Source organism: Thalassomonas sp. RHCl1 (assembly GCF_947387555.1).
Taxonomy (GTDB): domain Bacteria; phylum Pseudomonadota; class Gammaproteobacteria; order Enterobacterales; family Alteromonadaceae; genus Thalassomonas.
Window position 1 is genome coordinate 346,029 of the sequence record NZ_CANDNZ010000005.1, and the last position, 114,775, is coordinate 460,803.

Here is a 114,775-nt window from a genome sequence, read left to right on the forward strand (position 1 = left end):
AATTCACCCTTGCTGATGAAGGGGAAACCGCCATTTATTTTCAGCACCTGAACTGGAAGGATGAATCCGGGTTTTATGCCCTGTGTTCGATGAAATGGGCGACGTTTATGTTAAGCCTGAGACAATATTTAGACCAGGGCAGCGGCCACCCCTTCCCTGACGATATTCAGATTAATACCCTTTAACAGCACAGCGGGTGTGGTAACCGCCCGCCTTAGTTGAGTTTATATTTCAGCCGCACCTGGTTGATATATCGCTCGCGAGAGCTGCGCTTCACTTCGTGGGGAGCAAAGGCACTGCTCGCCTGGTCGAGTAAATCGACCAGGCGAATTAATTGCCGCCTTTGCTCTGGCGTCAGCGCTGTAAGGTCAAGTTCAAGCGCTTCCCCTACGATGGCTTTTATCATAGTGATCGCCAGCTCCTTAGTGGCAATATCTTCCGGCAATCCCGAACGGGTACATAAGCCATAGGTGCCGCTAAGAAAGTGTTGCCACTCCGACAACAGCAGAGCATCGAGCCGGGCTTTGTTCGCCATCACTGGCAAGTGAAAACCTTGCGCCGCTAAGGCCGCCAGCCTTGATTGATACCTTGAGCAAAAATCAGCAAAAACAATTGCTGCTATATCCTGCTTTTCAGCTTTCTCAAGCTCCAGGGCAAGCAGGTATTGCAACCAGCCCACATATCCTTTGGCATAATATTGTCTTTCTTCTTCCTGATAATGCTCGCCAAAAAAAGAGTCCAGCACTAAAGTGGTTTTCATCCGGTACGAAGCTCCGGGCATGATCTTTTTAGCAAGCAAGCGCTCAAAACTGCTCTCGTCTAACTTAGCCCGGATTAATAGTTGTGAGCGGGTATAGAAATGGTCGTTTAAATATTCAGTCAAGCAAGCGGCCTGAAACTTCATGGTGATAACTCCTGTTTTTTTAACGCAGGATAACACCGTCCATTTTACTTGCTTCGATACAGCTCGAACTATGGCTGTTTAACAAGGAAGGTTGCAGCCCAGGCGACATAACAGCAAGATATTTTTTTATATTATATTGAAAGAATGTGTTTTCTGTTTGTCTGCCCTGAGCCACAAATTTCTTACCGCCTGGTTAGCGAATTTCAATCTGTTTGGCTTTTTGCTCCGATACCGGCGATTTGGGAATCGTCAATTCCAGCACCCCCTTATCATATTTAGCCGTAACATCCTGCTCAGAGATATTTTGGCCAAAGTTAAAGCTTCTGAAATAACTGCCAAAACGTCTTTCTTTCAGCACATTTCCGCCGCTTTGCTTTTCCTCGCTTTCATCGCTGTGCTCGGCTTTAATGCTCAACTGACCGTCATGGATAGCCACGCTGATGTCATCTTTATCAAACCCCGGCAACTCGGCGTGTAACAAGTAGCTGTTTTCGCTTTCATCAATATCTACCGCCGGCATATTATGTTTTTTGCCTGCAACATCTAAGCCTGATACCGGACGAAAGAACCCCTGAAACAAGCTGTCAAAATCATCGTTAAACACGGATGGAAATGCAGATTTACGTTTGATTAAGTTCATGATCATTCTCCTTTCTTTTCACAAGAAAATTACCACAAAACCTCATGATAAAAATAAACCAGGTAAGCCCGGAGTTTTCCCGGACAAACCTCCCCATAAGTATTCCTAAACAGCAATTAAATTATAGCCTTGCAGGAGAATTTGGCCGTGAAAAGACTTGATCTGGATCAAGGGAAACTAGGTTATTTCCCCTGTGTAAAGACAATAAAAAATGGCCCTGGCAAAAGAGAAATTATTTCCTGTGCCAGGACCATTTCAATGACCCGGGAGCATTAACTGCTCACAAAAAATGCCGGTTAAAACTTCACACTTGCACCCAGCTCAACAATGCTGCGCTGGTACTGATAAATATCCCTTGGCGCATCATAGTTATACCAGCTGCCTTTGACATAACCGTTGACCTTATAGTCTTTGTTTTTCCATAACAACCGCTGGTAATCGACAGAAAAGATCGTACCGTGGTTATCGACCGAATTGTTTTCATCCTCGTCCTGCTCGCTTTCATCCTGGGCGAGATCATTGGCGTTACGGTAATCGATATATCGCAACCGGGTGGTCAAGGTATTGTTTTTATCCCAGCGGTAGCGCCAGGTCAAAGAGGCATTGACGGTTTCACGGTCGTAATAACCGCTGTGACTATCTTCCAGATCTTCCCGGTATGCCCTTAGCACCAGGCGGTGCTGTTTATTGATGCTCCATATCCCGGAAAGCAACAAGCGGTAATAATCATAACTTAACTCGGAATTTTCTATAGCCTTGCCGTCATCATCCCGGGCTCTTTTATCGTCATATTCGCGATCCCGGTAGCGGAAGGAGGTCTCCAGGCGCCAGCTTTTCGCGGGTTTATAAAACCAGCGTATGCCGGTGCCCAACTGCCGGTAATCCAGGTTGGATAATGAATCTGAGCCATCGACCTCTTCATAATCCTTGTTGAGCAACTCGGCAAACAGGTTCAGACTGTGCTTCTCATTGAGATTAAAGGTGTAATCCGATTGCAAACGCCACCAGCGGTTATCATATCTGTCTTCGATTTCTTTTCCGCCTGATGTTCCGACCTGCCCGGTAGAGCGGCTGATATAGGTCTTGTCATAGTTACTGCCGGAAACGGCAAAGTTAAACTTGTTGGTATTGTCAAAGGTATGCCGGAAACCAAGTTTAACATCCTGTTTATCGTGGTCAGCATTTTCCATTTTCGACTCAAAAGTGGTCTTGGTCGCTTTAAGGTTGACATATAGACCATTATCGAATTTGTCCCGATAGGAGAAAGTCGTTTTATAAAAGCGTCCCGACTCCGGCGCGAATTTATCGGCAAGGCGGAAGGCATTGTTATCACTGCCGCCTCCCAGACTGATTTCAACACTGGAATAGGCAACGGGTATCACTAAACTTTGCGCAACTACCACTAGCGTACTGATTAAGTGAGTTTGTTTCATATCTTCCCTTTTAAATTAAATTGTTAACCAAGTTTTGGGCTTGTTCATTTGTCGGCACCAGTTTCAGCACCCTACCGGCTTCCTGGTGACATGTTGTTAAATCATCTTGCTGACAATGAATTTGTGCCAGCAATAACCGGGCATCTACGGCGCCGGAGTTTATCGACAGTAAAGTTGTTAAATGTTCGATGGCCTTGGACGACTCCCCTTTTTCCAGAAGAATTTGTGCCAGGCGATAATGGGCTGCTTCGTTATCCAGCTCTAAGGTTAATAATTGCCGGTAATATGTTAAGGCGTTCTCCCAGTCCCTTTGTTGCCAGGCTAGTTTAGCATACAAGGCTATAACTTCACTCTCCTCATCCCCTAAAAGCGTTAACTTATTTAGCCTTTTTTGCGCCGGTTTAAAATGTCCGCGGTCGATATCCAGTGTGATCTTATGCAGCAGCAGCGCACGGTCATTTGGCGTATATGCCAGTGCCTGTTCGGCATATTGGTTAGCCAGGGATAACTGCCCCAGGCCGTAGTGCAAACGGCTGAGCTTCTTCAATAGCGGGTAAGCATACAAATTGCTTTGTTGCAGCCGATCTAAAGTCGCCAGCGCCTGCTGAAGTTCCAGGTGCTTTTCCTGTTGCAGCGCCAAATGGTAGAGCTGACGGAAACGAAAACGGTCAATGTTCTCAGGCCCCTGCTGCTCTTCAAATCCTAAAAGCAGTTCCCGCTGTGGCATCTGTTGTCCGGGACCTGTTGTTATCAGCTGGGCTAAATACCAGGCATAAGCATACTGGGGCCGTAAGCTGGCCTTAAGTGACTTGGCCAGCATGGCTTGCTCAAGATCAGTCAGGACCACAGCACTGGCTTCATTGTCCCCAGAGAGCAGCACTAACATATGCCGGGCCAGTTTACGCCGGGCTTTGATTTTTTCATTCTTGGCCAGGTAGCGCCATAATTGTTGCGCTTTTTTCTCTTGTCCTGCTTCAAAAGTCGCCCATGCCAGCGACCGGGTGGCACTGAGGTTAAAGGGCGAAAGCTCCAGCGCCTTATTCAGTGAGCTGACAGCCCCGGCAAAGTCGAGATTTTCCAGCTGAAAGCGCCCTAACTCGGCCCAGGGCTTATAATGTTTGGCATTTAATTTTGCCGTTCTGGTAAAGGTGATAAACACTTGCTGATAGGGCAAATGCAATTTTTCCTGCGTTTTTGCCAGCCCCAGCCAGGTACCCGGGTGATCGGGGCGATATTCAATCGAGGTTTGGTAATGGCCTAAAGCCCTTTGGTAATGCGCTTGCTGATAAAGACATGCTGCCAGGATCGCATGGGCTTTTGCCAGTTTAGTGCCGCGGCTGATGTTAACCGCATGCTCCAGTACAGGAATAGCCTGTTCATAGTCCTGCTTTTCTTTAAACAGTAAAGCCAGGTTGATTGCCGCTCCCTGGTGGGAGGGATCATGTGCAAGCACACTTTGATACGTGGTGATCGCTTGCGCTTTATCGCCGGTACGGGCATAGGCCAGCGCCAGGTAGAAGCCGCCGTTAATGTTATGCAATGCTTTTGTCGGTAGCTCGGCCAGCATTTCAAGTGCCAGCACAGGGTTTTTATTGATTATCGCCTCTTTGGCCAGCATCAGCCGGGCCAGCTGCTGCTTTACTTGCGTCAAGGCTTGCCACTGCTTACTGCCATAAAGCTCGGCCGGCGAACTTATGCCTTTTAACCAGGAAAACTCCTGCTCTTTGGCCGCTGCGTCTTTATCAGCCTGAGATGCTTGCTCCTTCACTTCCTGATGCAACGCAGATAGCAGTTCATTGCTGCTGACCGACTCAAAATTTTCCTTTTCTATCGCCGCCACCGAAACAATTTGTGCTGCTTCACGGCTATGCTGTGATTGATATTCCAGGTAAAAGAGTCCGCTGGCGGCACTCAAAAAGATCACACTGGGTAAAATGGCATTTTTCATACGGGTTCCACCAAAGGATAAAAATGTTCACGGGTTAAGCTTTTTTGCTGCACATTCTGTATTTCTAATCCGGGTCGGCCGTTAACTTCCAGGACCTGTGGCCCTTGCTGCTGGTCAATACAGATATCCACCCCTAAATAACCGAGCGGCATGGCATGGGCACAGGCACGGCTCATCTCTAAAATCTCCGGCCAGTAAGGCACAGCAAAACCTGCCAGCACAACCCCGGTATCCGGATGATGAGTCAAACTTTTCCCCTGCAAACTGGCATGGGTTAATTTACCTGTTTCCAGGCAGACACTGGCGCCTATGGCTCCCTGGTGTAAATTAGCTTTGCCTTGGGATTTCGCCGTCGGCAGGCGTAACATGGCGGCAATAACCACTTTATTGGCGACTATCACGCGGATATCTGCCAGCCCCCCCGATGCCAGGGTTTGCAGTCGGCTGTCTTGCTTGATCAGGGGTTCGATATAAGCGATGTCCTGCTCGCCATGTTGGGAAAAACTGCCGCTGATAATATCGCTGACATGATCTTTGAGCATCTGCACGGTCCAGCATTTACCGCCGGCAGAAGTAAAAGTCTCCCCTTCCCGTGCGGTGATCACGACGATGCCGTTGCCCTGACTACCACAATTGGGCTTGATCACGAATTCATGGTGCTCGGCCAATATCGCATCGAGTTGGTCAACCTGGCTATGAGACGGGCAGGAAAACACGGTACCGGGAACGGCGATATTATGCTCCGCCAAAAGCTGCTTGGTTTTTAACTTATCTGCCGCCAACAGCAGGTCTTTGGCATTGTTTAACCGGTAAACAATTTCCCGGTTACGCTCGTTAATGCCGATCACCGCTTCATCCTTTTTCAGCAAGCGATTAAAACGGATCAACTCACTCAAGCGAATGCCGTTCCAGCGGCCAATACCGATTTGCAGCGCCAGGACAATCAGCAGGGCTTCTGGATAGAGGGTAAAAATGCTTTGCAGATAAATGGATTGCAAAAACGCATAACACACGGCAATCACTACCAAAGTGCCTGCCGAGCGGGACAATAATCCCTGCCAGTCGCGCTCACTGCTGAGCTGGGTCAGTTTTTCGGCGATAAAACTAATGATCACCACGGGAAAAAGGGCAAAAGCACCGGTATTAATGGCATGCCTGCCGGGCAGGAAATAAAACACCAATAAAACAAAGATGGTAATAATGGTCATGGTAGCCGCCAACCGGGGGATCACCAGCAACCGGGCTTTTTCCAACACGATCAGGGAAGCATATGCCACCAATACCACCAGCAAGACACCAATCAGGCCGCTCAGCAAACCGCTATAGGTACAAGTGATCGCCACCAGCATAGGCACAAAAACACCAAAGGTTTGCACCCCCACCAGGTTTCTAAAAAAAGTGGTGATCAGGGCACACAGCGGGAAGAGTAAAAAAATCGCTATGGTTTGCTCGCTTAAATGAAAAGGTTTAAATAGTTTCGCCAGGTTGATGGTCTCGCTGCCCTGCTCATAACTATTAAAATACAGGCCGGGGGCAACCCGGTTTTCAGCGCTTGAAAATTGGTAGTCAAACTGGATATTGGCGGTATGCTTAAACAGCGACTGATCACCCCGGTATAACTCCAGATAATGGCCGGGCAGCTCGGCAAAATAGCCATTGGTGGGATCAAAGGGGATCCAGTAGCCCTGGATAAACACTTCTACCCATTGATGGGAAGTACGCTTTTTCACTTCATTGAGTACGACACCTCCCACCAGTCGGGCTGGTATGCCTAAACCACGCACCAGGGAAACAAACAACCGGCTTTTGCCGTTACAACTGGCGGCGCCAAGCCTTAACGCGGTTAATGAGCTGGTAGTGCCTTTAAAAGGGAGCGTCTCCAGTTCCGATGTATAATCATAAATTGCCTGCAAGGATTGTTGCAGGTTATTGGCATTTTTCGGTTTGATCTCTTGCCACAGGGCGTCAATCTCGGGATGATTCACCGCAATTGCCGCCGTTTCCTGCAGATAGTCGCTGTAGTTTTCATCCTGATTACGTTCAACTTCACTATCGGGCAATAAGTTGTATTTAACCGAGGTGGTTTTTATTTTCGCCTGATAATGAATGCTGTCCGCCTGTGCTTCCCCTTGCCAGACCCCCAGTTGCCCGGCAATAGAATAAGTGCGGGAAAGATCCATTTGAGGAGCATCAACAGATTCACTGATAATTTGTTGTCGGGCGCTACTTTGCGGTAAATAGGTAGAGACCTTTACCCCTTGCGGAGTGGATTTAAAGGCCATGGAAAGATCATAATTATACAAAGTGGTAGGCGTTATCCAACCGGCACGCTTATCTCCCTGATAATACAAAATACCAAAACAGAAAATAGCACTCAAAATAAGGACTTTTTCTGCCGTTAAAACCTTGCCCGCCCGGGTCAGTGATCTCATGCTCATTTCAAAAGGTCTGCCAAGTAAAAAACACAGGCTTTATTATCGGTAAAATCCCCCCCTTACTCAGTGAGACTATTGTTATGGTTTTGTTTGCCTATGTAGGGACTTGTTGGCAAATACTGCACTTTTGCCGCTGAAGTAAGGAAAAATAAAGGAAATAAGCTCACCTTGCCCCTTGGCTTTTTGCAGAAAAAAGGCGATTAAGATACAGTAGTTCTGGTATCCTAGTAACAGCTATTCCATGGGCTTTGGGGCAGCTTGTTAATTTCGTTTTTTGAAGGTGATCCGGATTTATGTTTGTTCGTATTTATAGCGGTATTTTTCTTGCCATCCTGGTGTCTATTGCGGGGGTTTACGCCACCTACCAGCTGAATTTGCAAAGCCGTTTATCCTCTTATAGCCAATCGGTGCTGCAAGGCAGCCTGGTACTGATCTCAGAAGGTTATAACAGGCAACAGGACAAGAACAAAGAGCGCTGGTTGTCCCTGGTCGGGAAAATGACCGGACTTAATCCATCCATTTCCACCTTAAATAAAGTGGCGGGAGATCCCTGGCAGTTAACCATAGCCGGTGAAGGTAAACTCAATATTGCCATGACCCACCTGAACCAGGAAATTTCCATTGCCTTAGATCACATCGGCGAGCAGCAGTTGCGCGCCATTGCCCTGCTGATCCTCAACGAACTGGCCCGGGTAAAAGACGGTGAGCAAGAGCAGGCATTGCAAAAGTTGCAGGCACTGTTTTCTTTCCCTGTCACCTTTATCAATAAAAATGAGCTTGACCTGGATTCCCAGCAGCAAATACGCCTCAATAAAGGGGAAGTGGTCGTAAGTTCACTGAGCCAGGATGCCGGTTATTCGGTTTATGTAAAAACCAAACAAGACAAAATCCTCCATGTCGGCGTGATCAATAAGTTTGAGCCCCTGACCACACAATTACTGGTGATCCTGATCTCCATCTGTTTGCTGATCACATCTCTGGTGGTCTACTTCCTGGTATATCGTCTGGAATACCGCCTTAATGTTGTCAATCATATCGTAGGCGAATTTGGCCCGAAAAAAATCAAAAACCGGGTGCCGATCAAAGGCAATGATGTCATCACCCAGCTGGGTATTAAGGTCAATGAAATGGCCAGCCGAATAGAACAATTATTACAGCATCAAAAAGAAATTACCCAGGCTGTTTCTCACGAATTACGTACACCGATAGCCCGGATCCGCTTTAGATTGCAAATACTGTCCGATGCCTGTGACGAAGTAGAAGAAGCCCAAAACAGCGAAGAAATAAAATCGCAGCTGGATGAAAAAGTTATCGGCATCAGCCGGGATATCGACCAGCTCGAAGCCTTGATTGACGAGATGCTGTGTCTGTATAAGCTTGACATTGACCCGGCAGACTATAAACGCAGCCTGGTCAATATTGATGAACTGCTGACCTCAGTATTGGATTTGGCAAAACTGCCCTACTCCCACATCGACTTTAGCCTTAAAAAGCAAGCCAATATTACCGGTTATTGTCACGCCGATGATGTAGATCGGTTATTACAAAACCTGATCAGCAATGCCGGCAAACATGCCGATAGCCGTGTTGACATCACCCTGGAGCAAACCGAGCAGGGATTCTGCATCAGCGTAGGTGATGATGGCGCCGGTATCCCCCAGGCAGACAGGGAACGGATTTTTGAACCTTTTACCCGCCTCGACAGCAGCCGCAATAAAAAAATCAAAGGCTACGGCTTAGGCCTGGCGATAGTGTCACGCATTGCCCTGCTGAACCAGGCGAAAGTCTGGGTTGAGACCAGCCCCTTAGGAGGTGCGAATTTTAAATTCCATTGTTTATGTGCCGAGCATTTACCTGCTAATGAAACGGCACCTTCCTCTTTAAAAACGCTACCTGAGGACACCTTACCTGAAGATGATTTAACAGAAAGTGCTTTAGCTCAAGGCTCGATGGAGAAGCCGGAATGAGGACTTCGACAAAAGTCGAACATAAGTATAACAAAACAGCTATTGCCTGTTTGTTTACTGCTCTTTTTAGCTATAACGTCGCTATGGCTAATGAGCAGGATATGATCAGCGAGCTGGATCTGCTTAATGAACTCATTGCCATAGAGTCTGGTGGCTCTGATACGGGAGGGACTTACCCGATATATGATGAGTCAGATAATTTCGAAGAGCCTGATCAAGAGCCTGACGGTGAAGACGAAGCACTCAGTCTAGAAACAGATTACCTCAATGAAATTATCTTTCTCGAAAGCAGTTTGGCCGAAGATGATGTTGCTGACGAAGAATTAGAAGACGAACTCGAGGAAAATGAACTCGAAGAAGAGAAATTAGAGGAAGATGAACTTGAGGAAAATGAACTCGAAGAAGAGGAGTTAGAGGAAGACGAATTCGAAGAAGAAGAATTCGAGGAAGATGAACTCGAAGAAGAGGAATTCGAAGAAGAGGAGTTCGAAGAAGACGAATTCGAAGAGGACTTATCTAACGAAGAACTCGAAGAAGAAGAGTTCTACGAAGATGAGGATGACTTTGAAGAAGATGACATGGACGAAGACGGCTTAGACGAAGACGACATGGACGAAGGCGACATGGACGAAGACGGCATGGACGAAGGCGACATGGACGAAGACGGCATGGACGAAGACGACATGGACGAAGGCGACATGGACGAAGGCGACATGGACGAAGGCGACATGGACGAAGGCGACATGGACGAAGGCGACATGGACGAAGACGACATGGACGAAGGCGATTTCGAAGAAGACGACTTTGAAGAAGGTGATTTCGAAGAAGACGACTTTGAAGAAGGTGATTTCGAAGAAGGTGATTTCGAAGAAGGTGATTTCGAAGAAGGCGATTTCGAAGAAGAAGAGTTTGAAGAAGGTGACTTAGAAGAAGAGGAATTCGAAGAAGACGACTTTGAAGAAGGCGATTTCGAAGAAGAAGAGTTTGAAGAAGAAGAATTTGAAGAATGCGATTTCGAAGAAGAAGAGTTTGAAGAAGGTGACTTAGAAGAAGAGGAATTCGAAGAAGAGGAATTCGAGGAAGAGGAATTCGATGAAGAAGAATTCGAAGAAGAGGAATTCGAGGAAGAGGAATTCGAGGAAGAGGAATTCGAAGAAGAGGAATTCGAGGAAGAGGAATTCGAGGAAGAAGAATTCGAAGAAGAGGATTTCGAAGAAGAGGAATTCGATGAAGATGAATTCGATGAAGAGGAATTCGATGAAGAGGATTTCGATGAAGAGGATTTCGAAGAAGAGGAATTCGAAGAAGAGGAGTTCGAGGAAGAGGAGTTCGAAGAAGAAGAACCTGAGGAAGAAGAATTCGAAGAAGAAGAGTTCGAGGAAGAGGAGTTCGAAGAAGAAGAGCCTGAGGAAGAAGAATTCGAGGAAGAGGAGTTCGAAGAAGAAGAGCCTGAGGAAGAAGAATTCGAGGAAGAGGAGTTTGAAGAAGAAGAGCCTGAGGAAGAAGAATTCGAGGAAGAGGAATTCGAAGAAGAAGAGCCTGAGGAAGAAGAATTCGAGGAAGAGGAGTTCGAAGAAGAGGAGTTCGAGGAAGACTTCACAGATGAAGAATTCGAAGAAGACTTCAATGATGGAGAGTTCGGGGAGGATGAACCCTAGCAAGAAAAGTAATATCTGCTTGCTATATTCGCCTTTAAAGGTAAAAATTCAGGGAAATTAATGTTTTATTTATTGGGCATGATCAACGCCTCAAAATTAAAGCATCAATATTACCTTGGACACTTTATGAGCGAAAAAAAACAAATATTAGTGGTGGAAGACGATCAGGACCTGGCATTGCTGGTAAGTGAATACTTAAATGCTCAAGGATTTTCCACCAATATCATCGACAATGGCTTAGATGCCGTCGATGAAATTATCAATAAACAACCTGCCCTGGTAATTCTCGACCTTAACTTACCCGGAAGAGACGGCTTTAGCATATGCCGGGCGGTCAGAAGCCAATATCCCGGCCCCTTGCTGATGCTGACCGCATCCGATGAAGCCATAGATCAAGTAGTCGGCCTGGAGTTAGGCGCCGATGATTATGTCAAAAAACCGATAGAGCCAAGAATACTGCTGGCGCGCATTCGGGCCTTATTACGCCGTATTGAAGAAATTGAATTTAAAAGTGTTCAGCAAAAAAATACCGGCGCCGAAAGCCAAATAGCCGATACAAGCGGTGAAGCCGCTATTTCAGCCCAGGACATGCTCACCGCCGGTGACATCAGCATTCATGTTGCCAACCGAATCGTCTATTTCCATGAAACAGAGCTGAATTTAAGTACCCCGGAATATGAACTGTTATTGATCCTGGCCCAGCATGCCGGTGAAATCGTCTCAAGAAACTTTTTATTTGAGCAAATAAAGGGTTATGAATACGACGGGGTCAGCCGCTTCATTGATATCATTATTTCTCAGCTAAGACACAAATTATCGGATGAGGCTGCCGCTATCATCAAAACCATCCGCGGCAAGGGATATTTACTGATTAGATAACCGCAACGTTATCTCAAAATGAAATGAAAACCAAAGGCAAGCGTTACCGCTTGCCTTTGGCAAAAATCAGATAGCAAATTTTGCTGCTAAATCTTGCAAGTTATTGGCCAGTAATACCTGACTCGACGCTACGTCAGAGACCTCTTTTGCCCCTACGGTCACTTCCTGAGACTTGTTATCAATATCACTGATATTTTGATTGATTTCATCGGTTACATTCACCTGCTCTTCGGCAGCAACGGCAATTTGCTCCACCATGGCATTAATATCTGAGATAGAAGTTACAATCTCGGTTAATGACAATTCGATTTTGTTGGTACCTTGTACCGTGGCCTCTGCCCTGGCCTGCGAGCCTTCGATGACTGTATAGGCATTGCCGGCTTCCCGTTGAAGTTGCTGAATAATATTCTCAATTTCTACCGTTGACTCCTGGGTGCGTTGGGCCAGGGTTCTGACTTCATCGGCAACCACGGCAAAACCGCGCCCCTGCTCTCCTGCCCTGGCAGCTTCAATGGCAGCATTTAGCGCCAGTAAATTCGTTTGCTCAGCGACGCCTTTAATCACATCAATCACACCGGCAATGGTGCCGCTGGTGGTATGCAAACCAGAAATTAATCCGCCAATTTCACTGACTTCTCCCACCAGGGTGTTGATGGTATGTAATGATTCACTCACCACCTGCTGGCTATTTATCGCCTGTTCATTGGCCTGGCGTGCCGCAGTCATCGCCGTAGAAGTATTTCTCGCCACTTCCTGGACAGACACCGACATTTGCTCGATTGCCGTGGCCACCTGAGCCGTTTCATTTTGCTGGTGCTGAAGACTCAGGGCATTTTTCTCCACTGTCGTTGCCGACTGCTCGGCTGATGCGGATAGTTCCATGCTGCTGGAGCTGATTTGCTCAACGGCCCCGGAAAAGGTCACTAAGGTTTCGTTAAGGGCATGGGCCAGTTGTCCAAGTTCATCAGCACTGATCACCCTTACCCGGGCGGTTAAATCATGGCGATCCCTGACACTGGTGATCGTTTTTGTTAACAGCTTAAGCTGCTGCAGCAAGTTCTTTAAAATAACACCGGCAATAAACAAGGTCAGGGTGACCGAGCACAACAAAACCAATACCGTAAATATCATGGTATTGTTGGCGCTGCTGGACAGCTGTTGTATTTGGCCAATAAAGCTTGCCGAGATATTGTCTTCAACTTGCTTAAATAAATTAATCCGCTCAGTGGCAACCCGAAACCAGGATTTAGCATCAACAGTAAAAGGGCCCTGCGGACCTTTGTCGGTAATTTGCTTACGGTATTTAATAACTTGCAAAACGGACGGCTGCTGCATTTTCTGCAGGTAATCATTTTTTAATTCGTCCGGACTGTTAAGCAAAAACTGCTGCAAATAAGTATCTTGTCTCGCATTTAAGCGGATAAATTTTTGAAAACTCTCGCTGGTAAAAGCACCGGCAGAAAAACCGCCGCTTGCCACGGCCCGTTCAATACCTGCCCTTTCCTTGGCTTCAAGAAAATTATAATAGCTGATCGCCAGACGTACGGTTTCCTTTGGACTCATGCTGATAAAAAAGCCGGTCAGCTGCAAAATTTCATCGTTTAATTTGGTATAGAAAGCTATCGCCTCCTGTGTCGTGATGCTCAGGTTATTAATGCTGGTGCGAACCCGCTCTAATTGTGCCAGGTCATGGTTAATATCAGACAAGATCTTATTGATACCGGGGTGTTCACTTTGAAAATTCGTTAATCCCCGGGAAAGGTCAGCATGTACCTGATCAGTTCTTTGCCGCTGTTCTTTTAACTCATGGATAAATTTTGTCCCCCGGCTACCAAGAACAATTGCCGTCATGCCCCGCTCTTTTTGCAACTCATGCACCAGGGCATTGTTTTTCACGGTAACAGACAATAGCTGCTGTATTTCATTCGCGGTATCGAGTTTATGATTAACTTCCACTAAATGGCTGAGACTGAAATATAAAAAGCCAAGCAAAGGCACCAAAATCAGTAAAAAAAGTTTGTGCTTAAATTTCAATTGATGGAAGACATTCATAATTCAGATCCTGTTGTATTTCATGCAGTGCATGACAATTGTTATTAACGTTTACTCACTCAATAAAATCATACCGATAACGGCAACATCCAAAAAACCGAGGGCTTACAGGTATTTTCAATGTTCAGTGCCGTATTTCTAAAAGCCGGGGAAGCAGCGATTTGAACAACTAGACTGAGGATTGCCTACCAGAAGCAGAAAAAGACAAAAGATGTTGATAACCGACAAGCGAAAATTGATGTTGTAATGGGGGGCGCTTAATACCGCAAGATACAGCTGCAATGCCTGTATAGAACTTGATAAGAAGTTAATTTATCATGGTAGCTCCGCCGCCATAGGTTTCCCATTAGGCCGGTAGTTTTGCGTGAGCATCTTTTCAGACACCTTGCCTTTTTCGCGGCGGATAATATAGATTTTGTCAACCATGTCAACAAATTACCTGCCAAAATGCAGAACATTCAAACAAAACTTGTTCCAGATCAACAAAAGAAATCTTCCCGGCTCACTTTTTCACAACATCTGATAGCTTTTTGCTTCCCCGATAAATTTATATTGAAAAAACGCGATAGCCTGTTGCACTTGGAAAATTATTCAGTTAGAAATTATCCTTAACTATCTTTTGCTATTTCCTTGTTAACCTTAACCGGGAGCCAGAGTAACCCGATTTCATGAAGTTCCTAACCTTGCTATTGTTTTATTTTCCCTTCTTTATCGTGCAGGCAAATACGGATGATCGCATTAAAATTGCCATCATTGGCAAGACGAAAAATGATAGTTTTTATCAGCAATCCTACCAGGGGTGTCGGGCCTTTTCCCAAAAGCACCCTAAGGTGCAATGTATCTATGATGGCCCGCAAGATTACCAGGATCCCCGTAGCCAGGCCCTGGTGATAGAAGATCTGATCCGTCAAGACATCGACGGCTTGCTGATCTCGGTAACCGACTCAAACCATTTGGCACAAGCCGTACTCAAAAGAGCCTACTTAGCCAATATCCCGATCTTTACTTTTGACTCAGATCTGCTGCCACAGCATCAATTCTACCGCCTGGCCTATGTAGGTACCAATAATCAAGACTTTGGTATTGCCTTAGGTAATTATGCTAAGGAGCTGCTTGAATCAACATCTGGTGAGCAAGGACAACCACTACAGGTTTGTATTCACTCCGGCCATCAAACCACGCCTAACTTAAATGATCGCATCAGGGGAGTGCGTTTGGCATTATCGCAAGGCAAGTCCTCCGAACGCCTCGAGGATAATGATAATTGGGCTGAATTAGACCGCTGCCCGCTCTATTCCCTGGGCAAACGAGAGCTGGCGGTCAGGCAGTTAGAGTTTATGTTACAACAGAAACAAAGGGTGATTAATATCGCAGTGGCTGGTTTCGCCCAGTTCTCCCCCGATTACCTGAGCCGCATCAGCTCTTATAAGGAAAAGATATCAACAAAAGAAGCCATTATCATCTCGGCGGATACCGAACAGATACAGCTCAAAGCACTGGAAAACGGCCTGTCTACCATCAATATCGGCCAGCGTCCCTATGAAATGGGACGCCTTGGCACCGAGCTGCTCTATCAATACCTGGTATATGACAAAAAACCGGCTAAGAAACTGTACTATCTGGATTTCCATTATTGCACCGCTGAGAATTATGCCAGCTGTACCGAAAATAAGCCTGCCGGCTAGGAAATATTGCTCCCTGACTTGCTGTCACCGTAAAATTGCCAGCAGGGAATGCAGGTACTTAACTTACGCCTGGAACCGGTAAGTTGACCGTTCTTCCTGAACATATATGCTCCTTGACTTCCTGTCATCTCATTATACCGTTCTTCCTGAACATATATGCTCCTTGACTTCCTGTCATCGCATTATACCGTTCTTCCTGAACATAAAAAAACCGCAGGTAATAGCCTGCGGTTTTTCTAACAGAGAGGAAGTTACAACCCAGCCTGAGAAAAGGCCTGGCTGACAATCTGTTGTGCTTCTTTAATAATGGCCTGCAAATGCTGCTGATCAACAAAACTTTCCGCATAGATTTTATAAATCTCTTCGGTACCCGAAGGACGGGCCGCAAACCAGCCATTTTCAGTGACCACCTTTAACCCGCCAATGGCCGCCTGGTTACCCGGGGCATGGGTTAATACTTGCTGTATTTTTTCTCCGGCCAACATATCCGCGCGGATATCGTCGGCACTGAGAGAGGTCAGCACTTGCTTTTGTGCCATGTTCGCCACGGCTTCTACCCGGCCATAGCAAGGCTCACCCAGCTGCTGTGCCAGCTCCAGGTAATACTGGTAAGGATCTTTACCGGTCACCGCCAGTATTTCTGCTGCTAACAAGGTCATGATAAAACCGTCTTTATCTGTAGTCCAACAGCTGCCGTCACGGGCAATAAAGGCTGCACCTGCGCTTTCTTCGCCGCCAAAGGCATAACTGCTGTCATGTAAACCGTCAACAAACCATTTAAAGCCCACCGGCACTTCCGCCAAAGGACGCTGTATATGCGCCGCCAGACGGTCAATCAATGAGCTTGATACCAGGGTCTTACCTATCTTACAGTCTTTTGGCCATTGCCTGTGGGTCAACAGGTAATGAATCGCCACCGCCAGATAATGGTTGGGATTCATCAAACCGCCGGTTTTGGTCACGATACCGTGACGGTCAAAATCGGGATCGTTGCCAACGGCGACATCAAACTTATCTTTCATGTCGATAAGGCCCGCCATGGCATAAGGCGATGAACAATCCATACGGATTTTGCCGTCTTTATCTAACGGCATAAAGGCAAAACTGGCATCAACGACCTGATTTACGACTTCGATGTTAATACCATATTTTTTGGCGATCACCGGCCAGTAATGAATGCCGGAGCCGCCTAAGGGATCTACCCCTAAAGTAAGGCCGGATTTGGCAATCGCAGCCATATCGATAACTTGCTCAAGTTCACCAACATAAAAGTCGATAAAGTCTTGTTTACTCAACAAGGAAGACTGTAGGGCCTCGGCATAATCTAAAGTGCGTACATCCGCCAGCTGGTTGCTTAACAGCTCATTTGCCCGCTGCTGTATTTGTTTTGTTACCTCTCCTTCGGCAGGGCCGCCGTGAGGAGGATTGTATTTAATGCCGCCATCGCCTGGTGGATTATGAGACGGGGTGATAATCAAACCATCCGCCTGCGCCTGGTTTGTCCGGTTATGACTGATAATCAAACGGGAAATGACCGGTGTCGGGGTAAAACCTTCATCGGCCTGGATAACCACAGGCACCTGGTTGGCAATCAACACAGAAATGGCGCTGGCAAAAGCCGGCTCAGACAAAGCATGGGTGTCTTTGCCCAAAAATAACGGCCCCTGGTAACCTGCCTGCTGGCGATACTCAGCCACCGCCTGACAAATCGCCTGAATATGGGCTTCGTTAAAGCTTAATTTTGCGGCGCTGCCCCTGTGACCGGAAGTGCCAAAACTCACCTGTTGCTCCGGGATATTCACATCCGGGATTTTCAGGAAATAGTCACTGATCAAACGGGCAATGTTGATCCTGTCTTCAGGCCTGGCGGGTTTCCCGGCATGCTGGTGCACTGTCATTTAATGTCCTTAACCGGCAATTATAATAATTCGCGAATTTTTTCGGCGTCACTTTCCCCGTAACCTAAAGAAACGGCAACTTCCGTTAACATCATTTTCTTACGTGTGGTATTGGAGTTGGTGATCACCCAATAAGGGCTGTCCGGGATCTGTCTGGGTTTAGTGCTGCTGCCGCTGGCATTGAGATCTGACTCGTTATCGGAAAAATACAAACGATCCCGGCCGCGGATATCTCTCACCAAAGCAAACTGCTGCGGATGCACCCGGTATAACGCCGCTAAAATCAACAAAAACCGGCCAACCGCGCCACGCTGCATACCCAGTTCTTCTTTATTGATATAATTAAAAACGGTTTCATTGCCGTTAATGGCAACAGGCTGAGGTTTTTCCTCAACCGCTTTTTCAACGCCGGTATCGCTAACATTCACATCCGCTTTTTTCGTTTTGGTTTCGGCCTTAGCTTCAACTTTATTTTTTGCGCTGTCTGTTACTTGTTGCTGATTGCCGGCACTGGCTTCACTGCCTGCTGTAGCCGTTTGCTCACTGCTCTCTAAAGATAATAAACGCCGTAAAATCGATGAGGCACTTTCACCAATAAATTGTGTGTTGGTGGCAATATATTGATAAAGCTCTTCATCTATCTCTATGTTTTTCATTAACTACCCTGCAAAAGATTTAATCGCCCCGGGATTATACTTGCCTTAAAGGCAAGTCTCTATAGGGGAATCGGATTAGTTTACAATTTTCTTCACTAAATTTGACCTAATCTGCTTTACCCGGGGAATTGCAACCTTGGCAAAAAAAAAGCACAATTTGCAGCAATCAATCGAGGAAATTATGAAGTTAGTTAATTATCAACAAAATGGCACCGGTCCTGATGTGCTGCTTATCCATGGCCTGTTCGGTTCGATGGAAAATTTAAACATGGTTGCCAAGGGCCTGAGCCCACAATACCGGGTCACCAGCATGGATGTCCGCAACCACGGCGGTTCTTTTCATGAACAGGAAATGGAATACAGTGTCATGGCGCAAGATGTCATTGCGCTGCTCGACCACCTGGGCATCAGCGAAACCGCTATTTTGGGACATTCCATGGGGGGCAAAATTGCCATGGAAGTGGCATTGGCATCACCTGAGCGGGTATCAAAGCTTATGGTGGCAGACATAGCCCCGGTGGCTTATCCGGCGCATCACCAGCACATTATCCAGGGTTTACAGTCCATTGATTTGACGACCATCAGCAAACGTAAAGAAGCCGACGAACAATTGGCCCGTTATGTCGATAACCTTGGGGTACGTCAATTTTTACTCAGAAATTTGGCCATTTCAGACGGAAAATTACATTTTAAATGTAATCTCGATTATATTGCTGCCTGTTATCCCCAGATAATGAAGGGTTATCTGGGACAGGGACAATATCAGGGCAAGACCCTGTTTATTAAAGGAGGCAACTCTGATTATATCCGCGCCGAGCACAGGGAAATTATCCAGAAATTATACCCAAACAGCCAGGCGAAAATCATTCAGGGGGCGGGACATTGGTTACATGCTGAAAAAACCAGCATCTTTAATAAAATAGTCGGGGATTTTTTACAAAGTTAAGTCGATTGCCTTGTGTCAGTATGCTATAGTGCGGCCAGTTTTTTTTAGGGTAAAAGTATGCTAGCGGAATATTTCGAAGTAATTGAGGCGGTCGGCCTTAATTTATTCTTTGCTTTTATATTTATTTTCATCGGGTTATCTATCCATGATGTCATGAAAAAAAATAATGTGCCTAAGAATGGACGGTATGTCGTTTATTTTGTCTTATTTTTAGGTTGTGCAGGTTTTATCGCCAAAGGCGTTATCCAGTTTGTCTGGGAAAGTCAGGGCGTTGGCTAAATAAAGTAATATGGCAAAAGAAGCAACAGATTTAACCACTATTGATTTGTTCAGTGATGAAAAACGCCCGGGTCGTCCAAAAACGAACCCTCTCCCGCGTAATGTACAAATCAAGATCAACAAACGTAATCAAGTCAAACGTGACAGAAGTAATGGCTTAAAACGAGTTGAATTTAAAATTCATCACACTTTATTTGAACAATTAGATCAACGGGCCAAAGCCGAGCAAATGAGCCGGGGCGAGTTGATTGAAGCGCTATTGATAAAGTCATTAGCGTCATCACAGAATTAAATTTAATTGAGTAAAAGGTTAGAGTTTCATGGCAATCGTAGGTTTGTTCTTCGGTAGTGATACCGGTAATACCGAAGCAGTTAGCAAAATGATCCAGAAAAAACTGGGTAAAAAAATGGTAGAAGTGAAGGATATTGCTAAAAGCACCAAGGAAGAAATAGCAGAATTCGATTTACTTATTCTAGGTATTCCTACCTGGTACTATGGTGAAAACCAATGTGACTGGGATGACTTCCTGCCTGATTTAGAAGAAATTGACTTTACCGACAAATTAGTCGCCATCTTCGGCTTAGGTGATCAGGAAGATTACGCCGAATACTTCTGTGACGCCATGGGGCCGCTGCGTGATATCGTTGAAGCCAAAGGCGCCATCCTGGTAGGTCACTGGCCGACAGAAGGTTACGAATTTGAAGCTTCCAAAGGCTTGATTGACGACAATACCTTTATCGGCTTAACCATAGATGAAGATCGTCAGCCTGAATTAACCGAAGAGCGCGTTGATAAGTGGGTAAAACAAATCTACGACGAAATGTGTTTAGCCGAGCTTGCCGACTAAGGTTACTCCTCCCTGCGCCAGGCGCTTAAGGGAAAATAAGAAAATCCGCTCGCTTTGGCCAGCGGATTTTTTTATGCCCGCCCGAAAAACAACCGCTGGCTTCTTTCTCTTTCTAAAACAAAACCTTTCAATTCACTGATTTTACGAGCATCAAACCGAAACAAACCGGTTAAAAAACAGACGTTATCTCGTGTAATGTCAGGACATCGTACCAGAGTGATACCATCGGGGGATTCGACTTCTCATACTAATAATATAAAAAGGAAATGGATGTCAGTATCAGCACATAAACCTTTGCAACAGCAAAATGATATCTGCTATCAGATCAACAATACCTGGATTTACAACAGCGCTACCCAGGTGGTCACCCGGGAAGGACAGGAAACCAAACTCAGGGCTAAAACCGCAGAAGTCCTCAACCTGCTGATACTGAGTCAGGGCAATGTCGTCACCGCACAATACTTCTTTGACCATGTATGGTCCGGAAAGTATGTCGGCGAGAACGTACTGAAACAAAGCATCAAAGAACTGCGCAATTGCTTTGCCGATGACACTAAAACCTTGATCTATACCATCACCAAACAAGGTTATAAACTCTCGGCACACATTTGCCAATACCAGGAAGAAGCCAACTTCCCAAATCCGGCGCATAGTGAAAAGCAAGCAGCGGATGTACTTGCTGTCGATAAAAAAATAGCACCTGAGTCTGCTAAGCCACACAGCAACCAACGCCTGATCCCCTTTCCCCGGCAAAGCCCCTTTTCCGGGCAATTGCACATCTGCAAATCACGGAGAATCGCCTGGCTGCTGGTTGCCATCCTGATATATGCCTTGTTTTTGCTCTACTCTAAGTTCAGCCAGCTACAGTCACAACAGCAGCATCAATCGCTGCGCTTAAAGTCACTGTCGGCGGAAAAGCAATTTTTCCAGGATACTGTCTTTCGCTATTACAATACCCCGCAAAACAATAAAACCCTGCTTAAGTCTGTACTGGATAAATCCCGGATACAGATAGCCGAATTTTCAGGCCCGGCCACCACCAAACAAGGGATGCAACAGGCCCTGTACGAGCTCTATTATCTTGGCGGCTATTATAACGAAGCCAGGGTGATCATAGGGCGTATCGAGCAGCATACCGAGCAGGCTTATGGCAAACACTCTATCGAATATGTGGAAACAAAATTCACCACCATAGATACCTTGCTCAAACTGCACCGCCGACAGGAAGCCTACGATGTTGCCCGACACACCCTGGAGCTGACGCAAAACTACCATCCGGATAATAAGTTGCTGCTGGCCAAAGCCCATTTGTTTGCCGGGCGCGGCTACCTCTATTGCATGGAGCCGTTTTGCGTGCGCCGGGAGAGCATGAACGACGGCGAACAGCATACCCGATTGGCCCTGGCCCTTTATCGGGAAGAATTGTCCAGCGATGCCATTGAAATTGCCGATGCCCTTTACCTGCTCAACTGGTTTTTACTCGACGGCGAAGAAAAGATCACCCTGGTACAGGATGCCATCTATATCTATCAAGAAAAACTGGGCCGCCTGCATGAAAAAACTGCGGCAGCCATGGAAGAATTAGGCCGCATTCTGATTTTCTTCCACCAGGACTGGCAAAGGGGTGAGCAATATTTATTGGACAGCTATCAAATCCGTAGCAAGTTATTCCCTAAAAACCACCCGAAAATGGCGGCAACCCATGGCAACCTGGGGGAGCATTATTTAATGATAGGCCAGTATCCCAAAGCCATTGAACATTTACAGACCGCACTGGAAGTCTCTAAACTCATTAACGGCGAAGGCAATGACAGCCACCTGGAATATATGATGTTCCTGGCACGGGCCCGCTTGTATAACCAGGAAACCCAGGCGGCCAAAAACATAGTCGCCAAGGCCTTTGAGATTATCGAAACCCATAAGATCACCCCGGCATTACTGATAGCGCGCGCACTGGAAGTCACCCGGCTAAGGGTCGAGCAGGCGCTGGGGAATAATATCCTTTCCCGGGATGAATTAGAGAGCAATATCGCCTCGGCAACCGGCAGTTACCGCGCTTCTGCTTCGGTGTTAAAACATGAATATCAAACCCGTTTACTGGGGGCTTATCCGGACAGGGGAAATGATGATTACCTCATGGACTTAAGGCTGATGCTTGAAAACATCAATCCCAAAAGCCGTTACCTGTACCGCAGTGATATTCATTTTTTGAAAAAGCGGGCTTTAGCCCAATGCGACAGACTCGGCAGAGAACTTTGCCGTCAGATAGAAATGGAATTTCAGCTGGCAAGTATCACCATGCCACCGGGTTTATAGTTTTTCGAATAAAAAAGGCTGATATCTTGTCATATCAGCCAAATAAATTCCCTACCTAGATAGTACGTACGGCATTACCGTATAGGTTCATACAATCAAGTTTAAATGTCATATTACTGCTGGTAACCGTAACAGCTTTGCTGCCGCTCACCGGAACGCTCATAACATTGCCGCCGGCAATTAACCTGCACTCGTCTGCGCCATGCGAAAACCAGCGAAGTGTTACCTGCTCACCGACAACTAATGAGCCGCCGTTATAATAAAAACTACTGATACTAGGAGGATCGCCATCGTCTGGCATCTTCGCCCAACTAATTGACGTCCAACACATAAGCAAAATCATGATAATTTTATTTTTCATTACTTCATCCTTCTAAAATTAATTATTAATACTGCGCTTCTTTATTTTCCCAGGACAAAAGCCAAATAACTGATGCACCGAAAAGTAAAAAAGCAGCTAGAAACTTACCATAAGAACAAAGTACAAACCTGTGAAATTCAAAGACTTAAAGTTAATTTCACAAAAATTTCATTGGTAAAATAACTGATAAAATTCTTACTATTGCCGTTATCGCCTTCCAGCAAAAATCAGCCAGATAAACAGAGGAAGTAACCTGTTATTTATTCATAAGGCCTGCTTCAAGAATGATAACTTTCAGATAAAGCACTCGGACTAAATGCCGTTCATGTTCAGCATTTCCCATAGCGATCAGACATTAGTAATTAAATTGAAAGCTCCCGATGTTATAGTTGCAAGAGAGGAAAAAGCTAAATGCAGATTTAAGAAATTAAGGTGGCTTTATGATAGGGGAAAATAATGGCGCTCGTCATCAGAGCTGAGAATCAAGAAGAAAGCTACCGCTCCTATAAGTAAAAACGAAGACTTAAAATGAAAAACACAGCCAAGGCTGTGTTTTTTATTAACTTTCATAGGGCTGATAACAGAGATCCCACTCTACTTAATCAAAGGAAAAGGCATTGCAAACAGTGACATATCTACTATTGCCCTCGCCAATAATACTGACATTCGCTATAGTCTCCAGTCAAAGTAAATTATGTGCATATCATGCATCAGCCCTTTTGAGCGTTATTTACCGGCAAAACATGCATTAATTGCATTGTACCGTTGGGCAATTGATATCACCGCCCGTAGGACACATTCTGCAAGACTCTTTTTCAGTAAAAGCACCGCCGCCAACTTTGTGGGTGGCTTTATTGTCCAACTGAACGGCTTTTTCAGATAAATTAATCAGTTTCTTTTTATTCAGTTTTAATTTCATGTTTTCTTCCTTTTAATCAATACCCGGCTCAGCTTATCACCAACAGATCATTCTGCTTATTAAGTAATCTTTAGCCGTAGGGTCTGTCAATTCTCCCCCGCCTCCGGCAACCTTTTGAGTGGCTTTATTATCCAGGCGAGCCGCTTTTTCGGATAAGTTAACAAGTTTCTTTTTGTTTAGCTTTAATTTCATTTTTCTTCCTTTAATCTACAACAAATACGTCCAAACCGGACAATGACAGTCTATGGGACCGAGCCCGGAAAAACTTGAAATCTCCCTGTAAAAAACCTGAAATAACAGTAAATAAGAGCTGAAAAGCACAAAGTAGAGTAAATGTTCAACACAACAACAATTAATAACGACTGGCAGGCACTATATGCTGTCAGAGCTTTTACTCATCATCTTTATATTGAAAAAACCAGCTTTCAGACGAAACGATTGAGGGATATTCCGCTTTTATCAGCGATAAAACGCTTGTTCAGCAAATGAATAAAGGAGATTTCCTGCCATTTGCTCCCGAAATAGGAAAAGAAAAACGCAGCCAGGGCTGCGTTTATTCAATGAGCTTCAATGTCGGTTTAATGCCTGCTTCCCCCTAGGATCAACTAGCGCTAAAGAAAATTTCACTACGGTATACCAATCTAGTCATTGGCTATTGCCCTATCGAAAATATATGCTTTAGCTGAGCATGCCTTCGCCCGTCCGCTCATGTCTTGTCTGCAATTACAGGCATAGTACTGTTTTACAATTTCTATCCCCGCCCGTCAGGCAAGCGATTACTACCGATTCCTGGTTACCGCCGCCAACTTTTTGCGTCGCTTTATTATCCAGCTGATTAGCTTTCTCAGATAAGTTAATCAGTTTCTTTTTATTCAGTTTTAATTTCATTTTTTCTTCCTTCATTACAATAGATTACGCCACAATTGGACGATAAAAGTCTATTCGCTCGTACCGGTAAAAACTTGAATATCTCCTGTAAAATGCATTAAAAAAACAACAAACAGCAATGAAAAAATTAAAACCGTTTAAAATACGCTCAAAAAAGACATGAGCAGCGATCACTGAGGTTACCAAGAAAAGGAACAAGAGTAAGGCATGAACGGGGCTGTTACTACCAACCCCGTTTATAAAAACAAGGATTAATGACGGGCGGCGTAGTCTTCCACCTGCTGCCATACACGAATAAGGTTACCGGAAAGGATCTTGACAATATCCTGCTCGCTGTAACCGCGTTTTAATAAACCGGCAATTAAATTAGGATAAGTGGAAACATCTTTCAGCCCTACCGGCAAACTGTCACCGACACCGTCATAATCAGAGCCGATACCGACATGATCTATGCCTACCAGCTTCACCACATGGTCAAAGTGATCCAGCACATCATCTAAAGTAGCAAAGATAAAAGGCGTTTTCTTGCGGTATTCTTCCTGGAAAGCTTTAACTTCAGGGCTGTCCTGGGTCAGCTGATTAGCCGACATATAGGCTTCTCTGGCCTTTTTAAAGGCATTGTAGTTATCTATCGAGGGTTGGGAAATGAAAGTAGAGCCGAAATTAATCTGGATCACACCGCCATTTTTCGCCAGAGCCTTGATCATATCGTCATCCATATTGCGCTCAAACCCCGGGGTAAAGTGCCGTGCCGACGAGTGCGAGGCAATTACCGGCGCCTTGGAAATGGCCATCACCTGATAAAAGGCATCATCCGAAATATGAGAAACATCGACCATCACCCCAAGCTTATTCATTTCCGTTACCAGGGTTTTACCAAAATCGGTCAAGCCGCCGGCCGGACGTTCACTGTCATAAGAAGAGTCGGAAATATGGTTCGCTTTCGAATGTGTCAGGGTAATATAGCGAATGCCGCGATCATAAAAGTGCTTTAAGTTCGCTAAATCCCCTTCAATCGGGCTGCCGTTTTCCATACCCAACGGGAGTGACATCACGCCACGGGCAAAGTTTTGCTCCAACTCCCGGGTAGAGTATGCCAGGGCAAACTTGTTTGGGGCATCTTTTACCATGGCTTCAACCATATCAATCAACTTATCCGCCATCGCCTTACTGCCGCCGCTTGGCTCCAAAGCAGCCGGAATATAAATAGACATAAAAGGCGCATTAAGGCCGCCGTCAACGGCTCTTGGATAATCAAAATCACCGTGCGCGGTATGCTCGCTGACATCTTCAAAGGCTTCTTCAAGACGGTAAGGCACATCAATATGGGTATCGGTGATCAGGTACTTCTTGGCAATCGCGCGGGCCTGCTCCATATGCGCCAACTTTGCCGAAGCTTGCTGATTTTTTGCCTCTGTACTGTGCTGACTTTGACAGCCGCTGAGGGTGAATGCCATTACCGCAGAGGTCAACAGCACCTTACCGGCCAGGTGCTTACGTTTATTTTTAGATAAAGTTTTCATAGACAATAACTTAGATAATTTGAGTTGGCCTTACTTTGCCTTTATCCAACAGGAATGTCAAAAGCCCTGTTCCCCTGACGATAACAGGCTATGTTTGCGTTGACTGTTGCTGCCCGTAACAGCTCATCAATCTCTGTTTTTATTCATAAATTTCATAAAGTTGACATTTTCGTACTGCTATCAATACAGTGCAGGCAATTGACATCAACATTAAATGCCAACCCAGGGAGATTTTTCCGGTATTTTGTACTATCACTAACAGGTGAATTCCCCGTCAACGGAGGTGTTTAAAGAAGAGAACCAACAGATAAACCAAGCGCTGCCCCTAAGTGCGACCACACTCAGAGACAGCTAACCACAACAGATAAACAGAGGTATCTATCATGGCTAATCCTAATGATATGCCAGAGTTTCAATCGGTTAAAGCTTACCTAACAGAAAGTTTAACAGAAAATATACCAACCCCCACCGTCAGGCAGCCACCCGCAGCTTATGCCAGCAACTATACGCCGTTAACTAACAAGGGAGGAAGCTGTCATGTCTGAATCAAACCTACCACTCACGGAGGATGCAATCAAAAGGGAACAGCTGTCGAGCGATTTTGTCAACCTTGCTGACGACTTTAGCAAATTCAGCGAAGAATGCGCCTTCCTGTTCGATGCATTTGCAGCGGTTACCCGCGAGCCCGAATGCATCACGGAGCACACCAGTGAAGGTATCAGGCACCTGTGCTATTGGCTCAAATATCAGGTTATCGGCTATCGGGAGAAAATAGGCGAGATGCAAGCGTGCTGGAGAGTGCTTAACCGCAAGAAGTAATGTTAACTACGTAAGATTAAGTAAGGTTTAAACGGAGCAAAAGACGGGCGAGTCTACGGCGATAATAGTTTCAGCTATGTCAGTGACCCGCCCGATATTAAATGCAACCCTGATGTCCTGATAACCCCCGTATAGCTGAACTTTTCATACCCCAGTGAATAATTAACAGCAACACTAATTGCAAACAAAACCCGACAATAACATTTCCCTCCCGGCATAAACTTGCCCCTTGCCACAAAAGTCAGGCAAAAAAACGGCAAAATATAGCCACAATTTCAAAAGATTTCAAAGGGTAAGCCGTCAGAAAGCCTTAAATAGCCGGATAAACGCTTTGGCCTGATTGTTGCCTTTCCTTTATATAACGTAAGTAACGTAAGTAACGTAAGCAAATAATAGGAACAGCAACAACTCCATCAGGACAACGCTTATGAATATTAACGGATTAAATTTATATGCCCCGGCTACCCGCCTTAATACCGGCAATCAATATCAAAAGTTATCCGATGCAAACCAGGCGGATAACCATCAGGGCCAAAATACCAGTGTCACTATCTCCCCTGCCGCCATTGCCGCCGCCCAGGGACAAACTCATCAGCAGGATCCGGTGGACAGATATCAGGCCCTGGCCAGCAACCAGGCCGTCGAGCGCAGCAGACAAGCGATGTCACCGGCCAAGGTCAGCCGTGAAGACTTTATGGAAAAAGCCATTCAGGGCACCCTGGACCAGCGTACCGGGGTAGACAGGGAGAAACTGGAAGAACTCGAAGAGCAAATGCAGAAGGTTGCCGCAAATAAAAACTTAACCGACGAGCAAAAAGCCGAGCAACTGGCGGCCTTACAACAGCAAATAGATGAAATAACCGAAGAAGCCGCAAAACAGACCACCAGGCAAGAGCACAGCGCCCGGATAACAAAAGAACAGGAACAAGTCATTAATAAAGCTTAATAATACAGCCAAATAACTTTCTGGCAAAAATGCGAACACAACTTAAATAACAACAATAATCACGGAGTAGATATGAACAAGTTCAAATTAACCACCTTAACCTTAGTATTAGCAGGCCTTTGCAAAGCTGCCGGTGCAACCCCTATTTATCTGAACCATGAAAATATCTCGGTTTCACTGGGCAGCAGTATGGCAGCAGAGCCTTTTGCCAACCGCAGCACTGCAGATTCCCTGGCCAGTATCATAGATGCCCCGTCAGCCGACGCCATCGAAAACCATGATCCCCAAAACACCCATGTCTGGGTCAGCGGCGGCGTCCTAGAGCTCGATTTCGACTTTGGCATGGAATATAACCTGACCACTTTACATTTTTGGAATTACTTTGGCGAAGATTTTGACGTCGATAACATTGATTTTAATTTCTTTGATGCCGGTCACAACCTGGTCGGCAGCCTGCTAAACGTCATGCCGGCCCTGGGTAGCACAGCCCTGACCGCAGAAAACTATGCCCTGTCGTTCCCGTCCAATGTACAATATGTCAATGCAGTATTAAGTGGCGACAATGGCCAGGTCGATTTTAATAATATCGGCTTTACCGGTGAACTCTCTTCCTCGGTACCCGAGCCGGGCTCTTTAGCCTTATTTGGATTGGGGCTGGCAGGTTTTGCTTTATCCCGTAAAAAGAAAGACGCTTAATCACTTAAGCGGCCCGGCATCATTTCCGGGCCGTTTATATTATTTCCGGGCCGCTTATGCTGCATTTTACCGGCGCACCGAAGCGACTTCCTGCTCGGTCAGATAACGCCACTGACCCGGCTCAAGTTGCTCATCCAGGGTGATTTCGCCAATTTTTTCCCGGTGCAGGCCCACCACATGGTTGCCAACCGCGGCAAACATGCGTTTTACCTGGTGGTACTTTCCTTCCATTATCGTCAGCAATACTTCCCGTTCATTGATCACTTCCAATTGCGCCGGTTGAGTAAGCGTTGACTCACCTTTAAGCTGTACACCGCGAGCGAATGCTTCGGTAACAGACGGAGCAACAGGTTCATCCAGCCATACCCGATATCGTTTCTGACAGGCTTTACGGGGGGAAGTAATTTGGTGCGACCACTGGCCGTCATCGGTGATCAACACCAAACCTGTAGTATCAACATCCAGGCGACCGGCAATATGCAGGTCAAAAGCTTTGTCGACATCAAGAAAATGCAGCACCGACGGATGCACTTCATCAACATTAGAGCATATGGTATCAAGCGGCTTAAACATCATAATATAGCGGGCAGAGCGTTTGCTTAATAACTGGCCTTCAACGGCGACCTGGCAAGTGTCGCTCAGCTGCAAAGCGCCATTTTTAACCACCTCATCATTAACCGTCACCAAACCGGTTTTTAACAGCTTTTTCGCTTCATTTCTCGTAAGTTCGGTACTTTTACAAATATATTTATCCAGGCGCATATTCTTTAATGTTGTTCAGTGGTGACAAAAAGAGGCCATTATACAGAATCTGACGGTTAATTTTTAAATTTCCCCGGGCTGTTTTTTGCTAAAGCAGGATATTTTTCACTTTTTTTCAAATATTTTCACCGACAACCAATAACCTGATCCAGATCAAAGAAAATCAGTTCATAAGAAGGACTTAGCTAAACATCCAATTTTTTTAATGTAATAAAATTGTATATTTTGTGAACAAAAAGTGCGCAACACGTGAAAATAAAAATTTGACCTGTTAATTTTCTCGACTACCTTTTTTAGTTACTAAGTGATTTTCGAGCACCTGCTGAAAAATAAGCCTCCCCTTATTACTTCAACAGCCAGTACTTAGTGTCACCGTAACCGCCACAAAGGAGATAAAGGATTAAGGCGGTTATTGAGTTTTTAATCACTAACTATTGAGAAAAACATGAATAAAAATATTAAAGGACTAGCGAAAGGATTTACCCTTGGAGCAATCAGCGTTGCAGTTTTAGCATCAATCAACACCAGCGTAGCAGCAGAAGCCACCTTTAACGGCCCCGGCGATATCAAACCGGCGGTAGTCAATGAACGTTATGTGGTTACTTTCAAAAATACCGCCACTATTATGTCCGGCGGTAAAATGTCTGCAGCCGGGGCAAAAAGCTTAATGGAAAGCTATGGTGCAAAAACCGTACGTACCTTAGACAGGATCAATGGTGTCGCCATTGAAATGAATCAATCGGCTGTCGCTAATTTATTAAATAACGATCAAATTGAAATGGTGGAAGTGGATCAGCCCCGCTACATCCTCGATACCCCTCGTGTATTGGCCGAGTCCACCCCATACGGCATTACTATGGTACAGGCAGATCAGGTTAGCGATGCTGCCACGGGCAGTCAAAAAGTGTGTATCGTCGATACCGGTTATGATCTCGGCCATGAAGACTTAATCAGTTCGGGTGTCACCGGGGACGATAATGACGGTAACGGCAACGATACCGGCAACTGGCATAACGACGGTCATGGCCACGGCAGCCATGTTGCCGGTACCATTGCCGCATTAGGCGGCAATAATACCGGTGTGGTCGGTGTTAACCCTAGCGGTCAGCTGGGCCTGCATATTGTTAAAGTCTTTAATGACTCCGGCAACTGGGCTTATGGCTCTGATTTGATCGCTGCGATTTCACAATGTGAAGCCGCCGGCGCCAGTGTTATCAGCATGAGTTTAGGCGGCGGCGCCAGCATGAACTCTGAAGCCAATGCCTTTCAATCGGCACTGAATAACGGCGTTTTATCCATCGCCGCTGCCGGTAACGACGGTAACAGCACTATGTCATACCCGGCCTCTTATGACGCGGTCATGTCGGTCGCTGCCGTTGACAGCAGTGAAAACAAAGCTTCATTCTCACAATACAACAGCCAGGTAGAAATTGCCGCCCCGGGTGTGAGCGTCAACTCTACCCTGCCGGGCGACACTTATGCCAGCTGGAGCGGTACTTCCATGGCAACACCGCATGTTTCCGGTGTCGCGGCATTAGTATGGAGTCACCACCCTAGCTGTACCGCAGCACAAATTCGTAATGCCCTGAATATGACGGCGAAAGACAAAGGCGCTTCCGGACGCGATACCAGTTATGGTTACGGTATTGTCCAGGCCAAAGCCGCTGTCGATGCCATCAGTGCAGAAGGTTGTGATGTCGGTGGTCCTATCGTTGAGCCGCCAGACGGCGATGGCGAAACCCATGAGAACCTGTCTAGGAATACCGGCTGGAAGCGTTTCTCCTTTGATATGCCGGCAGGCGTAAGTTCATTAACGGTAACCATTTCAGGCGGTACTGGCGATGCTGATTTGTATGTCAACGAAGGCAGCAGACCTACCACTTCCCGCTGGGATTGTCGTCCGTATGAATACGGTAATGACGAGGTGTGTACTTTCTCCAACCCGGGAGCAGGTACCTGGCATATCGGTGTCAGAGCCTATTCAGCCTATAGCGGTGTAACCTTAAGCTGGAATTATCAATAACAGCTTACACGGTTTAACAACGCCAATAGTATACTGGCAATGATGAGGCAGCCCTGAGTGATCGGGGCTGCCTTTTTTACGGTTTATTTCAGGACTTGCTTACCTTTACCCCTGACTAAGTTCCTGACTGTTAGCCCCCTGCCTTAATAAAGGCAAAACACCCAAAAACCTTACCGCCTTACACAGATAAACAAGCCTGCACATTTACCAGTGAATACCAGCTGCAAACAATGCTTGTGGATAACAATTATTTACAGCTCAGAACCCGCAAGCGATAAAAACCAGACAAGTTATTGAAAGTTGGCTGAAATATAGCTTTGCTTTTTCTTAAAAAATCACTACTTTTTACCAACTGAAAATTATTTTTATGCTTTTTTATGAAAATAATTCTTATGCTTTCAAGCTGAATAAATCTGCGCCAAACAAAAGATATAAGCAATTAAAAACAATAACTTAATAACTTCTCTTACAGTACCACTATGTAACAAATTTGTTTAACTTGTGAACACCAAGTTCGAAAATAGTAAAAATAATTTGATCTTCTCATTTTCTCGACTACCTTTTTTAATTACTAAGTGATTTTAGAACAGCTATTACGCAATTAAGCGTGCGCCTGAGTGCAACAAGCCAGTACTTAGTTTATATCGGTGTGAGTAATGAAATAGGAGCCAGATCAACAGGCTCACACAATAATAACTTATTCAACCTGATATCGCTGTAGCCGCCCTTCATGGAGATAAAGGACTAAGGCAGCTACTCATTTACTAATTATTACGAGTTGAGAGAATGATGAACAAGCATATTAAAGGACTAGCAAAAGGATTTACCTTAGGAGCAGTAGCCATTGCCGTTTTAGGATCCATTAACGGCACTGTCGCAGCCGAGGCCACATTTAACGGCCCGGGCGACATTAAGCAAACGGTAATCAATAACCGTTATGTGGTCACCTTCAAAAATACCGCCAGCGTAATGTCTGACGGTAAGGTATCCCCAGCTGCAGTAATGAGTTTAATGCAAACTTATGGCGCAAAAACCATACGCACCTTAGACCGTATCAATGGTGTTGCCATTGAAATCAATCCTTCCGATGTCGCCAATTTATTAAATAACGACCAGGTTGAGATGGTAGAAGTGGATCAGCCACGTTATCTACTTGATGATGTCAACATCATGGCAGAGTCTACTCCGTACGGCATTACTATGGTACAGGCAGATCAGGTCAGCGATGCTGCCGCAGCCAACCAGAAAGTGTGTATCGTTGATACCGGCTATAACCGCAACCATGAAGATTTAAGAAGTTCAAACGTGACCGGTGACGACAACGACGGCAACGGTAACGATACCGGAAACTGGTATGACGACGGCCATGGTCACGGTAGCCACGTTGCCGGGACTATTGCCGCGTTAGGCGGCAACGGTGTTGGCGTAGTTGGCGTTAACCCAAGCGGTGATGTCGGCTTACATATTGTCAAGGTCTTTAACAATTCCGGCAACTGGGCTTACGGCTCTGACTTAATCGCTGCCATTTCACAATGTGAAGCCGCTGGTGCCAGCGTTATCAGCATGAGTTTAGGTGGCGGCGCCAGCATGACTTCTGAGTCGAATGCTTTTGCCTCGGCCCTTAATAACGGCGTATTATCTATCGCCGCCGCCGGTAACGACGGTAACAGCACTAAGTCTTACCCGGCTTCCTATGATTCTGTTATGTCAGTTGGCGCCGTCGACAGCAGTGAAAATATTGCTTCATTTTCACAATACAACAACCAGGTAGAAATCTCTGCACCGGGTGTGGCTGTCAACTCCACTATTACCGGCAACGGCTATGCCAGCTGGAGCGGTACTTCCATGGCAACACCGCACGTTTCAGGTGTCGCCGCCCTGGTATGGAGTAACCACCCTACCTGTACTGCATCTCAAATTCGTGATGCTTTAAATAACACCGCCAAAGACAAAGGTTCTTCCGGCCGCGATAACTATTACGGCTACGGTATTGTTCAAGCCAAAGCTGCACACGATGCACTGACCAACGACGGCTGTGGTACTACTCCTCCTCCACCACCACCTCCGGGTGATCTGGAAGGCAGTATCTCAGGTATTGGTGAGAGCAGAAATAACTGGTTCCGTCACAGCATCGACGTGCCGGCAGGCATCAGCTCTATGACCATCAAGATTTCCGGCGGCAGCGGTGATGCCGATCTTTATGTAAAAGAAGGCAGCGAGCCGACTTCCGGCTGGTTTGGTAGCTACGATTGTCGTCCTTACCTCAATGGTAATGATGAGGTTTGTACCTTCTCTAATCCGGGTGCAGGTACCTGGCATATCGGCATTAAGGCCTACTCGACCTTTAGCGGTGTAACTTTAGATTGGACAGGTAACTAAGCACTATCGCGTAACAGGCTAAACATTCAAGGAATGACAGTTAAGCCTGGATATAACAATAGACTGAAATTACAGCAGTCAAAGCCCTGACTTCCCTCAGGGCTTTTCTATATAAAAGAAAGAATTTAGCCACTTTTCCAACAAAAACAACACCGAGCCAGGGAAATCCCCCAAACACAATTGAACCTATCATGGCTTAAGAACTAAGCCAGGAGGCTTGGCACATAAAGCCTGTGATCTGTCACCGTTACACTTGGGCAAAATACCAGTAACCGGCATTAACCTGTTCGGTGAGAAAATCTATAAAAGCGCTGTTTTCACGCCAGGGAGCCAACTGCTGCGGTGATAAAGTCACCTGATCACAAAGCAGCTTAACCATCGGCGCTATGGTGACATCAAACAAAATTGGCTCGCCATTGATATAACATATGCCGCGGTTTAGGATATCGCTGAAATAAAAAGCCCTTAAGCCTCCTAATCTTTGCAAACTATAGCCCCCTTGCTGCACCGGATCAGCACCCGCAACTAAAATCTGGGCGACATCTCCCTGGGTATAACCGCCAAGTTCTTCTTCACAGCGATCCAGCTCATGTTTTGCCTGGCTAAGATGACCGCCGATAAAGTCGCGCATCAAAGCTTCATCCGCCAATACATGAGTAAACTGCTCTTTGATTAAATCTAAATCCGCATCATTGATCTCTCCCGGCGCTTCACAAAATGACCGCCCGGCATCTTCAATCAGCTCATTGGCGCTATCCTGATCGATTAAATGATCCGCCAGGGCACTAAATAAGCTTACCCGGGATTGGGTGCGAAAACCGACGGAAAAACTTAAAGAAGTCTCCAGCGTAATGCCTTCATGGGGAAAGCCCGGGGGAATATATAAAATATCTCCGGGGTTAAGCTCAACATCAATGATGGCCTCGAAGGGATCGACATGCAACAAGGCTTCATGGGCGGCAAACTCCCTGTGATTCCCCCTGTCCCCCACCCGCCAGTGGCGCTTACCTGAGCCCTGGCAAATAAAGACATCATAAAGATCGATATGAGGGCCAACACCGCCGCCCGGGGTGGCAAAGCTCACCATAAGATCGTCCAGGCGCCAGTTGGGAATAAAGCGGAACGGCTCAATCAGCGCTGCCGCCGGCTCGCAAAAATGATCCACCGCCTGTACCACCAGTGACCAGTTTTTCTCTCCTAAATGCTCAAATGACTGAAACGGACCAAATTCCGCCTGCCATTGCCCGTCAACCAGGGAGATCAGACGCGACTCAACCTGATCCATGGTGGCCAAGCCCGCCAGTTCATCCGCCGATAAAGGATCCTGGAAATCGCTAAACCCCCGGGTAATGACCACAGGTTTTTTTTGCCAGTAATCTCTCAGGAATTCTTTCTTGGTGAGATCTGATAATTGTAATTGATACATAATAACCCCTGTTAACGCTTTAACCTTTACCTGCTCCCGGGCTAACGCTTGATCTCATTCCAGTCGATAACCGCCTGAGGTATGCCGTTTCTTGCCTTGATATATAAATTCAATAAACTGATCTCGCGGCATTGATACTGCTCTTCCAGGCTGGCGGGCACTTCAATGAGTTTAATACCGCTATTTTCATCGGCGCAGGCGCTGAAATAATCCCTGAACTCGGCTACGGTAGTACAACGCTTGCCTTCTCCGCCATAGGCTTTGACCAGGCTGATAACATCAAAAGTTTTATCCGAACAGTGATAAATTTCAGCATCGCTGTTTTTGCCTAAATGAAAAATATCATTGCGCATATAAATGATAATGACGCTTAAATCATCCCGTAAAAAATGAATTAAATCATTTAATTGAAAGTTGAAACCTCCGTCGCCGGTGATCACCACAGCAACATCATTCTCGGGTGCAGCTTTTCCCTGCCCCAGCTGCTGCAACTGCTTACAGGCCGCCCGGGCATAAGGCAAACTGGTGCCCATGGCCGCATACCAGGGATTGGTTAACCAGCTGCGGCCAAGCGAAGACATCCGGGTTTTCAGGCTATAGGAGGCAAAATAAGAGTTACCGATTTCAGGAAAGTAAACATAGGCCCTTTGATCCAGGCTTTGCAGGCTGTTGAGCACCCGGGTTAAATTATGAAAATCGATTTTTTCGTCGGCAAATAACTCACCGCCGGTAGTCTTTGGCGGGGTAAAATTAAACACCGGGATATCAGCGGTTAATAACTGCTCAAAAATACCGATCAGATCTTTCTCCAGCTGCGAAGTGCCTTTTAAAATGGTTTTATTCTCAAAGTCATTCAGCAAATGGGTGCCGGTATCAAAAGCGGTATTGGTATCTAACTGATAGATACTGGTGGCCACTTCCAGGACATAATCCACTTCATTTTCAATATAGTTGCGGACCTGCTCATCGGTAAATACCCCGTTGTAAGCACCGAGGCTCAGGGGCTCAAACTCATCCAATACCCCTTTGGCAAACCAGGTGGTGGTATAGGGAATCTGATACTGATGGCAAAAGCGTTTGACCACGGCCAGCAACTCCTTATTGAGCTTGGCTTTTTCTCCCAAATACAATAGAGGCTTGTTTGCCGCCAGTAATTTCTCTACGACTTGCCGGGCCACCTGGGAGATGCCTTTGAGCAAAAACACTTCCTGCGGCAACTGACACAGGGAGGGAGGAAATTCTATTGCCTGGGTTTTATCCGCCACCAGGTCCCGGGGCACTTCGATAAAAACCGGCTCTTTATTTAAATAGGCATGGGCCACCAGACGGAAAAAGTGCTCGCCGGCAACATTTGGCTGCCCCGGATTTCGCTGGCCCTGCAAACGCTCCGAGCGAATACCCAGCGCCTTAAACGACTCTAATGCCGCATCATATTCAGAGCGCCAGGTGGAGCAGGAACTAACGGTGTGGTGCAGCGCCATATGGTTGATTTCACTTTCTCCCGGGGCGCCGGAAATAAAAATCACCGGTAGTTTTTCCGTTAATGCCAGCGCCGCCGCCGAGACACAGGGTAAACTGCCCACGGTATAGGTGGTCAGGCACACACCCAAACCTTCGACTTCTGCCTGGCCGCAAGCGGTAAAGCCGGCATGCATTTCATTACTTGACGGGCAAATGTCCAGCTCATCTTCAAAAGCGGTGATCAAGTTAGCGGCAAAATCTCCCCCGACACCATAGATACGCCGGCTACCGAAAAAACGCAGGGTTTGTGCCATCAGCTGGCCTAAAGACGGCAGGCTGGCGGTATATTCAGCGCCAAAGTTTTCGATATAGTGATTAATTTTTTCTTTCATAACATTTACCTAATGACTTAATCTGCTTTATTAACAACACGCCTGTGTATAAGCGCCTGAACGGCTGTTTTTTTTAATTGCTTCAGGCTATCGACATACCCGGAATTTGGTGCCAGTAGCCGTTACACTCCGTAGTAGAAACCAATGCTTTATGCTGCGGCGTCTGTAGTTGCGCCTTAAAGTTATTCAGTTGCATAAAGGCGGCATCGCTATCGGCGCTGATACGGGCAATATCTACCCCCATGGCTTTCATTTGCGGCACTTCATTAACCAAGTTGTATTGATAACCCGACATGGTCTGTATACCGTTAAGCACAAATACCCGCTCCCCTTCCCGGCTGTTCATTTTCCGTCCCTGGGGATAATTGATGCAGCAGTACTGGCAGTCGTCTTTAGGTCTGTCTTCAGAGCGGGCGGTAAAACAACGGGCAGAATAGGCCAACGGCAGATAGCCCCAGGAAAAAACTTCACATTCAAACTGATGGCGGATATTTTCCTGCTCCGCCTCCTGCAACAGTTGCCGCAGCCAGTCGCCGGAAAGCTCTACCGGCATCACCCAACGCACCAGGCCCTGCTTTAAAAATACTTTCAAGGTGGCCAGGTTGTAGCAGTTAATGGCGGGGCCGAGCACAAAAGGTAGTTTCAGCTCGTGCATCATCTGCACCGCGCTGAGATCATTGGCTTCCACCAATAAATCGCCGTTGTCGCACAAACGGCGCATTACCTGGATTTCCGCCGGAGACTCCAGCAAGGTCATGGTGGAAACCACAATCTGTTTATCGGTATTGCTGCTTAGCTGCCGCGCCAGCTCAAGCCAGTCTTTCGCCCGTAGTTCCCGGCGCTTGGAGCAGACGGTTTCACCTAAATAAATAATGTCGGCGCTGCTGTCACTCGCCCTTTGGTAATAATCATGTACTTCTTGCTTAGGCCAAAAAAACAAACTGGGGCCAAGGGAAAATTTCATTTGTTCGTTCTCTCTTTTTTCAAAGGGATAAATAAATAGCACTTAATAAAAGCTGGCATCTGCTGTCGTGGATAATATTACTGCCACTTCCTGTGGTAAGCCCCTAAGGTGGTTTGCGCCCCTTCGGATAAATTAGCCAGGGTCTGCATCCAGCTTTGCTCCAGGGTGAAATCCTGTGGTGTCTGCTGATATCTGTCCAAGGCCGCGCGCCAGGTTTTCGCCACCTGCTCGACATAAGCCGGGCTGCGCTGGCGCCCTTCAATTTTTACCGACACTATCCCCATCGCTGCCAGCTCAGGAATAAGCTCCAGGGTATTTAAGCTGGTGGGCTCTTCCAGGGCATGATAGACATTGTCTTCCACTTCAAAGCGCCCTTTACATAAGGTCGGGTATCCGGCGTGTTCATCGCGCTTGTAGCGGTCAATCAAAACATTGTTTAACCGGCTTTCCAGACCTTCCTCGGTTTCCTGCCAGCGCACATATTTCGCGGGAGAACAGGCGCCTACGGTATTGGGGGATTCACCTGTCATATAAGAAGAGAGGTAGCAGCGCCCTTCCGCCATAATACATAAGCTGCCAAAGGCAAAAACTTCCAATGCCACCGGCGAGCTTTTCGCCAATTGCCGTACCTGCTGCACCGATAAAACCCGCGGTAATACTACCCGGCTGACGCCAAAGTTATTATGGTAAAACTTGATGGCTTCAAGATTAGTGGTACTGGCCTGTACCGATACATGGCGCTCAACATCCGGATATTTCTCTGCCGCATAGGCCATGACCCCGATATCGGCAATGATCAGGGCATCTGTCCCCATGGCCACCGCCTTATCCACCGCCTTTCGCCAGCGCTGCTCACCATCAGGGTGAGCAAAGGTATTAATGGCGACATGTAATTTCTTGCCATGCTGGTGAACATAATCCGCGGCTTTATCCAGCTTGGTTTCGTTAAAATTTAAACCGGCAAAGTGTCGGGCATTGGTATCATCTTTTAAGCCGATATAGACCGCATCGGCGCCGTTATTAATGGCGGTTTTCAGCGCAGGTAGGTTACCTGCCGGGCACAAGAGTTCCATAACTATTTATTTAGATATCAGGATTCAAGATAAAATGTAGAGCTATAGTAGAAGCATCCCAAGGGTACTTTTTTGATTTAAAATAACTTCTGATGCTTTATTGAGAATATTTGATTTTGTCAACAAACCCGGCCAGCACTGTACATTGGCCTTTACGTGACAGCAAAGAATTTACTTGTTGGGGCAATGGCAAACATCAGCCAAATAATGTATCGGCTAATAAAGTTTCACCTTAGCTTAAGCCTGCTCTTGCCGTTAGAACAAAAAGTTGATCTGTGCCACAAAATCCGCTTTCACTTTATGTTACCGTGCCAGGCACGCAATTTTTAACGGCATTTTTCAACAACGGTATTATTTCATGTTACCCATTCCATCGGTTATAACCGGTAAGGCAAACGAATTTTCTTGCCATCTGACTTCAAGCTTAAACAAAAAGCTACCGCAGCAATTACTTAAATTTGCTCCCGGCCTGATTGCCAGAGCAAACCACTTACCCCTTAGCATCAGATCCGGTGTTATCAAGGCCATACCTAAAGTCATTACCCCGACCTTTGCCCTGTTGCCTTTTAGCGCGCAACAAAAACTGTTATTACCGGTATTAACCTCGGTATTTAAGGAAGCACTGGAAGATGGTGATTTTGAGTTTTTACAAGATAAATGGCTGCGGATCAGTATTACCGACCTCAACATCCACTGGTGGTTAAGCTACGATCAAGACAAACTTATCATGGCACCGGCTAAGACATTCTCAAAAAAAGCTACACCCGCTTTACAACAAAAGGAAGACGTCAGTTTCAGCGGCAGTGGCGATGATTTATTGCTGATTGCCGGACGCAAACAAGATCCCGATACCCTGTTCTTTCAGCGCCGGTTAAAAATTGAAGGGGATACCGAATTAGGGCTTGAGCTTAAAAACCTGATAGATGCCATAGATCTCGACCACCTCCCCGGCGAGGTGCATAACCTGGTGGCAGCCTCCGCCGAATTACTGCAACAGACAAAAGCCGAGTTGGCGGCTGACAACGCTTAAAATATCCTTTAAAAGTAACCCCTTAAAATAAATAACAGCCTGTTTTAGCGGACTGGATTCATCTTAACCCGGTCCTTTAAGGGGGTTGAATTACATAAAAAGTATATATTTTAATCCAAAGATAAATAAATGTTACCGGGAAGAGACAATTCACTCTCGTCTCTCTAGACCTCAATTGCAATAAAGTATATCCTCTATCTTTAAAGCTCAGTTTTTGCAATAAATTAATCAGGGAAGGCAAAATGGCTTTCATCTTAAATCACAATACACAGTCACTTTGTTATTTATACGGCCACCATAGCTTTGGCCGCCTGGCCTATTCAGTAAATACCCTGGTTTCCAATGCCGCGGTATCAAAAATTCATGCCATCATTGAATGGGAAAACGACGCCTGGTTTATACGTGATTTAAGCAGCAACGGGACCTGGTTAAATAACCGCAGGTTACCTGAAAATACCAAAGCGCAGCTGAAACTTAATGATGATATCTACTTTGCCGGGCTAAAGGATATTCGCTTTACCGTCAAAGACTTGTCTGGCCCATGTGATTTACTTATTCCCCTGAACCTGGAAAATGATCCCGAGTTGTTGAAAGCCAACTCACGGCAGTTAGGCGCTTTTAGCTTGTCCCATTATCATTTACTGCCTTCCGAGCAAAACCCTGAAATTGTCCTCTACCTGAATCGCTTTAGCGGCCTGTGGAGTGTCGAATACCTCAACCAGGAAAGTAATGAAACCAAGGCAGGCGAAGAAAATGCGCTGACCGACAGGGAGAAACTTTCCCTGGGACAGTCAGTACATAATCCCCAACGTCCGCATGTGGTGAATGAGCACGATATTATTTCATTTGCAGGACAAGAATGGCGACTGCACCTGAGCCACCTGGAAACCTCAACGGAATTACTCAGCAACAGCGAAGAAAAAATTAATCAGCTCAGTTTTACCTTTAACCTGACCCTGGATGAAGAAGAAACCCAGGTGAAAATGCATCATCAGGGAAAAACTACAGATTTTCAGGTACGTAGCCATCATTATTTAACCCTGAACCTTGCCCGGTACCGGGTGGCCGATGCCCAAAAAGGTTTAGAGCCGGCGTTGCAAGGCTGGGTTTATCCCGAGCAGTTAGCCAAAGATATCGGTTTAAGTATCAGTCATTTGAACATTCAAATACACAGGGCACGTAAACAATTTGTTGACGCCTTAACCAATATCAGTGATGCTGAGGACTTGATCCAGCGCCAGTCGGGAAAAATCCGTTTTGGCGGCTCAGTGTTTACTATTTATAAAGGTCAGCATTTAGAAGCAACATTAAGCCATGAGATGGCGGAACAAGCGGTAAAAAAAAACTAGCTGATACTCAAGCCCCGCTCCTGCGGGACGAAAATAACAACAATATGGTAGCGAATTTTGTCGAAAACTAATCCCTTATCCAGTGATAAGTTAACTACAAACAAGGAGGACCTAAAGCAAGGTAATGCGCTCTTGTCTAATGATGAGCCTAATGAAGAGTCTAACGAAAAGCCTGAGGGTGAGATGCAACAAGCACCTCAATCAGCGACTGTTCAAGAACCAACAATCATAACAAACTCAGAAAATTATCAGGTTAAACAAAAAATAGGTCAAGGTGGTATGGGCCAGGTTTATCTGGCATTAGATACCCGGTTACAGCGCACCGTAGCCATTAAAGTATTAACCCCGCTGGGACAGAACTTATCTTCTGATGAGACCTCTGTTGATAAAATTGACTGCCAAGAAAGCCATTTTCAGCAAGCGCTGGCAGAAGCCAGGTTGCTGGCAAAGTTAAATCATCCCAATATCGTACAGATTTATGATGTCATCGTCTCCAAAAAACAAAGAAGTGAAAGCGCCAATCCGGTAAATGATAATCAGCAGCAAATCGCTCTGGTGATGGAATATCTCAGCGGTAAAACTTTGCAGCAATTTCAACATCAGCATGTCACCACCTTAATCCAGAAGCTGCAGATAATCAGACAAATAGCTTTAGGGCTAGCCGCCGCTCATGATAACGGTATAGTCCATTGCGACTTAAAAGCATCGAACATTTTGATCGACATAGACAATAAACCCGGCAGTGGCAATCAAGGCTATCACCCACACGGGCAAATGGCGGATCAAATGTCGGCCCAGGTCAAAATTATCGATTTCGGTATTGCCCAGGCAAGTCACAATGGCAGTGAACAGCGAAACGAACAAGAAGTATCACCAAACAGCAAGACCTCCGACAGCAACAGTGCTTATGGCAGCTGGACTTCTATGTCGCCTGAGCAGTTATCTTCGAATAACAACGAACAAACAATAGATTTTCGCACCGACTTATTTTCCTTAGGCATTATCGCCTTTAATTTGATCGCCGGTCGCCACCCTTTTGCTACAAGTTACGGTACTGACTCGGCCCAACAGATTGCCCAGGCAATCCTTGATGATAAACCCGGCGATGCCAAAGACATTATTCCCCAGTTGCCGCTGCCTTTAGCCCATTTATTAAATCAGTTATTGGCCCATCAGCCGCAAAACAGACCGACAAGCAGCCATAAGGTGGCAGAGCGTTTACAACAGATCATTGTTGCCCTAACCCAGCAGGAAATACTGGCCGAGCAGACCTTGCCGGTAGGTGAAGATGGGGCGATATTACAGCCGGAAAAAGCCAAGATAGAAAGCGCTGCTATAAATGAAAAAAATGAACAGCAAGAAAAAAAGCCAAACAAGTTCACAGTAATGACCGCTGCTTGCATTATTTTACTGGTAACACTCACTAGCTTGTTTTATCAGGATATTTTTATTCCCAATACACCTAAGGTGCGGCATATTGCAGTTTTACCACCAACCCTAAGTACAGATAGTAAAATAGCTGATATCCAAAGAGACTTAGTGGTGGCTACCATAGACGATGCCATCCGCCAAAGTATTATTAATACCAAACACTTAAGATTAATTTCCCGTACTGAAATTTCTGCCGTTTCAGATGATAGTTCAGAGATAAACATCAATGCTATAGGTAACGCTACGGGTGCCACAGATATAATCACAACTGAACTTAGTTGTAATAATATTCGCTGTAACGTCATCTTATCACGTTTATCTTCAGTGGAAGAAGCAAGTAAACAAGAAAATAAAGATGGTAACAAGAAGTGGACTGTATTCGCTCAAAAAAACTGGCCCACTCAAGTAGACGGTTTTAACGAAATATTTAATACAAGCCAAGCCAATATCAGCGCACTTTATCCTGATTATGCCGAAACCTATATAAACTCATCACCAATTAATGAACAAGATTATCTTGAATACATTGAACTCTATGCAAAAGTAATAATTAACGGAGAAAACAATAATGAAAACCTCAACCAATTAAGAGCAGTATTGAGCCGCTCACCTTATTTATATGCTGGTTACAGTTTATTTCGTGAAGCAGCGCTGAATTTATTTAACGAGACTAAAGATCCCGATTATCCGCAGCAACTAGAACAGCTCATACAAAGTGCACCACCTGAATATAAATATAGTGTTTTTCAATCTATTGATGTTTTTTACCTCTCACTAGCATTAAATCAAATAGACAGCGCCCAAAAACAACTTAACATAGCAATACAACGTGGCGTTGACAGTTCAACATTAACCGAATTAAAAGCTGTTTTAACCCTTACCAACAATGAATTAACATTGGCGGTTAGCCACTATCAAACAGCGTTGGCATTACGTCCCAGTACCAAATTATTCTATAATTTGGCTCTAAGCTATTACTGGTTAGGAGATTTTGCTAACGCGAAGCAAAGCCTTCAGAAATTATTGAGCATTACACCAAAAATGTATTCCGCCAACCAGTTATTGGCAACCATCTATTTATTAGAGGGCAAACTCAATTTAGCCATCACCACCTATGAACAAGTGGTGAAAGTAAACCCACAAAGCAATGATTTAGATAATTTAGGTATAGCCTATTCTCTAGCTGGAAGGTACCAGGATGCACTGATTACAGCAAGATTGGCAGTAGAAAAAAGCCCTAATCATCCGACAAAAATTCTAAACCTCGCCGATGCGGAAATGATATTAGGATTAACCGAGCAGGCTCGGCTGCATTACCAACAAGTCATCGACTTGCATGCAAATGAAGATAACCTTGTAACCCAAATGGAACTTGCCCAGGCCTATGTCCATCTTGGTAATAATAGCGCCGCAATTAAATCACTTAATAGTGCAAAAAAACTCGCACCTAATAACGGTGAAGTCGCTTTTGCTGCCGCCCTGGTATATACCCAAGCGGGAGAAAGGTTATCAGCACTAAGTCAAGTAGAAGAAGCCCTAGCCACGGATATAGGTGTCGCCTGGTTTAATCTCCCCTGGTTTGATACTTTATGTAGCAGCAAGCAATTTAACCAGTTATTGGCTAAGGCCGGCAACCCGCAAAGGTGCCAACCTTAATAGCGTAAAAAATTACCCCATAGGACGACCAACGCTAACTTTAGGATCTTGAGAATAATAAACCGGTGCCGGTAGCTGACCCACACCAATTTCATAGCAGGTAGCAAGATAACGGAAAGCAATATCATTATCAAAAGCTTCATCTTTGACATGATCAATGGTCATAATCAACTGGTTACCGTTCTCTGTAACCACAGTTTCTACACGAAAATCATTATGATCATTTTCATGGCAATAAATCACCCCTTTCCCATGAAAACGCCAGTCTCCCTGGTTTTCAGCATCATCTTCATCCATTTCAGCAATCAGAATAATACGCTGCAGCGCCTGTAGTTGCAGTTCAATAGGGTCGGTGGTTTTATTTTGATGTGACAGAAATTCAACCCGAAAGCCACCGGGAGTATCAACATATTCATCACCTTTTAAAATCTTGGTGATCCAAGGCTTAGTTTTACTCGGCTTTACCTTGAAATAGCAGACAGCTGTGGAAATAGTAGCGTCATAGTCATGTCTTACCGGTGCAGGCACGGTAATAAGCACTTCATCTTTATTAACTTTAATGTTGGCTTGTTTTTCTTCAACACTCATTATGTTTTCCCTAGTTTATATATTTTATAATGGTTTTATATTAACGGCTTGTTTATTAAAAACTTTATCTTATAAGCCCGATTAACCCAAAAATTATAGCCCTTAATTGGAGCAAGGTTAACGTTAAATTCCGTTTTTTAACTCCAAAATCCATCTAAATCACAACTAAAACAAACTTTAATCAAAACCGGTTCAAATAAAAAACCAAATGCCCGCCATGCCTCTTAGTCACCTCCCGGAAATGCCAAAAAAACTCAACTTTTTCTACAGTTATTGTTTGAAAACAAACTTTTGTGGATCACAGTGGAACGTTAAAAAAATTAAGACTATGTTATAGCTTATGGATGGCGACTTTTAGGATAAACAAATTGACTGAAGTGACAATGAACGAGCTGATGAAGAGCTTACAACGAGAGCACAAGGGTCATAAGCAGCTGTTAACCCTGCTTGAGGGAAAGCTTGCGCGCTTAAAACAAAATATCCCGCTGGACTTTAATCTGCTCAGCGATGCTGTAGATTATATTGAAAATTATGCCGGTCGCTATCATCATCCTAAAGAAGACATCATTTACCACTATATGGTGGATAACCAACTCGACCCTCATAAAGACTTTGCCAAAATCATCGAGGAACATCACAAGTTAGAGCAAATTACCACTCAGCTGAAAACCTCCCTGCAGGGGATATTATTGGATGCAATCACCTCTACCAGCCGCTTTGTGATTGAGCTGGAAGAGTTTATTCAGATACATCAGCAACACCTGCACAAAGAAGATACCGTGATCTTTCCGCAAATAGAACACAAGCTAACAGAAGATGACTGGCAAAAAATATTGCCCAAAATCCCCAACCAAGAAGATGACCCACTATTCGGTACTAAAGTGCAGGCCGAATATCTGGAGTTATATCACAGACTCACCGAAGGCTAGTCTTACTTTCACGATTAAAAATATCATCCCACGCATCATTAATGCCCTGAAGCTGAGTTTCGGGGCCGGTTCTTTGTCTGTTTCTAAATCCATTTTTTTGCGCTATACCTAAAGTTATTGTCTGCCAGCTAATCAGGTCAAAAGGATATGACTTCTAGCCGAAAAACTCACCTCAACCATTTGATAATACTCTGCTTATTATTTAGCAAATCCGGACTTGCCCTAGAGCAGGAAATCCATGGCTTACTGGAGCTTAGATATACCATCACCGACGGTATCGACAGCTACTTAACCGGAGACTACGGCAAATTTCAGTTTCCCGACGGCAATCGCTTTTCCCTGTCACAAGCCACCATCAATTATCAATTGCACTGGCAAGATAAATTCAGCCTGCACCTGATCGCCAGCGGCTTTGCTAACGGCGTAAAAAACAACCTGGGATTTACTGAGTCTTACTTTCAATATAAACAACTGCCCTCGGACGCCGGCTACCGCTTTACCCTGCGCGGCGGCCTTATGTACCCTAAGGTCTCTATGACCAATAAACTCAGCGGCTGGGCATCTCCCTATACCCTGAGCTACTCCACCCTTAATGCCTGGCTCGGTGAAGAGTTGCGGCACAGGGGAGTGGATTTCACCCTAACGCGTCTGGGGCGCTTTTCCGACAGCGAACATGATTTTGAACTCACCGTGACAGGTTTTCAGGGAAATGACCCCGCAGGTGCTGTGCTCGCCTGGCATGGCTGGGCCATGAGCAGCCGGCAAACCCTACCTTACGAAACCCAGGCCTTGCCGAATTCCCATATCGGTTTTGTACCGGAAAATTCCGATATGTTTTTAGAGCTGGACCACCGTATTGGTTTTCAAATCAGCAGCCAATGGACCTGGCACAGACACGGCCGGATATTGCTGGGCTATTATGATAACCAGGCAGATCCCAAGGTGGTAAAAAACATCCAATGGGCCTGGCGCACCAAGTTTAGCCATTTAGGCATAAAATGGCAGCTGGCACAGGGAGTCGAACTTATCAGCCAATATTTAAGGGGAAATACCCTGATGCAGACCACCTCAGGCAGCGCAGATTTAGTCAACAATGACTATGACAGCGGTTTTGTCATGCTGTCGAAAAAAATGAACCGTCACAGGCTCAGCACCCGATTAGAAGCCTTTTCCGTTTCCGATAAAGACAGCCTTACCTTTGATGATAATAACGAGCATGGCAAAGCTTTTACCCTGAACTACAGCTACCGCCTGCATAAGCAGGTATTCCTGCAAACAGAATTTAACTGGCTCGACAGTCACAGGCCCTCAAGGGCCGGTAAGGGGCATAACGAAAATCTGATAGAGCGCCAGCTACAGTTTGCCGCACGCTACTTTTTTTAATTACCGGATCTTTTTAAGCATTTTATCAGGCGAGAGTATTAAACACCTTAGTAATAAAACACCTGCTTTGGCATCACCGGCTTTTACTTTCCCCGGGCTGAATCAATATGGCAATTTGTTTTTTCACCTTGCTCAAGCCCGGATCGATCGCTAAAGCACGCCGATAATATTCCAGTGCTTTGTCTTTATTTCCCAGCGTTTGCCATATCTCAGCCAGCCTGCGCCAGCTATGGGCAGACTCGGGAAAGTTCTCCGTCAACATTTCAAATGCCGGTATTGACGCTTTTACCCCGGCGCCATACCTGACGGCATAAGCCCGGTTGACGATAAAGTTTTCAATGGCAGAGCTATCGCCGGCAAACGCTTTGCTTATACGCTTAAATAAAGCTTGCCGATTGGCCTTTTCTCCATTTAAAACCTCTGTCATAAAGTGCTCGGTAAGCTCGGCCTGTCTAAATACTTCCGGGTCAATTATCGACATCAGGCTATCGGCTAAAATATCGGTCCAGACACTATAGGCGCTGCCATTGGTCATATACACTAAGGTATAGCTGTCGCCTGCCCCGGGCTCTTCTTTAAAATAATGGCGAAGTTTAACCCGGTTGCCGCCGTCGTGACCGACTTGCTGATAACCGTCCCTGAGCGCATATTCAAAACCAAAAGCATAACGGCCACTCTGCCCGTTAACCAAGGGCATCGGTTGCCACATTTGTTTCAGGCTTTCTTGGGAGACAAACTTTTGTGAAACCAGTGCGGTCATAAAAGTCGCCAACTCCCGGGGCGTGGAATAAAGGCCCGAGTGGGCATAACTGTATTCAGACCAGTCAATCTCCTTATTTTTGCGTATCTGCCCTGCCATGCCCTGATAATTAGTCACCATATTGTCAATAACGGCAAGCGCACTGGCATGCCCGGTGCTTTTCAGCTTTAACGGCTGAACAATCTTGCTATCCACCAGTTCCAGATAAGATTTTCCCGTTTTCGCCTCTAAAATTGCCGAGAGAATAAGAAAGTTGGTATTGTTATACTTATTCATCGTACCGATTTCAAAGTGCGCTTCGGCATCGGCTAATGATGAAAACACGGCTTTTTTATCGGCCCAAAAACGCCCCGTTTCCATTACGGTGTCGAAATAGCGGGGAATGCCCGAGGTATGATTTAGGGCATGCTCAACCGTGACTTGTTGCCAGTGCAGAGGAAGATAAGGCAGATAATGGCGTATCGATTTTTTCACATCGACACTGCCCTCTTCAACCAACTGCATCATCAGCACACTGGTAAAGAGCTTAGTTACCGAGTAGGCGGAGAAAATATGATGTTCAGCCACAGGCACGGCTAATGCCAGGTTTGCAACCCCTTGTTGCCCCTGATAGATAACCTGATTATTTTTAAGCAATAACACCGATTGCCCGGCGATGCCATAACGCTGACTGTTTTTAATCAGCTGCTGATCAAGTTGGCCATGTAGTGACGGGCTGATGTTCTCTTTTGCATTTAATGAAAACAGGCCGGTGAAATAAATAAGTAAAAATAAAGAAATTAAGCGCATTTATCTTCCAGAGATATGTTAATTATTCTTATGCTCAATTTCCGTTAGCTTATTGCTTTGAAATATTGAACTCAAATCAGCGTACACTTTAAGGCTTTGCTTTAAACCACAGAGCAATTAAAAGTGAATCCCGTGCATGGTACGGGATTTACCGACAAAAGTTCAATACTTTCCATTTTACTAAAGCGCAGCGCTTACCTGAATGTCCGCCGCTTCCCGCCACCAGGGCGAAGTCGTATATAACTCCTGCAGAGGCAATGCCTCACCTATCATAGGAGTCACCAGCGGCACCCACTGCGCTTGTGCCAGCTCGGCCAGACGTTCCAGTGGCTCATACCAGGCATGCAGCGCCAGGTCAAAGGTGCCATTATGCACTGGCATCAAAGCCTTGCCGCGCAAATCCAGGTGCGCCTGCAACGTCTGCTCCGGCGTCATATGTACCTCAGCCCAGTCTTTATCGTAGGCGCCGTTTTCCATTATTGTCAGGTCAAAAGGTCCGAAGCGCTCACCTATGGTTTTAAAGCCATCAAAATATCCGGTATCTCCGCTAAAAAACAGCTTATGCTGCTCGCTTTGGATAACCCAGGAGGCCCACAAGGTTTCATCTCTATCCGTGAGGCCGCGTCCGGAAAAATGCTGTGCCGGTGTCGCGGTCAGGGATAAGGCGCCAAGTTCGATGTTCTGCCACCAATCCAGTTGATGGATTTTTTCCTGCGCAATCCCCCATTCTTGCAAATACTTTCCCACCCCTAGCGGTGTAACAAAATGCTCTACCCTGTCGGCGATAGCTTCAATTGTTTCCCGATCCAGATGATCATAATGGTCATGTGAGATGATCACCCCTTGAATGTTAGGTAAGTTATCCAGCTCAAAAGGCAAAGGGTGAAAACGCTCCGGCCCTACCCAGCTAAAGGGGGATGCCCGTTTCGAAAAAACCGGGTCTAATAACCAGATTTTACCACTGAAGTTAAGTAACAGGCTTGAGTGTCCCAAACGGTATATTTCCGGTTGTCCTTGCTTGCCTGTTAAGCTGTCCATATCGATATTCACCAGCGGAATAGGCTTTTCAGGCATAGCGGCATTACTCTTATCAAACATATATCGCCAGATAATTTTTGGTAATTTGGCTAAACCTGCCGCGGAAACATTATCACCATTTTGAAACTTTCCCTGGCGAAACTGCGGTGACTGCTCATAACCGCTATCCAATGATTGTGTGCTACAACTACTCATAGTCGACATAACAAGTATCCCAATAACTAAACAAAACAACAGGCCGAAGGATTTCAGCATCATTAAATCCCCAAAAGCATCAAACAAGTAAACTACACTGTGCAGTGTACATTAATTCATTTTAAAAAGTAAACTAGTTAGTGTAAAATTGTGTTACGACTTTTTATAGAGACGGTTATGGAAAAGAAAATAACCCAAAGCGAACGTAAACATGCCGCAATTATTGCCGCGGCGATCGAGGAATTTAAAGACAAAGGGTTTCGGGCCACCAGCATGGACAGCCTCGCGGCCAGAGCACAAGTGTCCAAACGCACCGTATATAATCACTTTGCCAGCAAAGAAGTCTTGTTTCAGGCAATTGCCCAACAGATGTTTGATCACTCGGCGCAGGCGACCAGTGTCCGCTATCAGAGCAACTTGCCATTAGCACAGCAGTTGCTGGAGTTTTCCGATAAAGAACTGGATTTACTGGCCTCGGAGCATTTTAGGGCGCTTGCCAAAATCATGATTGGCGAGTGTATCCATTCCCCCGAGTTAGCTGCCAGTACGATGGCACAACTTAACGAGCAGGAATTGAGTTTAGAGCAGTGGATACGTGACGCGGTAGCAGATCAAAAATTAAAACCGGTCGACCCTGCCTATGCCGCCGGCCAGTTTATTGCCCTGATCAAGGCAAACGCTTTCTGGCCACAAATCACCATGGGGCAAGCCATTCCGGATACAAAGCAAAAACAACAAATAGCCCAAGATGCCGTGGGCATGTTTCTCGCCTATTACGCCCGCTAGCCCTCCCCTCTTTATGGGATAGCACTTATAAAATAACAAAGTCCACAAACAGAAATGCCGGTCAATTTGACCGGCATTTGTCATTTAAAAAGCTTTTTCACATTAAGCTTTAGCGGCAGTGGCTTTTGCCTTCGCTTTGGGCTTAGCCGCGCTTTTCTTTTTGGCGGCCGCTTTCTTCTTCGTCTGCTCTTCCACCCATTTGCCGTCGATATATTTCGCTACCCAACCGGTCGCCTTACCCTCGACTTCCGTCATCACGTATTGCTCTTTGGTTTTACGGCTGAAACGCACTACGGCTAAATTGCCTTCAGGATCTTTTTCCGGCGCATCCGCCAGGTAATAAAACTTGGAAGAAATACGATCCCTGAACCTTTGTAGCTCCGCCACTTTCGGTGCACGGGTTTCCCTCGAGCGCGGGAAAGTACTGGCAGCCATAAAGATACCAGCAGCGCCGTCGCGAAGCACAAAGTGGGCATCGGATTGCTCACAAGGCAATTCAGGCAATTGTACCGGATCTTCTTTCGGCGGCGCGGCTTCACCATTTTTCAATAACTTACGAGTATTTTTACATTCCTCGTTAGTACAGCCGAAATACTTGCCAAAACGTCCGGATTTCAATTCCATTTGCGAGCCGCAGCGATCACATTCCAGTACCGGGCCGTCATAACCCTTGATCTTAAAGGTACCCTGCTCAAGTTCATAACCGTCACATACCGGGTTATTACCACAAACATGTAATTTACGGGTTTCATCAATTAAATAGCTGTCCATCGCCGTCTGACATTTAGGACAACGGTGCATGGCGCGCAGCGCTTCGGTTTCCTGATCTTCCGCCAGCACACTCACCGCTTCTTCACCCGAAGTCAGGTTCATTGTGGTGGTACAGCGCTCTTTTGGCGGCAAGGCATAACCGGTACAGCCCAGGAACACCCCGGTAGAAGCAGTTCTTATACCCATTTTACGGCCACAGGTAGGACAATCAATATCCGTGGTGACCGGTTCATTACTGGGCATACCGCCTTCTTCTGCGGGTTTATCCGCCAGGCTTAATTTATCGGTAAAGTTCTTATAGAACTCATTTAGTACCGTTTTCCAGTCAATTTGCCCTTCGGCAATTTCATCCAGCTCCTGCTCCATATTAGCGGTAAAATCAAAGCTCATCAGTTTTTCAAAGCTTTTCGATAAACTGTCGGTGACAATTTCACCCATTTTTTCCGCATAAAAACGCTTTTTATCCAGACGCACATAACCGCGATCCTGGATGGTGGAGATAATAGAAGCATAAGTTGAAGGACGACCGATTGAACGTTTTTCCAGCTCTTTAACCAGGGATGCTTCACCAAAACGCGCCACAGGCTTAGTAAAGTGCTGGGACGGAGTCAGCTTGTCCAGGGTTAATACTTCGCCCACGGCAATATCCGGTAAATGGGTATCATCGCCTTTAGATAACTGCGGATGAACCCGGGTCCAGCCGTCAAACTTCATCACCCGGCCCTTGGCTTTTAAGTCAAACTTATCGGCACTGACGGTCAGGGTGCTGACATCATAACGGGCAGCTGTCATCTGACAGGCAACAAACTGGCGCCAAATCAGATCATAGAGTTTTTTGGCATCGGCTTCCATATCTGACATAAAGGCCGATTCCAGCTTGACATTCGACGGGCGGATCGCCTCATGCGCTTCCTGAGCCCCCGCTTTGCTGCCGTAGGTTTTTGCCTTTTCCGGCAAATAGTTTTCACCAAAACTTTCGCTGATATAGTTGCGGCACATCTCAACCGCATCTTTACTCAAATTGGTTGAATCGGTACGCATATAGGTAATATGACCGGCTTCATATAATCGCTGTGCCAACCCCATGGTACGCTTAACGCCAAAACCTAAACGGGTACTGGCGGCCTGCTGTAAAGTAGAGGTAATAAAAGGCGCTGAAGGCGTACTTTTCGAAGGCCTGTCTTCACGCTTACTGACGCTGAACAGGGCACTTTCCAGTATTGCCTGGGCTTGTTTTGCCTCGGTTTCGTTGGTCGGCTTAAAGGCCTTGCCGTTTTCGTGGGTAACGTCAAGGTTAAGCAGCTGTGCATCACTTGTACGGGTATCGGCATTGATTTCCCAAAACTCTTTCGGGATAAAAGCCTTGATTTCCCGCTCCCGCTCGACCACCAGCTTAACGGCAACCGACTGCACCCGGCCGGCAGATAAGCCGCGGGCTACTTTTTTCCACAACAGCGGACTGACCATAAAGCCGACAACCCGGTCAAGAAAACGTCTTGCCTGCTGGGCATTAACACCGGGCATACTGAGTTCACCCGGGGTAGAGAATGCCTGTTGAATGGCATTTTCAGTGATTTCGTTAAACACCACGCGCCTGAACTTTTCGTCACTGCCGCCGATGATTTCTTTTAAGTGCCAGGCTATCGCTTCTCCCTCGCGATCCAAATCGGTTGCGAGATAGACAGTATCTGCCGTGTCAGCGAGTTTTTTCAGTTCATTGACCACTTTTTCCTTGCCGGGAAGGATCTGGTAATTTGCCTGCCAGTCTTTTTCAGGGTCTATACCCATACGGTTAACTAAGGCCTGCTTGTCACGTTTTTGCCTGTATTTCGCTTTCGCTTCCGGTGACATTTTGCGCACTTCGGCGGGAGATTTTGCAGCAACTTTTTTACCGGTACTGCTGGTCGGCAAATCACGGACATGACCGACACTTGACTTCACAACAAAGTCTTTACCAAGGTATTTGTTAATTGTCTTTGCTTTGGCTGGTGACTCGACAATTACCAGAGATTTTGCCATATACTTTTTAATTCCTGATGAGCTGGCGACATTGCCGCCAAAATTCATGGTGTAGACCACTGAATGCTAAAAAATCTGTCTAACTTTTTTCAACCATGAGTGATAAATAAAATTTGCGAATACCCCTTAACTAACGAGAGCAAAATTTCTAATGTAAAATTATCTGAATCAAATTACCCGGTTAAAGTAACGATATGATTAAAAATCATATAAATAATGTAACTCGTTATCAGTAACTCTATTAGTACCTCATATAAGTAAGTACTAGATATATATCCGTAATTATGCAAAGTGACAAGTAATTATTTTTTAATATTCGCCTATTTTCTGCTTTTCGTTATAATGTTGCCAGTATTTCCGGCGCAATCATAATAGACTTTGCGGGAAAACTTAAGAGGCGAATCACAATAAAATCAATTCAACCTGCTTTTTCTGATAAAAAACAGGTGAAGTAACAACGCCAGCCCCCTAATCCACGTTTTAACAAGACGACTATCACTTGTGAATAATCGCAGTTAAATTAATTGAAAGAGAAATGATATGACAGCGTTATGGCCTGCATTACAACAGAAACTTCAACATTGCTTATGCCCCCCGGGAAATGGTGTTTTTACCGTAAATACAGCGAAAGAACGCAAGGAACAACTGCACCAGAAATTATTCGGACAAAGCGAGAATATTGACTCCTTATGGCAAACCTCGTTAACCGGACTGCCTGAAAGTTCAAAAGCCGTGATCATGGGCATCGCCTCAGATTGTGGCGGCGGCATCTTACGTGGCGCAAACTGGGGGCCTTTGTTCCTGCGCAATACTCTGTTAAGCAACTACCCGCAACTATCCGCCTTTGATATGGGGGATATCCGGGTCATTCCTCACCTGCTGCATGATAAATATTTAAACGAAGCAACAATCGCCAACTGCCGCAAAGCGTTATACCAGGATGAAAACAGCCCTTATGCGGTCAGTCCTTTATCCCTGACCGAAGATGTGTTGCATGACTTCTACCAGACTTTCCCGGAGAAAGGCATCTTTGGTATCGGCGGCGACCATTCCATCAGTTACCCGTTAACCAAAGCTTACCTGCAGGCGAAAAAAGCCCAGGGCAAACGTGCCGCCATCATTCATTTTGATGCCCATACCGATCTGCTGGTAGAGCGCCTGGGGATTGACTTATGCTTTGGCTCCTGGTGTACCCACATCCTGGACGACTTACATGCCAACAACCACTTGATTCAGGTGGGGATCCGCTCAAGCGGCAGACCTAAATCCCACTGGGAAGGTACGTTCGGCGTGAAACAGCACTGGGCCCATGAAGTACGTGAAAACGGTGTCGATAAGATCATCGCTGATATCCTTGCCCAGCTGGAAGGGGAAAATATCGATGAGTTATACGTCAGCTTTGATATCGATGCTTTGGATGACAGCGTCGCTTCTGCTACCGGCACGCCTGAGCCGGATGGTTTGTATCAGGAAGAAGCCATGAAAATCTTAAAAAGCCTGGCAGCGGTTTATCCTATTACCGGCGGCGATATGATGGAAATTGCTCCTTTTACCGACAGCTCTGGCTTAGGGGCGAGCAGCGCCGAGAAAACACTTGCGGCGGGCGCAGAAATATCCGCATTCTTACTGAACGAAATAGCAAAATAACAGACAAATTTCGGCAGGTTAAATAAAAGGCCAGTGCTTAATGATAAGCACTGGCCTTTTTAATAACTCAATAGCCAAAAATTAATCGGCATTAGTACAGTCTGACAGAGCGCCGAAAGGACTGTTCAGGCCAACGCCCGAAACAGGCGGGATAATGTCTTCGCTTAAGAGGTCAACACCAGACATAGGTAAAGTAAATATGGTCTGGGTAGAGCTTTCAGTGCCATTCACCTGAGTCGACAAAATAAGTCTGATATCAATCCAATTGCCAAAACTTTGCGGATAGATAATATCAATAACCGCCCCTCCCTGACTGTCCGTGGTTACCTCCCCCTGGGCAGCAACCACATTGCCCGGGGTTAACAGGCCGTTGCCGTTGGTGTCTTCACCGGGATCTAAAATACCATTTATATTGGTATCTTCATTGACGCAGGGAAAGCTATCTGAATAGGTATCTGGATCCGGCCCGTTGGTTTTCCAGGTAACGAATTCACCATTTTCAAAGAACTTAACCCAGATCCCCTTATAAAATCGCTCGGGAATCGCCGATACCGTCAGATCGACATTTTCCACCGGATTGGAGTCGATATCGGTAACAAACACTGAAAATTGCTTGTTATAGCTGGTACTGTCGATTTCAATGATTTCATTACCCGTGCCTATTGCGATAAACACCTCCCGGTCCGCCACGGTTAAGGTGACGGTATCCGTTTTAGCGGGGTTGTCCCGCACTGTGGCCTGCACTGAGACATCATTTTGTGCAGAGACATTATTTGAAGTATAAATCGTTGAGGCACTGCCGTTACTGTCAGTAATGGCACTGGCAGGAAAAATCGTACCGCCATTGGTATCGGTGAGCGTGAAGTCTATGTCTTTATTTTTCACCAGGTTGCCATTGGCATCTTTAACAATCACAGATATGGTTGAGGTTTGCCCGTTCGGTCCCACCGAGTTGGGTAGTGCCTGGGCAACTATGGTATCGACTGACTCGGCAATAAACTCAAACTCCAGCTGGTTATTCAAAACGATATCATCGTCCGTGCCGGTAAAAGTCACCAGGGCCTTACCGGCATTATCTGAAGTCAGGGATGCCGTTACCTGGCCATTGACGGTAGTCGCCGATGATGCCACCAAACTCCCCCGGGTAGAAGTAAAATTCACCTGGGTGCCATCCGGCACAGCAACCCCGGAGCGTAACCAGGTTAAGGTTAAAGAAGCGCTATCAGAAAGCAATACATCCGGAATGGTCACCGCCGGCACTGCAGAAGGATCAACACTAGTGCCGTTACCATCATCAAAAGTAGTAAAGAGGAAGGAATCTCCCTGCACAGCGACATTTTGACTCACGGTCGCCCCAAGGGATGTGGCGATAATGCTGTTAGTGCCGCCGGATATCCCGGTCACCTCTACCGAGGTTTGCCCGGTAAAATCTGTAGTGACGGAATCGGCGATGGCAAGCTGGGCCACCGCCCCTGCCGGCGTTTCGGTAGAAGTATTGGTCAGGGATAAGTTCACCTGGGTATTGGCAATGCCAATACCATCAGAGTCCAACACTTTGATAATATAGCTATTATCATCATCTATGGCTAATGAAGTTGAACCGGTTAAACTGACCGTTGTACCCACTACCTGGACACTGACGCTATCGGTAATAAAATTACTGCTGGCGGTGGTGGTAATAATCCGGTTCGTCGGTTCGTTTTCGGTTTTCAGGGTCGCCGTTGCCTGGCCATCCGCCCCGGTAATGGCATTGACAACCTCAATTTGCCCGGAATCGGCGGTAAAGGTGACATTAACGTTATCAAGCAGGTTATTATTGGTATCTTTGGCAATGGCGGTTAAGGTAATGCTTTGCGCGCCGCTGGAAGCGATTTGCTGGCTGCTGGCAAATAAACTGATATCGGCCAAGTCCGGCAAGCCGCCGGTATTGCCGTCCCCCTGGCTGGTAAAGCTGATATTGGCCGGATCCACCTCGGCTACTGTGGCGGTAACCTGACCGGCCCCGGCCGTTTCTCCGGCATTTAAAATAATGGTGGCTTCGCCGTTAGACTGAGTATTGGCGGTACCGATTTGTGGATTAAAAAAGGCTAAATCGGCATTATCCAGGGTAAAGGTCACCAGTTTTCCGGCTAAGGCGGTATTGCCCTGTTTGACCGTGGCGGTAATGGTTGCCGGATTTTGCTCAGAAACCATTTCACTGGAAATGGCCAGGGTTACCGTGATTTCGTCCGGGGTTTCCCCACCTCCCCCTCCGCCATCGTCACTTAAGCTGCCCCCACCGCAGCCCATTAAGATAATGAATAACGCAAAACAGCTAAAACCTTGATGCAGTTTCATAAAGTCCCTCATTAATTTTTATTGTAAACCCTCTTTAGCTTAGACCCATATAAGGCAAAACGGCAGAAGCAGACCAAAAAAAGCCTTAGTGGTAAGGTTTTTAAAAAACTCATTACCTGTTAATCTATGCCCACGATAAAAATAATACGCCTTAAATAAACAGGACAGCTGTGAAACATACAAATTTAACCACTCGTATCGTCATTGCTATGATTGCCGGTATTATCACCGGCGCCTTTTTGCAACTTATCATGCCCAACGGCTCCGACTTAGTTATTCCCCTCTATCTTTTTGACTTTTCCGTCAGGGGATTTTTCGTTGACGGCGTTTTTGAAGTCATCGGACAAATCTTCGTCGCCAGTTTACGCATGCTGGTGGTGCCCCTGGTTTTTGTCTCGCTGATCTGCGGCACCTGCTCGCTCAAAGATACCAGTAAACTGGGACGCATCGGCGGCAAGGCCATAGGCTTATACCTGATGACCACGGCTATCGCCATCAGCTTTGCCATGTCGCTGGCGTTATTTGTCAGCCCGGGTGAAGGGGTCAATATGGCCTCAGAAACCACCTTTGCCAGCAAAGAAGCCCCTTCATTGGCTCAGGTACTGATCAACATGTTCCCCAGCAACCCCTTTGCCTCTTTTGCCCAGGGGAATATGCTGCAAGTCATTATTTTTGCCTTACTCTTTGGTATTGCCATTGCCCTGTCCGGTCAGGCGGGCGAGCGGGTAGCGAAAATATTCACCGATATGAACGAAGTGATCATGCGCCTGGTGGCTATTTTAATGAATATCGCCCCTTACGGCGTATTCTGTCTGCTGGCAGGCTTATTCACCGATGTTTCCCTAAAAACCTTTGGCAACCTGCTGGTGTATTTCCTGGTGGTGTTTTTCGCCTTACTGGTACACGGCCTGGTTACCTACCCGGTGATCCTAAAAGTGCTAACCGGTCTGAACCCTTTGGTATTCCTGAAAAAAATGCGCAATACCATAGTCTTCGCCTTTTCCACCTCCAGCAGTAATGCCACCATACCGGTAACGTTAGAGACCGCGACCAAGAAAATGGGGGTGAAAAACTCCATTGCGTCCTTTACCGTACCTCTAGGCGCCACCATTAATATGGATGGCACCGCCATTATGCAGGGGGTTGCCACTGTCTTTATTGCCCAGGTCTTTAATGTCGACTTGAGCATCACTGACTTCCTGATGGTGATCCTCACCGCGACCCTGGCTTCAATCGGCACCGCAGGGGTTCCCGGCGTTGGTCTTATCATGCTGGCCATGGTACTGGAGCAGGTAGGCTTACCGGTGGAAGGCATTGGCCTGATCATCGGCGTTGACCGCCTGCTGGATATGACCCGTACCGCGGTCAATGTTACAGGCGATACCATGGTGACCTTAATAGTCGGTAAAACCGAAGGGGAATTTGAAAAGGATATTTACCTGGACGATAAAGCCGGCACCCAAATAGAAGAAATTGATTTCCACCATTTAAAAGAGCAGTAAACTTTATTGCCCGAACAGGCCGCAATCCTTAAAGGATTGCGGCTTTTTATATGCAGGATATATCTTATGGCCTTCTGGATATGAAAGAGTAACCGGCATTATTCTCAAACCTATCCCCTTTCAACTTATAATCTTAAACCTCTAACATAAACTGATTGGTCTTCAGCAGCTGTGGCGCATATTTTTCCCGCATAAACTTATTGTCTTTAAGCTTATCAATATCTGCAATTATAGTACTGGTTTGACTGGCTTCCTGACTGGTCTTTCGCGATTGATATTTCACTTCTTCGCCATAAAAGGTTTTCGACTCGGTTGTCGTGTCTTTATTATGACTGATATCCTGTGTCCAGATATCTTCAATTAAGCGTAAACTGCTGGTATCAATACTTTCTGTCACGGTTTCCTTACCGGTAGAAATACCACCACCGACATAAGCAGCTGTTTGCTCTTTGCTATCGAACTTTTGCTCTTGGTCCACGGCAACGACATTACCGCCTTTGGTTGCCGCTTTGATATTATATTGCTCAGAGGTATCCAGGATTTTACTGCCGGTCTCGGCGTAACCCCGTAAGGTAGTCACATCATAAGCTTTCGTTTGTTCTACCCCGGTATAATCCAGGCTTTGAGAGCTGCTGGTTTCTTGCTTCAGGGCAAGGTTGATATGACCCTTGTAATCTTCCTCACCGACAACAAAACTGCTGTTAAAGTCAGCCAGCAAAGAGAAACCTTCTTTAAAAACATGCGCTTTATCATCAGCCATGGCCTGATAGCGGGAATCCGTCTCGATCATGTCATTGGTTAACTCTGCGGCCAGCCGGCCTTTATCAGCCGATTCAAGCTCACTAAAGTCCATTTGCCGGGTATGCTGATCTGCCAGTGAGAAAAGACTGGATAAGGCGGTTTTATAACTTTCCAGGGCCGTTGGCGTTAAGGTATTATAGCGGGAAGACTGGCTCTTGCTGACCTCCTCATAACTGTTATCAATAACGTCCAGGTATTGAGCCAACTGGGCTTGATCCAAACGGCCTATGGTTGAACTGTCGATGTCAAAACTGACCTCATGGGCACCGGATGTTATCCAGTCAAGTTTAAGACTCTGCTGCTGATTTTTAGCATCAAAGGCATAGCTATAATCCAGGCGTTCGGTGCGTAAATCCCCCTCACCGCCTTCCCAGAGGCCAATCGATAGATCGACACCGGCTAATTGTTCGGTATCAAAATCCTTTAAAACATCCAGGGTAAAATCATGACCACTGACTCCGCCGCCAAAAATATTGTAACCGGAGGGCCGGTCACCGGGGAAATAGTCATCTGCCAGCTGACCGACCTGGGAAAAGACTCCCTGCAGTGCCTGATACTCCTGCTCCGACAGCTCTCCGTCAACCTCATAGCTGAGCTCAAAGCTGTCCAGGGTATGACCCGATGCTTGTTCATAGCCCTGACTTGAAGAAAACTGAATATCAATCACATCCCCTTCACGGGTTTTTACGCTCAGTTCAAATAACTGTTGATCAGACTCTCCCCGTTCATCCCGGTAAATAGCCTCGGAAAAACTGGTTAATGCCCGTTCTACCCGGTATTCACTTTTACTGATAAAAGATTTCTGCTCCGGCCCCAGCTGGCCCAGCGCCTCAAGAATACCACTGGTATTGCTATAAGCGCTGCGAACATTTTCTGATGCCTGATTAATAATTTCGGTTAATTCGTCGGCATTGCTGCCCCGTTTCAAGCCATGCTGAACATTGCGGGTAACAAAATGCACTGCCAGTTCTTCGGCTTTGGCATCATAGCCGGGAACAGCGGTTATCTGCTCCTGAGATATAGTGCTTGCGTTTGAAAATTCCTGCTGCAACTGCTGCTTTAACAGCTTATTGACCGCCTCATACTCCTCAATGGCGCTGATAAACTTTTCCCTGGTCTGTACAGATATTGCACCATTATTCTGGCTATTCACAGACAGCTCGCCAGTAGCAGCAAGTGATGAAATTTGACGCTGAGGATCACTTAAAGCAGGGTTAAATATTAACGTATCAAGCGAGGTGTTCATTGCCATCCCTGGTGAAACTAAAAATGATTCGGTTAGTTTCTATATCGGCAACAACATTGAAAACATTAGATATTTTTCATCACATTACCAAGATAATTCCATCAAAATCCGCCCTATGCTCTAAGAGGGCAATATACTTAAGTGCAAACAAGAAAGGGATAGCAAGGGTTGGGAGTGTTTTCCTAATACAAACAGATCTTTTTTAAGAAAACACTCAATACAGGCAGGAATTACAGCAAGTTATGCTCGCCAAGCTCCTGTTTAATTAAGCCTAGATTAAAACCGTTAATAATTTTATTGCCGATTACAATTTTAGGAACGCCGGGTTGGCCTATCGATTGATATAGAGAGTCAATCTTGTTATCACCAAGTTCAATATCCCGCTCCAGGAAGGCAATATTATTCTTGTTTAAAAACTCTTTCGTTTGTTTACAGAAGCCACACCACTGGGTGGTATAAACCACAACCTTATTGCTGACATTGGCAAAATGCTCCCGGGTATCTGTTTCTATATAGGCAGGGACCTGGTTATACCACTCCCAGGCACTTTTCCCCGCCAGGCCGAGACCTAAACCTAGCCCGATGATCAGTACGTAACTGGCCACCTCTTTCACTTTACCCAGAAAACTGCTTTTTTCGCTCATCAATATTGTCCTTATTGTTATTATTTCCAATGCAGCCAGATTAAAAGAAGAACACACAGAGATCAATAGCAAATAAACAACTGTTTTACTTTTAATTAACCTTTTTATTTACTTTAAATGAATAATAAAACGAACTCACTGAGCAATTTCAGCCAAATACCTGGCCAAAGACAATGAATAAGGAAGGATTATCTCAGTAAAAGGATAACGGCGATAAACGCGCTTGCTGTTAATCTTTCTGCGCCATCCCAAGCGTTTAATAACTGATCAGGTATAAGGTTTCTGCCAGGGAGCTGACATCAAAGGTACGTTGGGCAAAGCGTTTATCTTCATGAGGTAAGGTTGCCAGTTTCTCAATTTTAAGCTTTTTATTGACAGCAAACAAACGCCGTAAGTCTTGTTCAAAAACCGGGAAAGGAGGTCCCTGCATTTCTTCACAAGGATATTCTACCGACACCAGTAATATCCGGGTATCTTCCGTCATAAAGCTCAGCAGCTTATCAACATAAGCTTGCTGCATCGCTTCGGGCAGAGCAATAAGCGCTGCACGATCATAAATCCAGTCGACCCCGGACAACAGCTTTGGCGCAAGCTTAAAGAAATCTCCCTGCCACAGATTCAGGTTATCGTAGGAAAATAACTGAAAATCCCCTTCACGCCGGCTTTGATAGGGAATGTCTTTTTCCTGAAAAAAGTCCCTGCAGGCGATTTCACTGAGCTCGGCGCCACTAACTTGCATGCGTTCGGCAAGCCAGGCCATGTCCAGCGATTTACCGCATAACGGCACCAAAACATGCTTGTCTTCATCCCGTAACAGCTTTTCCAGGTAACGATTTAAAAATGGATGGATCTCCTGCTGATGGAAACCCAGGGTATTACGCTCCCAACAATTATGCCAAAAGATCTTATCCATCTTAGTTCACCTGCTGCTCAATAGACCTAAATTAACCGGGAAAGATACGGTTGTTTTGCCACAATTTACCGATAACATTTTCAATTGAAAGCGAAGCGGCTTTGGTAAGCTTTTCCGCAAAACCTTTGCGGGTTTCAAATTTTATTGCCACCACCTTACGCTCTTTACTGGCAGCCTGCAGGTAATCGTCGCTGGTTTGGATCTCATCCACTAACCCCAGCTCTTTTGCTTTCGTGCCAAACCAGTGCTCGCCTGTGGCCACCTTGGCAACATCCAAGCTTGGTCTGTGCTCGCTAACAAAGTCCTTGAATAACTCATGGGTTTCTTCCAGTTCTTCAACAAACTTTTCACGGCCTTTTTCAGTATTCTCACCAAACATGGTTAAGGTGCGTTTAAACTCACCTGCGGTCAGCTGTTCAAATTCAACATCATGCTTTTTCAGCAATTTATTAAAGTTAGGCACTTGGGCAATGACCCCGATAGAGCCTAAGATGGCAAAAGGAGCAGAAATAATTTTGTTGGCAACACAGGCCATCATATAACCGCCGCTGGCGGCTACCTTGTCCACGGAAACCGTCAGCGGGATATCGTTTTGACGAATGCGATCAAGCTGGGATGACGCCAGGCCGTAACCATGCACCATGCCGCCGCCACTTTCCAGGCGAACAAAAACTTCATCTTCTTTAGTGGCCACAGATAAAATGGCACTAATTTCTTCTCGCAGGCCTTTTACTTCGCGAGCATCCAAACTGCCGTTAAAGTCAACCACGAACAGCCTGGGCTCTTGCTTGGCATCTTCATCTTTAGCAGCATTTTTTTCTGCTTTGGCTTTTTCTTTCGCCTGTTTTTTATCGGCTTTTTCCTTTTTCTTCAATTCTTCCTTCGACAACAGCTGATGGGTAATATCCTGCTCAACATCTTCAAACTCAGCAGACAGATCCGTGATCTCCAGCTCTCCTTTTTTATGTTTTTGCTTAATGGCCGTAGCAGTAATCGCCACTAAAATGGCCACCACCGCCAACACTAAGGTCACGGTTTTGGCTAAAAACATGCCGTATTCGTACAAAAAATCCAAAATGACTCTCCCGGGAGTAAAAATAAACCAATCAAACCCGGCGAGGTTTGATTGCTCAGGTAGTAATTAACACTGATTTTACACGAAAAGCTAGCGCTGAAAACGCAAAAAACACAAATTTTAACAACTGATTTTGCCTTGTTTTGCCCCGCGCGTACAGCAGCTGAATTTCAGCTACAAAAAAGCCCTCAAAAGAGGGCTTTTTCAACAACATAATTATTTAAATGAATTATTGCTTAACAACATCAGCATCGTTAATGCTGACCGCTTGTCCTTTCGCGGCAAAGAAGCTGACCACTTGTGTCTGCATTTCTGTGGTTGCCCGGGCACTTAATTCAACCGAAGGTGAAGCTGTAGCATCAGCACTCGGGTTTAAAATAGAACCATGGTGGCCATTAAGGAAACGGACCGCGCCTGAACCTGCGGTGGTTTCACTTACCGCAGGTAGTTCAAGTAAACGAATACCTGCTTCTGTACCTGCTAACGGCGAGCTGGACACAGTATTCGGGATCACTTGATCCGACAGGTTATCACCGCCGTCACCGACAACCTCAATCACATGGGTTGGCGTCGCCGTAGCTTTCATGGTTGTGGCATAGTTCACCGGGTCACCTGAGTCTGTTACCGTCTGTGCAGCAAAAGCAAACGAAGCAAAACCGGCATCAAGCTCAGCACGCTGGGTATCATTTAACACATTGTTATAAAAAGCCAGGTAAGATTCGATTAAAAAGTCTTCCCATTCAGGTGAAGTACTGGTGTAACCATTGGCATTTACCGCTGCCACATAACCCTGGAAGTCCGTTGAGCTGGCATAGGTTAAACCGGATTTAATGGTATCTTTAAATGAACCGGACTCAAGCAGGAAGTTCGCGACACCCACACCCGGCATTGCCAGAGAGTTGGTACTAATGGCAAATGAAGGATCTATGGCTTCATTTAAAGGCGCATTGGCTAATGCAACTAAATTGATACCGGTAATTGCCCCCAGGGAATGCCCCAGGAAGTGCACTTCACTGGTGTTAATGTTAAGTTCAGGGGTAAAAGCTAAGGTATTCAAGCCTAAACGTAAACCCAACATATCAATAGAGCTTTGACGCAGGTTATCACGTGTGGTTAACAAGCTTCCCAGGTTCATGTAATGGGTAGCAGAGCCTCCCATTCCATCTGTGGCATTGATATCATCACTACCGTCTCCGTCAAGGTCAAAGCCACGGCTGCCGTGCAACGGATGATCGATAGCGACAGTGGCAAAACCGTTAGATGACAGCGCACCTGTGATCAATAACATATCTTCTTTTTTAGAGGTAATGCCATGTTGTAAGATCACTATAGGCCAGCCGCCTTCCGGCATCACATAGTCTGCGGACAGACCTTGCAATGCCCTAAGTTCATTGATCTTGTCAACATCCGGTGTTGTCAGCTGCACATCAAGTGCCATGGTGGCTTTAGGGGCCGGTACCGGGCTGTACTTGGTCAGGTTTCTTTCTGTATCCAGAGCCATTATTGAGCTCAAGTCACGCAAACCCGGAGCCGCCAGGCCGGCCGCATCAGAAACCGCCATACAAGCAGCATCATTGGCATCCAATGCCCCCTCAGGAATGGCATCCGGATTCGATGCCGCCAGACCCGCCAGCATAACACCTGAATCACATAAACTTGTCCACCACTCGTTTACCGGCGCCATAGGATTATCGGCACTAGGCACACCTGAGTAGTAAGGTAGGGAAATACTACCACTGTATAAGTTGGCGGTATCAAATAAAGGTTTTTGCGTGGCGCCGATAATGCCTGCACCAGATAAAAAATCCCCTACTGAAATGCCTTGATCCGTCACGGCAATCCCCGGTACAACACCTTCGGCTGCATTAGCGGCCAGCAATTGCTTGGCGGTAAATAATACATCTGTGGTTGACTGAGTCGTCATGGCCATAGTGTAGATCAGGGAATCACGATCGGCGCCTGCCGCCACGATGGCATTTTCATAACTGTTAACCGCTGCCTGTAAACTCTTCTGCGCATCTGTGGCTAACGGCTGGGTAGCAAGATCTTGCTGAACCAGCTCATAACTGCTGGAGCCAAGCACTGACTTACCGCTGTCATCCTGAATATTTTTAGTTAGGGCAACCACATAAGTGGTTTTTCCCTTCAGGGGATTTACCGGAATGATAGCAATACTGTTGCCCGATGCCTGGGCGATAAAGTCGGTGCCAAAGCTCAGTTCATTCACGACTTTACAGGCTAATCCAAGGGAAAGACTGGTACAGTCTGCATCGCTGGCATCGCCGCCCATCACCATCTCATAAACTTTTACCGAGTCAGGAGAAAAAACACTGTCACCGTCAAGGCCTCGCCCTTCCGGGAAATCAATGGCGATAGTAAAAGGGTTAATTGTCGACCAGCCATCAAGAGCACTCATGGCAACAAAAGGATCTGAGCCGTCGCTGGCATCTGTCACAGGTAAATTCAAGGTGCCGTCAGTCGTACCGGAAAAGAGTAAGTCGTTTGGTACGGAGACCACACCAGCAGTGGGATTGAAGGAAATTCGGCTATTGGCAGGAGCCACCGTGTTATTCTCTGCTGTTTCCTGTATAACATCAGAGTTGGATTCGCTGCCACAGCCACTTAAACCAAGTGCGCTGCAAATCGCGAGACTAAGTACTAGCTTTTTCATTATTTCTCCCCAAGGACTAGTCTTCTTTATTTTTATAAATTTGTACTTGTTAGTATCGTTTTAGTTTCTTTTTGCCTGATGTCAGTCAGAAACTAACAAGTTAGACCAGTCAAACTTAACCTAAGATTTGCCAATGTGCTAGCGGTTTTTTTGATTTATGTCTGATTTTGCTGATATTTGCTTACTTTTAACCGTCTTAGCACAATTTTAGCTCGTCAGCATCGCCTGCAAAGAGTAAAATCACGCCATTGTTTCGCAAAAACTCATTATTCATGTTCGATTATCAAATTAAAGAAAATAGCCTGACAGACAAAACCATACTGGTAACAGGTGCCGGCGACGGCATAGGACGACAGGCCGCCCTGACCTATGCCGAGCTTGGTGCCACCGTAATTTTATTGGGAAAAACCGTTAAAAAGCTTGAAGCGGTATATGATGAAATCGTCGCACTTGGCTATCCCGAACCTGCGATAATCCCGCTGGATATGAAAGGTGCTACCAGACAAAACTACATTGATATGGCCACCACCATTTCACAGCAATTCGGTAAACTCGACGGCGCCCTGCTCAATGCCTCTATGCTGGGTGAATTGACTCCTTTTACCCAAATTCACGAGCAAATCTGGAACGATGTTATGCAGGTCAATGCTACCGCCCAGTTTCTGATGAGCCAGGCCCTGATAGCTCCTATGCTACTAGCCCCTAATGCTTCCCTGGTCTTTACCAGCTCCAGTGTCGGCAGTAAAGGCCGCGCCTACTGGGGACCTTACAGCGTTTCGAAGTTTGCCACCGAGGGCCTGATGGAAGTCATTAGCGATGAGTATGAGACTTCCAGTCTGCGTTGTAATGCCATCAACCCGGGGGCTACCCGCACTAATATGCGCGCCAGTGCTTTTCCGGCCGAAGATAAGAGTCAGCTGCGTACAGCCAAAGAAATCATGCCGCTTTATGTTTATCTGATGTCAGACGACAGTAAAGATATTACCGGCCAGGTATTAAAGGCCCAATAACACGGCTGCAGACTCCTTTGCGGGCTAAATTCGCCTTTAGTCCGCATAAGCAAAATCAATGTTTCCTCAGCCCTTACTCGTCCTACCAGCACAATATTGACCTTTCATTTACACAAGTGATACATTCCTTGGCGCATACCAATCTCAGTATGTTTCAATAAGGAAGTTAAAATGAAAGTACTAAGCTATTTACCACTGGCTGTCAGCCTGTTTGCTGCCAATGCCAATGCCGGCGATACTACGGTTGTTTTTGGTGACCGTTATACCTTCACCGAAGCCGACTTCACCTTCACTGCCGGCCAGCCAAACCCTGCTTTCCCGGAGTGGGGACAAATGACAAGCGATGAATATGTTGCAGAATTTCCAGTCAGGGGAGACGATGGCCAAACCTTATTATTTGATCTGGATGCAGACGTATGGGGCTACGGTTATCAGGCAGATCAGGCCTTATGCCCTTATATCGTTGATGGTGTCATACATTACCGTGAAATGGCGCCACTAGGTGATATCTGCATTTGGGGAAGAAAAACCGTTCCGGGAAAAGACTTCAAGTACAGTGCAAGTGTCAATATTAGCTGCAGTGATATGCCGGTCGGTGTCGATATCGACAACAGGAATGAACGTCTCGAGGATTATGTCGCAATGACCAATACTTATCGTGGCGTACGTTTAAGGGTTGACCAGCAAGGGGTTTATAACGGTCAATGCAAAACAATGAAAATAGTCGTAAGGCCCGGATTGAATCAGAAAATTGATCAAATCGACATGGATTTATTCTTTGGCTCACCTTTTTAACCATGCAGATAAGCGGCACAGTGGGCTGCGCTCCCCTGAATATCCCCGTTTCTGAGCATAAAAAAGCCGGCATCTGCCGGCTTTTAAATATCTGCAAAGGTTTTTGTCGTTACGATTAACGTAACTCTCTTCTTAAAATCTTGCCGACATTGGTTTTCGGCAATTCGTCTCTAAACTCAACCAGTTTAGGCACCTTATAGTTGGTCAGGCGCTCACGGCAATGGCTGATGATTTCCGCCTCTTCCAATGCGCCGTTTTTACGCACCACGAAAATCTTGACGATTTCACCGTTAACTTCGTGCGGTACACCCACGGCAGCCGCTTCCACGATACCGTCATGCTCCATAACCACTTCTTCTACTTCATTAGGGAAGACGTTAAAGCCTGATACGATGATCATATCTTTTTTACGGTCAACAATAGTGAAATGACCGGTTTCATCCATAGAGGCAACATCCCCGGTGGCAAGCCAGCCGTCTTTTAAAATCTCAGCGGAGGCGTCGGGGCGGTTATAATAACCTTTCATCACCTGAGGACCTTTCACCCACATTTCACCAGCTTCACCGACAGGTGCTTCGCTACCGTCTTCCAGCATGATTTTAACATCGGTCGAGGCTGCCGGTACGCCAATAGTGCCGTCATAAGCCTCTTGGTTATAAGGACTCAGGCTCACCATAGGCGCACATTCCGTCAGGCCGTAACCTTCCAGTAAACGGGATTTGGTTACCTGCTGCCAACGTTCGGCCACCGGTCTTTGTACCGCCATGCCGCCGCCTAAAGACAGTTTCAATTTGCTGAAATCAAGATTACTGAAACCCGGAGTATTGAGTAAACCGTTAAACAGGGTATTTACCCCGGTCAGGGCGGTAAACGGATATTTTGCCAACTCTTTGACAAAGTTAGGCATATCCCTGGGGTTAGTGATCAATAAGTTAGTACCGCCTATGGTTAAAAACATCAGGCAGTTCGCCGTTAACGCGAAAATATGGTACAGGGGTAAGGCAGTAACGATCAGCTCCTGCCCCTCGTCCAGCAGTGGATTTAATGCTGCTTTGGCCTGTTCCAGGTTAGCGACCATATTGCGGTGGGTTAACATCGCTCCTTTGGAAACACCTGTGGTACCGCCGGTATATTGTAAAAACGCCAGGTCTTCACCGCTCAGCTCAACCGGGCTGAAAGTCAAGGTGGAACCTTTTATCAGGGCTTTATTAAAGCTGTGGGCATTTGGCAAATTAAACGCCGGTACCATTTTCTTAATGTATTTGACCACAAAATTAACCATACCACCTTTGACTTTGCCCAGGCGATCGCCAAGAGCAGTTAAGATGACATGTTCAACCGGGGTATTGTCGATCACCTGCTCCAGGGTATGGGCAAAGTTTTCAATGATCAACATGGCTTTTGTGCCTGAATCTTTTAGCTGGTGCTCCAGCTCACGTGCGGTATACAGCGGGTTCACGTTAACGACGGTTAAACCGGCAAGTAAAGCACCAAACAAGGCAATCGGATATTGCAAGCTGTTGGGCACCATAATGGCGAATTTATCGCCTTTCTTTAAGCCTAAATCTTGCTGCAGATATGCGGCAAAAGCTTTCACCTGACCTTCTAATTCACTGTACGTGATTTCAGCACCCATGTTAATAAACGCCGTGCGCTGTGCGTATTGCTTGACGTATTTATTAAACATCTCGACAAGTGATGCATACTTGTCCGGGTTTATTTCAAACGGAACTCCTGGGGGATAACTTTTCTCAAGCCATATTTTTCCCATGGTGCCTCTCCTCTTTCTGAAATTGGTATTTATGGCCGTTATTGTTTTGATAGTATCAATCTTAATTGATTCGGCCATAAAGGAAATTGAGTCAAATAAAAACCTGAGTTTTTACTCGAAAGTTCAGCATAATTTCATATTTTTTAACAAAAGCCCAGCATTTTGTCACGAAAATGAATAAAATTGCGAAAATAACTAATAAAAATGGTTATAAGATAACTCATGTTTGTTCCATTAAACATCAATGTCCTCCTGACATCTGGTTGACTTACTATAAAGAAGTTTCGGTAGATAAACACCCGGTAAATTTAGCCCAATGCCCTTACCTTAAGTGTATAAACGCTAATATTTTTTCTGCCGTTTGCTGCGGCTGCTCCATATGCACATGATGCCCGCCGGGCAGTGCATAAGAAGTAAAATCCTTAAACATGGGGCCGAAATGTTTGAGGCCCGAGGCGACAAAATCCATGCCCTGTTCACCGTAAATAAGCTGCACCGGCACAGTTATATCCGAAATCAACTGCTCCGCCTGCCCCAAAGTTAACCGATAAGGAGAAATCATGCGCAAGCGGCTGTCGGCACGCCAGGTATAACCGTCCCCGGTTTTTTTCAGCCCCCGTTTTACAATTAATGCGGCATCCTGGTAACGCAAGTCCGATACCGCGACCCGGGCCTGAATGGCAGACTCCTCATTGGTATGCAGGTTTTTCTGCTTTTTTTTGCCCTGCAAGCGGCTGAGCATGCCCTGACGCAGTTGCTTGGTGGTTTGTTCTTCATTGGCATTGATAAAACCGATAGCATCGATCAAGGTCAGGGATTTTACTTTTTCCGGAAAAGTCGCGGCAAAGGCAGAAGCTATCATGCCGCCCATAGAATGGGCGACGATATCGACAGCGCCCCAGCCATTGGCTTCAAACAGCTGCAACAGATCATAAACCCAGTCGATAAAATGGTAGTAGGCGTCAGCACTGCGGTGCGTGGACAAACCGTGCCCCGGCCAGTCGATGGCAATCACCCGCTTGCCGGGTAAATAAGGCATCAGCGGCAGGAAACTGGCGGCATTGTCGAGCCAGCCATGCAGACATAAAACGATATCGTCCTGAATATCACCACAGGTCAGACCATGCAATTCCAGCTGCCCGAGATCGTAACAGACCTGAGCCGGGTCTTTGATGTCTTGTGCCATTATTTTCCTGCGAGTTTATCCTGAAGTAATTGCTTATCTTGTCTTTTTTTGTGTCTTATTACCAGCGGAAGAGGATTTTTTTCCGTTAGACGACCGGCGGATCACCACAGGGTGATGACCATAAGGGTTATAATGATGCCAGTATGACGGCGTATGCCAGAACGGGTTTTGCACCAGCATCACATCCGCCTGCTGGATATCTTTCCATAAATGCACCGCATCAGCTTTAACGACAGGGTACTGATAAGGATGTTCACCGATAGTGCCTGACTCGGGCGCGGCAATATTGCCCACCACAGTGATGCTTTTGCCTTTTTTATAAATCATGGGATCAAGCAGGCCCGGATAATAAACCCGAAACCGGCCTAAGGTTTCATCTTTTTGTTTCGGGCGCGTGGAAGGACTCAGTTCAAAGTGCACCACTTCAATGCGGGTGCTGTCCTTAAGGTTGTCCACCTTGGCAATCACCCCGCCCCAGCGCGCCTGGGCAACAGCATCGCTATAGCTTACCGCCAGCGCGTCCTTATAATTAGTCAGCGGAGTATCGGGTGCCAGTTGCAATTTTTCCGGAATTGCCGAGCACGCCGTCAGTACCAGCGCGCTAAAACATACAAATAATTTTTTCATGCCTGAGATCCTAGTTATTATTCTGGCTGTCATGTCTTGCTTATGTAGACTTTCTTGCCAACAGCAGCGCCATAGCCAAAGCGGAAGCCGACCATATGCCGACCCAGAGTATTTCCGGCAGCAAGGTCAAATCAGCTAACGCCGCACCATCGCCGATATTGCGGCCGTCGATTAAATAAAACGGGCTAAATAAACTGTTTAATAACACGATGGCGCCAATAAGCTTCATTATCGCCTGCAAATATTTTAATTTCGGCAATTTAACCGTTAACACCAGCAGGACCAGCAATACGGTTAAAATAAAAAAGGTCAGCAGATCCCGCACCCAAAACACCATAGAGCCAAGCAGCAACAGCACAAGAAAAGCAGAAAATACCTGGGCAATACGTTGATGCTTATCTGCCAGGGAATAAATCAGGCCGCCCCAAAGGATAGCCCCTGCATAACCGAAGAAGCTGATCAAAAAAGCGCTGCCCCCCCGGGTAGTGCATAAACCGGCGCCGTTGGGATATAACTCGATTTGTACTATCATCCCGCCGGAAAGCAGTGCGGCTATGCCATGACTGATTTCGTGAAAATAGGTTTCCAGCCACTTAAAGGGAATGGAAACCAGCGGTAATTCCCGGATAAGGGCGGCTGCCAATAAAAATAACCAAAATTGATATTGCCGGAAGAAAGAGGATTTGGATGCTTTTTTTTCTAAAGAGGCCGAAGAAGATAAATCAGGCAAACAGGTCAACCCCGAATAACTGCTGAACATTATCCCGCTGGGCGATATTATTCACCGATTGATATGCTGCTACCGCACTCAGATTTTGGTTAGAGGGCCGGTCATATGTGGCCCCCTGGCTATTCTCAGAGGAATCTGAAAAGAGTTGCAGTTGAGCACCCTGTCCTGATGCTTGTCCTGCGTCTTGCCCTAAGAATTGCTCCGCGGCCTGCTGCCGGTCAAGTCCCTGACTGCCTTGTTGCTGCGCCTCCTGCTCAAGCAGTGCTATCGCCTGTTCGTTAACATCGAGACGACCGCCCTGCCCCGGACTTTTGCGTGTTTGTTCAAGCTGTTCACCCGTACGTTCAAGCTGTCCGGAACCCCGCACCTGCTCAGGCTGAGCTTGCGTTGTCCGGTTGACCCGGGTAAAGGTAGGGGTAATTGAGTTTGAATTTACTACTTGCATATTGGCTAACATATCAAAAAATCACCAAAGGACAAAGTTTTTCCTTTGATTTGCGGTATTTTTATTTGCCTTTTTCAATTTGCGCTTTTAGCAAAATGTGCTTATTCCCTGCCCGGCAGTTTTTTCCAGGAGACCGTATCCCTGACATAAACAGGTTGTGCCTGCTCGGCACTGACCTGTTCGCCACGGGCAAATGCCGCAGCACCGATCGCCAACATAGCCTCGGCAGCCGGGAACAAAACCTCCGGTGAGCCGGTATTGGTTTTTAAGCCCGTTAATTTTTCCTCATAGGCATCCCATCCGGTACCGACACCGTAGGCGCCCTCACTTAATCCTGCTAGATGTCCACCAACCTGCTCCGGGGGTAACACCGCATCATCAAGTTTTGCCTGCATAATGCCGTCGCTGCCGGCTTCATAATAACCCAGGTAAACTTCAGACATTCTCGCATCTATGGCGGCAATCACCTGCGTTTGCTGGTGATTGTTATAGGCAAGCTGTGCCATCGCCTGCAGGGTTGATACGCCAACCAAAGGCAAATTAGCAGAATAAGCCAGCCCCTGGGCAACCCCGATACCGATGCGTACCCCGGTAAAACTGCCCGGCCCCTGCCCAAAGATCAAACCGTCCAAATCTTTTAATTTACAACCTGCTTCGTTCAGCACCTGATCCACCATAGGTAATAACTCTAAACTGTGAGACTGGGGACAAAGCTGATAACGGCTCACTACTTTGTCGTTGTATTGCAGTGCGACCGAACAGGCTTCGGTGGAAGCATCAATTGCCAAAAAATTCACTTTCTATCTCTCTTAAAACTATGCTTTAAATTATGCTTTTTCACCGTTTTCAGCGGTGATGGTTTGTAAAAATTGCGCCGCCTGATCCAGGTTACGGCTGCGTTTCATATCCGGCAGGCTTTTCAAAAATACCTCGCCATAGGGCCGGTTTACCAGGCGGTCATCACAGATCACCATAATACCCTGATCGCTGACATCGCGGATCAAACGCCCGACCCCCTGTTTTAAGGCGATCACCGCCTGGGGCAACTGGATATGGTAAAAAGGATCTCCCCCCTGGCGTTTCACATCTTCGCTGCGCGCCTGCAATAAGGGATCATCGGGCGAGGCAAAGGGCAATTTGTCGATAATAACACAGGTGAGCTTGTCACCGCGAACATCTACCCCCTCCCAAAAACTGGCGGTAGCGAGCAAGACGGCATTGTCATTGTCGATAAATTCACTGAGCAGGGTTTGCTTAGCCATCTGCCCCTGCACCAGCAAAGGATTATCCACCTTGCCTTCAAGCAGCTCTGCCACCTGGTTCATCACCCGGTAGCTGGTAAACAACATAAAACAGGCGCCGCCACTGGCTTTGATCAACGGGATCGCCAGCTCTGCCAGGGCACTGGCGCGGTTTCTGTGGTTGGCTTCCGGCAAAAAGCGCGGCACCAGCAGCTGGGACTGCGCCTGGTAATCGAACGGGCTGTCGAGCAATAAATGACTGGCCTGATCTAATCCCAAAGGTTTGGCAAAGTGCTCAAAGGTACCGTCCACCGCCAAGGTAGCCGAGGTAAATATCCAGCCGGCACCTGATGCCTTGATATAAGCGCTGAACTTATCCGCCACAGACAAGGGGGTTTGATGCAATACCACATGGCGGCGCGTGGTTTCATACCAGAAACTCATGCCGCTGACCTCCAAATTGGCCATGATGTCATATTTGCTCAGTAAGGTTACCGCCCGTTCAAAGCAATTATCGATGGCGTCATTACGGGACACGCATAACTTGATCACCTGGTAAAGAAAATCAAGATCGGTTTTAATCACGGTAAAAGCCGAGGCAATTCTAGCTTGCCGGTGTCGCTCGCGCCAGTTGCCACGCTCGGGTTCATAAGGAAATAACAGCCTGAATTCCTGGGTGGTTTTCATCAGTTTTTCCGCCGCCCGACCCAGCTGTTTAACATCGGTAAGACTGGTACGGTACACCTGAAGCACATCCGAGCATAAATCCAGTAACTGGCGGGTCGAAAATGCCTCGCCAAAATATTCACTGGCAATATCGGAAATCTGGTGGGCCTCATCAAAAATCACCACATCCGCCTTGGGGATCAGTTCGCCAAAACCTGTATCTTTTAACGCCATATCGGCAAAAAACAAGTGATGATTCACCACCACCAGGTCGGCTTCAATGGCTTTTTCCCTGGCCTTAATTAAGTAACAGTCTTTAACATGGGGACAATCCCTTGCCAGGCAATTATCTACCGTGCTGGTGACATAAGGGAAAATCGCCGAGCCTTCCTGGACATTGACCAGCTCGCCAATATCGCCGGTTAGCGTGGTATTAGCCCAGGTTTTCACTTTCACCAAATCTGTTAACATCTGGGCATCAAGCTGGCCACCGCCGCTTTGATACTGCTCCAGCCGGTAAGTACATAAATAGTTCGCCCGCCCTTTTAACAAAGCGATCCGGGCATTGGTGGCCAACACCTTGCGAATCAGCGGCATATCTTTATGAAACAGCTGCTCCTGCAGGTTTTTGGTCCCGGTAGAGACAATGATTTTTTTATTACTTTGTTCCTGCTCCGCCGCTTCTTTATTGGCCAGTAAAGCCGGGATAAGATAAGCAAAGGTTTTTCCGGTACCCGTACCCGCTTCGACAATCAAAGAAGTCTTGTTTGCTATCGCCAGCGTCACTTCCATCGCCATATCGATTTGCGCCTGGCGCGGAGAAAAACCGCTGATGGCATTGGCCAGCAAGCCATTGTCGGAAAAAGCACGTTCTACGGATTTCATTCAGGGGTTATCGTTCTACACAGTTAAAGCTGTTTTTTGGCCATTATACCCAAAATCGACATAAATGCCGATTTATTCCCATAGTGAGAGTAAATACCGCCAATATTTAAGATCGGGAATTGTAGGTATAGATTGAGCCAAGGGCCATGAGGAGCAGACAAGCTTAGCACTGATTTTTCCTTATGCCCCTCCCCTGTTGGGGAGGGGCATAAGGAAAGTGCATCAGCTTTAATAAAACCTCACTTACATAACAAAAGTTTTTCATCAGCGGCCTAATTAGATCACCATAAATAAAGCTTGGGAAGATGAAACAACCGTAAGCGAGATTAACCGATTCAACAATAAGATAAGGAACTATCGACATGATGACAAAAAAGAAACTACTCACCTTGCTGGCCAGCTGTGCTTTAACTGTCGGCTTTAATGTCAGTGCAATAACTTGTGATGGAACAGCCCGTTGCATGGCTGTATATACCGATTGTATGAACCATGGCTATGACTCAAATTATTGCAGCAGTCTCTATTGGAGTTGTGCCAGAACTTGTGTGCAGCCATAAATCAGGCAGTCTGTGGTAATAGAATCAGCACTCACACCGTGACTGCTGATTCCGCTCACCATCCCCTGCTTTTTAAAAGACATCTGCCGGGAGCAAAAGCCACACCTGAAAGGCAACAATATCAAACAAAGATATCTAAATGCGGCGGCTCATCTTCAGGTTTCTCTACGTTTTTTTCAGTCTTAGCTTTCCCTGCTACACCCGTTTGCTGTTTTTTCTCAGCACTTTTGTTAGCCGTTTCCTCGTTTTCGTGATTGCCACCGGCAGTATGCTCATTATTGTGCTCGGGATGATAACCGGGAATAAAAAAACTGCCCGCATGTTCCAGGTGATCCATTTCCTGCTCAAGTTCACGGGTTCTGGCCTCTTTTACAAGCGCTTTAACCTTAAGTTCTTTCGGCTTTATCGGTACCGGCACCACCCGGGTGAGCGCTGTGGTGAAAATATCCATTTTGCCCTCTCAAGTTAATCAAAATAAACCGTAATTTTGCCGTTAATCTACCTACTATATCGGCCCGATTTAGGATCGCTGAATAAGTTAGACCATTTTTTTTTAAAAGAAGTTTATTTTATACTTGCGGCAATGTTATTTTCCAAGTAGTGTAAATAGCAATCAAGCAGATATTAATTAACCGAGTGTAATATTTACTTTACACCGCAACATTTAAAGAGTTAACAAGCACATGATTTTAAACCTGACTAATCTACATCATCATCACCACCATAACGATTAGCCCATTCAGGTTTATTCGCTGGAGGGCTATGGCTCTTTCAGCGGTGAATGCAAGCAGATAACCAGTTTCCAAAACCCCGAAAGAGTCCAACTCTCTCGGGGTTTTTACTTTTTACCGGCAAAAAATTGCCGCTAACAACATTAGGATACTGGCACATGACTACCGAAACACGTTTACGCATCGCAATGCAAAAATCCGGCAGATTAAGCGACGACACCCAAAGTTTACTCAAACGTTGTGGTTTAAAACTCAATGTTAGCGACCGCCGCCTGCTGGCCCATGTCTCCAATATGCCCATAGATATCATGCGGGTACGCAGCAGTGATATTCCCGGACTGGTGATGGACGGCGTGTGCGATTTAGGCATAGTCGGCGACAACACCCTGGAAGAAGCCGCCTTAGAGCGCCAGCTGATGGGCAGTAAGTCGGAATATATCAAGACCTCGCCACTCAATTTCGGTGGCTGTCGTTTATCCATTGCCATGCCGGAAGAGTTTAACTACCAAGGCGTAGACAGCCTCAACGGTTTACGTTTTGCAACTACTTACCCACAGCTACTGAAACGCTTTGCCTCGCAAAACGGCATTAATGTCGATTTTTGTATGCTTAACGGCTCGGTGGAAGTCGCCCCCCGGGTTGGCCTGGCGGACGGCATTTGCGATCTGGTCTCAACCGGCACCACCTTAGAAGCCAACGGCTTAAAAGAAGTAGAGATCATTTTCCGCTCCACCGCCTCGCTTATTCAAACGGTTGAACAACTTTCCCCGGAAAAGCAGTCCATACTCAACACCATATTGCCGCGTATCCAGGGGGTAATGAAAGCCAAGGAAAGTAAATACATTATGTTGCACGCGCCAAAAGATCGTATCAGCGAGGTCAGCGCCCTGATGCCGGGTAAAGAAACCCCGACCATCTTACCCCTTGCCGGTCGGGATGACCTGGTGGCGGTACATGTTGTAGCCACGGAAACCATTTTCTGGGAAACCATGGAAGCACTGAAGTCACTCGGCTGTAATTCCATCCTGGTGATGCCGATTGAAAAAATGATGGGTTAAGGGACAGGCTAAGGCATAAGGTATCAAGCACTATGATTATTTGGAAAAACTTAACCGACAAGCAGCAACAAGCTTTGCTGGAGCGACCGGCAATCGCGGAAAATGAACAGCTCTCAAGCCAGGTCGCCGGGATATTAACCCAGGTCAAAACCCAGGGAGATCAGGCATTATTTTCACTGACAGAAAAGTTTGACGGTATCGCGCTGGACAGCTTACAGGTGACACAAGCCCAGGTTGACCAGGCGAAAAAAGTCCTGAGCAGCGAGCGCCTGGCGGCCATTAACACTGCCTACGAGCAGATCAAAAGCTTTCACCAGGCACAACAGCCACAAGATGTTATCGTAGAAACCCGCCCCGGTGTGGTCTGTACCTTAACCTCACAGGCGATAGAAAGTGTTGGCTTGTATATTCCCGCTGGCTCAGCTCCCCTGCCCTCAACGGTCTTGATGCTGGGCGTGCCTGCCCAGCTGGCAAAGTGCGGGCGTAAAGTGCTGGTGTGCCCGCCGGATAGCGACGGCAAGTTAGCTGATGAAGTGCTGGTGGCGGCAGATCTTTGCAACATAGATGAAATCTATACCTTGGGTGGTGCACAAGCGATCGCCGCATTGGCCTATGGCACACAAAGCATAGAACCAGTTTGTAAAGTTTTTGGCCCGGGTAACCGTTTTGTTACCGAAGCGAAAAAACAGCTGTCCCAGCAGGTACCCGGCTTTGCCATCGACATGCCGGCAGGTCCGTCGGAAGTCTTAGTCATCGCCGATAAAAACAGTAACGCAACATTTGTCGCGGCTGATTTATTATCCCAGGCAGAACACGGCCCCGACAGCCAGGTGGTGCTGGTCTCTGATAGCGAGTCTTTGATTGCTCAGGTTGAGCAGGCCATGGCGCAACAGCTCTCGCAGCTGTCCCGCCGTGACATTGCCGCACAGGCTCTGACACAAAGCCGCTTGATCTTAACCGATAATTTAGCCACGGCAGTACAGGTATCCAACCAGTATGCCCCCGAGCACCTGATCATCCAGACCGAAACGCCCAAAACCCAGTTGGCAGGGATACGCAATGCCGGTTCGGTGTTTCTCGGCGCTTATACCCCGGAGTCTGCCGGTGATTATGCCAGCGGCACCAACCATGTCTTACCCACCTATGGTTACTCCAAGGTGTGCAGCAGTTTATCTTTAGCCGACTTTTACCGCCGCTTTACCATACAGGAGATCACCAAAGCCGGTCTTGCCAGTCTAGCCCCCTGCATCACGGAATTAACCGATGCCGAAGGCCTGGATGGTCATAAACGCGCGGTAACCATACGTCTAGAGCAAAATAGTGAACAAAATAAAGCACAAGGTGAAGGCCTATGAACAACTCCAATATAGCCGAGCAGCTGGCACGCAAAGAGCTCATCGAGATGGTGCCTTACCAGTCGGCCCGGCGTCTCCAGGCCGGCAGCGAAAATAATGCAAAAGTCTGGCTAAACGCCAACGAAGCGCCGGGCCCGGGTATCTACCAGATAAACGGCGACAGCATTAACCGCTATCCGGACTTCCAACCGGACAACCTGCTGAACGCTTATGCCGATTACTGCCGTTTGCCGGTAAATAATATCCTGGCCACCCGTGGAGCAGATGAAGGCATAGAACTCTTGATCCGTACTTTCTGTAAGGCGTACCGGGACAATATCCTGATCTGTCCGCCCACCTATGGCATGTACGCCATCAGCGCAGAAAACCACGGTGCCGGTATCATAGAGGTGCCTCTGGTGAACAACGAGTTAGATTTGGACGGTTTAGCACAGGAAGTCGACAACACTAAACTGGTCTTTTTGTGTTCGCCGGGGAATCCGACGGGAAATTTACTACCGCTTGAGCAAATTGAAGCAGCATTGGCACTGTTCGGGCAAAGCGCTGTCGTGGTGGTTGATGAAGCCTATATTGAGTTTTGTCCGCAAAGTTCTGTCAGCAATTTACTGCCCAAATACCCTAATCTGGTCATAGTGCGCACCCTGTCAAAAGCATTTGCCCTGGCGGGGTTACGCTGCGGTTTTACCCTGGCCAGCACAGAAATTATCACCCTGCTCAGTAAGGTCATTGCCCCTTATCCCGTACCGGGTCCGGTAGCCGATATTGCCGCCCGGGCACTGGAAAAACCCGCACTGGCGCAAATGTCGGTGCGGGTGAAGGAAAATAATATCTTAAGGACTGAATTAGCCAGCTGGCTGACGGAGCAAAGCTGGTGCCAGCGGGTATTTAACAGCGATGCCAATTTTGTCTTGTTTCAAACACAGGATAAAGACTTTATTTTCAATGCTTTGACTAGTGCCGGTATTTTAATCCGTGACCAGTCAAAACAGCGGCAACTAGGCAACTGCCTGCGCATCAGCATAGGCAGCGCGCGGGAACTTAGCCTGGTGAAACAGGTGATCAACCAGGCCTTTAGCCAAACCTTGTCTCAACAAGAACCTCAGCAAGAACCAAAACAACAAACACTTTCAGAGAACTAATATGAGCCAGCAAGATATTTTATTTATAGACAGAGACGGCACCTTAATTGAAGAGCCGGTAACAGATAAGCAGGTGGACAGCCTGGAAAAGCTGGTGTTCGAACCTAAGGTGATCCCGGTATTGCTGGCGCTGCAGGCAAAGGGTTTTACCCTGGTGATGGTATCAAACCAGGATGGGCTGGGCACACAAAGTTATCCGCAGCAGGACTTTGACCTGCCCCACAACAAAATGATGGATCTGTTTGACTCACAAGGCATCACCTTTGCCGATGTCCTGCTGTGCCCGCATTTTGAAGAGGACAATTGCAGCTGCCGCAAACCTAAGCTGGGTTTGGTCAGTGATTACCTGCAGCAAGGCAAGGTTAACTTTGCCAATTCTTATGTTATTGGTGATCGGGAGACAGATCTTAAGCTGGCTGAAAATATGGGCATCAAAGGACTCCAATATGACAGGAAAAACCTGAACTGGGACGCCATCGGCGAATTATTACTGAAAAAGCCAAGACAGAGCCAAGTGATCCGCACCACCAAAGAAACCGATATAAAAGTCTTGGTCAATCTCAATAAAAGCGGTGATATTGCCATTAATACCGGCTCAGGCTTTTTTGACCATATGCTGGAACAAATCGCCACCCACGGCGGCTTCAGCTTAAATTGCAAAGTCAATGGCGATTATCATATCGATGAACACCACAGCGTAGAAGATACCGCCCTGGCCTTGGGACAGGCATTAAAACAGGCGCTAGGTGATAAACGCGGTATCGGCCGCTTTGGCTTTGTCCTGCCCATGGATGAGTGCCGCGCCGAATGTGCGATAGATTTGTCCGGCCGTCCCTGGCTGGAGTTTGACGCCGAATTTACCGACAGCCGGGTCGGCAATATGTCCACCCAGATGGTATCGCACTTTTTCCGCTCGCTGGCGGATGCCATGGCCATTACCCTGCACCTGTCCACCAGCGAGGGAAATTGCCACCACCAGGTAGAAAGCCTGTTTAAAGTCTTTGGCCGGGCGTTGCGCCAGGCAATTAAAATTGAAGGTAATGAACTGCCCAGCTCCAAAGGGACCTTATAGTGAACAATATTATTATCGACACCGGCTGCGCCAATCTGTTCTCGGTTGAATCGGCGGTAAAACGGTTAGGTTACCCGGTTACCATTTCAGATGACCCCAAGGTCATCAGCCAGGCGGATAAAGTATTCTTACCCGGGGTGGGCAATGCCCGCCATGCCATGGAAAATATCCGCCAAAAGAATCTGGTGACCACAATTAAAGCATTGAAACAGCCGGTATTAGGCTTTTGTTTGGGCATGCAGCTGATGGCAGAGTCATCAACTGAAGGTGTAAAGCCTTCAACTGAAGGTGCTGCAAGTGAAGCCAACCAGGTTAACGGCTTAAATGTGATCCCAACCAGGATCTCACCATTGCAGGCAATGGGTAAGCGCCTACCCCACATGGGCTGGAATACCTTAACTTCGGTAACTGATCACCCGGTATTCACCGGTATTAACCCCGGGGATTATTTTTATTTTGTCCATAGCTTTGCTGCGCCGGTAAGCGAGTTTACCGTTGCCAGCTGTGAATACGGCAGCACTTTTTCTGCCGCCATCGCCAAAGACAATTTTATCGGCTGTCAGTTTCACCCCGAGCGCTCCGGTGCGCTGGGCAGAAAAATCATCCAAAATTTTCTGGAGTTATAATGCAAGCAATTAATAATAAAACATTTTTACAACGTAAAGCTTCAGGAGATAAGCCATTATGATGATCCCGGCAATAGATTTAATTAATGGCGAAGTAGTGCGACTGTATCAGGGGGATTATCAGCAGAAAACCCAATACCAATATTCCCCGCAGGAGCGCCAGCAAGCTTATGCAAACGCAGGTGCCAAGGTGATGCACTTTGTTGATTTAGACGGCGCCAAAGACAGCACCAAACGCCAGCTGGCCACGCTAAAAAAACTGGTCAAGCATCCCGGCATGGTGATCCAGGTCGGTGGCGGCATCCGTAATGAACAGGATGTGCAGCAACTGCTTGAACTGGGCGCAGATCGCGTAGTGATCGGCAGCCTGGCCATCAAACAACCGGCATTGGTACAAGAATGGCTGGCAAAATACGGCGGTGAAAAAATCGTGCTGGCGCTGGATATCCGCATTGATGAGCAGGGGCGTAAGCAGTTGCCTACCCATGGCTGGATCAAGAATAGCGGCATTACCTTAGAGCCCTTGCTCGATAGCTACCAAGATGCCGGCATCAAACACGTATTATGTACCGACATCAGCAAAGACGGTACCCTGAGCGGCTCAAACGTGAGCCTTTATACTGAGCTTTGCCAAAACTACCCCGAGATAAAATGGCAGGCCTCAGGCGGTATCGGCAGCCTGGCAGACATTAAAGCCCTGATCCCCACCGGGGTCAGCGGCGTGATCCTTGGTCGCTCTTTACTCGAAGGCAAGTTTACTTTAGAGGAGGCTATCGCATGCTGGCCAAACGGATAATTCCTTGCCTCGACGTCAGAGACGGCAAGGTCGTCAAGGGCGTGCAGTTTCGCAACCACGAAATCATCGGTGATATTGTGCCGCTGGCCCAGGCTTATGCCGATGCCGGGGCCGATGAACTGGTTTTTTACGATATTACCGCCAGCAGCGATGCCAGGGTGGTGGATAAAAGCTGGGTCAGACGCATTGCCGAAGTGATCGATATTCCTTTTTGTGTCGCCGGCGGCATCAAAAGCGAACAAGATGCCCAACAAATTTTAAAAATGGGTGCAGATAAGATCAGCATTAACTCCCCTGCCCTGCAAAACCCGGCGCTTATCACCAGGCTCGCCGATTATTTCGGCCAGCAGTGCGTGGTGGTGGGTATCGACAGCTTTTATGATAAAAGCACAGGCCAATACCAGGTATACCAGTTTACCGGTGATGAGAAGAAAACCTCGGCCACCAACTGGACCACCTTAGACTGGGTGAAAGAGGTGCAGGCCCTCGGCGCCGGTGAAATCGTGCTCAACTGTATGAACCAGGACGGGGTCCGTCAGGGTTATGACCTGGAGCAGTTAACCCTGGTACGCGACATTTGCAATATTCCGTTAATCGCCTCCGGCGGCGCCGGAAGGGAGGAGCATTTTAAAGACGTCTTTAAGCAAGCCGATGTCGACGGCGCCCTGGCCGCCAGTGTCTTTCACAAAAAAATGATTGAAATAAACGTGCTAAAGCAATATTTAGCCGAGCAACAAATAGAGATCCGATTATGCAAGTAACATTAGACAATATTGAACTGTTAGCCTGGGATAAAATGGCGGATATGTTGCCGGCCATTATCCAGCACCAGGATACCGGCGCTGTGCTGATGCAGGGGTATATGAACCGCGAAGCCCTGACCGCCAGTTTAAAAACCGGTAAAGCGACCTTTTTCAGCCGCTCGAAACAAAGGTTATGGGTTAAGGGGGAAGTTTCGGGTAACTACCTTAACCTGGATAATGTTATCTGTGACTGCGATCAAGACAGCCTGCTAATTTTCTGCCGCCCCCAGGGACCCACCTGTCACCTGGGTACGGACTCGTGTTTTCCCGAGCAGGATATTCACCAGAAGAACTTCCTCGGTTACCTTGAGCAGGTCATAGCCTCAAGAAAAGACGATGACCCAAGCAACAGTTACACCGCCAGCTTATTTGCCAGGGGCACCACTAAAATGGCACAAAAAGTGGGAGAAGAAGGGGTTGAAGTAGCTTTAGCGGCGGTAGCCGAATCCCGGGAAGCACTATTGGGGGAATGCGCCGATTTGTTTTACCACACCTTAGTATTACTGCAGGATAAAAATATCGATCTGAGCGAAGTGATGGAGGTCTTGGCCAAACGGCATAACAAATAAGGCGCAGGCACAAAATAACTGCGCCAGGACACGGGTGATCACCACAAGGATGTGGACTAAAATTAAAATATTCTCCCGGTTCAAGTGGTACACGACATCATTTACAGCAAGGTTTTAAGCAAAGTTTTCTCCGGTTATTTTGTCTAGCAGGCAGAAGATGATGCCTGCTGCCAAACACTTACTGCTCATACTCGCCCTTGTCGGCAACCTGGCGACTGCGCGGATTTCGTTTGCATTTCCGGAGGAAGTGCCTGGTAAATTAAGCCGACAAGAGGCAGACATAGCCAAAGCCCCCGACAGCGAAAAAATTCCGCTGATTCTCGCTTTTTTATTTGAAAACGTGCATTACATGCAGGATAAATCCCTGGCTTACAGCCACCAGGCACTCGCCATTTTAGCCCGCAACCCTAACCCGGATCAGGAAAGCCAGATCATGAGTTACCTGGCGACGGCCAATATGTACCTTGGCAAAACCGATCTGGCCAACAAGCAAGTCTCCCGGGCGCTGACAATCGCAAATGCCGACAATAATCAGGCAAACAAAGTACTTGCCTATAAGGTAGCGGGACGCATCCTGGCAAGTTTATCAGCCTCCCGCGAAGCGCTAAAACAGTATGAGCTTGCCTATAACATCGCACAGGATATTGATGATACCAGAAGCCTGGCGGGACTCTTTCGTTTGATGGCTTATGAGCACAGAGACCTATCCCAATACGGAAAGTCACTGGAATATAACCTGCGGGCTCAACAACTCTATCAGCAGCTGGGAGATAGCAAGCAGGTGGCCCACCAGGTAGCGAATATAGGGACGATTTACCGCCAGATAGGTGATCTGGAAACCGCACTTGATCACCTGTTGCAAGCGCTAGGCGTTATGCAAGATCTCGATGATCCCCGGGCGCTGGCTATTTTATATAACAATACCGCCCGGGTATATCAAAGTATCGGGGATTATCAGCAGGCACTGCACATGTATGATCAGTCACTAAAGCTTAAACAAACGCTAGGCTACCGCAGGGGGATCGTTTTTACCTTACTCAACCAGGGCGAAACCTACCGCCTGTCGGGAGAAATACCACAGGCCTTAAGCCACCTGAGACAGGCGCTTGAGTTAGCCAAAGAAATCAATCACCCGGTAAGGGAGGGGATCGCCGCATTACACCTGGGACAAATTTACCGGGAACAAGGGAACTTTGACCTGGCGGCGCAGCATTTCTCCACCGCGCTTGCGATTTTTCAAGAGGCAGACATTGAACGCCGCATTGCCGAGGTGGAGCTTGCCAGAGGAAAAATGAAAAAGATGCAGGGAAAAAATGCCGCTGCCATCCCCCATTTGCAACGCAGTATTGATATCTCCGTCAAAACCCGGGCGAATGACACCAGGTTAAACGCCTATCAGCAACTGTCGGGGGCTTATGAACTGCTGGGTAAATTTCAGCTTGCCCTGGAGGCAAACAAAAACTATCAAAGCCTGCAGAAAGAGATCTCAAGCCAGCAAAGCCTGCAGCATATTGATGTCCTTAGGGTAAGTTATCAGCTTGATCAAAAACAGCGCCAGATCGAATCCCTGACGCAGAAAAATAAAATTTCAGCACTGGAGATCAGCAGCCAGATCGCCAAGCGCAATACCTATCTGATCGCCTTATTTTTTGTCTTTAGCCTGCTGGTCTTTATTTATTACCGTATCAGCGCCAGAAAACAGCTTGCCATCGAACGTAAAGCCCTGGAGGAAATCAGGACCAGCAAAAAACGCTTGAAGCTTGCCCTGTGGGGCAGTGGTAATGAATTATGGGACTGGAACTTAAATAACCACCAGGTCACAAGAATTAACCACCTCAGCGACATTAACCTGCCCGGGGAGTACCCGGAAAATGATCTCTCCACCTTAAAAGATGTGGTTCATCCGGATGATTATGACTTGTTAGTCCTTTCGCTGGAGCAATACCTAACCAGCCATTTAGGCTTTTTTGAAGCCTGCTACCGCCTGAAGCATAAAAAAGGCGGCTGGATGTGGGTACTCGATCGCGGCAAAGCGGTTGAATTTGATAGCCAGGGCAATCCTACCCGGCTCACAGGTACCTTAAGGGATATTTCCGAGCTGAAATCCCACGAGCAGGCATTGATAAAACTCAATACTGAACTTGAACTCAGGGTGGATGAACGTACAACAGCCTTAAGGGATGCCAATCAGGCATTACAGGGAAAAATAAAAGAGTTGGAAGCTTTGCAGATCACCCTGGTGGAAGTCGAAAAAATTGCCTCCCTGGGACGTTTAGTCTCAGGCATAGCCCATGAAATCAACACCCCCTTGGGCATCACCATTACTGCGGTAAGCGTATTAAAAGAACTCACCGAAAATTTTAACACCCGCTTTAACAGCAAAACGTTAACCAGGTCCCAGATGCAACATTTTATCAGGGATTTGCAAAACAGCTGTCAATTAATAGAAAACAATGTTGCCCGCTCTTCAAGCCTGATACAGACATTTAAACAAGCCTCGGTAGATAAGGATGGCGAAACCGCTAAAACCTTTGATTTACAGACTTGCATAGAAAGTGCCTTTCCCCCGTTTAAAACAGAGCTGAAGCGTTCGCGGCACACTTATGTGATCACCTGCCCCCAAGACATTGAGATGTACAGCTATCCGGATTGTTTGGTTCAGGTAATAGAAATTTTGATCCATAACTCTATTTTTCACGGTTTTGAAGATACAACCGAAAGAAAGATAACTATCGACCTCAGTGAAAAAGCAGACACGGTTGTCATCGCCTACCAGGACAATGGCCACGGCATTCGCCAGGAAAACCTTAAACAGCTATTTGAACCTTTCTTTACTACCAAACGTTATCAAAACCATACCGGACTAGGACTACATATTGCCTATAATCAGGTAAGCCAACGGCTCGGAGGCAATATTCTTTACCACTCTCCCGCAGGACATACCGGAGCGGGTTTTACCATCAAGATCCCCGTCAATGTCGGCCGGTAAACTGATACAGGCCTGCTTACCAGCAAAAACAAAAGCTTAATCTTATGTAATGTGCCGTAATATTACTGATATGCAAATATGCCTATAATCTCCCTACTAAATATTCAGGGGCAATAATGGTGTTTATTCAACTTATCAGGCCAAAATTTTGATAAGTAAAGAATAATAATATTCCCAATTTCACTGCTTGAGTTAAGTCATTAGGGAAAAAGCTATGTTTAAATACTGGGCAATTAAAAAATACGGTACTAAATTATTACCTAAATTACGTAAACGTTACGGTGAACAACACTGTTATACGGCAAGCCAGTTAAGAGCCACCGTATATCAATGTGATTTTAACCCGCAATACCTGCCTTTAGGTTATATTCTGTTCCTCAATGAAAGCGAGCTCAAGCAAGTACTCGATGCAGAATTTCCTGAGATTTCTATTCCCTGCTATAAAAAAGAATTAACGGATTTTCTTAACGGCTATAAATATCAGGGTTACCTGCAGGTATTAAGTCATTAAACTTGAGGGAAAGGTAATAGCTCTCCTTTCCTTTATCAAAGCGGTATCGGCTACTCTCACCTTAAACTATTTATCACGTCCAAAAACAGAGCCAAAAACTATTTTGGCTCTTTTACTGTACTTAATCCCTTACTTGTCTTTGTTCATAAAAGAAACAAGCGGATATTCTCAACCGCTAACACCAGCATAACGATAAAGGTCGAGAGCATGCCAATTTGCCGCTCACGGCTGGTGCCGATACTTTTGTTCAGTCCCATGGCATGGAATACCCGGCCAATCACCAGCACCGCCCCCAACACATGTAACAACTGGACATTACCACCAGCGGTTTCATATCCGGCCATCAAGAGCAAAGATAAAGGCATATATTCAACAAAGTTGCCATGGATACGCACCGCTTTGATCAAGGGGCGTTGATCCTCAGCCCCTTCCCCAAGGCCTACTTTAAACTTTAGGCGCATACGGATCACATTCACGGAATGGACGATCAGCAACAGAGTTAATAAACCGGCATAAAAACCTGTGGTGGCAAAACTAACACTCATAATAATTCCTTTACTCAATTCAGCGGAAAATAAAAACTGCCCCTACTGTAAAGAAATATGATGAAATTAACAGAGCCTAAAAAGAAAAAAACGTGTTTATTCAGTCAAATATGATCAAAAAATATTATTGCGGGATCAAAAAAGCCCGCCAGGCGGGCTTTAAGTCTGAGATCTGAAAAGGGATCAGCCTAAGGTTTCAGCAATTAACGCACTGACCTGCTCTACCGGCTGTGTGCCGTCGATGGTCAGGTAACTGCACTGGCCGGCATCTGCTTCACCTTTATAATAACTAACCAGAGGTTTGGTTTGATCGTGATAAATGGCTAAACGTTTACGTACCGTGGCTTCTTCATCATCGGGGCGAATAGACAAGTCTTCGCCGGTTTCATCATCTTTACCTTCCACTTTTGGCGGATTATAGGTGGTATGATAAACGCGTCCTGAACTGGCATGTACGCGACGACCTGCCATGCGCTCAACGATCACTTCATCCGGCACGTCAAATTCAATCACGCTGTCAACCGAAACGCCGTTTTCTTTCATGGCGTCGGCCTGGGGAATAGTACGAGGGAAACCGTCCAGTAAAAACCCTTGTTTACAATCGTCTTCGCTGATGCGTTCTTTCACTAATCCTATGATAAGTTCATCGGAAACTAACTGTCCGGCATCCATGACCGCTTTAGCCTTAATACCTAATTCAGTACCTGCTTTAATAGCGGCACGAAGCATGTCGCCGGTTGAAATTTGTGGAATACCAAATTTAGCCATTAAAAACTGTGCCTGGGTACCTTTACCCGCGCCAGGGGCACCTAACAGAATAATGCGCATATAATATTGCCTTATATTATTTATGACGGTTTAAAAAAAAACACACTATACAAGCTCACCACTAGACAGACAAGCCCAAAGCGGCCTTAGAAGCAAAAAAGCAGCATAAATACGCCTTTTTTCAGTCGTAGATCAACAAGTAAATAATAAGCTGATCACCGCCAGGATTAATTTATTCAAAAAGCTGACAAAAGTGGCAAAATTTTACCTGGTTGCCAATCCTGCCAGCATGAGTTGTTCGGATAAAAGAATGGCGCCTGAAGGCGCCATTCTTTAAATATCAAGGAACAAATTACTTAGCTAAACTCAGCATCAATTTGTTCAAGCGGCTAACAAAACTGGCAGGATCCTGCAAGCTTCCCCGCTCTGCCAGCATGGCTTGATCAAATAATACATCTGTCCATTGTTTGAACTGTTCATCATCCTGTTCATCGGCAACATGACGCACCAGATCGTGCTCGGCATTGATTTCAAAAATAGGCTTGGAGTCAGGTACCGGCTGGCCCACAGATTCCATCAGCTTCATCATCTGGCTGCTCATGTCCTGCTCATCGGTCACGATACAGGCAGGAGAGTCCGTCAGACGCTGTGACAAGCGGACATCTTTAACCTTATCTTTTAATACTTCTTTGATACGGGTGACAACAGAGTCAAATTCCTGCTCCAGCTTTTCCTGGGCTTCTTTGGTTTCTTCATCATCCATATCACCTAAGTCGAGGCCGCCGCGGGCAACCGACTGCAGCTGCTTGCCGTCAAACTCGGTCAAGTGGCTGATCAACCATTCATCGATGCGATCAGACAATAACAGGACTTCGATACCTTTCTTACGGAAAACTTCTAAATGCGGGCTGTTTTTCGCCGCTTCAAAGTTATCGGCAACAACAAAGTAAATCTTCTCCTGCCCTTCTTGCATGCGCTCGATATACTCGGCCAGAGAAACATTTTGTGTCGCCGTGTTTTCTTTCGTTGAAGCAAAACGTAACAACTTGGCGATTTGCTCTTTGTGAGCCATGTCTTCCGCCGGGCCTTCTTTTAACACCTGGCCAAATTCATCCCAGAAAGTCTGGTATTTTTCTTTATCGTTTTTGCCTAAACGCTCAAGCATAGTCAGTACGCGCTTGGTACAGCCTTTGCGGATCGCCTGGGTGACTTTGTTGTCCTGTAAAATTTCACGGGAGACGTTTAACGGTAAATCGTTAGAATCAAGCAGACCTTTAACAAAACGCAGGTAGGTCGGCATAAACTGCTCGGCATCATCCATGATAAATACCCGCTGCACATATAATTTTAAGCCGTGCTGTTTTTCACGGTTATACATGTCAAACGGGGCTTTAGAAGGAATATAAAGCAAGCTGGTATATTCGGTTTTCCCTTCTACCTTGTTATGGGCCCATAACAGCGGATCGGAGAAATCATGGGAAACATGCTTATAAAACTCTTTGTATTCGTCGTCATTAAGCTCAGACTTTTCACGTGTCCATAAAGCAGTTGCTTTATTGGTGGCTTGCCATTCTGCCGGTTTAGCCGGTACTGCCGGAATTTTTTCACCGTCCGGGCCTTCACTTTCCGGTACTTCCGCCACTTCCGGCGTCAGCATTTCTACCGACACGGAAATATGATCTGAGTACTTAGTGACAATTGACTTTAAGCGCCAGTCATCAAGGAATTCTGCTTCATCTTCTTTAAGGTGAAGAATAATATCGGTACCGCGGTTGGTTTTTTCGATGCTTTCAACGGTAAAGTCCCCTTCACCGGCAGAAGTCCACTGGACACCTTCGCTGGCTGCGCCGCCGGCAACACGGGTGCGTACCGTCACTTTATCGGCAACAATAAAGGCAGAATAGAAACCGACACCGAACTGACCGATCAGCTGGGAGTCTGCCGCCTGGTCGCCGGATAACTTAGAGAAGAACTCTGCAGTACCGGATTTTGCGATAGTACCTAAGTGCTCGATAACATCGTCACGGGTCATACCGATACCATTATCGGAAATGGTGATGGTGTTATTTTCTTTGTCGGCGCTGACACGCACCCGCAACTCACCGTCACCTTCATATAAATCTGCATCGGATAAAGCTTTAAAACGAAGTTTATCTGCTGCATCGGCGGCATTGGAAACGAGTTCACGCAGGAAAATTTCTTTATTGGAATACAATGAATGTATCATTAACTGAAGTAATTGTTTTACTTCGGTTTGAAAGCCATGAACTTCTTTTTGACCAGTCTCAGACATCTGAAACATCTCCTTTTAAATAACGTTTTGTTGCTTAAAATAAATACTTCGTTAAATGCAGCCCCTGGGCATAAAACACATCTAACAAAAATAAATAATAACCGGACTGAAAACCGGTTTATTTGTTGATAATTTACATGTGGGGTTGGCGGGAGAAAATTCAAGGGAAAGTTTACGGGAAAATTATATTTGGCCTAAAGTTTCCCGTAAAAAGGATAAAAAAATACCACCGAAATCGTCAGATGCCGTAATTTTTTCTGCCGGACAGGGCATGGGATAAGGTATTGCCGTCAACATATTCCAGCTCGCCGCCAACAGGTACACCATGGGCAATCCGGGAAACCGTCACCTGGGATTCACGGGCAAGATCGGCAATATAATGGGCGGTTGCTTCCCCTTCTACCGTCGGGTTGGTCGCCAAAATCATTTCCTTGTATTGCCCGCTTGCCAATTGTTTTGCCAGGATATCCAGGCCTAAATCATCCGGACCTATGCCGTCAATCGGGGAAAGGTGCCCCATCAGCACAAAGTACTGACCGGTAAATTCACCGGTTTGTTCAATGGCAATCACGTCCGCCGGGCTTTCGACGATACAGATAATTTCCGCAAGCTGGCGCTTCGGGCTCTGGCAAATATCACATAAGTCCTGCTCGGTAAAATTGCGGCACTTCTGGCAATGGCCAATGCTGTCCATGGCCCGCCCCAGGGAATCCGATAACTGCATGCCCCCGTGACGGTTACGTTCGAGCAAATGAAAAGCCATGCGTTGTGCGGTTTTCGCGCCGACACCCGGCAGGCAGCGTAATGAGTCGATTAACTCTTGTACTAAAGGACTGAATTTCATCGTGTGCCCTGTTTAAAGGTTGATGTAAAGTAGGTAGTGATCTTAAAGCAAGTTACGGGGTAACCTCCCCCGAAGAAAGGCGCTAACAGCTCAAATCATCCCCCATAAACAAATCAAGCGGTAACCCGTTGGAATTACCGCTTGATATCATAAAGATTAATGCTTAGAAAGGCATTTTAAAGCCGGGAGGCATTTGCATACCGCCGGTAAGATCGCCCATTTTAGCTTTGTTCTGCTCTTCGACACGGCGCACGGCATCATTGAATGCCGCTGCAACCAGGTCTTCTACCATTTCTTTGTCGTCTTCAAAAAGTGAATCATCGATTTCAACACGACGTACGCTGTGGCTGCCGGTCATGGTCACTTTCACTAAACCGGCACCGGCTTCACCGGTTACTTCCATATTCGCCAGTTCTTCCTGGGCCTTTTGCATTTTCGCTTGCATTTGTTGGGCTTGCTTCATCAAGTTGCCCATGCCACCTTTCATCATAATTTTATCTCCAAGGGTATTTACCGCCAAACATAGGGGTTAACGGCTTTAATTTCAAGTCTGGGTGATTTTATTTCCACATTCACTTTGTAAAAACCTGTGCACATAACGATGGGTTATAAAGCCGCAATCGTTTGCTCATCCAAGATTGCCTGAAAATCGTTTTGCAAAGTCATCACGATATCATCGGCTAACAGCAAGGCTTTGGCATAGTCATAGCGTTTATCATTGATATCCGCCTGGATCTGGTAAGGATCTGCCACCGTTTGCTCAACCACTTCAATTTCAACGGTGATTTTACGCTGCTGATACTGGCTTAAAGCATGTTCCAGTTGCTGATGGGCGGCATCGGTTTTTAAGTGTTTAGTGGACTGATCCAGCTTCAGCACCAGTTGTTCTTCGGTAGAAGACTCGCAAATGGTTGCATGGATCGCCAGCTGCCGTAAACGCCCGCTCAGAGCCATGGTGTCGATCATATTCGCCCACTTGTCCACTTGGTTTGCCTTGCGGACGTTGGCGGGGTCAATCACATTAGGCGTGTAGGGGGCCTGGGGCAAGGTTTCCAGGGCAGGAATATCCGGAACCGCATCAGCATTCGCTTCTGCTTCCCCTGCTGGCTGGTTTTGTGGGGTTGCCGACTGACGCAAAGCTGCGTCATCAGACTTTTTTCCTTTACTCTCCTGTGCTTTTTTCCGGCTGCGCAGCATATTCCGCGTGGCCAGCACTGCATCTACTGGGGTTTGGCTTACCACTGGCTGTGCTGGAGCAGCATTTTCCGGCGGCACCGTCTGTGCCTGAACGGCTTGTCCCTGAGCGTTATCAGGATCTGGGGTTTGTTCCTGGCTAGCAATTAAAGGCTCCGGCATCGGCTCGGGATCATTTTCCGGTGTAAATTCCCCGCTCAGCTCCGAGCTTAAACTATCCTGTCCGATATTTTCCTGGGCCTCACTATGCCCGGGAATTTGTGTTACCAGCTCAGGCTCAGAGGAGGCAGGTACTTGCTGTACATTGACATTCTCTGTTGGCACCTGACCAAGTGATTGAGCAGACATTTCTATGCTCTTAAGCTCGGCAGCCAAACTTTCCTCACTTGGACCGAGGTCAGCAGGACTTTGCTGTTCACCCTGCCCGGGAGTTACTGCTAAGTTATCAATGTCCTCTTCAGGAGTACCAGTATCTTGCTCATGACTATTATCTATAACCTCAAGCGAATGGGGAGCGGGAGTTTCCGGCGCTAATGCCGCCGCCTCAACCGCAGTACCGCTACTTGCTATCCGGGTTTCGGGCAAGGCTGTTTCAGTAAAATCAACTGCCGCAGAGGTTTCGGCCTTAGCACTTGCCGTATCGGCTAGGACATCTGCCGTTGCTACCGGTTTAAAGGCAAGCAAACGCAGTAGCACCATATCAAAAGCGGCTTGTTCATCAAAAGCGTAAGGCAAGTCCTTACGGCCGTTTAAGGCAATTTGATAATATAACTGGACATCTTCCGGCGACATCAGGGTGGCAAATTTTTCCAGCAACACCCGGTGCTCGGGGGCAACATCAAAATGTTGCGACACCACCTGCAACATGGCAACCTGGTGAAACAGTTGGATCAATTCCGCCAATAAACGACTGTAATTTGGGGTATAGGAAGCAATTTCCAGCGATAGTGCCATCAAGCCCTGAGCATCTTGTTTAAGCAGGGCCATCAAAATTTTATAAACCCAGTTTTGATCTATGCCACCAAGCATTTGCTGCAAGTGGGCTAAGGTAATATTGCCCTGCCCTTTGGCAATCGCCTGGTCGGTCAAACTCAGGGAGTCGCGCATACTGCCGCGGGCGGCTTTTGCCAACAGGGTTAAGGTGCCGGGCTCATGCCTGACCGCTTCCTGTTCCAGTATTTGCGTTAATTTTTCTTCAATTTGCCTGACGGTTAATGCTTTAAGGTGAAATTGCAGGCATCGGGATAAAACCGTGACCGGCAGTTTTTGCGGATCTGTGGTCGCCAGGATAAATTTAACATGCTCGGGCGGCTCTTCTAGCGTTTTCAATAAGGCATTAAAACTGCTGCGCGAGAGCATATGGACTTCATCGATCAGGTAAACTTTATACCTGCCCCGACTCGGCGCATATTGCACATTATCAAGAATCTCGCGGGTATCATCAACCTTGGTCCGTGATGCGGCATCGATTTCAAGCAGATCGATAAAACGTCCCTGATCGATATCAACACAAACATCACACTGCCCGCAGGGCTCGGCACTGACGCCCTGCTCACAGTTAAGGCTTTTAGCAAAAATTCGCGCTATGGTTGTTTTACCGACACCCCGGGTGCCGGTAAACAGGTAAGCATGGTGCAGACGTTGCTGAGACAAGGCATTTTTCAGCACGGTAACCACATGCTCCTGCCCCATCAACTCTTGAAATAACTTAGGTCGCCATTTTCTTGCTAAAACCTGATAACTCATATTGGCTGCTATTCACCTTCATACTGAAGTAAAGACAGTACCGATAAATCCAGATCTTTTAATCTGGCTTCACCGCCCAAATCAGGCAGGGAAATAACAAATCCAGCTGCTGAGACTTCGGCTCCCAGGCGACGGATTAATTTAGTGGTGGCGTCTATGGTACCGCCGGTAGCAAGTAAGTCGTCGATAATTAAGACCTTATCATCAGGAGTTAAGGCATCCTGGTGTATCTCCAGGGTATCGTGACCATATTCCAGCTGATAATGCTCGGCAATGGTTTCGCGCGGCAGTTTACCCGGTTTACGCACCGGAACAAAACCTACGCCTAATGCCAATGCCAATGGCGCGCCAAATAAGAATCCCCGGGCTTCGGTACCTACAACCTTAGTAAAGCCTTTGTCTTTAAATGCATTGGTCATCAACTCTATGGTTAATGCAAATGCTTCGGCATTATCTAAAATCCCGGTAACATCACGAAACATGACGCCTTCACATGGATAATTGGCTATGGTGTGGACGGCATTTTCGAGAAGTGATAATTGTTGTTCAGTCATTTGTTCTTAAGATATAAAAGATAATTGCTAAGGATAAAGCAAATTGAGGCAATTTTATAGTGACTGACTTTGACTATTTTGAATTGAAAGTTGATTAATGACAAAAAACAGCTCTTGTTCATCGATCGGCTTGGCAATTGAAAAAGTAAACATGGGATATTCAGGTAAAGCTTTTAAACTTTCCACGCCCTGAGTACTCATAAACAAAATCGGTGCATGTTGCGTATCAAGATGCTGTCGTAAATTTTTCACCAATACCAGGCCATTCATGACCGGCATCAGATGGTCGATAACAAACAAATCAAATTGCTGGCTCTGGGCTTTTTCAAAGCCGTCTAAACCGTTACTGGCGGTCACCACGCAATGGCCGGCGTTTTCCAGTAAAGCCGTTAAGCTGTTTAATACCGTTTGTTTGTCATCGACAATTAATATTTTCATAGTTGAATTATTCAGGGGTACCTACTTATTGTAAAAAGGTATACCAGCCCATCAACATAGGTAATAAAGGCATACCAAACAGGACAACAAAAGCAATTAATAAGTGACGTACAGAAGCTGCGTCTTTGAAATTCTCATCGTGGGACATATTGATCTTACTACTCTATAAAATGAAAGGCGCGCATTTTAGCTCAAAATGAGTAATTTGCACAGATTTAATTGACCTGGATCAAATTACCCTTGAGTAATCCACGCTTTTCAGCGAGTTGGCACAAACAATAATATTTTCTGTATTAACCACTTACAGTTTTTATCACCACAAAAAATAAAACGGGCATAAAGCCCGTTATCGCGGCTGGCAAAAAGCCTGTTACCGCTTATTGCTATGCTTGAAGATTAACCGCCGCACTTGGAAGTTTTCTTACCTTCGCCGCATTTGCCTTCGCCACACTTGCCAGCGGCTTTTTTGGCTTTTCCTTCGCCACATTTGCCTTCACCACATTTGCCGGCGGCTTTATTCGCTTTTCCTTCGCCACATTTCCCTTCACCACATTTACCGGCGGCTTTTTTCGCTTTTCCTTCGCCACATTTACCTTCACCACACTTCCCTTCGGCTTTTTTACTTTTTCCTTCACCGCACTTGCCTTCACCGCATTTCCCTTGCTTTTCCTCGCCATGGCCAACCACAGTCATGATGTCCTGAGCAGCAAAAGGATTAGACTCAGCCTTTGCCGGGGCCATGCTCAGTGTAGAAAGTGCCATTAATCCAAGAAATGCACCGATTGCCGATTTTTTAATTAAGTTCATTTGAGTTTCCTACTATGTAAATTGACCAGAGGCCGTTAGTTTTATGTTTTTTAAGTAGACCTTTAAAGATAAATATAAATTTCATCCGTTATAAATTTATATTTTCTGCCAGCTAAGCATGAAATATTTTCGCCATTTTAGCAAATAGCCATTACAATCGTGGCCTTTTTTGAATTAGGGGCTTTCATCACAAATGACTATCCAGGCAGATCAACTTATTTTAGCGCCCATGGAAGGTGTTGTGGATGCATTGATGCGCGATCTTCTCACCTCGATTAATCAGTTTGATTTATGCATTACTGAATTTGTCCGGGTGGTTGACTCCCTGGTACCTAAACATGTCTTTTACAAAACCTGCCCTGAGCTACACCAAAACGGCTATACCCGCTCAGGCACCCCTATCCGGGTACAACTCTTAGGTCAAGAACCCGACTGGCTGGCAGAAAATGCCATACGGGCGATGGAATTGGGCTCCCACGGCATAGACTTAAATTTTGGCTGCCCTGCCAAAGCAGTGAATAAAAGCCGGGGCGGCGCGGTACTGCTGAAATCCCCAGAGCAAATACATCAGATTATTGCCACCGTCAAACAGGCCGTAGGCGAGCAAGTCCAGGTATCAGCAAAAATACGCCTGGGTTTTGAAGATACCAGTTTATTCAAAGAAATCGTCAGTGCCGTCACCAGCGCCCGGGCCGACTTGTTAACGGTCCATGCCAGGACTAAGTTGCAGGGTTATAAGCCACCGGCATACTGGCATTTTATCGGAGAAGCATGCGAGGCACATAACATAGATATCATCGCCAATGGCGAGATCTGGAGTCAGGCAGATGCCATCGAATGTATGAAGCAGGCTAAAACCAACAAGCTGATGCTAGGACGGGGATTATTGGCCAGGCCTAACCTGGCCAATGTTATTAAGCTCAATGAACAACCTATGACCTGGCCACAGTTATGCGATTTATTACACAGGTATAGCGACTTGGAATTACAGGGAGAAAAAAGTTTTTACTATTCCAGCCGCATGAAGCAGTGGCTCAGGTATTTAAAGCTTAATTACCCTCAGGCAAATGCTTTTTTTGAACAAATCAAAACCATGAAATGCAAAATAGCGATCACTGAGGTGCTTGACAAAATACGTGACTATTAATCGCCATAACCAGCCGGGCATACCGGCTAACCACTAAAACCAGCAAACACTCAATGTATCATCCCGGGAGTCTCTCAAACACCTTTGCCGGACTCCCCTGCTATTTTTCGACTATTCCTTTTTGTACTTTACGAAACTTCCCTTTGCATCAGGTTATTCAGGATAAGCGGACATAAAAAAACCAGCCTATTGGCTGGTTTTTAACAGACTTGAAAACTAACTAGATAGCAACGTTTTTACGTTGAGCGGTATCTTTGATAAAAGACTCCCAGCCCTTGGCCACTTTCTTGGTTTTCGGATCTTTTAATGCTTTCTTAATAGCTGCATAAGCCGGCTTATATTTCTCCAGGTAAAAATACCCTTCGGCAATAGCCATCTGGATGCGACCAACGTCTTTGGCTCCTAGGTCAAGGGCTTTGTTAAGCGCCTTGATAGAATTCGAAAATTGCTCGTCCTGCTTTAATAGCATACCTTGCTTACGATAATGCTTGGCATCATTGGTGAGCTTAGCCAGTTCACCGTAATACTTAGCCGCTTTATCAATATGCTGGGAGGCATGCCAGAAGTTAGCCAGGCTTGCCAGGTTTTTATCGTCACGGGTAATTAAACCTGTGCCGATATGCTTTTCAAGCAATGTTGCCGCTTTATAAGACGTTTGGTTTAAAGCAAATAAGCTAGCTAGTGTCTTGATCTCAGACTCTTTTTCAAGGAATCCTTGCTTATAGGCAAGATCAAGGGTCGCTAACGCTTTGTCATTGTCTTCAACCAACAGGTAGAACATACCAAGCTGCTGCCACCACTGCTTATTCTCCGGGAATAACTGTAATACAGTTTCCAGCACTTTAACCGCTTCAGGATACATCTTACGTTCATAATAAGACTGAACCTTTAGGATATAAGGGTTCTGATTATGCTTGTCACCAAACGCCGCAATTGCTTTGTCTGCCGGAACAATAATCTTATCCATCTGCTTTAAAGAATAATAAGCATTGGCAATTTTCAGCCAAACCTGAGCGTCATTCTCACCGGTGAAGTCCATCCATGCCCGGTAATTAACCAGGGCATTGTTGTAGTCCTGAACTTGCATTTGCAAGTCACCCAGTAACTTCAGCGCTTCGCCATGATCTTTCTCGTTCAGGATATCGGGACCAACCGCCTGTTCGAGGTATTCAATAGCTTTTTGCTCATTATCACCTTTGGTGGTGTACATCACCGCGATATAACGCGCAACAATTGCTTTGTCATAATCCTTTTTGGCTTCAATGTCCAAAAGGATAGCCAGAGCACCATCGATGTCATCGGCAGAATAAAGTTCAAAAGCTTTTTGTACTTTCTTACCTACCGAAGGACCCATCAATTGCGTCGGACGCTTTTTCTTTTCCTGTTTAGCGTCAGCCGCTAAAACATCTGCAGAAAAAGGTACCTGAGCACCGGCGACGGCAACGGCTAATACTAAAGAAGTAACTAATTTATTGGCCATTATCTTCCTCCCGCGCCTTCCATTGTGAAGTCAAGCTGTACTGTTAAGCCAGGTTGTCTCATCGGCTTACCATCAACAACTTTCGGTTTGTACTTCCACTTACGCAAAGCACGCTTTGCTTCTTTGTCGAAAATACGTTTCGGTTGAGCTTCGATAACTTTAACGTCTTCAACACCACCGATTTCGTTGATGGTAAAAGACAGTTTTACCCAGCCTTCTTTACCGTCACGAGCGGCCTGCATTGGATACTTAGGCTCGATTCGTACAATCGGTGTTGCATCACCATCGCGGCCAAAGCCGGCACCCGGGGCAGATAAACCACCGGTAGCGCTCGCCATTTGTACGCCAGGCATATTAAAAGTTAAGCCCGGTGCATTGTTGTTAGCTTCCGGCTCTGGAGCCTGAGGCTTAGGCGGAGTCTTGGGCGGCGGCGGAGGCGGCGGCGGAACCCGACGGCGCTGCTCAGCAGCTGATTTTGGCGGCGTAGTGTTAACTTCTACGACGATATTTTCCTGCTGTTCCTCTTTGCTTCTGTCTCCACTGGAAACCAGAAACGCCATGAACGCAAAAAGTCCAAAAGTTACCGCAGCACCTAGTAATATTGATACTAGAAAGCGAACCATAAACTACCCCTTCGCAGCAGCGATAGAAATCCGATCTATACCCGCTTCCTTAATAGCATCCATTACTTTAACCACGATACCGTGTTTTGCATCTTTATCCGCTTGGATAATAACAACTTCGGTTGGTTGCTCTGCTAATAATTTCTCAATGTTCGCAGCAACACGTTCGATATCAACACGACGTTTGTCTAACCAGATCTCACCGTTGTCTTTAACTGCAACGAAGATATTGGCAGACTTTTGTTTGCTTTGGTTAGCTGCTTTTGGTTTGTTTACTTCAATACCGGCTTCTTTAACAAAAGAAGTGGTTACGATAAAGAATATAAGCATGATGAAGACGATGTCGAGCATCGGCGTCATATCAATTGCTGCTTCTTCTTCTTCACGAATACGTTTACGTGCCATTCGAATTTCTCTCTAGTGATGAGGTAAACTGTCAACCAGTTTAGCCTTTGCTAGTTTAACTTTAGCGTCTAATCTTGAACTGAAGAATACGCCAGATAACGCTGCTACCATGCCCGCCATTGTCGGGATAGTGGCCATTGATATACCTGATGCCATCAGACGCGGATTACCTGTTCCCTGTTGTGCCATGACTTCGAATACACCTATCATGCCGGTAACAGTACCCAGTAATCCAATTAGCGGACACATGGCCACTAAGGTTTTAATTGTGAGCAGACGCTGCTCAAGTAGTTCTGTCGCTTCGGAGATCCAAGTATCTCTAATTCGATGTGCGTACCAAGACGTAGTGTCTTCTCTGGCATTCCAACGATTGACGATATCGTCTTTCATCTTTGGATATACAGAGGCAAGGAACCAATAGCGTTCAACCATCAATACCCACATCAGTAAGAGTGCGAAGGCAACAACGTACAGTACGTTACCACCTGTCGCAATAAAACTCCTGACAGATTCCCAAAGCTCTATCAGGAATAACATTATTTAGACTCCTTCTCGGCGATCGCAGCGATTAATCCAGCGCTTTGCTCGTCAAGTTTCTGCAGTAGTGATTTACTACGGCCGGCAACGATGCTGTGAATCAGGATTAACGGCAGAGCACAGATCAGACCTAAAGCGGTAGTTACAAGTGCCAGAGAGATGTTACCCGCCATAATTTTCGGGTCACCGGTACCGAACAAGGTAATGGTTTGGAACGTCATGATCATACCGATAACCGTACCTAACAGACCCATTAGCGGGGCGATGGCAGCGAACATCTTGATCAGGTTGATACCACGGTCAACTTTAGGTGTTTCACGCAAGATAGCTTCGTCGAGTTTCAACTCAAGCGTTTCGGCATCAACAGCTTTGTTGTCATGGTAAACTTTAAGTAAACGACCCAGTGGGTTGTTTTCATTTGGTTGGTCAAGGTTTTTCTCTTGAGATTTGATCTTCGCGCTCATAGCACCTAATACAATCATACGCTCAAGGGCAATCAAACAACCTAAGATTAACAATACAGTGATGGCGTAACCCACTTCTTTACCTTCGTGATAGAACTCTTCAAGCGTTTTCTTACGAGTTTCTAACGTTAAGATAGCACCACGGGAAGGATCCACGTAAAGCGGAGCGTAACCAGAAGTGTGATTGAAGAAGTCGGATGCAGTACCTGAAATATAACCGGCAGGCTGCTTAGCAAGTGGCTGAACCTGACCTAATTCATCGTTATAGTTCAAGAAACCGTCTTTAGAAATCAGGTTAAAAGTACCGATACGGGTAACCATTTCAGTAGACTTGCTACCATCAAGGTTAGTGATGTCAGTAGTGAACTGAGAAATCTTACCAGATTGAGTCATTTCAGTTTGCAGGGCAAACCATAATTCTTCTAAGTCAGGTAAAGATGGGATCTTCTTGGAATTAGCGATACGGTTAAGCGCTTCGCCACGGCCCGGGTATTCAGCACTTACAATTGAAGTAGAGATTGCACCGTAGGCATTGGCTGCAGCTGCACGGCTCACACCGAACATTTCACCTAAAGTACCGGTAGCATTATCCAGTTCTACTTCTTTTTGCGCTAAAGTAATTTCATTAGCCGCATATTCTTTAGTTAAACGCGCATTACGGGCATTTTGATTAGCCAATTCTTTCTTGGCTTTGGCTAATAAAGCTTGCTTATCGGCACGGGCAGATAAAAACTCAGCTTCACGCTTCTTATCTAATTTCGCTTCAGAAATACGATCGTTCTTAACTTGTTTTAACAAGTCATCCAGGCTGTTGGCGCTGGCAGTAGCTGAAATACCGGCTGACATTGATGCCGCAAGTAATACAAAATTAATAACTTTCTTCATTATTTTGCTCCTGCCGCAAATACTGGTAATTTAGTGAGATCCATTGGCAATTGTTTACGTGCCATACGAACAGTGTCGGTAACAGGCTTCAAGTATTCATCACCTAACTCATCCCAAGAACGAGAATCATTGTTCCAGACCCAGGCATGTTTCATATCAAGAGATTGTGCGATTAAAGCAACACGGCCCATGTGAACGAAGTCAGCCGTGATAGTACGATCGCCTAAATCAAGCTCGCCCTGGTAGGCATCGAAAATAGTACCGTAGTTAGCTTCAATTTCATAAGCTTCAAGTACTAAGCGGAATTGTTCTGAAGTAGTAACATCAGAGTTGCCCATGACGGTTTTTAATCCTTCGATGCGTTCTTTACGACGCTCAAGGTTCATAGGTACGTCAAGTTCAACAAATTTCTCTAAGGTATCAATCATTTTGTACATCAGAGGCACAACACCTTGCTTGATCTTATCGATACCGTCGATTTGATCCTGCAAAGAAGCAATGTTTGCTTTTTGGTCATCAACCATACGTTGTACGTGGTCGTTATAACCTCTCAGTACGTCCGCTTCATCAACAACGTTACGGTACTCAGCGATCAGCTCTTGAGTTTGCTCGTAAATGTTATCGATTTTGCTTTGTGATTTGGCTGATGCTTTAAAAATTTTAGCTTCAGCTTTTTGTAAATCTGTTAAGGCATCAGCTGCAGCGATATTGCTGCCTGTTAGTGCTAATGCGCCAATTATCGTCGAGGCGATAAGGCTTTTCTTACTTACTCTGGACATAGTTCCCAACCAATTGCTATTTAACTTTGATAACAAGTGCCAGTGACACTCGCTACCGCAAATTTATTAATCTGCCGTTTTAAATTTTTATTTTTCTAGACTAAAACTACGCAATATTCCCAGACGACAGGCAAACTGTCAACCAGGAACAAAGATAATAGTCGTGCTTATTAGAATTTCTTAAATAAAATATTTGTTTTATCAATCCCCCTGACACGGTAAACCCAACAAAAAGATTTATCGTCAACTACGGCGGTATTGACCTACTCCTAAGAAGTGTTCTCCTTAATTGTTAAACTCAATTATCTGATATATGTTTTACTAATTCGTTCGTAGTAAGTCAAATTTAATTAGCATTTTATGCTCATGGATATATGACTTGACATTTACATTATCATCATAACGAAGAAAAATCAAAAGACAAAAACCTTGGTTTTCAACTAGCTAACTTATCAACCAGTAAAATAAAAATTGATTTCCCAAAGAAGGAAGCTGACAAATTTTTTTTCATTTTTACTTTTTCTCCGCCTTAAAGGATGAGCAAAAAAACAACAAAACCTGGCGCTCTGATCCCCCGTGAAACGGCCAACTTTAACAGCCCTTGCCTGTGAAAAAACCTGTCAGCCGAGAATGAGATTGGCAGCAGCGATTCACAAAAATCACTGACTACACGGCAAAGAATTAGCTGACTATTTTTGTTATTTTTTTATGGTTTCAATAGCCACAGTTTTACTTTTTATCGCAGTGCCGACGGCATATAGCTCACCTTTTAACCAAAGCTAAAGATGTTTTATCGTTAGAGGGAGCCAAACAAATGATTATCATTTCAATAAAATGTTAACCTTGACTAAAATTTTTGTAAGATATCACCCATTTATTTTACAGATTAATGGAGATAATATCGCGGACAAGCTCCATCCCTGAGTTATAAAAGGGAATAGAAACGTTCAATATTCATTCACTATTACCTTAAAAATGGCTTGTTCTGCATGCTCAGGCAAGCTTAACTCAAACTGCAGCAACGGTAGTGCTCACCATGCTAACTAACCGCAGCCAGGTTATTTACAGTATTTGTGAGCTAAACAGCAAACGCTAACCGGTAGAGGGTAAAGCCATAGCCCTTTTAAATGATTTTTCGAAGGCAAAAAAAAGCTCCGACACAATATCGGAGCTTTAATAGTGAGGTCGCTAGAGCAACCCTATTTTCCTAATCGAGAAAGCGAATTAAGCAAAGATTCTCTCTTTAGAGTATGGAGGTAGGCTCAGCAACCGCTCTGCGGGTGATCTTGGCATCTACCTTTAATGAGTCGACATAACTCTTATAGGCCGACTGTGCCAGCTGAGAAGTCTGTTGCTGACGCTGACTCTCACTTTCTTCGGCATCACCCGGTTTAACCGCCTGTACTTCAATTAACGCCTGATCGCCGTTCGCTAATGCTGTTGTTGCAACCGACAAGGTATCAGCCGTTGGATGGGCCAAAACAAAGGCCTCACGACTAATGCTGCCGTCAATGCCGCCATTGTTACGAGTGATATCGGTTTTAACTTCAAAGGCACTGTTCACCTTAGCCAGGGCTTCAGTGATGTCTTTGCCGGATTTAAGCTCAGCGATTAACTCATCAGCAACCGTTTTTGCTTTTTCAGCCGCTTTTTTCGCCACCAATTCGGTTTTGATTTGCGCCTGAACTTCGCTCAACGGTTTAACATTGGCTTCCTTATATTCATTAAGGCGCAATACCATCACTAAGTCGTCACCGATTTCGATAACATCAGAGTTCACATTATCATTGAGTACCAGCTCAGAGAAAGCGGCGTTGATAACCTTAACATCGTTAAAAGGTGCAGCATTGCCCGCTCGCGTTAACCAGGCAGAGCTTTGTACTTGTGCATTTACCGCGCCGGCAGCATCGTCTAAGCTGTCAGGGAATTCAAAACTAACTGTCGCTAACTCCTGCTGTAGCTCAAAAAATTTATCCTGGGCTTTTTCACTGCTGATTTGTACGCGCAGATCATCACGCAACTCGTCTAACGGTGTTGTTTTCTCGGGCTTGATATCGGTTAATTTAATGATGTGGTAACCGAAGCTGGTTTTAACGATTTCACTGACGGTGCCAATTTCTGCCAGGGCAAACGCTGATTTGTCAAATTCTTCATCCATCACACCCGGTTCAATCCAATCCAGATCACCGCCATTTTCACCGCTGAAAGTATCATCCGACTCTGTTTTTGCCAACTCGGCAAAATCTTCACCCTGCTTGATACGCGCTAACACTGCTTCGGCTTTACTTTCTGCCGCCGCTTCATCATCAGCAAATTCTACCAGGATATGGGCAAGACGGCGCTGCTCGACGGTGCGGTAATTGTCGATATTGTCCTGGTAATAGCTGGCGATGTCTTCATCAGATACCTGAATATCTTTGGCTAATTCGTTAACATCCAAGGCAATGTAATCAACTTTCACCTGTTCCTGGTTTTCAAAGCGCACCTGGTTTTCCTGGTAGAAGCTATTAATTTCCTCATCAGTTACGCTCATGTCTGCCTTAAACTGCTCCGCGCCGATCACCGCATAACGGATATCACGCTTCTGGTTTTGCAACGAAGAGAGCATTTTTTCCTGGTAAGGCAGGTTGAACTCGCTGACCACAAGTGCCTGACTTAACTGGCGGCGGCTCATTTCAACTCTTAAATAGTCACGAAAGTCTGAAGACTGGAAAAAACCCGCCTGATTGATAATGGCAAGGTAACGGTTGTTATCAAATACGCCGTCGACCTGAAATTCAGGCATTTCGCGGATCGTTTTTTTCAAGCGCTGATCGGAAATACGGATAGCCAGATCATTCGTGCTTTGATCGATGAGTTTTTCATTGATCAGGTTATCCAGCACACCGTTGCGGAAATTCGCCATATAGTTGCTGTCGGCCGAAAGCGTATCAAACATCTGGCCAAATTGCTGTGCCATACGGTTACGCTGCGCCTGGTATGCCTTGTCAAAGGCAGATTGTGAAATTTTCTCACCGTTAACTTCTGCTACTGAGGTATCAACGGTATTGGTATAACTACCGATCCCGGCAACGGCGAAGGTCAAAATAATAAAACCAAGTATCACCTTGGCAATCGTTCCCTGAGAACTTTCTCTAATACTTTCTAACATCTTTGTCTCTTATACACTTGGGTGCTAACTTTGTGCGCGATTTTAGCAGATGCAAGGCTTCGCTTGAAGTCACAAAAGCAAAAATAATATCAATATCGTCCTGTTCCTAACCTTGCCGTTTCACACGGACAGAAGCCGGAATACGAGTATTTTACACGACGCTTAATTTAAATCGGCGAATTCAAGTTCAGCAGAACTCAATCCAGAAAACAAAAGACCACCCTTAGGTGGTCTTTTTAATCAATACAATCAATGCTTGATTAGTTACACGCGTCTTTTAATGCTTTACCAGCTTTAAAAGAAGGTATTTTAGCAGCAGCGATTTCAATCGTTGCACCCGTTTGAGGGTTACGACCAGTGCGGGCAGCGCGGTCACGTACAGAGAAAGTACCAAAACCAACTAGAGCCACTTGCTCACCACTTTTTAATTCTTCAGTTACTGCATCAATGAACGAATCTAGAGCACGTCCGGCGGCAGCTTTTGAAATGTCTGCACCAGCAGCAATTTTCTCGATTAGTTGAGACTTATTCACAGTGTCTTCCCCTTAAATTGTTATTATTCAGCACTATCTTTTTTTGTTAGTGTTCTTTAAGAGACCGTTTATAACAAGCTTCTTTTGGAACATCAAGCGCCGAGTTAAAGAAATTTATAAAAGATAATTTTCTTTATCTTTGACCGGACCCCTTGTTGTTATTGGTGTCCAGCGTTATAAGCGTCCCTAACTTACCATAGTTTCAGCGTTTGAAAAGCGATAATTCACGATTTGCAGCATTTTTTTGCATTTTTTCGGGAAATTATCGCTTTTGTGGTTATTTATGCTTCAATTTTCCACTGTTCAACCGGCTGTTCCAGAGCAATATCAAGCACTTCATCAATCCATTTCACCGGATGAATCGCCAAATCTGCCTTCACATTTTCAGGGATTTCTTTTAAGTCCCTTTCATTGTCTTTCGGAATAACCACAGTTTTGATGCCGCCACGGTGTGCCGCCAGCAGTTTTTCTTTCAAACCGCCGATGGCCAGCACTTCTCCGCGCAGGGTGATCTCGCCGGTCATGGCTACATCCGCTTTAACCGGATTGCCGGTCAAGCTCGAAACCAGGGCGGTACACATACCGATACCGGCACTTGGCCCATCTTTAGGGGTCGCCCCTTCCGGCACATGCACATGGATATCACGTTTTTCATGGAAATCACTGTTGATACGCAAGGTTTCCTGACGGCTTCGCACCACGGTCATCGCTGCCTGAATCGACTCCTGCATGACATCACCGAGGGAGCCGGTGTAGGTCAGCTTACCTTTACCCGGTACCGAAGCGGTTTCTATGGTCAAGAGTTCGCCGCCCACTTCCGTCCAGGCAAGCCCGGTAACCAGGCCAATGCGGTTTTCATCATCCGCTTTGCCGTAATCAAAACGTTGTACGCCAAGGAATTCCTGCAGGTTATCCTGGGTGATCACCACTTTTTTCAAGCTCTTATCTAAAAGAATGGCTTTTACCGCCTTACGGCATAATTTCGAAATTTCCCGCTCCAGGCTACGTACCCCGGCTTCGCGGGTATAATAGCGGATAATGCCGATAATGGCGCTTTCATCAATTTCGATTTCAGCCGGTTTTAAGCCGTTACGCTCAATTTGCTTGGTCAGCAGGTGACGGGTGGCAATGTTAAGCTTTTCATCTTCGGTGTAACCGGACAGGCGGATAACTTCCATACGGTCAAGCAAAGGACCCGGAATATTCATGCTGTTGGAGGTGGCCACAAACATGACATCGGATAAGTCATAGTCCACTTCCAGGTAGTGATCGTTGAAGCTGCTGTTTTGCTCCGGATCCAACACTTCAAGCAGTGCCGATGCCGGGTCGCCGCGCATATCCGAGGCCATCTTATCGATTTCATCGAGTAAGAACAGCGGGTTTTTCACACCAACTTTGGCAATTTTCTGGATCAGTTTACCCGGCAAGGAGCCGATATAGGTCCGGCGATGTCCGCGGATCTCCGCTTCATCCCTGACCCCGCCTAATGCCATACGGACATATTTACGGCCGGTTGACTTGGCAATAGACTGACCAAGGGAGGTTTTACCTACCCCAGGAGGGCCCACCAAACATAAAATAGGCCCTTTAAGCTGGTTAACGCGCTGCTGTACCGCCAAATATTCGATAATACGCTCTTTGACTTTTTCTAAACCGTAATGATCTTTTTCCAGCACTTCCTCGGCCAGTTTTAAATTACGTTTTAATTTGCTGCGCTTTTTCCACGGCACACTGATCATCCAGTCGATATAACTGCGTACCACGGTTGCTTCGGCAGACATAGGCGACATCATTTTCAGCTTTTGCAGCTCAGCCAGGGTTTTTTCCTTGGCTTCTTTCGGCATTTGCGCTTCATCGATGCGTTTAGTCATTTGCTCCGCTTCATCCGGAACATCATCCATTTCACCCAGTTCTTTCTGGATCGCCTTCATTTGTTCGTTGAGGTAATATTCCCGCTGGCTTTTTTCCATCTGCTTTTTCACGCGGGTACGAATTTTCTTCTCTACCTGCAGCAGATCGATTTCACCTTCCATCAGCGCCATCAGGTACTCCAGGCGCTCGGCAACATCGTTAATTTCCAATACTTTCTGCTTATCCAGCAGTTTTAACGGCATATGGGCCGCCATAGTATCGGCCAGTTGTTCGGGATCATCGATACCGGAAACCGAGGTTAATACTTCCGGCGGGATCTTTTTGTTCAGTTTGACATAACCTTCAAACTGGGAAATCGCCGAACGCACCAGGACTTCGCTTTCGCCTTCGGCAGACGCGATCGGTGTCAAAAATTCGATATCGGCGGTAAAATATTCTGTGGTCTGGACAAATTGCTTGATTTCGGCTCTTTGTACCCCTTCAACCAGCACTTTTACCGTGCCGTCGGGTAACTTCAGCATTTGTAATATGGTGGCGACGGTACCGGTCAGGTAAACGTCTTCTTCTGTCGGATCATCAACGGAGGCATCTTTTTGGGCCACCAGGAAAATTTGCTTATCATTGTCCATGGCAATATCCAGACAACGGATTGATTTTTCCCGGCCAACAAACAATGGAATAACCATTTGTGGATAAACGACGACATCTCGCAAGGCTAATACTGGGATATCACTTACACCAGATAACTCTTTGGTCATAGGTTACTCTCTTGGAAATTTATATAAGGTGAACGGTAATTGCTTGTACCTTTTTTTTCTAACATTTTATGTACAATCTTATAAAGCTTTAAAAGTATATGGGGATATTCAAGTATCTTTCAACACAGGAACAAAAAAAAAGAGCCGAAAGGCTCTTTTTTAAAGAAAGTGGTTAAAAATTAACTATCTGACGCCGCCTGATCCTGCTGGGCTTCGTACATGATAATAGGTTTAGACTCGCCTTTTATTACCGCTTCATCCACCACTACCTTGCTGGCATTTTCCATTGAAGGTAACTCGTACATGGTATCGAGTAACACACCTTCAACGATAGAGCGCAGACCACGGGCACCGGTTTTACGTACCATAGCTTTATGAGCAATAGCCAATAAGGCATCTTTGCGGAACTCTAATTCAACCTTTTCCATATCAAACAAGGCCATAAACTGCTTGGTTAGCGCATTTTTAGGCTCTTGTAGGATTTGTACCAGGGCTTCTTCGTCAAGTTCGGTTAAGGTGGCGACCACAGGCAAACGACCGATGAACTCAGGGATCAGACCATATTTGACCAAATCTTCCGGCTCTACGTCCAGGAATCGCTCGGTCAGTGTCTTATCTGAGTCTTTACTTTTCACTTCAGCGCCAAAGCCGATACCGGTTCCGGTATGACATCTTTGCTCAATTACCTTATCCAGGCCGGCAAAGGCACCGCCACAGATAAAGAGGATTTTTGAAGTATCAACCTGCAAAAACTCCTGCTGCGGATGCTTACGGCCACCTTGTGGAGGCACAGAAGCAATGGTTCCTTCAATAAGCTTCAGTAATGCCTGCTGAACCCCTTCACCGGAGACATCGCGGGTAATGGACGGGTTGTCAGACTTACGGGAAATTTTATCGATTTCATCGATATAAACGATGCCGCGCTGGGCCTTTTCTACGTCGTAGTCACATTTTTGCAGTAATTTCTGAATAATGTTCTCTACGTCTTCACCAACGTAACCGGCTTCGGTTAACGTGGTGGCATCCGCCATAGTAAATGGCACGTCAAGCAATCTTGCCAGGGTTTCCGCCAATAAGGTCTTACCGCTACCGGTAGGGCCGATAAGCAAAATATTACTCTTACCCAGCTCAATACCGTTATGGGAGTCACCGTTACGTAAGCGCTTATAGTGGTTGTATACGGCTACCGCTAACACTTTTTTCGCATGTTCCTGGCCGATCACGTAATCATCCAGGCTGGCACGAATGTCTATGGGTGAAGGTAAACTTTCCTTGTCTTGCTTAGGTGCAATTTCTTTGATTTCTTCGCGAATGATGTCGTTACACAGTTCGACACATTCGTCACAAATAAATACTGATGGTCCCGCAATTAACTTGCGTACCTCATGCTGGCTTTTACCGCAAAAAGAACAATACAGTAACTTGCCATTATCACCGTCACCTTTTTTCATATCGGTCATACGGTACCTCTAAATAAATTAATTTCTAAGATTAATACAATTAAGTATTTCATAAATCGCGCAGATAACAATAAGGATAAATTATTTATCGTTTCTATGTTCTAATATGGCATCAACTAAGCCATATTCAACCGCACTTTCTGCACTTAAGAAATTATCCCGGTCGGTATCCTGGCTCACCTTCTCAATCGGCTGCCCGGTATGCTCCGCCATCAAGTTGTTTAACTTGTCCTTGATGTATAAAATTTCTTTGGCGTGGATTTCAAAATCAGACGCCTGGCCCTGGAAACCGCCCAGCGGCTGGTGAATCATTACCCTGGCGTTCGGCAGGCAGTAACGTTTGCCTTTTTCACCGCCAGAAAGCAAGAATGCCCCCATACTGGCCGCCTGACCGATACATACCGTACTGATATTCGGCTTAATAAACTTCATGGTATCGTAAATGGCAAGACCTGCGGTCACAGAGCCACCCGGCGAGTTGATGTATAAATAAATGTCTTTCTCAGGGCTTTCAGACTCCAAAAACAGCAACTGAGCAATGATCAAATTCGCCATATGGTCTTCCACCTGACCACACAGGAATATTACCCGTTCTTTTAATAACCGAGAATAGATATCGTAGGAACGCTCCCCTTTAGCGGTTTGCTCAACCACCATAGGCACTAATGCGCTTTCTGTAATGCTTGTTAAATCGTGAGAGTTTTTGTGAGAAGTAAACAACAGATAGTCCTTAATATAAAAAAAATGGCTCATATGCACCCATATAAGCCATTTAAGCTATTGATTAGCCGAATGTCAATCGAAAGCTTACTTAGCTTGCGGATTCATAATATCCTTGAAGCTCGCTTCGACGTCTTTTACTGCTGCTTTTTCAAGTAACAGCTCAACCGCCTGCTCTTCCAGGGCAACATTCTGCATTTGCTGGTTAAGCTCTTTGTTGCTGCTGTAGTAGTCGATAACTTCTTGCGGATCTTCGTAAGCAGAAGCTGCAGACTCGATCAACTCTTTAACTTTCGCTTCGTCAACTTTTAATTCGTTAACCTTGATCACTTCACCCAGTAACAGACCTACTTTTACGCGGCGTTTGGCTTGCTCTTCAAACATATCGTCAGGTAACTGAGGTAAGTTTGCAGCATCCATTTGACCGGCGAAACGTTGCATTGCCTGCTGACGTAATACGTCAACTTCCTGAGCAACTAAGGCAGAAGGTAATTCAAGTTCGTTGGCTTCCAATAAACCTTCAATCACTTGCTCTTTTACCTTAGCTTTAACCGCTTGAGTAAGTTCGCGCTGCATGTTCTTACCAACTTCTTCGCGCAGGGCGTCAACACCACCTTCTTCTACACCGAACAACTTGGCAAATTCTTCATCAACTTCTGGTAATACCGGACCTTCAGTCTTGTGAACAACGATATCGAACTCGGCGTCTTTACCTTTGAGGTTCTCAGCATGGTAATCTTCAGGGAAAGTAACACTAATTGTCTTCTCTTCGCCTACTTTCATGCCAACGATTTCTTTCTCGAAACCAGGGATCATGCGACCTGAGCCCAGCTCAAGTTCAAAACCTTCGGCTTTGCCGCCTTCAAACTCTTCACCGTCTACACGACCGTTGAAGTCGATAGTCAGCTTGTCACCGTTTTTGGTTTTACGCTTGTTCTCTTTCCAGGTTTTGTGCTGGTTTTGCAAAGTAACGAACATCTCGTCTAAATCTTTGTCAGTCACTTCTACCTGAGGACGCTCAACGGCGATCTTCTCTAAATCTTTTAATTCAACTTCCGGGTAAACTTCAAAAGTTGCTTCAAACTCTAACGGCTTGCCGTCTTCGTTGCTTTTAGCAACGAACTGAGGACGACCGGCAGGGTTAATTTTTTCTGCTACGATGGCTTCAACGAAATTACGCTGCATCAATTCACCAGCAACTTCCTGGCGAACAGACTGGCCGTAACGCTTCTGGATCACAGAAACCGGTACTTTACCTGGACGGAAACCATTGATACGTTGTGTTTTACCAAGGTGACGAAGACGGTTTTTAACTTCAACATCTACTGTTTCGGCAGGAACAGAAATTGTCAGACGACGTTCCAAACCTTGTGTAGTCTCAACTGAAACTTGCATTTAATTACCTCAAAAATTAGCGCATCTTGCGCATTCAATAACGCATCTATCTAACAAGCAGATAAACCTTACGTTTATTGCTCACAGCCCCGATAACAGCGGCTAACCGGGCCCGGAAAATCCGAATAAAAGACGTTCAAATTAAAATAATGACGCAAAATTATAGCGGCGCTTGACTCAAGAGTCGAGCCTTGTAGGGAAAAATTTTAAATTAAGATAATAATCAAATAGTTAAAGTAAAAATCAAAACTGTCCTGACCAGTTTTATGGCGTTTATTTGCCCAGCAGGGAGATAAGTTGGGAAGGCACTGCAAACAAGGAGTTAACAGCCAAAATACTCCATTTTCTCAACGTAACACTTATTCTGGAATAATCAGCCTAAAAAGAAGTAGTAAATAAAGGAGAAATAATCTGAAAAGAAAGTGGTCGGTGATGCAAGATTCGAACTTGCGACCCCTTGGACCCAAACCAAGTGCGCTACCAAGCTGCGCTAATCACCGACGGATACACAATTAGTATACAGAAATATCAGAAGAAAAGTGGTCGGTGATGCAAGATTCGAACTTGCGACCCCTTGGACCCAAACCAAGTGCGCTACCAAGCTGCGCTAATCACCGACGGATACACAATTAGTATACAGAAATATCAGAAGAAAAGTGGTCGGTGATGCAAGATTCGAACTTGCGACCCCTTGGACCCAAACCAAGTGCGCTACCAAGCTGCGCTAATCACCGACGATATTCATAAAAATGGGGTGGCTAATGGGACTTGAACCCACGACAACCGGAATCACAATCCGGGGCTCTACCAACTGAGCTATAGCCACCACTGTATGGCACGCCCTGTAGGATTCGAACCTACGACCCACGCCTTAGAAGGGCGTTGCTCTATCCAGCTGAGCTAAGGGCGCACATTACCTACAGTAGACCTTAAATTTCTTTAAGATCACTTTTCATTCCTGATTCTCTCTACATAAGTAGAATAAACAGAGATAAAAATTGGTCGGTGATGCAAGATTCGAACTTGCGACCCCTTGGACCCAAACCAAGTGCGCTACCAAGCTGCGCTAATCACCGACT

93 protein-coding genes, 6 tRNA genes and 1 riboswitch (1 of these 100 running past the window's edge) are annotated in these 114,775 nt (G+C 46.1%); of the genes, 36 read left to right on the top strand and 63 right to left on the bottom strand.

Annotation, left to right across the window (positions count from 1 at the left end; genetic code table 11):
* On the top strand, positions 1-185 hold the end of the coding sequence (locus QL234_RS16555; RefSeq protein ID WP_281558927.1) for an SRPBCC domain-containing protein. The gene continues 247 nt to the left of window position 1, outside the view; only the last 185 of its 432 coding nucleotides appear in the window; its start codon lies beyond the left edge, outside the window; it ends in the stop codon at positions 183-185.
* 29 nt (positions 186-214) lie between these two features.
* On the opposite strand, the gene QL234_RS16560 is transcribed toward QL234_RS16555, so the two are convergent.
* The 5 genes from QL234_RS16560 to QL234_RS16580 form a co-directional block, all read right to left on the bottom strand.
* Positions 215-904, bottom strand: coding sequence for a DUF6058 family natural product biosynthesis protein (locus tag QL234_RS16560; RefSeq protein WP_281558928.1), 690 nt, complete (start codon positions 902-904; stop codon positions 215-217).
* 193 nt (positions 905-1,097) lie between these two features.
* Positions 1,098-1,544, bottom strand: a complete 447-nt coding sequence (locus QL234_RS16565) for an Hsp20/alpha crystallin family protein (protein WP_281558929.1) — start codon at positions 1,542-1,544, stop codon at positions 1,098-1,100.
* Positions 1,545-1,840: 296 nt separating this feature from the next.
* Positions 1,841-2,977, bottom strand: a complete 1,137-nt coding sequence (locus QL234_RS16570; protein WP_281558930.1) for a hypothetical protein — start codon at positions 2,975-2,977, stop codon at positions 1,841-1,843.
* A gap of 10 nt (positions 2,978-2,987) precedes the next feature.
* Positions 2,988-4,925 carry a tetratricopeptide repeat protein gene (locus tag QL234_RS16575; protein ID WP_281558931.1) on the bottom strand — a complete coding sequence of 646 codons (1,938 nt, stop codon included), beginning with the start codon at positions 4,923-4,925 and terminating at the stop codon, positions 2,988-2,990.
* A complete protein-coding gene (locus QL234_RS16580; RefSeq protein WP_281558932.1) occupies positions 4,922-7,357 on the bottom strand; it encodes a sugar-transfer associated ATP-grasp domain-containing protein in 2,436 nt (811 codons plus the stop codon). Before QL234_RS16580 ends, QL234_RS16575 begins: the two co-directional genes overlap by 4 nt.
* 296 nt (positions 7,358-7,653) lie before the next feature.
* Between QL234_RS16580 and QL234_RS16585 the strand changes: the two genes are divergently transcribed.
* The 3 genes from QL234_RS16585 to QL234_RS16595 all read left to right on the top strand — a co-directional run bounded on the left by QL234_RS16585 (position 7,654) and on the right by QL234_RS16595 (position 11,864).
* Positions 7,654-9,327, top strand: coding sequence for an ATP-binding protein (locus tag QL234_RS16585; protein WP_281558933.1), 1,674 nt, complete (start codon positions 7,654-7,656; stop codon positions 9,325-9,327).
* A 101-nt stretch (positions 9,328-9,428) separates the two neighbouring features.
* Entirely contained in the window at positions 9,429-10,985 is a 1,557-nt protein-coding gene (locus QL234_RS16590; RefSeq protein ID WP_281558934.1) for a hypothetical protein, read from the top strand.
* Between the two features lie 60 nt (positions 10,986-11,045).
* Positions 11,046-11,864 carry a response regulator transcription factor gene (locus tag QL234_RS16595; RefSeq protein WP_281558935.1) on the top strand — a complete coding sequence of 273 codons (819 nt, stop codon included), beginning with the start codon at positions 11,046-11,048 and terminating at the stop codon, positions 11,862-11,864.
* Between the two features lie 66 nt (positions 11,865-11,930).
* On the opposite strand, the gene QL234_RS16600 is transcribed toward QL234_RS16595, so the two are convergent.
* Positions 11,931-13,916: a methyl-accepting chemotaxis protein gene (locus QL234_RS16600; protein ID WP_281558936.1), complete on the bottom strand. Its 1,986-nt coding sequence runs from the start codon at positions 13,914-13,916 to the stop codon at positions 11,931-11,933.
* A gap of 316 nt (positions 13,917-14,232) precedes the next feature.
* A riboswitch (cyclic di-GMP riboswitch) is annotated at positions 14,233-14,316 on the bottom strand.
* A gap of 268 nt (positions 14,317-14,584) precedes the next feature.
* Between QL234_RS16600 and QL234_RS16605 the strand changes: the two genes are divergently transcribed.
* Positions 14,585-15,601, top strand: coding sequence for a substrate-binding domain-containing protein (locus QL234_RS16605; RefSeq protein WP_281558937.1), 1,017 nt, complete (start codon positions 14,585-14,587; stop codon positions 15,599-15,601).
* 251 nt (positions 15,602-15,852) lie between these two features.
* Here QL234_RS16605 and pgm read toward each other — a convergent pair whose 3' ends face one another.
* Positions 15,853-17,499, bottom strand: a complete 1,647-nt coding sequence (gene pgm / locus QL234_RS16610) for a phosphoglucomutase (alpha-D-glucose-1,6-bisphosphate-dependent) (RefSeq protein ID WP_281558938.1) — start codon at positions 17,497-17,499, stop codon at positions 15,853-15,855.
* A gap of 20 nt (positions 17,500-17,519) precedes the next feature.
* Complete coding sequence (gene seqA, locus QL234_RS16615; RefSeq protein WP_281558939.1) at positions 17,520-18,155, bottom strand: replication initiation negative regulator SeqA; 636 nt, start codon at positions 18,153-18,155, stop codon at positions 17,520-17,522.
* A gap of 181 nt (positions 18,156-18,336) precedes the next feature.
* Here seqA and QL234_RS16620 point away from each other — a divergent pair, with 181 nt between their 5' ends.
* From QL234_RS16620 to QL234_RS16640, 5 genes are all read left to right on the top strand, one after another.
* Positions 18,337-19,101, top strand: a complete 765-nt coding sequence (locus QL234_RS16620; RefSeq protein WP_281558940.1) for an alpha/beta fold hydrolase — start codon at positions 18,337-18,339, stop codon at positions 19,099-19,101.
* 57 nt (positions 19,102-19,158) lie between these two features.
* Positions 19,159-19,380 (top strand): DUF2788 domain-containing protein, encoded by a 222-nt coding sequence (locus QL234_RS16625; RefSeq protein WP_044836305.1) that lies wholly within the window; start codon positions 19,159-19,161, stop codon positions 19,378-19,380.
* 10 nt (positions 19,381-19,390) lie between these two features.
* On the top strand, positions 19,391-19,672 hold the full coding sequence (ybfE, locus tag QL234_RS16630; protein ID WP_281558941.1) for a LexA regulated protein: 282 nt from the start codon (positions 19,391-19,393) through the stop codon (positions 19,670-19,672).
* Positions 19,673-19,700: 28 nt separating this feature from the next.
* Positions 19,701-20,228, top strand: coding sequence for a flavodoxin FldA (gene fldA / locus QL234_RS16635; protein ID WP_044836303.1), 528 nt, complete (start codon positions 19,701-19,703; stop codon positions 20,226-20,228).
* A 270-nt stretch (positions 20,229-20,498) separates the two neighbouring features.
* On the top strand, positions 20,499-22,544 hold the full coding sequence (locus tag QL234_RS16640; RefSeq protein ID WP_281558942.1) for a tetratricopeptide repeat protein: 2,046 nt from the start codon (positions 20,499-20,501) through the stop codon (positions 22,542-22,544).
* A 55-nt stretch (positions 22,545-22,599) separates the two neighbouring features.
* On the opposite strand, the gene QL234_RS16645 is transcribed toward QL234_RS16640, so the two are convergent.
* From QL234_RS16645 to QL234_RS16665, 5 genes are all read right to left on the bottom strand, one after another.
* Complete coding sequence (locus QL234_RS16645; RefSeq protein WP_281558943.1) at positions 22,600-22,905, bottom strand: hypothetical protein; 306 nt, start codon at positions 22,903-22,905, stop codon at positions 22,600-22,602.
* Between the two features lie 748 nt (positions 22,906-23,653).
* Complete coding sequence (locus tag QL234_RS16650) at positions 23,654-23,824, bottom strand: hypothetical protein (RefSeq protein WP_281558944.1); 171 nt, start codon at positions 23,822-23,824, stop codon at positions 23,654-23,656.
* 36 nt (positions 23,825-23,860) lie between these two features.
* Positions 23,861-24,016, bottom strand: coding sequence for a hypothetical protein (locus tag QL234_RS16655; RefSeq protein WP_281558945.1), 156 nt, complete (start codon positions 24,014-24,016; stop codon positions 23,861-23,863).
* 531 nt (positions 24,017-24,547) lie between these two features.
* On the bottom strand, positions 24,548-24,712 hold the full coding sequence (locus tag QL234_RS16660; RefSeq protein ID WP_281558946.1) for a hypothetical protein: 165 nt from the start codon (positions 24,710-24,712) through the stop codon (positions 24,548-24,550).
* Positions 24,713-24,963: 251 nt separating this feature from the next.
* Positions 24,964-26,235, bottom strand: a complete 1,272-nt coding sequence (locus tag QL234_RS16665; protein WP_281558947.1) for a dipeptidase — start codon at positions 26,233-26,235, stop codon at positions 24,964-24,966.
* Positions 26,236-26,772: 537 nt separating this feature from the next.
* Between QL234_RS16665 and QL234_RS16670 the strand changes: the two genes are divergently transcribed.
* The 3 genes from QL234_RS16670 to QL234_RS16680 all read left to right on the top strand — a co-directional run bounded on the left by QL234_RS16670 (position 26,773) and on the right by QL234_RS16680 (position 28,696).
* The gene (locus QL234_RS16670; protein WP_281558948.1) at positions 26,773-27,054 is read left to right on the top strand and encodes a hypothetical protein; all 282 of its coding nucleotides are present in this window, start codon (positions 26,773-26,775) and stop codon (positions 27,052-27,054) included.
* 427 nt (positions 27,055-27,481) lie between these two features.
* Positions 27,482-28,000 carry a hypothetical protein gene (locus QL234_RS16675; RefSeq protein WP_281558949.1) on the top strand — a complete coding sequence of 173 codons (519 nt, stop codon included), beginning with the start codon at positions 27,482-27,484 and terminating at the stop codon, positions 27,998-28,000.
* Positions 28,001-28,072: 72 nt separating this feature from the next.
* Positions 28,073-28,696 (top strand): PEP-CTERM sorting domain-containing protein, encoded by a 624-nt coding sequence (locus QL234_RS16680; protein ID WP_281558950.1) that lies wholly within the window; start codon positions 28,073-28,075, stop codon positions 28,694-28,696.
* Positions 28,697-28,762: 66 nt separating this feature from the next.
* On the opposite strand, the gene rsuA is transcribed toward QL234_RS16680, so the two are convergent.
* Entirely contained in the window at positions 28,763-29,458 is a 696-nt protein-coding gene (gene rsuA, locus QL234_RS16685) for a 16S rRNA pseudouridine(516) synthase RsuA (protein ID WP_281558951.1), read from the bottom strand.
* Positions 29,459-29,903: 445 nt separating this feature from the next.
* Between rsuA and QL234_RS16690 the strand changes: the two genes are divergently transcribed.
* The gene (locus QL234_RS16690; RefSeq protein ID WP_281558952.1) at positions 29,904-31,481 is read left to right on the top strand and encodes a S8 family serine peptidase; all 1,578 of its coding nucleotides are present in this window, start codon (positions 29,904-29,906) and stop codon (positions 31,479-31,481) included.
* 786 nt (positions 31,482-32,267) lie between these two features.
* Positions 32,268-33,860: a S8 family serine peptidase gene (locus QL234_RS16695; protein WP_281558953.1), complete on the top strand. Its 1,593-nt coding sequence runs from the start codon at positions 32,268-32,270 to the stop codon at positions 33,858-33,860.
* A 247-nt stretch (positions 33,861-34,107) separates the two neighbouring features.
* Here QL234_RS16695 and QL234_RS16700 read toward each other — a convergent pair whose 3' ends face one another.
* The 4 genes from QL234_RS16700 to QL234_RS16715 all read right to left on the bottom strand — a co-directional run bounded on the left by QL234_RS16700 (position 34,108) and on the right by QL234_RS16715 (position 39,176).
* Positions 34,108-35,286: a cupin domain-containing protein gene (locus QL234_RS16700; RefSeq protein ID WP_281558954.1), complete on the bottom strand. Its 1,179-nt coding sequence runs from the start codon at positions 35,284-35,286 to the stop codon at positions 34,108-34,110.
* Between the two features lie 41 nt (positions 35,287-35,327).
* Entirely contained in the window at positions 35,328-37,139 is a 1,812-nt protein-coding gene (locus tag QL234_RS16705) for a thiamine pyrophosphate-dependent enzyme (RefSeq protein ID WP_281558955.1), read from the bottom strand.
* A gap of 82 nt (positions 37,140-37,221) precedes the next feature.
* Positions 37,222-38,103, bottom strand: coding sequence for a U32 family peptidase (locus QL234_RS16710; RefSeq protein WP_281558956.1), 882 nt, complete (start codon positions 38,101-38,103; stop codon positions 37,222-37,224).
* A 77-nt stretch (positions 38,104-38,180) separates the two neighbouring features.
* A complete protein-coding gene (locus QL234_RS16715) occupies positions 38,181-39,176 on the bottom strand; it encodes a peptidase U32 family protein (RefSeq protein WP_281558957.1) in 996 nt (331 codons plus the stop codon).
* Between the two features lie 358 nt (positions 39,177-39,534).
* On the opposite strand from QL234_RS16715, the gene QL234_RS16720 reads away from it, so the two are divergent.
* From QL234_RS16720 to QL234_RS16730, 3 genes are all read left to right on the top strand, one after another.
* The gene (locus tag QL234_RS16720; RefSeq protein WP_281558958.1) at positions 39,535-40,206 is read left to right on the top strand and encodes an SCP2 sterol-binding domain-containing protein; all 672 of its coding nucleotides are present in this window, start codon (positions 39,535-39,537) and stop codon (positions 40,204-40,206) included.
* 242 nt (positions 40,207-40,448) lie between these two features.
* Complete coding sequence (locus tag QL234_RS16725; RefSeq protein WP_281558959.1) at positions 40,449-41,555, top strand: FHA domain-containing protein; 1,107 nt, start codon at positions 40,449-40,451, stop codon at positions 41,553-41,555.
* Between the two features lie 132 nt (positions 41,556-41,687).
* Positions 41,688-44,642 carry a serine/threonine-protein kinase gene (locus QL234_RS16730; protein ID WP_281558960.1) on the top strand — a complete coding sequence of 985 codons (2,955 nt, stop codon included), beginning with the start codon at positions 41,688-41,690 and terminating at the stop codon, positions 44,640-44,642.
* A gap of 12 nt (positions 44,643-44,654) precedes the next feature.
* Here QL234_RS16730 and QL234_RS16735 read toward each other — a convergent pair whose 3' ends face one another.
* Positions 44,655-45,230 (bottom strand): hypothetical protein, encoded by a 576-nt coding sequence (locus QL234_RS16735; RefSeq protein ID WP_281558961.1) that lies wholly within the window; start codon positions 45,228-45,230, stop codon positions 44,655-44,657.
* A 377-nt stretch (positions 45,231-45,607) separates the two neighbouring features.
* On the opposite strand from QL234_RS16735, the gene QL234_RS16740 reads away from it, so the two are divergent.
* Positions 45,608-46,159, top strand: coding sequence for a hemerythrin domain-containing protein (locus QL234_RS16740; RefSeq protein WP_281559015.1), 552 nt, complete (start codon positions 45,608-45,610; stop codon positions 46,157-46,159).
* A gap of 147 nt (positions 46,160-46,306) precedes the next feature.
* Positions 46,307-47,542 carry a hypothetical protein gene (locus tag QL234_RS16745; RefSeq protein WP_281558962.1) on the top strand — a complete coding sequence of 412 codons (1,236 nt, stop codon included), beginning with the start codon at positions 46,307-46,309 and terminating at the stop codon, positions 47,540-47,542.
* Between the two features lie 73 nt (positions 47,543-47,615).
* Here the strand turns inward: QL234_RS16745 and QL234_RS16750 are convergent, their stop codons facing one another.
* Positions 47,616-49,091 (bottom strand): serine hydrolase, encoded by a 1,476-nt coding sequence (locus QL234_RS16750; RefSeq protein WP_281558963.1) that lies wholly within the window; start codon positions 49,089-49,091, stop codon positions 47,616-47,618.
* A 180-nt stretch (positions 49,092-49,271) separates the two neighbouring features.
* Positions 49,272-50,333: an MBL fold metallo-hydrolase gene (locus QL234_RS16755; protein ID WP_281558964.1), complete on the bottom strand. Its 1,062-nt coding sequence runs from the start codon at positions 50,331-50,333 to the stop codon at positions 49,272-49,274.
* A 168-nt stretch (positions 50,334-50,501) separates the two neighbouring features.
* Between QL234_RS16755 and QL234_RS16760 the strand changes: the two genes are divergently transcribed.
* Positions 50,502-51,110, top strand: a complete 609-nt coding sequence (locus tag QL234_RS16760; protein ID WP_281558965.1) for a TetR/AcrR family transcriptional regulator — start codon at positions 50,502-50,504, stop codon at positions 51,108-51,110.
* A gap of 102 nt (positions 51,111-51,212) precedes the next feature.
* On the opposite strand, the gene topA is transcribed toward QL234_RS16760, so the two are convergent.
* Positions 51,213-53,900 (bottom strand): type I DNA topoisomerase, encoded by a 2,688-nt coding sequence (topA, locus tag QL234_RS16765; RefSeq protein WP_281558966.1) that lies wholly within the window; start codon positions 53,898-53,900, stop codon positions 51,213-51,215.
* A gap of 540 nt (positions 53,901-54,440) precedes the next feature.
* Between topA and QL234_RS16770 the strand changes: the two genes are divergently transcribed.
* Complete coding sequence (locus tag QL234_RS16770; protein WP_281558967.1) at positions 54,441-55,547, top strand: arginase family protein; 1,107 nt, start codon at positions 54,441-54,443, stop codon at positions 55,545-55,547.
* Positions 55,548-55,628: 81 nt separating this feature from the next.
* Here the strand turns inward: QL234_RS16770 and QL234_RS16775 are convergent, their stop codons facing one another.
* Positions 55,629-57,884, bottom strand: a complete 2,256-nt coding sequence (locus QL234_RS16775; protein WP_281558968.1) for an Ig-like domain-containing protein — start codon at positions 57,882-57,884, stop codon at positions 55,629-55,631.
* A gap of 170 nt (positions 57,885-58,054) precedes the next feature.
* Here QL234_RS16775 and QL234_RS16780 point away from each other — a divergent pair, with 170 nt between their 5' ends.
* On the top strand, positions 58,055-59,386 hold the full coding sequence (locus tag QL234_RS16780) for a dicarboxylate/amino acid:cation symporter (protein WP_281558969.1): 1,332 nt from the start codon (positions 58,055-58,057) through the stop codon (positions 59,384-59,386).
* Between the two features lie 133 nt (positions 59,387-59,519).
* On the opposite strand, the gene QL234_RS16785 is transcribed toward QL234_RS16780, so the two are convergent.
* From QL234_RS16785 to QL234_RS16805, 5 genes are all read right to left on the bottom strand, one after another.
* Complete coding sequence (locus QL234_RS16785) at positions 59,520-61,433, bottom strand: hypothetical protein (protein ID WP_281558970.1); 1,914 nt, start codon at positions 61,431-61,433, stop codon at positions 59,520-59,522.
* 230 nt (positions 61,434-61,663) lie between these two features.
* Positions 61,664-62,077: a glutaredoxin family protein gene (locus tag QL234_RS16790; protein ID WP_053042984.1), complete on the bottom strand. Its 414-nt coding sequence runs from the start codon at positions 62,075-62,077 to the stop codon at positions 61,664-61,666.
* Between the two features lie 256 nt (positions 62,078-62,333).
* On the bottom strand, positions 62,334-62,990 hold the full coding sequence (locus tag QL234_RS16795) for a thiopurine S-methyltransferase (RefSeq protein WP_281558971.1): 657 nt from the start codon (positions 62,988-62,990) through the stop codon (positions 62,334-62,336).
* A gap of 31 nt (positions 62,991-63,021) precedes the next feature.
* Positions 63,022-64,065, bottom strand: a complete 1,044-nt coding sequence (gene sohB / locus QL234_RS16800) for a protease SohB (protein WP_281558972.1) — start codon at positions 64,063-64,065, stop codon at positions 63,022-63,024.
* A gap of 229 nt (positions 64,066-64,294) precedes the next feature.
* The gene (locus QL234_RS16805) at positions 64,295-66,736 is read right to left on the bottom strand and encodes a VolA/Pla-1 family phospholipase (RefSeq protein ID WP_281558973.1); all 2,442 of its coding nucleotides are present in this window, start codon (positions 66,734-66,736) and stop codon (positions 64,295-64,297) included.
* Between the two features lie 272 nt (positions 66,737-67,008).
* On the opposite strand from QL234_RS16805, the gene QL234_RS16810 reads away from it, so the two are divergent.
* The gene (locus tag QL234_RS16810; RefSeq protein WP_281558974.1) at positions 67,009-67,746 is read left to right on the top strand and encodes a YciK family oxidoreductase; all 738 of its coding nucleotides are present in this window, start codon (positions 67,009-67,011) and stop codon (positions 67,744-67,746) included.
* Positions 67,747-67,917: 171 nt separating this feature from the next.
* Complete coding sequence (locus QL234_RS16815) at positions 67,918-68,541, top strand: hypothetical protein (RefSeq protein ID WP_281558975.1); 624 nt, start codon at positions 67,918-67,920, stop codon at positions 68,539-68,541.
* 115 nt (positions 68,542-68,656) lie between these two features.
* On the opposite strand, the gene fadD is transcribed toward QL234_RS16815, so the two are convergent.
* The 8 genes from fadD to QL234_RS16855 all read right to left on the bottom strand — a co-directional run bounded on the left by fadD (position 68,657) and on the right by QL234_RS16855 (position 77,100).
* Entirely contained in the window at positions 68,657-70,312 is a 1,656-nt protein-coding gene (fadD, locus tag QL234_RS16820) for a long-chain-fatty-acid--CoA ligase FadD (RefSeq protein ID WP_281558976.1), read from the bottom strand.
* Between the two features lie 322 nt (positions 70,313-70,634).
* On the bottom strand, positions 70,635-71,498 hold the full coding sequence (locus QL234_RS16825; protein WP_281558977.1) for an alpha/beta hydrolase: 864 nt from the start codon (positions 71,496-71,498) through the stop codon (positions 70,635-70,637).
* A 33-nt stretch (positions 71,499-71,531) separates the two neighbouring features.
* Positions 71,532-72,125: a Slp family lipoprotein gene (locus QL234_RS16830; RefSeq protein ID WP_281558978.1), complete on the bottom strand. Its 594-nt coding sequence runs from the start codon at positions 72,123-72,125 to the stop codon at positions 71,532-71,534.
* Positions 72,126-72,165: 40 nt separating this feature from the next.
* Positions 72,166-72,885, bottom strand: a complete 720-nt coding sequence (locus tag QL234_RS16835; protein ID WP_281558979.1) for a M50 family metallopeptidase — start codon at positions 72,883-72,885, stop codon at positions 72,166-72,168.
* Complete coding sequence (locus QL234_RS16840; protein WP_281558980.1) at positions 72,848-73,312, bottom strand: hypothetical protein; 465 nt, start codon at positions 73,310-73,312, stop codon at positions 72,848-72,850. The genes QL234_RS16835 and QL234_RS16840 overlap by 38 nt, the downstream gene beginning before the upstream one ends.
* An 89-nt stretch (positions 73,313-73,401) precedes the next feature.
* On the bottom strand, positions 73,402-74,097 hold the full coding sequence (tsaB, locus tag QL234_RS16845; RefSeq protein WP_281558981.1) for a tRNA (adenosine(37)-N6)-threonylcarbamoyltransferase complex dimerization subunit type 1 TsaB: 696 nt from the start codon (positions 74,095-74,097) through the stop codon (positions 73,402-73,404).
* A 30-nt stretch (positions 74,098-74,127) separates the two neighbouring features.
* Positions 74,128-76,092, bottom strand: a complete 1,965-nt coding sequence (locus QL234_RS16850; protein WP_281558982.1) for an ATP-dependent DNA helicase — start codon at positions 76,090-76,092, stop codon at positions 74,128-74,130.
* Between the two features lie 678 nt (positions 76,093-76,770).
* Positions 76,771-77,100: a hypothetical protein gene (locus tag QL234_RS16855; RefSeq protein ID WP_281558983.1), complete on the bottom strand. Its 330-nt coding sequence runs from the start codon at positions 77,098-77,100 to the stop codon at positions 76,771-76,773.
* Between the two features lie 438 nt (positions 77,101-77,538).
* On the opposite strand from QL234_RS16855, the gene hisG reads away from it, so the two are divergent.
* The 10 genes from hisG to QL234_RS16905 all read left to right on the top strand — a co-directional run bounded on the left by hisG (position 77,539) and on the right by QL234_RS16905 (position 88,298).
* The gene (gene hisG / locus QL234_RS16860; RefSeq protein WP_281558984.1) at positions 77,539-78,438 is read left to right on the top strand and encodes an ATP phosphoribosyltransferase; all 900 of its coding nucleotides are present in this window, start codon (positions 77,539-77,541) and stop codon (positions 78,436-78,438) included.
* A gap of 32 nt (positions 78,439-78,470) precedes the next feature.
* The gene (hisD, locus tag QL234_RS16865) at positions 78,471-79,793 is read left to right on the top strand and encodes a histidinol dehydrogenase (protein ID WP_281558985.1); all 1,323 of its coding nucleotides are present in this window, start codon (positions 78,471-78,473) and stop codon (positions 79,791-79,793) included.
* Positions 79,790-80,932, top strand: coding sequence for a histidinol-phosphate transaminase (hisC, locus tag QL234_RS16870; protein WP_281558986.1), 1,143 nt, complete (start codon positions 79,790-79,792; stop codon positions 80,930-80,932). The genes hisD and hisC overlap by 4 nt, the downstream gene beginning before the upstream one ends.
* Before the next feature lies 1 nt (position 80,933).
* Positions 80,934-82,004: a bifunctional histidinol-phosphatase/imidazoleglycerol-phosphate dehydratase HisB gene (gene hisB, locus QL234_RS16875; protein ID WP_281558987.1), complete on the top strand. Its 1,071-nt coding sequence runs from the start codon at positions 80,934-80,936 to the stop codon at positions 82,002-82,004.
* Entirely contained in the window at positions 82,004-82,630 is a 627-nt protein-coding gene (gene hisH / locus QL234_RS16880; protein WP_281558988.1) for an imidazole glycerol phosphate synthase subunit HisH, read from the top strand. Before hisB ends, hisH begins: the two co-directional genes overlap by 1 nt.
* A 58-nt stretch (positions 82,631-82,688) precedes the next feature.
* Positions 82,689-83,426 (top strand): 1-(5-phosphoribosyl)-5-[(5-phosphoribosylamino)methylideneamino]imidazole-4-carboxamide isomerase, encoded by a 738-nt coding sequence (gene hisA / locus QL234_RS16885; RefSeq protein ID WP_281558989.1) that lies wholly within the window; start codon positions 82,689-82,691, stop codon positions 83,424-83,426.
* Positions 83,408-84,187: an imidazole glycerol phosphate synthase subunit HisF gene (gene hisF, locus QL234_RS16890; protein ID WP_281558990.1), complete on the top strand. Its 780-nt coding sequence runs from the start codon at positions 83,408-83,410 to the stop codon at positions 84,185-84,187. Before hisA ends, hisF begins: the two co-directional genes overlap by 19 nt.
* Entirely contained in the window at positions 84,178-84,798 is a 621-nt protein-coding gene (gene hisIE, locus QL234_RS16895; RefSeq protein ID WP_281558991.1) for a bifunctional phosphoribosyl-AMP cyclohydrolase/phosphoribosyl-ATP diphosphatase HisIE, read from the top strand. The genes hisF and hisIE overlap by 10 nt, the downstream gene beginning before the upstream one ends.
* 157 nt (positions 84,799-84,955) lie before the next feature.
* Positions 84,956-87,787, top strand: coding sequence for a tetratricopeptide repeat protein (locus tag QL234_RS16900; RefSeq protein WP_281558992.1), 2,832 nt, complete (start codon positions 84,956-84,958; stop codon positions 87,785-87,787).
* Between the two features lie 214 nt (positions 87,788-88,001).
* Entirely contained in the window at positions 88,002-88,298 is a 297-nt protein-coding gene (locus QL234_RS16905) for a DUF6559 family protein (RefSeq protein ID WP_044832506.1), read from the top strand.
* Between the two features lie 143 nt (positions 88,299-88,441).
* Here the strand turns inward: QL234_RS16905 and QL234_RS16910 are convergent, their stop codons facing one another.
* From QL234_RS16910 to QL234_RS16950, 9 genes are all read right to left on the bottom strand, one after another.
* Positions 88,442-88,843 carry an MAPEG family protein gene (locus tag QL234_RS16910; RefSeq protein WP_281558993.1) on the bottom strand — a complete coding sequence of 134 codons (402 nt, stop codon included), beginning with the start codon at positions 88,841-88,843 and terminating at the stop codon, positions 88,442-88,444.
* A 183-nt stretch (positions 88,844-89,026) separates the two neighbouring features.
* Positions 89,027-89,671, bottom strand: coding sequence for an adenylate kinase (adk, locus tag QL234_RS16915; protein ID WP_281558994.1), 645 nt, complete (start codon positions 89,669-89,671; stop codon positions 89,027-89,029).
* Positions 89,672-89,963: 292 nt separating this feature from the next.
* A complete protein-coding gene (gene htpG, locus QL234_RS16920) occupies positions 89,964-91,904 on the bottom strand; it encodes a molecular chaperone HtpG (RefSeq protein WP_281558995.1) in 1,941 nt (646 codons plus the stop codon).
* A gap of 238 nt (positions 91,905-92,142) precedes the next feature.
* The gene (gene recR / locus QL234_RS16925) at positions 92,143-92,748 is read right to left on the bottom strand and encodes a recombination mediator RecR (RefSeq protein ID WP_281558996.1); all 606 of its coding nucleotides are present in this window, start codon (positions 92,746-92,748) and stop codon (positions 92,143-92,145) included.
* A gap of 163 nt (positions 92,749-92,911) precedes the next feature.
* The gene (locus QL234_RS16930; RefSeq protein ID WP_281559016.1) at positions 92,912-93,241 is read right to left on the bottom strand and encodes a YbaB/EbfC family nucleoid-associated protein; all 330 of its coding nucleotides are present in this window, start codon (positions 93,239-93,241) and stop codon (positions 92,912-92,914) included.
* A 113-nt stretch (positions 93,242-93,354) separates the two neighbouring features.
* Entirely contained in the window at positions 93,355-95,688 is a 2,334-nt protein-coding gene (dnaX, locus tag QL234_RS16935) for a DNA polymerase III subunit gamma/tau (protein ID WP_281558997.1), read from the bottom strand.
* A gap of 8 nt (positions 95,689-95,696) precedes the next feature.
* The gene (gene apt, locus QL234_RS16940) at positions 95,697-96,242 is read right to left on the bottom strand and encodes an adenine phosphoribosyltransferase (RefSeq protein WP_281558998.1); all 546 of its coding nucleotides are present in this window, start codon (positions 96,240-96,242) and stop codon (positions 95,697-95,699) included.
* A 54-nt stretch (positions 96,243-96,296) separates the two neighbouring features.
* Complete coding sequence (locus QL234_RS16945; protein WP_281558999.1) at positions 96,297-96,680, bottom strand: response regulator; 384 nt, start codon at positions 96,678-96,680, stop codon at positions 96,297-96,299.
* A gap of 396 nt (positions 96,681-97,076) precedes the next feature.
* On the bottom strand, positions 97,077-97,487 hold the full coding sequence (locus QL234_RS16950; protein WP_281559000.1) for a hypothetical protein: 411 nt from the start codon (positions 97,485-97,487) through the stop codon (positions 97,077-97,079).
* A 193-nt stretch (positions 97,488-97,680) separates the two neighbouring features.
* Between QL234_RS16950 and QL234_RS16955 the strand changes: the two genes are divergently transcribed.
* On the top strand, positions 97,681-98,634 hold the full coding sequence (locus QL234_RS16955) for a tRNA-dihydrouridine synthase (RefSeq protein WP_281559001.1): 954 nt from the start codon (positions 97,681-97,683) through the stop codon (positions 98,632-98,634).
* Positions 98,635-98,854: 220 nt separating this feature from the next.
* On the opposite strand, the gene QL234_RS16960 is transcribed toward QL234_RS16955, so the two are convergent.
* The 18 genes from QL234_RS16960 to QL234_RS17045 all read right to left on the bottom strand — a co-directional run bounded on the left by QL234_RS16960 (position 98,855) and on the right by QL234_RS17045 (position 114,772).
* Complete coding sequence (locus QL234_RS16960; RefSeq protein ID WP_281559002.1) at positions 98,855-100,114, bottom strand: hypothetical protein; 1,260 nt, start codon at positions 100,112-100,114, stop codon at positions 98,855-98,857.
* The gene (locus QL234_RS16965) at positions 100,114-100,737 is read right to left on the bottom strand and encodes an energy transducer TonB (RefSeq protein WP_274054022.1); all 624 of its coding nucleotides are present in this window, start codon (positions 100,735-100,737) and stop codon (positions 100,114-100,116) included. Before QL234_RS16965 ends, QL234_RS16960 begins: the two co-directional genes overlap by 1 nt.
* A 3-nt stretch (positions 100,738-100,740) precedes the next feature.
* Positions 100,741-101,142 carry a biopolymer transporter ExbD gene (locus QL234_RS16970; RefSeq protein WP_044832494.1) on the bottom strand — a complete coding sequence of 134 codons (402 nt, stop codon included), beginning with the start codon at positions 101,140-101,142 and terminating at the stop codon, positions 100,741-100,743.
* Positions 101,143-101,154: 12 nt separating this feature from the next.
* Positions 101,155-101,679, bottom strand: a complete 525-nt coding sequence (locus QL234_RS16975) for a MotA/TolQ/ExbB proton channel family protein (RefSeq protein WP_274054021.1) — start codon at positions 101,677-101,679, stop codon at positions 101,155-101,157.
* Positions 101,679-103,028: a MotA/TolQ/ExbB proton channel family protein gene (locus tag QL234_RS16980; protein WP_281559003.1), complete on the bottom strand. Its 1,350-nt coding sequence runs from the start codon at positions 103,026-103,028 to the stop codon at positions 101,679-101,681. Before QL234_RS16980 ends, QL234_RS16975 begins: the two co-directional genes overlap by 1 nt.
* Positions 103,028-103,807, bottom strand: a complete 780-nt coding sequence (locus QL234_RS16985) for a DUF3450 domain-containing protein (protein ID WP_281559004.1) — start codon at positions 103,805-103,807, stop codon at positions 103,028-103,030. Before QL234_RS16985 ends, QL234_RS16980 begins: the two co-directional genes overlap by 1 nt.
* A 1,243-nt stretch (positions 103,808-105,050) precedes the next feature.
* Positions 105,051-106,958: a SurA N-terminal domain-containing protein gene (locus tag QL234_RS16990; RefSeq protein ID WP_281559005.1), complete on the bottom strand. Its 1,908-nt coding sequence runs from the start codon at positions 106,956-106,958 to the stop codon at positions 105,051-105,053.
* A gap of 260 nt (positions 106,959-107,218) precedes the next feature.
* Positions 107,219-107,491 (bottom strand): nucleoid-associated protein HU-beta, encoded by a 273-nt coding sequence (gene hupB / locus QL234_RS16995; protein WP_044832489.1) that lies wholly within the window; start codon positions 107,489-107,491, stop codon positions 107,219-107,221.
* Between the two features lie 281 nt (positions 107,492-107,772).
* Positions 107,773-110,121 carry an endopeptidase La gene (gene lon / locus QL234_RS17000; protein WP_281559006.1) on the bottom strand — a complete coding sequence of 783 codons (2,349 nt, stop codon included), beginning with the start codon at positions 110,119-110,121 and terminating at the stop codon, positions 107,773-107,775.
* 179 nt (positions 110,122-110,300) lie between these two features.
* A complete protein-coding gene (gene clpX, locus QL234_RS17005; protein ID WP_044832487.1) occupies positions 110,301-111,581 on the bottom strand; it encodes an ATP-dependent protease ATP-binding subunit ClpX in 1,281 nt (426 codons plus the stop codon).
* Positions 111,582-111,662: 81 nt separating this feature from the next.
* Positions 111,663-112,301 carry an ATP-dependent Clp endopeptidase proteolytic subunit ClpP gene (gene clpP / locus QL234_RS17010; RefSeq protein ID WP_084692701.1) on the bottom strand — a complete coding sequence of 213 codons (639 nt, stop codon included), beginning with the start codon at positions 112,299-112,301 and terminating at the stop codon, positions 111,663-111,665.
* A gap of 87 nt (positions 112,302-112,388) precedes the next feature.
* Positions 112,389-113,696, bottom strand: a complete 1,308-nt coding sequence (tig, locus tag QL234_RS17015) for a trigger factor (protein WP_281559007.1) — start codon at positions 113,694-113,696, stop codon at positions 112,389-112,391.
* A 423-nt stretch (positions 113,697-114,119) separates the two neighbouring features.
* Positions 114,120-114,196 (bottom strand) — tRNA-Pro (locus tag QL234_RS17020).
* A 40-nt stretch (positions 114,197-114,236) separates the two neighbouring features.
* Positions 114,237-114,313: transfer RNA gene (locus QL234_RS17025), tRNA-Pro, on the bottom strand.
* A 40-nt stretch (positions 114,314-114,353) separates the two neighbouring features.
* A tRNA-Pro gene (locus tag QL234_RS17030) sits at positions 114,354-114,430 on the bottom strand.
* Positions 114,431-114,446: 16 nt separating this feature from the next.
* A tRNA-His gene (locus QL234_RS17035) sits at positions 114,447-114,522 on the bottom strand.
* 7 nt (positions 114,523-114,529) lie between these two features.
* Positions 114,530-114,606, bottom strand: a tRNA-Arg gene (locus tag QL234_RS17040).
* A gap of 89 nt (positions 114,607-114,695) precedes the next feature.
* A tRNA-Pro gene (locus QL234_RS17045) sits at positions 114,696-114,772 on the bottom strand.
* Positions 114,773-114,775: the final 3 nt, after the last annotated feature.

Excerpts from the sequence above, each read along its gene's own strand:
- QL234_RS16560 (WP_281558928.1), bottom strand. The coding sequence starts at position 904 with ATGAAGTTTCAGGCCGCTTGCTTGACTGAATATTTAAACGACCATTTC.
- QL234_RS16565 (WP_281558929.1), bottom strand. The coding sequence starts at position 1,544 with ATGAACTTAATCAAACGTAAATCTGCATTTCCATCCGTGTTTAACGAT.
- QL234_RS16570 (WP_281558930.1), bottom strand. The coding sequence starts at position 2,977 with ATGAAACAAACTCACTTAATCAGTACGCTAGTGGTAGTTGCGCAAAGT.
- QL234_RS16575 (WP_281558931.1), bottom strand. The coding sequence starts at position 4,925 with ATGAAAAATGCCATTTTACCCAGTGTGATCTTTTTGAGTGCCGCCAGC.
- QL234_RS16580 (WP_281558932.1), bottom strand. The coding sequence starts at position 7,357 with ATGAGATCACTGACCCGGGCGGGCAAGGTTTTAACGGCAGAAAAAGTC.
- QL234_RS16585 (WP_281558933.1), top strand. The coding sequence starts at position 7,654 with ATGTTTGTTCGTATTTATAGCGGTATTTTTCTTGCCATCCTGGTGTCT.
- QL234_RS16590 (WP_281558934.1), top strand. The coding sequence starts at position 9,429 with ATGATCAGCGAGCTGGATCTGCTTAATGAACTCATTGCCATAGAGTCT.
- QL234_RS16595 (WP_281558935.1), top strand. The coding sequence starts at position 11,046 with ATGTTTTATTTATTGGGCATGATCAACGCCTCAAAATTAAAGCATCAA.
- QL234_RS16600 (WP_281558936.1), bottom strand. The coding sequence starts at position 13,916 with ATGAATGTCTTCCATCAATTGAAATTTAAGCACAAACTTTTTTTACTG.
- QL234_RS16605 (WP_281558937.1), top strand. The coding sequence starts at position 14,585 with ATGAAGTTCCTAACCTTGCTATTGTTTTATTTTCCCTTCTTTATCGTG.
- pgm (WP_281558938.1), bottom strand. The coding sequence starts at position 17,499 with ATGACAGTGCACCAGCATGCCGGGAAACCCGCCAGGCCTGAAGACAGG.
- seqA (WP_281558939.1), bottom strand. The coding sequence starts at position 18,155 with ATGAAAAACATAGAGATAGATGAAGAGCTTTATCAATATATTGCCACC.
- QL234_RS16620 (WP_281558940.1), top strand. The coding sequence starts at position 18,337 with ATGAAGTTAGTTAATTATCAACAAAATGGCACCGGTCCTGATGTGCTG.
- QL234_RS16625 (WP_044836305.1), top strand. The coding sequence starts at position 19,159 with ATGCTAGCGGAATATTTCGAAGTAATTGAGGCGGTCGGCCTTAATTTA.
- ybfE (WP_281558941.1), top strand. The coding sequence starts at position 19,391 with ATGGCAAAAGAAGCAACAGATTTAACCACTATTGATTTGTTCAGTGAT.
- fldA (WP_044836303.1), top strand. The coding sequence starts at position 19,701 with ATGGCAATCGTAGGTTTGTTCTTCGGTAGTGATACCGGTAATACCGAA.
- QL234_RS16640 (WP_281558942.1), top strand. The coding sequence starts at position 20,499 with ATGTCAGTATCAGCACATAAACCTTTGCAACAGCAAAATGATATCTGC.
- QL234_RS16645 (WP_281558943.1), bottom strand. The coding sequence starts at position 22,905 with ATGAAAAATAAAATTATCATGATTTTGCTTATGTGTTGGACGTCAATT.
- QL234_RS16650 (WP_281558944.1), bottom strand. The coding sequence starts at position 23,824 with ATGAAATTAAAACTGAATAAAAAGAAACTGATTAATTTATCTGAAAAA.
- QL234_RS16655 (WP_281558945.1), bottom strand. The coding sequence starts at position 24,016 with ATGAAATTAAAGCTAAACAAAAAGAAACTTGTTAACTTATCCGAAAAA.
- QL234_RS16660 (WP_281558946.1), bottom strand. The coding sequence starts at position 24,712 with ATGAAATTAAAACTGAATAAAAAGAAACTGATTAACTTATCTGAGAAA.
- QL234_RS16665 (WP_281558947.1), bottom strand. The coding sequence starts at position 26,235 with ATGAAAACTTTATCTAAAAATAAACGTAAGCACCTGGCCGGTAAGGTG.
- QL234_RS16670 (WP_281558948.1), top strand. The coding sequence starts at position 26,773 with ATGTCTGAATCAAACCTACCACTCACGGAGGATGCAATCAAAAGGGAA.
- QL234_RS16675 (WP_281558949.1), top strand. The coding sequence starts at position 27,482 with ATGAATATTAACGGATTAAATTTATATGCCCCGGCTACCCGCCTTAAT.
- QL234_RS16680 (WP_281558950.1), top strand. The coding sequence starts at position 28,073 with ATGAACAAGTTCAAATTAACCACCTTAACCTTAGTATTAGCAGGCCTT.
- rsuA (WP_281558951.1), bottom strand. The coding sequence starts at position 29,458 with ATGCGCCTGGATAAATATATTTGTAAAAGTACCGAACTTACGAGAAAT.
- QL234_RS16690 (WP_281558952.1), top strand. The coding sequence starts at position 29,904 with ATGAATAAAAATATTAAAGGACTAGCGAAAGGATTTACCCTTGGAGCA.
- QL234_RS16695 (WP_281558953.1), top strand. The coding sequence starts at position 32,268 with ATGATGAACAAGCATATTAAAGGACTAGCAAAAGGATTTACCTTAGGA.
- QL234_RS16700 (WP_281558954.1), bottom strand. The coding sequence starts at position 35,286 with ATGTATCAATTACAATTATCAGATCTCACCAAGAAAGAATTCCTGAGA.
- QL234_RS16705 (WP_281558955.1), bottom strand. The coding sequence starts at position 37,139 with ATGAAAGAAAAAATTAATCACTATATCGAAAACTTTGGCGCTGAATAT.
- QL234_RS16710 (WP_281558956.1), bottom strand. The coding sequence starts at position 38,103 with ATGAAATTTTCCCTTGGCCCCAGTTTGTTTTTTTGGCCTAAGCAAGAA.
- QL234_RS16715 (WP_281558957.1), bottom strand. The coding sequence starts at position 39,176 with ATGGAACTCTTGTGCCCGGCAGGTAACCTACCTGCGCTGAAAACCGCC.
- QL234_RS16720 (WP_281558958.1), top strand. The coding sequence starts at position 39,535 with ATGTTACCCATTCCATCGGTTATAACCGGTAAGGCAAACGAATTTTCT.
- QL234_RS16725 (WP_281558959.1), top strand. The coding sequence starts at position 40,449 with ATGGCTTTCATCTTAAATCACAATACACAGTCACTTTGTTATTTATAC.
- QL234_RS16735 (WP_281558961.1), bottom strand. The coding sequence starts at position 45,230 with ATGAGTGTTGAAGAAAAACAAGCCAACATTAAAGTTAATAAAGATGAA.
- QL234_RS16745 (WP_281558962.1), top strand. The coding sequence starts at position 46,307 with ATGACTTCTAGCCGAAAAACTCACCTCAACCATTTGATAATACTCTGC.
- QL234_RS16750 (WP_281558963.1), bottom strand. The coding sequence starts at position 49,091 with ATGCGCTTAATTTCTTTATTTTTACTTATTTATTTCACCGGCCTGTTT.
- QL234_RS16755 (WP_281558964.1), bottom strand. The coding sequence starts at position 50,333 with ATGTCGACTATGAGTAGTTGTAGCACACAATCATTGGATAGCGGTTAT.
- QL234_RS16760 (WP_281558965.1), top strand. The coding sequence starts at position 50,502 with ATGGAAAAGAAAATAACCCAAAGCGAACGTAAACATGCCGCAATTATT.
- topA (WP_281558966.1), bottom strand. The coding sequence starts at position 53,900 with ATGGCAAAATCTCTGGTAATTGTCGAGTCACCAGCCAAAGCAAAGACA.
- QL234_RS16770 (WP_281558967.1), top strand. The coding sequence starts at position 54,441 with ATGACAGCGTTATGGCCTGCATTACAACAGAAACTTCAACATTGCTTA.
- QL234_RS16775 (WP_281558968.1), bottom strand. The coding sequence starts at position 57,884 with ATGAAACTGCATCAAGGTTTTAGCTGTTTTGCGTTATTCATTATCTTA.
- QL234_RS16785 (WP_281558970.1), bottom strand. The coding sequence starts at position 61,433 with ATGAACACCTCGCTTGATACGTTAATATTTAACCCTGCTTTAAGTGAT.
- QL234_RS16790 (WP_053042984.1), bottom strand. The coding sequence starts at position 62,077 with ATGAGCGAAAAAAGCAGTTTTCTGGGTAAAGTGAAAGAGGTGGCCAGT.
- QL234_RS16795 (WP_281558971.1), bottom strand. The coding sequence starts at position 62,990 with ATGGATAAGATCTTTTGGCATAATTGTTGGGAGCGTAATACCCTGGGT.
- QL234_RS16805 (WP_281558973.1), bottom strand. The coding sequence starts at position 66,736 with ATGAAAAAGCTAGTACTTAGTCTCGCGATTTGCAGCGCACTTGGTTTA.
- QL234_RS16810 (WP_281558974.1), top strand. The coding sequence starts at position 67,009 with ATGTTCGATTATCAAATTAAAGAAAATAGCCTGACAGACAAAACCATA.
- QL234_RS16815 (WP_281558975.1), top strand. The coding sequence starts at position 67,918 with ATGAAAGTACTAAGCTATTTACCACTGGCTGTCAGCCTGTTTGCTGCC.
- fadD (WP_281558976.1), bottom strand. The coding sequence starts at position 70,312 with ATGGGAAAAATATGGCTTGAGAAAAGTTATCCCCCAGGAGTTCCGTTT.
- QL234_RS16825 (WP_281558977.1), bottom strand. The coding sequence starts at position 71,498 with ATGGCACAAGACATCAAAGACCCGGCTCAGGTCTGTTACGATCTCGGG.
- QL234_RS16830 (WP_281558978.1), bottom strand. The coding sequence starts at position 72,125 with ATGAAAAAATTATTTGTATGTTTTAGCGCGCTGGTACTGACGGCGTGC.
- QL234_RS16835 (WP_281558979.1), bottom strand. The coding sequence starts at position 72,885 with ATGTTCAGCAGTTATTCGGGGTTGACCTGTTTGCCTGATTTATCTTCT.
- QL234_RS16840 (WP_281558980.1), bottom strand. The coding sequence starts at position 73,312 with ATGTTAGCCAATATGCAAGTAGTAAATTCAAACTCAATTACCCCTACC.
- QL234_RS16850 (WP_281558982.1), bottom strand. The coding sequence starts at position 76,092 with ATGAAATCCGTAGAACGTGCTTTTTCCGACAATGGCTTGCTGGCCAAT.
- QL234_RS16855 (WP_281558983.1), bottom strand. The coding sequence starts at position 77,100 with ATGGATATTTTCACCACAGCGCTCACCCGGGTGGTGCCGGTACCGATA.
- hisG (WP_281558984.1), top strand. The coding sequence starts at position 77,539 with ATGACTACCGAAACACGTTTACGCATCGCAATGCAAAAATCCGGCAGA.
- hisD (WP_281558985.1), top strand. The coding sequence starts at position 78,471 with ATGATTATTTGGAAAAACTTAACCGACAAGCAGCAACAAGCTTTGCTG.
- hisC (WP_281558986.1), top strand. The coding sequence starts at position 79,790 with ATGAACAACTCCAATATAGCCGAGCAGCTGGCACGCAAAGAGCTCATC.
- hisB (WP_281558987.1), top strand. The coding sequence starts at position 80,934 with ATGAGCCAGCAAGATATTTTATTTATAGACAGAGACGGCACCTTAATT.
- hisA (WP_281558989.1), top strand. The coding sequence starts at position 82,689 with ATGATGATCCCGGCAATAGATTTAATTAATGGCGAAGTAGTGCGACTG.
- hisF (WP_281558990.1), top strand. The coding sequence starts at position 83,408 with ATGCTGGCCAAACGGATAATTCCTTGCCTCGACGTCAGAGACGGCAAG.
- hisIE (WP_281558991.1), top strand. The coding sequence starts at position 84,178 with ATGCAAGTAACATTAGACAATATTGAACTGTTAGCCTGGGATAAAATG.
- QL234_RS16900 (WP_281558992.1), top strand. The coding sequence starts at position 84,956 with ATGATGCCTGCTGCCAAACACTTACTGCTCATACTCGCCCTTGTCGGC.
- QL234_RS16905 (WP_044832506.1), top strand. The coding sequence starts at position 88,002 with ATGTTTAAATACTGGGCAATTAAAAAATACGGTACTAAATTATTACCT.
- QL234_RS16910 (WP_281558993.1), bottom strand. The coding sequence starts at position 88,843 with ATGAGTGTTAGTTTTGCCACCACAGGTTTTTATGCCGGTTTATTAACT.
- adk (WP_281558994.1), bottom strand. The coding sequence starts at position 89,671 with ATGCGCATTATTCTGTTAGGTGCCCCTGGCGCGGGTAAAGGTACCCAG.
- htpG (WP_281558995.1), bottom strand. The coding sequence starts at position 91,904 with ATGTCTGAGACTGGTCAAAAAGAAGTTCATGGCTTTCAAACCGAAGTA.
- recR (WP_281558996.1), bottom strand. The coding sequence starts at position 92,748 with ATGAAATTCAGTCCTTTAGTACAAGAGTTAATCGACTCATTACGCTGC.
- dnaX (WP_281558997.1), bottom strand. The coding sequence starts at position 95,688 with ATGAGTTATCAGGTTTTAGCAAGAAAATGGCGACCTAAGTTATTTCAA.
- apt (WP_281558998.1), bottom strand. The coding sequence starts at position 96,242 with ATGACTGAACAACAATTATCACTTCTCGAAAATGCCGTCCACACCATA.
- QL234_RS16945 (WP_281558999.1), bottom strand. The coding sequence starts at position 96,680 with ATGAAAATATTAATTGTCGATGACAAACAAACGGTATTAAACAGCTTA.
- QL234_RS16950 (WP_281559000.1), bottom strand. The coding sequence starts at position 97,487 with ATGAACTTAATTAAAAAATCGGCAATCGGTGCATTTCTTGGATTAATG.
- QL234_RS16955 (WP_281559001.1), top strand. The coding sequence starts at position 97,681 with ATGACTATCCAGGCAGATCAACTTATTTTAGCGCCCATGGAAGGTGTT.
- QL234_RS16960 (WP_281559002.1), bottom strand. The coding sequence starts at position 100,114 with ATGGCCAATAAATTAGTTACTTCTTTAGTATTAGCCGTTGCCGTCGCC.
- QL234_RS16965 (WP_274054022.1), bottom strand. The coding sequence starts at position 100,737 with ATGGTTCGCTTTCTAGTATCAATATTACTAGGTGCTGCGGTAACTTTT.
- QL234_RS16970 (WP_044832494.1), bottom strand. The coding sequence starts at position 101,142 with ATGGCACGTAAACGTATTCGTGAAGAAGAAGAAGCAGCAATTGATATG.
- QL234_RS16975 (WP_274054021.1), bottom strand. The coding sequence starts at position 101,679 with ATGTTATTCCTGATAGAGCTTTGGGAATCTGTCAGGAGTTTTATTGCG.
- QL234_RS16980 (WP_281559003.1), bottom strand. The coding sequence starts at position 103,028 with ATGAAGAAAGTTATTAATTTTGTATTACTTGCGGCATCAATGTCAGCC.
- QL234_RS16985 (WP_281559004.1), bottom strand. The coding sequence starts at position 103,807 with ATGTCCAGAGTAAGTAAGAAAAGCCTTATCGCCTCGACGATAATTGGC.
- QL234_RS16990 (WP_281559005.1), bottom strand. The coding sequence starts at position 106,958 with ATGTTAGAAAGTATTAGAGAAAGTTCTCAGGGAACGATTGCCAAGGTG.
- lon (WP_281559006.1), bottom strand. The coding sequence starts at position 110,121 with ATGACCAAAGAGTTATCTGGTGTAAGTGATATCCCAGTATTAGCCTTG.
- clpX (WP_044832487.1), bottom strand. The coding sequence starts at position 111,581 with ATGACCGATATGAAAAAAGGTGACGGTGATAATGGCAAGTTACTGTAT.
- tig (WP_281559007.1), bottom strand. The coding sequence starts at position 113,696 with ATGCAAGTTTCAGTTGAGACTACACAAGGTTTGGAACGTCGTCTGACA.